This is a genomic window from Enterobacter sp. 241F3 (assembly GCF_034106785.1).
Taxonomy (GTDB): domain Bacteria; phylum Pseudomonadota; class Gammaproteobacteria; order Enterobacterales; family Enterobacteriaceae; genus Enterobacter; species Enterobacter vonholyi.
Map to the genome: position 1 here is coordinate 57672 of NZ_JAWNDD010000003.1, position 113872 is coordinate 171543.

The window sequence follows — 113872 nt, forward strand, 5'->3', positions numbered from 1 at the left end:
GCCCGCGCCGGGCGACTCGCGTCCCGGCCACGATTATTCAGCCTTATGGGCGGAGATCCAACGCTGTGGGGTAAAGACCTTCGGCGAACCGCAGGCCGACAATTTTCGCTGGCCGCTTAACCGTTCGGAAGCCAAAGCCAGGCTTGAGGAATTTATCACTCACGTGCTCCCCCATTTTGGCGCCTGGCAGGACGCGATGCATGCGGAGGAACCTTTTCTTTTCCACTCGTTAATTTCATTCGCGCTAAACACCAAAATGCTTAATCCGCGGGAAGTGGTCGCAGCCGCCCAGCAGGCATGGCGTTCGGGCCATGCGCCGCTGCCCGCCGTTGAAGGGTTTATCCGACAAATTCTCGGCTGGCGGGAGTACGTGCGTGGGATTTACTGGTCGCAGATGCCGGGCTATCGGGATCTGAATGCCTTAGACCAGCACGCTCCGCTGCCGGACTGGTTCTGGACCGGCAGGACGCAGATGCGCTGCCTGTCACATGCTATTGGGCAGTCGCTCACCGAGGCTTACGCCCACCATATCCAGCGCCTGATGGTCATCGGGAACTTTAGCCTGCTCAGCGGCCTGTCGCCGCAGGCGGTTCATGAATGGTATCTGGGGGTCTATATTGATGCCTTCGAATGGGTGGAGCTGCCCAACACCCTCGGCATGAGCCAGTTTGGCGATGGCGGGTTACTGGCGAGTAAACCCTACGTCTCGAGCGCGTCATATATTCATAAGATGAGTAATTACTGTCAGGGGTGCCGGTATCAACATAACCAGCGCACTGGGGAGCTGGCGTGCCCCTTTAATGCCCTTTACTGGGATTTCTTTGCGCGCAATCAGGCGCGTCTGGGTAACAATCCCCGCCTGGGCATTGTCTTTAAACAGCTTGCGGACATGAAGGAAGAGGAGCGGCAGGCCATTGCCGATCGTGCAGGGTATGTTCGCCTGCATCTCAACGACCTCTGACCTATTTCATCGCCGTACAGGTTGCGGTGGTTCAGTAAGACGCTATTATTTTTGACTTTGTTGCGTATTCCCTGACAGGACATCCAGACGCTATGCCCGTGAATTTTGACCTTAACGATCTTTATGCTTTCAGAGCGTTAGTGGAATACGGTAACTTCCGTGTCGCCGCTGAATCTATCTGTTTATCCCAGTCGGCGCTGAGCCGCAGGATTGAAAAGCTGGAAGCCGCGCTGGGAAACCGGCTGTTCGATCGTACCACCCGCCGCGTGGCCTTAACGTTATACGGGCAAAATTTTGCCGAGCGCTCCGCGCAGCTGCTCGACAACGTTGAGTCAATGCTGGCGGATGTCGATAAGGCCAGCGAAGAGCGGACGGGGCTGATCACGGTTGCCACGGTACCTTCCGCCGCCTGTTACTTTATGCCTGATGTGATCCGTCGCTTTCAGTCTCGCTATCCGCGCGTGCGCATTAAGCTCATTGACAGCAGCGCGGGGAATGTGATTGACGCCGTGGCCCGAAGCCAGGCGGATTTTGGTATCTGCTTCGCAGGAAACCTGCCGTCTGAAATCGAATTTTTCCCGCTGGTGGAGGATGTCTACGTCGCGGCGTGCAGAAAGGATCATCCGCTGGCGCAGAAGAGTCACCTGACGTGGCAGGCATTTTATCAGCAGGATTATATCTCTCTCGATAAAACGTCAGGTAACCGCAATCTGCTCGATCGGATGCTGGGGGATATCGTTCCCGAGCGGCCCAGCGTCTGCGAAACACGTCACGTTACCACGATGCTCGGTATGGTTGAGGCGGGGATCGGCATCGCTGCCGTTCCCGCCATGTCGATGCCGACCTCAGAGCACACGCTGCTGACGCATCTGCCGCTGGTGGCGCCGGAGGTCAAACGCACCGTAGGGCTTATCCGGCGCCGGGGGCGCATCCAGTCTTATATCGCGGCTGAACTGGAAAAGCAGATCACCGAGCAGTATCGCCGGACGTAACGGGGATCATCCCCGTCTTCTCGATGACGGCGCGTGAGGGCGGTGAGGCGAGATAGGTCAGCAGCGCTTTCCCCTCGTCAGGATGTTCAGCGTGACGGGTGACCGCACCCGCGAAGCGCGTGATGTATTGCAGATTATCCGGGATTTTACCGATAAAGGTGACGCCCTGAACGGGCAGCAGCTCGCTAACCTGCTGGAAGCCCACGGCGTATTTTCCTTTCGCCACTTCAGAGGCGACCGGGATACGCTCGACCATTGTCGCTTTACCCGCCACTTCTTTTTCAATCCCCAGCTTTTTGAACAACGTCTGGCTGACGTACCTGCCGCTGGCGCTGTCAGAGTAGGCGATGGAGCTGGCCTGCAGCAGCGTTTCACGCAGTTTCGCATCGCTGCTGATATCAGGGACATCCGCACCTTTTTTCACCACCATGCCAACGGGAGAGTCCGCGAGTTCAGTTCGCGAACCCGGCTGGGTCTGGCTGGCTTTTTCGAGCTTCTCCAGCGCATCGCCCACCATAATCACCACGTCGGCCTTCTCGCCGCGCGCCAGGCGGTTTGGGATCGCCTGCGGCGTAGCGCCCATTGAGGGGCCGGGGATGATCACGATTTTATCCCCGGTCTGGCGTTCATATTCCGGAGCCAGTTTTTCAAGGGCGGCTTTGAAGCCGCCTGAGATCATGACCTTTACGTCCTGGGCAAAGGCATTGACGCTCAGGAACATCAGCACCAGCGCGCTGGTGGTATAGCGATAAGTGCGTTTCATACTGCCCCCTGTGACTTGACGGTATTTTGCAGCGATACCGCACGGCGGCGGTAGAGGTAGAGCGTGGCCAGCAGGGCACACACCGCGGCGAAGCTCATCCAGTAGCCAGGCGAAGCTTTGTCACCGGTGTATTCAATCAGCGCGGTGGACATTACCGGGGTAAAGCCGCCAAAGACCGCCGTTGCCAGGCTGTAAGCCAGCGAGAAGCCCGCCACGCGCACTTCAGCAGGCATAATCTCCGTCAGGGCCGGGATCATCGCGCCGTTATACAGGCCGTAGAGGAAGGAGAGCCACAGCAGCACGCTCAGCATCATGGAGAAGCTGGGGGCGCTCGCCAGCAGCGTCAGGGCCGGGTAGCTGGTCGCCAGCGCCAGCAGGGTCATGGCAATCAGCACCGGCTTGCGGCCGAAACGGTCCGACAGGGCACCGCCCACCGGCAGCCAGATGAAGTTAGAAACCGCCACCAGCAGCGTGACCAGCAGGCTGTCCGACGCGCTCAGCATCAGCACTTTTTTGCCAAAGGTGGGAGCGTAGACGGTGATCAGGTAGAACGCGGTGGTGGTCATCGCTACCATCAGCATGCCCGCGACCACCACCTGCCAGTTGCCAAGCAGCGTTTTAAAGACCTGACGCATCTCCAGATGCTGGCGGCGCGCGCTGAACTCTTCCGTCTCTTCCAGCTTGCGGCGCAGGAAGAAGATAAACGGCACGATTAAACAGCCGAACAGGAACGGGATGCGCCAGCCCCATTCGCGAATGGCGCTCTCCGCCATCAGGGCATTCAGCGCAAAGCCCATCGCCGCGGCGACCATAATGGCGACCTGCTGGCTACCGGACTGCCAGCTGGTGTAAAAACCCTTGCGGCCCGGCGTGGCGATTTCAGCCAGATAGACCGACACGCCTCCAAGCTCCGCGCCGGCGGAAAAGCCCTGCAGCAGACGGCCCGTCAGCACAAGCAGCGGCGCCCACAGACCAATGCTTTGATAAGAGGGGATAAGCACGATCAGAAACGTCCCCGCCGCCATGATGGACAGCGTGACGATCAGTCCCTTTCTGCGCCCCACCTTGTCGATATAGGCGCCAAGCACGATGGCCCCGATGGGACGCATCAAAAAGCCCGCGCCGAAGACGGCGAAGGTCATCATCAGCGACGCAAATTCACTGCTTGCCGGGAAGAACGTGTGGGCGATATAGGTGGCATAGAAGCCGAACAGAAAGAAATCGAATTGCTCAAGAAAGTTGCCGGACGTGACGCGAAGTATCGCGCCCGCCTTCGAACGTACGGTTGCAGGTGAGGTTGAGGAAAACATGGTTATCTCCAGTTTTATTGTTGACGTTTTACGCGTCTGTTTCTGAAAACTGGATCAGGATGAGGAATTAGATAAGCGCAAATGCCGCATCGACTGATGCATTTCTTGCATGAATATAATCCGACAAATAAATACAATTAATGACAACAATAACTTAACAAACTGTTGGCTTTTTATTCACCAATATTCTGTAAGTCTCTGATATTGCGATTTTGTGATGTGGCGCAGAGGCGCGTTTCAGAATGAGCCGGGTAACCGCGTCGTTACCCGGCGGAGTCCATTTAGCGGAGCGCCCTGGCTATCGCGCTAAACATCAGAGAGGCCTCCAGCGGCTGGGCGCTGAAGGACGGTTCCGCCTGCGGCCAGGTAGACCACTGGACGATGACCAGGTTTTCCTTCTGGTTCACTACGATCATTTGACCAAAAATGCCCAGCGCCCAGAGCGAGCCTTTCAGCGAATCCTGCGCTGCCGGCTCGACGCCGGTAGCGTTGGCGGGCACCGCGTTGTTCCACCACTGATAGCCGTACAGCCCGTCCGGATGGGCGTCTGAGACCGAGCCTTTGGCCTTCGTCCAGTCTGACGACTGTCTGATCCAGTTTTCCGGCAGTATGGTCTTACCGTTCGGCAGCGTACCGTTGTTCAGGATAAATTGCCCGAAGCGACCCCAGTCCTCCAGCGTGGCGTTAAAGCCGTGTGCGCCGACGTCGTGCTGGCCTTTGCTGTAGGCATGCCACACGCCGTCGCTCGCCATGCCGTACGGCTGCCAGATGCTTTTCTCCAGATAGGCTGCGAGCGTCATGCTGGTGGCTCGCTCCAGCACGTCACCCAGCAGCCAGGCACCGCCGGAGGAGTAAGACCAGTTCTCTCCGGCCGGGTGAGCCCTGCTTAACCCCTTCACCAGCTTGCGCACGCAGTCGTAGGTACCCGGCTTTGCCTCGCACTCGGTGAGCTGCGCAAAGTCGGAGTGGGGGTTGGTGTAATCCTCGTTCCACGCCACGCCGGAGGTGTGGGTGATAAGCTGTTTGAGCGTCACGCCGTCCCACGCGGTGCCTTTCAGGTCGGGTTCATACCGCGTGACCAGGTCGTTGAGCGAGTGAATTTTTCCCTCTTTGAGGGCTACGCCCACCAGCGCCGATACTACCGATTTACCTACCGAACGCGAGGTCCAGAGCGTGGAGTCGGTATTGCCCTCTCCAAGATACTTCCAGGCGATTTTGCCGTCCTTCAGCACCAGCATGCCGCTGACGTTCTGCCGCTGGAGGTAGTCCTTAAGGCCGTAGCGCATGCCGTTGACCTCATAGTGGGCGTCCGTGAGCGGCTTGTCCGACATTTCCAGCGGCACGGCGCTGCCGTGGCGGAAAACGTCCCCGGCGTAGTTGCGGTAGTCATTGCGAAAGCCCACCACGCGATCGGCCTGACTCCAGCTGAGCATCTTATGGGGGTCAGGCAGCGTGGTGTCGAAGGGGGCAGGGCAAGCGCTGAGGTCGGTGCCTTTACAGGCGGCCACTGCCGCAGGGGAGATCAGGGTGCTGAAGATAAGGCCCGCCAGCAGGGCATGGTTTACTTTTCTGTTTTTCATATCCGTCTCTTACAGGTTAGGAACGGCTTCAGTTTAAAAACCCCGGGGCTATAATAAAAAACGCGTAGCGGGGGAATATCCCCCAAAAAACAGAGGGAGCGTAGCGTGGCGGGACTGATTTACTCTTTTGCACAGCTCGAGGCATTTACCGCCGTGGTCGAGAACGGGAGCCTGAGTAAAGCCGCGGTGGCGCTGAAGAAGGACCGAACGACGCTTCGCGATCTGGTTGATTTTCTTGAGGATGGGTTGGGCTACGCGCTGTTTATTCGCGACGGCCGCACCCTGCGGCTCACCCCCGAAGGGGAACAGCTTCAGCGCCAGGCGCACCTGCTGATGCGGCAGGTAAAAGCCTTTGAGGCGTTTGCCAGAGAGGTGCCGCACGGTGCCACGCAGGACCTGACGCTGGCCTACGATCCTTTTACGCCCAGAGCCTTTCTGCACGGGGTGATTGCTGAAATGGCGGTGCGAAAAATTCGCCTGAGCCTTATTTGCGCCTCGCGGGATGAATCGGAACGGCTGCTGGCGAAAAACGACGCGGATCTGGCCATCTGCCAGGCACGCAACCGCAGCGTGGGCAACGATATGGAGTGGCGGGCCCTGGGGGCCATCGAGATGGATTTTTATGCCGCCAGCGGGCTGTTTGCGGACAGTGCTTCACCTCTGTCGCTGCTCGATCTTTCCCTTGTGCCCCAGGTCGTCATGCACCCCGCCTCGGACGAGCCGGTGGCGCGCCGCCTGCAGATTTCCGGGCATACCCTCTTTACCAATGAGCCGGAGATGCTGCGCGGTCTGCTGGAGCGCGGCTGCGGCTGGGGATTCTTACCGACGCATTTTCACGCCGGGCAGTGGCAAAACGTAAAAAGGCTGCACACCGAAGTGGGCAGCCAGGGAATTGGTCAGACGATGGTCACCATCTGGAAGCCGGGGAGCGACAAGCGCAGCACGATCGCTGAAACGCTGTCGCTCCTGCCGAACGTATGGAAGCACTCAGCGCTGTGAACAGCCTTTACACTGCTGGTTCTGGATCTGCTGGAAGAAATCGTTGCCTTTGTCATCCACCAGGATAAACGCCGGGAAGTTCTCGACTTCGATCTTCCAGATAGCTTCCATGCCCAGCTCCGGATACGCGACGCACTCCAGGCTCTTAATGCTGTTTTGCGCCAGCACCGCCGCCGGGCCGCCGATGCTGCCCAGGTAGAAGCCGCCGTGCTTATGGCAGGCGTCCGTCACCTGCTGGCTGCGGTTGCCTTTTGCCAGCATGATCATGCTCGCGCCGTGGGACTGCAGCAGGTCCACATATGAATCCATGCGTCCCGCCGTGGTCGGGCCGAGCGAGCCAGACGCGTAGCCTTCCGGCGTTTTGGCCGGGCCCGCGTAGTAGATCGGGTGATCTTTGACGTACTGCGGCAGTTCCTCACCGTTGTCGATTAGCTCTTTCAGCTTCGCGTGGGCGATGTCGCGCGCCACGATGATGGTCCCGTTCAGCGACAGGCGGGTAGAGACCGGGTGCGCGGAAAGCTGTGCCAGGATCTCGTTCATCGGCTTGTTCAGGTTGATGCTGACCACGTCGCCTTCACCCTGCTGGCGCAGTGACTCCGGAATGTACTGGCCCGGGTTGTGTTCCAGCTTCTCAATCCAGATCCCGTCGCGGTTGATTTTCGCTTTGATGTTGCGGTCCGCGGAGCAGGAGACGCCCATGCCAATCGGGCAGGACGCGCCGTGGCGCGGCAGGCGGATCACGCGGATGTCGTGGGCGAAGTATTTACCGCCAAACTGCGCGCCCAGGCCGAGGTTCTGTGCTTCCTGAAGCAGCTCCTGTTCGAGCTGAACGTCGCGGAACGCCTGGCCGTGTTCGTTACCTTCCGTCGGCAGGGCGTCGTAGTAGCGCGTGGAGGCCAGCTTCACGGTTTTGAGCGTGCTTTCCGCCGAGGTGCCGCCAATCACGAACGCGATATGGTAAGGCGGGCAGGCAGCGGTACCGAGAGTGCGCATCTTCTCAACCAGGTAATTTTTCAGCTTAGCCGGGGTGATCAGCGCTTTGGTTTCCTGGTAGAGATAGGTTTTGTTGGCAGAACCGCCGCCTTTTGCCATGCACAGGAATTTGTATTCGTCCCCGTCCACGCTGTAGAGGTCAATCTGCGCCGGCAGGTTGGTGCCGGTATTCACCTCTTTATACATGTCCAGCGCCGCATTCTGCGAGTAGCGCAGGTTGTCTTCGATGTAGGTGTTATACACGCCCTGGCTCAGGGCCGCTTCGTCACCGCCGCCGGTCCAGACGCGCTGGCCTTTTTTACCCATGACGATCGCGGTGCCGGTATCCTGGCAGGTCGGCAGCACGCCTTTGGCCGCGATTTCAGAGTTACGCAGGAACTGCAGGGCAACGTATTTGTCGTTCTGGCTGGCTTCCGGGTCGTTGAGAATGGCGGCAACCTGCTTCTGATGGGAAGGACGCAGCATAAACGCGGCGTCATGGAAGGCCTGTTGCGCCAGCAGGGTCAGGGCTTCCGGCTCCACCTTCAGGATTTCCTGGCCTTCGAACTCGGTAACGGAGACGTGCTCTTTGGTCAGCAGGTAGTATTCGGTGTCGTCATGCGCAAGAGGGAAGGGGTTCTGGTAGATAAACGGTTTGTTTGACATAGCGTATTGCTCCACAAAAAATAAAACCGCCGGAGGAGAAGTCCGGCGGTCAGGAATCAGAACATCATGGACATCCACGGATAGCCAATCAGCAGGAGGGCCGCCAGGAAAATGGCACCGAAGATGGTGCCGAGGCGCCAGTAGTCTTTGGTTGGCAGGTAGCCGCTACCGTAGTAGATCGGGCTTGGGCCAGTACCGTACGGGGTGATGATCCCCATCACACCCAGCGAGGTCACCATCAGCAGAACAAACACTTCCATATTCATGCCCGGGATGGTGGAAGCGATGGTCAGCATCGCTGGCAGCAGCGCCGTAGTGTGCGCGGTGGTGCTGGCAAACAGGTAGTGCAGCAGGTAGAACGCCAGCAGCAGGACGATGGTCGCCACGCCCGGAGAGATACCGCTCATCAGCAGACCGCCTTCTTTACCCAGCCAGCTGATAAAGCCGGTAGAGGAGAGACCGTCCGCCAGCGCAACCAGGGTGGCGAACCAGACGAAGGTGTTCCACGCCGCTTTGTTACCGGTGATGTCGTTCCACTCCAGCACGCCGGTCCACAGCATCAGGCCGACGATGAGCAGGGCAGCCATAGCCGGTTCAATCCACGCGGCGGCGAAGATCCACATCAGCAGCGCGCAGCACACGAACACCAGCAGCAGAATTTCATTGCGGGACAGTTTGCCGAGTTTTTCCAGTTCGCGGGTCGCCCACAGCGGCACTTCGTTGTTGACCTTCACTTCAGGCGGGTAGAACCAGTAGGCCAGCAGCGGCATGGTCAGAATCAGCAGAATACCCAGCGGCAGGAAGGCGAGGAACCAGGTGCCCCAGGAGATATCAATCCCAACCGTACTTTTCACCAGCGCCAGGGCCAGCAGGTTTGGCGCGAGGGCGGAGAGGAACATTGAACTTGTGATACAGGCCGCGGTGATCGCCACCCACATCAGGTACGAACCAATCTTACGCGCGCTTGGGTCATTAGGTTTTGAACCGTACAGCGGCGGCAGGTTAGCGATGATCGGGTAGATGGTCCCGCCGCTGCGCGCGGTGTTGGACGGGGTGAACGGTGCCAGCAGCAGGTCAGCAAACGTAATTGCGTAACCGAGCGTCAGGCTGCGACGGCCGAGGTATTTCACCAGAATCAGCGCCAGACGGCGGCCGAAGCGGGTTTTGTCATAGCCTGCGGCGAACATAAAGGCACCGAAAATCAGCCAGACGGTAGAGTTACCAAACCCGCTTACCGCCCATTTAAAGGAGGCGCCAGCCAGCTTGAATTTCGGATCGGCCAGCTGTTCAGGGCTAAACAGCACCCACTGGCTGCACAGGGCAATGGCGACCACGCCGGTCAGACCGATCACCGCACCTGGCAGGGGTTCGAAGATCAAACCGACGATCACGCCGACAAAGATTGCGAAGTAGTGCCACGCGTAAGGAGGCAGGCCTTCCGGTACCGGAACAAACAGCAGCAGTACGGCGACGATGACGGGCAGTGCCATCATCAGCAGACGTTTTGCGTTTCCATTTGATGCCTGGTTCGCCACAGGGGGCGTTACAGCAGTTTTTGTATTCATAGTTTCACGTCTTAAGTTGTCAAAGATTCGGTCGTACTGAAAACAAAAGCACTTTCTTAAGTTTCTTTGCTTTTTTTAGTTATTAAAGGTGCGGCTTTGTATTTTCAGTAATAGCAATTTAACGCTTTTGTGGAGGCGCTAAATTAAAAATTGATGATGTTTTTATATTGCGCTTTTGGATGCCATAACTATTGATCGCGATCAAAAAAACAGAATTGCAGCGTTATTTTTATGCTTTTATTAATAACCACTCAGGCGTATGTGGGTATTACCTGTTTTATTAGTTTGTTTTATCATTTTCGTAACATCTATGTTTTCTTTGTTTTTTATGTTGCTGTTTTTAAAGGTTTTGCAAGTGTGATGGAAATTGGTTTTACCAATTTTTATTTAACGAATTTTAAATTATTGTGAATGACTAAATTACATTCGCTAACACCAATGTGTTATTTGTGTTATTGCAGGGATTAAATAGTTTATTAACTAACGTAATAACTTTAGAAACTAAAAAAATCATTATATTAATATCATGACATCGGCAAATAACGACGAACTAAAAAATCACTCCGATAACGAATTCTTAATTTTTTAAAAGTTTGGAGTTTCTATTATGAGCACTAACGAACGCATTCTTAGCCCCTTCACATTACCGAATGGCACTGAACTGAAAAACCGTTTGTTAATGGCCCCTATGACCACCTGTACCGGCTATTACGACGGCACCGTTACCAGCGAACTGGTGGAGTACTATCGTGCCCGTTCCGGCAGCATCGGCACCATCATTGTGGAGTGCTGCTTCGTTGACGATCTCGGTCTGGCCTTCCCGGGCGCGATCGGGATTGATAATGACGAGAAAATTGCCGGGCTGGCGAAAATCGCGGAGGCGATTAAATCCAAAGGCTCTAAGGCCCTGCTGCAGATCTACCACGGCGGCCGCATGGTTGACCCGAAACTGATCGGTGGCCGTACGCCGGTTGGCCCAAGCGCTGTTGCCGCGCCGCGTGAGGGCGCTGCAACGCCAGTGGCACTGACTGGCGAAGAAGTCGAAGGCATGATCGGCAAGTTTGGTGAAGCGGTGCGCCGCGCCATCCAGGCCGGCTTCGACGGCGTGGAAATCCACGGGGCAAACACCTATCTGATTCAGCAATTCTATTCGCCAAACTCTAACCAGCGTGACGACGAGTGGGGCGGCAGCCGCGATAACCGCGCGAAGTTCCCGCTGGCGGTTCTGGACATCACCCACAAAATGGTGCGCCAGTACGCGGACGACGCCTTTATTATTGGCTATCGCTTCTCCCCTGAAGAGCTTGAAGTGCCGGGCATCCGCTTTGAAGACACCATGTACCTGCTGGAAAAACTGGCGGCGCGCGGCGTGGATTACCTGCACTTCTCCGTCGGCGCGACCCTGCGTCCTTCCATTGTCGACACCCAGGACCCGACGCCGCTTATCGAAAAATACTGCGCGATGCGTTCTGAAACGCTGGCTCAGGTACCGGTGATGGGCGTGGGCGGCGTAGTGAATGCCGCCGATGCCAATGAAGCACTCGACCACGGCTACGACCTGATTGCCGTTGGCCGCGCCACCATCGCTTATCCGGACTGGACAGACCGCATCGCGTCCGGCGAAAGCCTTGAGCTGTTTATGGACAGCACCCAGCGCGAGGCGCTGAACATTCCTGAACCGCTGTGGCGCTTCTCGCTGGTGGAAGCGATGATCCGCGACATGAGCATGGGCGAATCAAAATTCAAACCGGGTACCTTTGCTGAGAAAGTGCAGGATGACGCTAACGAACTGGTGATTAACGTCAGCCTGGAAACCGATCGCATTGCGGACATCGAGCTGGCCTCCGGCCCGAGCGAAGACGTTGAGTTCGTCACCAGCTTTGAAGAGATCCGTACCCGCATTCTGGATGCTAATACTCCGCACGTGGATGCCATCACCGGCGCAACCAGCCAGAGTGAAGCGGTGAAGAAAGCGGTCTCTAAAGCGATGCTGAAATCCAGCAAAGCGCTGGCCGCGGAAGAGGGTGTTGACCCGAACGAAACCCGCAGCGTGGACGTGGTGGTTGTCGGCAGCGGCGGCGCCGGGCTGGCGGCGGCGATTCAGGCTCACGACGAAGGCGCGAGCGTGCTGATTGTTGAGAAAATGCCAACCATCGGCGGGAACACCATTAAAGCTTCTGCCGGGATGAACGCCGCAGAAACCCGCTTCCAGCGCGTGAAGGGCATTCAGGACAGCAAAGAGCTGTTCTACCAGGAAAGCCTGAAAGGCGGCGGCAACAAGAACAACCCTGAACTGCTGCGCCGCTTCGTCGAGAACGCGCCGCAGGCAATTGAGTGGCTGGCAACGCGCGGCATCATGCTGAACGACATCACCACCACCGGCGGGATGAGCATCGACCGTACTCACCGTCCAAAAGACGGTTCTGCGGTGGGCGGTTACCTGATTAGCGGCCTGGTGCGTAACGTCAACAAACGCAACATCGAGGTAATGCTGGATACCTCCGTCAGCGACATTATCTTCGAAAACGGTGAAGTCACCGGCGTGCGCCTGACCACCGAAGAGAATGAAACCATCACCGTGGCAGCGAAAAGCGTGATTGTCGCCACAGGCGGCTTCAGCGCCAACAGCCAGATGGTCGTGAAATACCGTCCGGATCTGGAAGGTTTCGTCACCACCAACCATAAAGGGGCGACCGGTGGCGGTATCGCGCTGCTGGAGCGCATCGGGGCTGGCACTGTCGATATGGGCGAGATTCAAATTCACCCAACCGTTGAGCAGAAAACCTCGTACCTGATTTCCGAATCCATCCGCGGGGGCGGGGCGATTCTGGTCAATCAGAAAGGGGAGCGCTTCTACAACGAAATGTCGACCCGCGATAAAGTCTCGGCGTCAATCATCGCGCTGCCGGAGAAATACGCTTACATCGTCTTTGACGAGCACGTACGCGCCAAAAACAAAGCCGCTGATGAGTACATCGCCAAAGGCTTCGTGACCAGCGCTAGCTCACCTAAAGCCCTGGCGGAAGCGCTCGGTATGGATCACCACGCTTTCCTGGCGACCCTGGAACGTTACAACGGTTTCGTTGAAAAACAGCACGATGACGACTTTGGTCGTACCACCGCGCTGCGTGCGCCCATCAATGAAGGGCCATTCTACGCCATTCAGATTGCACCGGGCGTGCACCACACCATGGGCGGCGTGACCATCAACACCGAAACCTGCGTGCTGGACAGTAACCACAACGTGCTGCCAGGCGCGTTTGCAGCCGGTGAAGTGGTCGGCGGGATCCACGGTGCTAACCGTATCGGCGGTAACGCGGTGGCAGATATCATTATTTTTGGTACCCTTGCAGGACATCAGGCGGCTCTGCGTTCGAAAAAGATGTAAGGCACCTGCTTCCCAGGCCGGATACGCGCAGCGCTATCCGGCATTTTCCCCGGCGGCGCGGTGCCAGCCGGGGGCTACAGCTGAGGACTCCTGTTATGCCTGATAGCCATCGCGTTTACAGCTACTCCGCCGTCCTGATGGGGTCACCCATCCTCCTGAAGCTCTTCTCCCATGACGAAGCCCTCGCGTCCCGCGTGTTTCGCCTGATCAAACAGTATGAAGACCTGCTCACCGTCAACCGCGCGCGCTCGCAGGTGATGGACATCAACCATGCGGCGGGCCAGCATCCGGTCACCGTCAGTCGGCCGGTGTTTGATCTGATCCGCTGTGCAAAAGCGGCAAGCCTGCTCAAAGACAGCGCCTTTAACCTGGCGATCGGTCCGCTGGTGAAGCGCTGGAAAATTGGCTTTCAGGGGGACAGCGTTCCGCCTGCCGATGAAATCGCCTCGCTGCTGGCGATTACCCGCCCCGAGGATGTCCTCCTTGATGAGGCCAGCAGCAGCGTGTTTCTGACCAGAGCGGGGATGGAGATCGATCTGGGGGCGATTGCCAAAGGCTACATCGCCGACCGGGTGCGGGATTACCTGCATAAAGAGGGCGCGGAGCTGGGGCTGATTAACCTCGGCGGAAACATTCAGACCTTAGGCTCCCCGGAAGGGGGCTGGAGCGTTGGGCTGAAAAAACCGTTCGCCGGGGATGCGCTGATCGGCACGATGGTCGTAGAGAACCTGTCCGTCGTCACGTCGGGAACTTACGAGCGCTACTTTGAACAAGACGGCAAACGCTATCACCACATTCTCGATCCGCGCACCGGTTACCCGCTCGATAACGAACTGGACAGCGTGACCATCATTTCAAAAGATTCCATCGACGGCGATATCTGGACCACGCTGATGTACGGCATGGGCGTGGAGAAGGGCCGCGCTGCGCTGCGCGCGCGTCCCGACATAGAAGCGATCTTTGTGACCAAAACAAAAGAAGTGGTGTTCTCTTCAGCACACCACTTCCGCTTTACCCTGCTGGATGATACCTACCGCGTTACTGACAGTATTGCTTGAGCAGGCCCGTTTGCTCCGGCTGGAGGCGGTAGCGATACACCGGACGCCCGGTGGCGCCGTAGTGAATGCTGGTGAACAGAATATTGATTTGCGCCAGCCAGATCAGATATTTGCGGCAGGACACGCGGGAAATATTGACCGCGTTTGCCAGATCGTCGGTAGAAAACTCCGTCTCCGGGTGTGCGTCAATCCACTGGCAAATCGTGCGAAGCGTTTGCGGCGTTAACCCTTTCGGCAGCTTTTTGCTGTCCGCCAGTTCCGGTGCCCCGCCGTGGATCAGACGGTCGACGTCCGCCTGCTCGTAATACTGATGCGACCCCATCAGGCTGTGCTTTGCCTTCCAGCCGTTCAGCGCCTCTTCAAAGCGCGGGAACTGGAACGGCTTGATCAAATAATCCACCACGCCGTAGTGAATGGAGGTCTGGATCGTGGCGGCGTCGGCGGCCGAGGTGATCATGATCACGTCGATTGGGCGGCCGGATGCGCGAATGACGGGCAGCAGATCCAGCCCGTTATCCTGCTGCATATAGACATCCAGCAGCACCAGATCGACAGGATGGCTGGGGTCATTAATGATGGCCTCGGCCTGGTTTAGCGTGGAGGCGACGCCACAGCAGGTAAAGCCTTCAACGCGGTTGACGTACAGACGGTTGAGGTCGGCCACCATGGCGTCATCATCGACAATTAACACATTTATCACGCGATTTTCCTCTCGCTATCCCAGGGGATGTGAACAAAAAATTGGGTAAATACGCCGGGCTCAGACTCGACGGAGATATCGCCGCCAAGGTTCTGAATCTGCTGGCGAGCAAGGAACAGCCCAACGCCGCGGTTTTCACCTTTTGTTGAGAAGCCCTTTGTAAAAATAGACTCCAGCTGAGTGGGATCAATGCCGGGGCCATCGTCGCTGACTTCACAGCTGAGCCAGCCGTTCTGATAATGCAGCAGCAGGCCGATCTCGCCCTCCTGCTGTCCTTCCATCGCGTCGAGCGCATTTTCAATGAGGTTGCCCAGCGCGGTGATCAGCACCGCGACCTGCTCTTCACTTGCGGTATCCGGTATCTGGCTTTCATCCGCCAGCGTCAGGGTGACGCCCGCTTCTTTCGCCCGGTTGATTTTACCCAGCAGGAACCCGGCAACCACCGGGGATTTTACCTTGCTCTGTATCGTACCGATATCCGTCTGGTAATGATGTGCCGTCTGGAGAATGTACTCTTCCAGCTTGTCGTAGCGCTTAATATTCAGCAGGCCGAGTATCACATGCAGTTTATTCATAAACTCGTGGGTGTGGGCGCGCAGGGCATCGACGTAGTTAACCATGCCGTCCAGACGCTGCATCAGCTGGCTGATTTCCGTTTTATCACGAAAGGTGGTGATGGCGCCGATCACCCGATCCTGACTTTTCACGGGGACCATGTTGCACAGCAATAGCCTACCGTTGCAGCTGATCTCCTGATCCTGGCGCGCAACGCCCGTCTTCGAGACGTCACGCAGGCTGGCCAGCAGGGGCGCGCTGGCGTTTTCGGTCTGCTTGCCGGAGGGAAGAAGCAATATTTCTCTGGCGGTCTGGTTGATCATCGTCACGCGCCCGTGAATATCGACGGCCAGAACCCCTTCGCGAAGCGACTGCAGCATTGCCTGACGCTGTTCGAACAGGGCGGAAATTTCGTAAGGTTCGAGCCCGAACAGGATGCGTTTCAGTACCCGCACCAGACCCCAAATTGCCATGGAGCTCATAAAAATACTGAATAAAATGGTCCAGACGGCGTTTAGCCGCCCGCGGGCAATCTGCTCTTCAACCTTATTCAGGGAGATACCGACTACCACCACGCCGATCTGCTCGTGCTGGCCGTCGTAGACGGGCGTAAAAACGCGCAGCGCTTCGGCGAGCGCGCCCCGGTTAACCGATACGTTCTCTTTGCCTTCCAGCGCAGGGGTTAAATCATCGCCGATAAAATGCAGCCCCAGCAGCGCCTCGTTCGGGTGTGAATAGCGGATCCCGCGCATATCGGTGACCACGGTGAACAGCAGATCGTTTCGCTTCGTCACCGCCTGGGCGATAGGCTGAATAATATTCTCCTGCGGTGCCTGCATCAGGCCGCGCTGTATCTCGGGGCTGTCGGCGAGGGTGCGGGCAATGCCGAGCGCAGTATCTTTAACATCATCACGGGTCGCCCGGGTGATTTGTACGGAGTAGAGCGCAAAGACCACCAGCAGCACAGAGGCAATAATCGCGCACACCATCAGCGTGACCAGCGTATTGAGTTTCATGGGGCGCTTGCGCGTCGGAAGGAAAGGCTGCAAATCGCTCATCAACACTCCGCGATGATTAAGAAAGGGGGTAATTATCGCCGATGACGCGCTTTTCTTAAAGCCATGTAAAGGCGTGGATTTGGTCCTCTTTTCGTGACCCTCCTCGCAGGTCATCTATATAAAACACTTTATAGTGTGTGGGTACTCATAATAAGGAGGCTGTTTATGAGCGTTATGCTTACCGGTTCGGTCAGGGAAAGACGGCACGCCAGCACGATGAATATTGATAGATTGTCCACGCTGGACATGCTGAAAGTCATTCACCAGGATGATGCACTCATTTCTGCTGCTATTACCCCCTGTTTAGATACTATTGCACGCGTGGTAGACAACGCCGCCGCGGCGCTCAGCCACGGCGGTCGCCTGGTCATCGTTGGCGAGGGGCCGTCTGGGCGCGTTGCGCAACAGGTTACCGATGAGTATGCGCCGGGCAAAACCCCGGTGATTGCCGTTACGGCACAAGAAGGGGAAGGGAGCTACGAGCGCGGCGTTGCCGATCTGCAGGCCATTAAGTTTGGTGAACACGATATGATGCTGGCCGTGACCGTCAGCGGAAAAACGCCGTGGGTCTGGGGGGCAATGCGCCATGCGTGGTCGCTGGGTTCGCCTGTGGCCATCATTACCGGCGATGCGCAAAGTGAAGCCGCGCATCTGGCGAGCATGGTTATCGCTCCGGAGCTGGGTGCCGATGTCGTCGCAGGCTATATCAACACCAAAGCGGGGATCGCGCAGAAAATGATCCTCTCAATGATCGCTACAGGGCTGGCCGTTCGGACCGGACGGGTTTATAGCAACCTGCGCGTGGATCTTGAGGCAAGCAACACCAAATGGGCCGAACGCCAAATCGCCATCGTGATGGAAGCGGGGGGATGCTCCCGGGCTGAAGCAAAAGCCGCGCTGGAGAGCTGTAACCATCACTGTAAAACGGCGGTATTGATGGTGCTCACAGGGCTGGATGCGTGGAAGGCCCATGAACTGCTGGCGCAGAATAACGGGTTTATTCGGGTGGCGCTGCAGGAAGCGCCATAATAAAAATGAAGAAATAAAAAAGGCCGCAATTGCGGCCTTTGGTATTTTGGGGATTAGAACTGATAAACAAGACCGACTGCTAAGATGTCATCGGTGCTGATGCCATTCGCGTTGTAGAAATTGTCATCTTCATCCAGCAGGTTGATTTTGTAGTCAACATAGGTGGACATATTTTTGTTGAAATAATAGGTCGCACCCACGTCAGCATATTTCACCAGATCTTTATCACTTCCGTAGAAGGAATTCAGATCCTTACCTTTAGACATCAGGAAAGAGACCGCAGGGCGCAGGCCGAAATCAAACTGATACTGCGCTGTCACTTCAAAGTTCTGAGTTTTATTAGCAACGCCGAAGTCACCGTAAGGCGTCATATTGCGGGTTTCTGCATACATGGTTGCCAGATAGATATCGTTGGCATCGTATTTCAAGCCAACAGTCCAGACGTCAGCCTTGTCACCACCGGCTGTTGTTTTGGTAACCTGGTCGTTGGTACGGTCAGATGAAGCATATGCAGCGGCGGCGTTGAATCCCATACCGAAATCGTAGGAGGTTGAAATACCCCAACCGTCTCCGTTTTCTTTGCGGATATCACGGCCATTGTTAGTACCTTCCTGATCGTTAGAGGCGCTTTCGTTATTGCCTTGATACTGAATAGCGAAATCCAGGCCCTGAGCCAGACCAAAGAAATCATTATTACGGTAGGTTGCAACACCGTTTGTACGGCCGGTCATAAAGTTATCGGTATAGGTATAGGAATCTCCGCCGAACTCAGGCAGCATATCGGTCCAGCCTTCAACATCGTAAACCACGCCGTAGTTACGACCGTAGTCGAATGAACCGTATTCACCAAATTTCAGACCAGCGAAGCCAAGGCGTGTCCATGACTGATTGCCTGAGTTCTCTGTTTTGTTAGCCTGAATATTATATTCCCACTGGCCATAGCCGCTCAGCAGGTCGTTGATCTGCGTTTCGCCTTTGAAGCCCAGACGAACGTAGCTTACGTCGCCATCTGATCCCGTGTCGTCAGAGAAATAATGCAGACCATCTACTTTACCGTACAGGTCGAGTTTATTGCCATTGCTGTTGTAAACTTCAGCCGCATTTGCTATGCCTGCAATTAATAATGCAGGTGCAATAATTGCCAAAACTTTTCTTTTCATTATATATTCCCTTGAAAGATAATTTATATGAATATATGTAATCGCTCTCCGCAATTACAGGGTGGATCCTATTCCAGGATGTGTTATTTAGTTCTAAAAACAAATGTAATTAAAACCTTTTAAATATTGCTAAATATTTCAATTAGTCTCTTTATTTTTCCTGTGAATTAGTTGCTTGAATTTATAGGGTGTAATTATTATTAAGTATTTCGAATTTCTATTTTTTAATTAGTTTAATTTGCCTGTGTTATAATTCTTTCTCTTTTAGACGACAGGACATGACGATGGAACTTGCCCGGTGGCAGCAACGATTTGAGCACTGGCTCGAGGAGAATCACAGCACCGACGATACCGCACATGATATTTCGCATTTTCGTCGGGTCTGGATGACGGCGCAAAAAATCATGGTTCACCACATGGTCGAGCCGCTGGTGATTCTGACCGCATGCTATTTTCACGATATTGTCAGCCTGCCGAAAAACCATCCTGAACGCAGCCGGTCGTCACGGCTCGCGGCGCTTAAGACGAGCGACATTCTGCGCCACGACTTCCCGGACTTTCCGCCAGAGCATATTGCCGCCGTCGGGCACGCGATTGAGGCGCACAGCTTCAGCGCCGGGATTGCGCCGCAGATCATGGAGGCCAAAATTGTGCAGGATGCAGACCGGCTGGAAGCGTTAGGCGCTATCGGCCTGGCGCGCGTTTTTGCCGTCTCGGGCGCGCTGGGCGTGTCGCTTTTTGATGCTAACGATCCCTTCGCCGATGCGCGTCCCCTCGACGACCGTGCGTTTGCCCTCGACCATTTTCAGACCAAGCTGCTGCGTTTGCCTGATACAATGCAAACGGACATGGGCCGCGAACTGGCACGTCACAATGCCGATTTCCTGATCCAGTTTATGGCGAAACTCAGCGCCGAATTACACGGCGACTGCCTCGGGCTGGATAGCCAGGTGCTGAGCCACTTCCGTCGCAGTTTGCGCAACTGAACTGTGGTAATCTGTTTCCAGTCTTTATTCTCCGGTTAAAAGAATGCAGGAAAATCGATCAGTGACAGAGCCCGCGCCCGCGCAGGCTGAGAAATCAACGGCAACGGTGCAGGCCTTACTGCGCCAGCTGTTGGATATCTATGATGCTAAAACGCTGGCCAGCCTGCTGGTGGCGCACGGCGAGAGCCACTGGAGCCCGGCGATCCTTAAACGCCTGCTGACCAGCGAGCGAGCAGGGCGTCGCCTGAGTGAAGGCGAGTATCGTTATCTGCAAAACCTGCTTCCGCGTCCTTCTGCCGCGCACCCGAACTATGCCTTCCGCTTTATCGATCTTTTTGCCGGTATCGGCGGCATCCGGCACGGTTTTGAAGCCATCGGCGGACAGTGCGTGTTTACCAGCGAGTGGAACAAACATGCCGTACGCACCTACAAGGCTAACTGGTACTGCGATCCGAACGAGCATCATTTCAACGCGGATATCCGCGATGTGACCCTGAGCCATAAAAGCGGCGTGAGCGATGAACAGGCCGCCGAGCACATTCGTCAGACGATCCCGGCGCATGACGTGCTGCTGGCAGGCTTCCCTTGTCAGCCCTTCTCGCTGGCGGGCGTCTCCAAAAAGAATGCCCTTGGACGCGCCCACGGTTTCGCCTGCGATACGCAGGGAACGCTTTTTTTTGATGTGGCGCGCATTATTGACGCCCGTCGTCCGGCCATTTTTGTACTGGAAAACGTCAAAAACTTAAAAAGCCACGACGGCGGGAAAACCTTCCGCATTATCATGCAAACCCTGGATGAGCTGGGTTATGACGTGGCCGATTCAGAGGACATGGGCGCGGACGATCCTAAAATCATTGATGGGAAACATTTCCTGCCCCAGCATCGCGAACGTATCGTGCTGGTGGGCTTCCGCCGCGATCTCAATCTGAAAGGGGATTTCACCCTGCGGGATATTCCTTCTCTGTATCCCGAGCGCCGTCCCACCGTGGCCGATCTTCTTGAACCGGTCGTCGACGCGAAATTTATCCTGACCCCGGTGCTGTGGAAATACCTTTACCGCTATGCCAAGAAGCACCAGGCGAAAGGCAACGGCTTCGGCTTTGGGATGGTAAACCCTAACGATCCGCACAGCGTCACCCGCACGCTGTCTGCTCGCTACTACAAAGACGGCGCGGAAATCCTGATCGACAGAGGCTGGGACAAAGCGCTGGGTGAAAAAGATTTCGACGATCCGCACAACCAGCGTCACCGTCCGCGACGCTTAACGCCGCGGGAATGCGCCCGGCTGATGGGCTTTGAAACGCCGCAGGGCTACGGTTTCCGGATTCCGGTTTCGGATACCCAGGCGTACCGCCAGTTTGGTAATTCGGTGGTCGTTCCCGCGTTTGCGGCGGTCGCAAAGCTGCTGGCCTCGCGCATCAGGCAGGCGGTGGCGCTCCGCCAGAGTGAGGCCGTCAATGACGGACGTTCACGATAAGGCGACGCGCAGCAAAAACATGCGTGCCATCGGCACGCGTGACACTGCGATTGAAAAGCGCCTGGCCGCGCTGCTGACGCAGGCGGGGTTTGACTTCCGCGTGCAGGATCCCACCCTGGCGGGACGCCCGGATTTCGTCATCGACGCCTGGCAGTGCATCATCTTTACCCACGGCTGTTTCTGGCACCATCACGACTGCTACCTGTTTAAAGTCCCCGCGACGCGCACCGATTTCTGGCTGGATAAGATTGCTAAAAACGTCGAGCGCGACAAGCGGGACCTCTCGACGCTTATTGAGCAGGGCTGGCGGGTGCTGATTGTCTGGGAGTGTGCGCTGAGAGGCAGATTAAAGCTGAATGATACCGATCTGACCGAACGGCTTGAAGAGTGGATCTGCGGCGGCGGCCAGACCGCGCAGATCGACACGCAGGGCATTCACCTGCTTACGGTTTCTCCGCCTCGCAAGGCGTGACTACCGGTTTTGCCGGCAGCAAATATTTGCCCAGCGTGACCAGCACGACGGCAAACACAATGATCCCTAATGCAATCCATTCCACTGGAGAGAGCGTTTCTCCCCCCAGTCCTGTCCCGAGCAGCACTGCCACGACCGGGTTAACGTAGGCGTAGCTGGTGGCGACAGCCGGAGAGACATTGCGGATCAGGAACATATAGGCGTTAATGGCGATGATAGAGCCGAACAGCGCCAGGTAGCCTACCGCCAGCAAGCCCGACAGCGGCGGCAGGGTTGTCAGCTTTTCTCCCGTAAGCATGGAGGCGAGCAGCAGTACAATCCCGGCGGCAAGCATCTCGATTGCGCCCGCCATCATGCCGGTAGGCAGTTCGATACGCGAACCGTACACGGAACCAAACGCCCAGCTCATCGAGCCAATCAGGATGATGACTGCACCCCACGGATTCCCGCTCAGGTTACCGCCGCTATTCAGCAGAATGATGCCAGCAAGGCCAATCCCAATACCCAGCCACTCCAGCTTGCGGGTGCGGATACCAAAGAAGCGGCTGAAGCACAGGGTAAACAGCGGTACGGTGGCAACGACCACGGCGGCGATCCCGGACGGTACGTTCTGGTGCTCGGCAATCGTCACAAATCCGTTCCCCACAGCCAGCAGCAGCAGGCCGATCAGGGCGGCATTCAGCATCGGACGCAGCGGGGGAAGCTTATGCCCGCGCAGCAGCAGGAAGGCAAGCAGCAGGATGCCCGCCGAGAGGAAGCGAATGCCCGCCATCATCAGCGGCGGCCAGCTCTCCACGCCGATGCGAATGACAAAGTAGGTTGACCCCCAGATGATGTACAGCGAAAAGAGTGCCCCGATGAGCGGTAGCAATTGCCGGAAACGCATAATCCCTCACGACGAAATAAAAAGTTCGCTGATAGTAAACGCGAAAACTATCGCGCTGGCGAGCCCTTTAATTGTTTGGCAGATGTGAATTTTTTGTTGACGTAAGGTGCCTGTTTCCGGGTTGGCGCTTTTGCTCCATACTATTCACTTAAATACCAAAAAATGAAGGATTAAGATTTTGGCAGGAAGTAGCTTATTAACATTGCTGGATGATATTGCCACCTTACTGGACGACATTTCAGTAATGGGGAAACTGGCGGCGAAGAAAACCGCAGGCGTGCTGGGCGATGATTTATCGCTTAACGCTCAGCAGGTGAGTGGGGTGAGGGCAAACCGTGAACTGCCGGTGGTGTGGGGCGTGGCGAAAGGCTCTTTCCTGAATAAGGTGATCCTGGTGCCGCTGGCGCTGCTGATCAGCGCGTTTATTCCCTGGGCCATCACGCCGTTACTGATGATTGGCGGGGCATTTCTCTGCTTCGAGGGCGTGGAGAAGGTGCTCCACTCCTTTAGCGCGCGCAAGCAGAGCGATACGCCGGAGGTACGCCAGCAGCGTCTTGAAGCGCTGGCCGCGCAGGATCCGAAAACCTTCGAGCGTGATAAGGTCAAAGGCGCCATTCGGACCGACTTTATCCTGTCTGCGGAAATCGTCGCGATTACGCTGGGGATTGTCTCTGACGCGCCGCTTCTGAACCAGGTGCTGATCCTCTCCGGCATTGCGATTCTGGTCACCGTGGGCGTGTACGGTCTGGTGGGGCTGATCGTCAAGCTGGACGATATTGGCTACTGGCTGGAAGAAAAGTCGAGCGCGGTAGCAAGAGGCATCGGCAAAAGCCTGCTGGTGCTGGCGCCCTGGCTGATGAAGAGTTTGTCGGTGGTGGGCACGCTGGCGATGTTCCTCGTGGGCGGCGGAATTGTGGTTCACGGTATTGCGCCGCTGCACCATGCCATCGAACATTTCTCCTCCACGCAGGGGGCCGTTATCGCGGCAATTCTGCCTACGCTGCTGAATCTTGTGCTGGGCTTTATCATTGGCGCTATCGTCGTCGCGGCGGTGAAGCTGGTTGAGAAAATTCGCGGCACGTCGCACTAATTGTTACCCGCGGCAGGATGCAAAAAGACCATTCCTCGTCTAAATTGAAACAGTTTCACCCTGATACAGGAGGCAGGTATGGTCTTTTTGGTCAGTGATGAAGTTAAGCCTAAAAAGGGTGGCCCACGTATGATCGTCACCGGGTATTCCAGCGGAATGGTGGAATGCCGGTGGCACGATGGCTATAGCATCAAGCGGGAAGCATTCCGTGAAGATGAGCTTCAGCCGGGTGACGGGCAGCACAAGCGGGACAAGGCTTAATCACATAACGCCCGGCTTTGCCGGGCGTTTTTATCTCTAGTACTGGGTGTTAGGTAGCGATCATGGAGTGTGTGTGCAGCGCGATACCTTTGTTGTAAGACAATCTTTTTTGCAATGGCTGCATAAGCGTAGCAATCCGGGGCGGATTGTTAATCTCTGTTTTCTGATCGTTCTGGTATTTTCCACTCTACTTACCTGGCGTGAGGTGGTGGTGCTGGAAGAGGCATACATCTCCAGCCAGCGCAATCATCTGGATACGGTGGCCAGCTCTCTGGACAGGCAGTTACAGAACAGCATCGACAGGCTGCTGTTATTTCGCCAGGGCATGCATGACGCAATCGAGACGCCGCTGGCCTTTGAAGTCTTACAGGATGCGGTGTCACGCTTTAATACCGTCCGCATGCTCCCCACCTGGCAGCTTGCCGTTGATAAAAAACGTACCCTTCCCATTAACGGGGTCTCGGACGCCTTTGTCGAAAAAACCACGCTTCTCAATCGGGACGCTGAACGCATAAGCCATGAAATTTCTGCCGCGCTCGAAGTGGGCTATTTGCTCAGACTGGCGTCGTCGAGAGCTCAAACGGAAGCGCGAGTGATCTACGTCTCCCGCGCCGGATTTTTCCTTTCCACGGATACGCCGGATCGGGCGGGTGATATTACCGCCCGCTATTATAATCTGGTCACGCAGTCCTGGTTTACCCAACAGTCAGAACGTAACAACCGCGCCCGCGCCGTGCGCTGGTTTATCTCCACGCCTTCATCCTGGACCGGGGATGAACGAACGATCACCGCCAGCGTCCCCATCTATTTCGATCGTTACTGGTACGGCGTCGTGGCGATGGACTTTACATTGAGCACGATGCAGCGTCTGCTGGCCGATGCGACGGAAGATCGAACGGAGGGAGAGTATCAGCTGTACGATACCCGGCTAAATATGATCGCCACCTCAGCCCACGCGGGAAGCCCGGTTAACCATTTTGACGAACGCGAAGCGGCGCAGATTGCCCAGGCGATTGAGCATGATACCGGCGGCGGTATCCGCCTCGGGAGCCGGTTTATTACCTGGGAGCGGCTCGATCACTTCGATGGCGTCGTCCTGCGGATCCACACTCTGCATGAAGGGGTACAGGACGACTTCGGTAGCATCAGTATCGTACTGGCGCTGCTGTGGGCGCTCTTTACCGCCATGCTGTTGATCTCGTGGCTGGTGATCCGCCGGATGGTGAGTAACATGTATACGCTTCAGCACTCCCTCCAGTGGCAGGCCTGGCACGATCCGCTTACGCGACTGAATAATCGCGGCGCGCTGTTCGACCGCGCAAAAATGCTGGCAGAAACCTGTCGCCAGCAGTCGCTGCCGTTCTCGGTGATTCAGATCGATCTCGACCATTTTAAAAACATCAACGACCGCTTCGGCCATCAGGCCGGTGATAAGGTGCTCTCCCACACGGCAGGACTGATTGCCAGCGCGTTACGCAAGAATGATGTGGCAGGGCGTGTGGGCGGGGAAGAGTTTTGCGTCGTCCTGCCGGGGATTGGTCTGGAGGAGGCGAGAGGCGTCGCGGATCGCATTCGTTGCCGAATCAACAGTAAGGAGATCCTGGTGAAGAAGAGCACGACCCTGCGCATCAGCGCGTCGCTGGGGGTCAGCAGCGCGGATGAAGCGGGTAACTACGATTTTGAGCAGCTGCAGTCCGTGGCGGACGTCCGGCTCTATGAGGCCAAGCAGAGCGGGCGTAACCGGGTCATGTGGCGAGATCAGGACAGGAAGTGATCCAGCCCCTCCCGCCAGCCTGCCGGGCCGGGCTGCTGGGTGTGATAAACGCGGGCAGGGTTATCATCCCGTAGCGTGATGCCCTGGCGGTTAATCCCCTTGATGACCACCGCGAAGTCAACGCTGTCGAGCAGCGGCGCATCGTTAGGACCGTCGCCGAGCCCCAGCGTGGTGGGCTCGATCTCGTCCTGCTCGCCATACTGTTCAATCAGCCAGTTCACCGCTACGTCTTTGCCGCAGCGGGCGTCCAGAATATGCCAGAACCGCGCACCCTGCAGGCATTTCAGGCCGATATTCGCCAGTTCCTCTTCAAACTGAACCATTTTCTCGTCGGTATCGCGCCAGATGAGCGTGACGGACGCTTCATGCTTGCGGGCAAGCGACGAACGGTAGCGCGTCAGCCCGGTCCACTCGCTGATAACGTGCTCATCCACATCGTCAAAGGTGGTGAATTTAAAGCCCGTCTGCAGACGAATCTGCTCGATCCGAGGACGAATATCCCGGTGCGTCATCCCTCTGGTCTGGCGCTGAACCTTATCCCAGCGCACGTCAGGCTGAATCACCGCGCCGTTCTCGGCAATAAAAGGCAAGCCTTCAAGCCCAAGATCCTGCTGGATATCCAGCATCTCTGCCGCGGTCTTGCTGCTGCAGAGAATGACCGGAATCTGATTATCCAGCAGTTTGTCCAGCCAGGGCATGGCGGGTTGCCACTCATAGGTATGAATATCCAGCAACGAGCCGTCCAGGTCAGAAAAAATCAGCAAGTTATCCCGCAGTGAAGGCATAGTGGCTCCCGGTAACGGCTGCGTCCTTATCTAAGAAAATTCCTAAAAAATGACCGAATTGTTAACAGGAGAAATGAGAGTATTCCCTGGCAAACCCGCATTCGGCGTACGTTATTGCTCATAGCGAAAAGCATTATGTTAAAAATATTATATTCATCATAAGAATATATGCTTGTCAGACAAATTCGTTGGGGATAGTGTGGCTTGTACATCAGATTTCCTGGTGTAACGAATTTTCAAGTGCTTCTTGCATGAGCAAGTTTTGATCCCGGTCATCCCCATGACCGGGATTTTTTTCGCCCTAACGATTGGCTTCAGACACGCTAAAGTCGTGAATATCGAGCTCGAAGGCCTCCGCCAGCTCACGATAGGTGTGATAATCCCTTCCGTTGACAATGACGCGGTCCGAATTGTCGTCCGACCGGCGGACTTCTGACTCACTGATCTCATTGATGGCAGCCAACAGGGCATCGACATCCACCTCGACTTCGCGCTTGATGGTGTCGCTGTACTCTTTATCTGTCTTCATTGCGGGACTCCTCTTTCAACCTGCAAACGTGTCCAAAGTTAAGTATAGCCTGTGTATAAAAACGCCATTCACGCCGGGCGGCGATGTGTGTTTTTGCGTTTTGTTCTACACTGGCTCAAAACCAGAGGAGGAATGTATGAAGGTCAACGATCGGGTAACCGTTAAAACGGACGGTGGGCCGCGCCGCCCGGGTGTGGTGCTGGCAATTGAAGAGTTTAGTGAAGGGACAATGTACCTGGTATCACTGGAAGATTACCCGCTCGGCATTTGGTTTTTTAACGAACTGGGGCATCCTGACGGTATCTTTGTTGAGAAAGCAGACTAACATGGCGTCGGGTAGCGCATCGCGGCCCGACATCCTCTGCAGAAGCAAAAATCTCTGGCCAGGCCAGAGATCAAAGGTAGGGTGCACAGGGTCTTAAGCGACTAACGCATGTTAACGAAAATCCCGTTCGTCACATTATCGGTCAGGCGTACCACATGGTAGATCACTTGCTTATTATGCGTTTTAATTTTCCGTTTAATATTTCCTTTGTGTGACGAAACGGTTTTCGCTTTAATATTCATCTGGTCGGAGATCTGAATAGTTCCTTGTCCCGCCATCCACATTCGCAGCATACTTGATTCAGTCCTGCTTAATGATAGGGTGGGTAAGTTAACCGCTCCTACATTTTTAACTTCTTTATTCAAATAATCACCCAAAATGTCATCCAGCGACTCGGGTTTAATCGATTTAGAACTGATCAATAAATTTTTACGGACCAACAAATACTCATCGAAATGGATATTCGCGATCGCCATAAAAACAATAAACAGGGTTTTTGGATGCTGATTAATGATTTGCTTAATGTGCTGACTGTTGGCTGGATCGTGAATGAAACAGTCCTCATTAATAAACACCACGCCTGGTTTTAGTTCGTCACAAGCGGCTGCGAGTTCGTCAACGGTGTGTGCATCGTTGATGTCTCTCTTTCTTACCCCTCTGCTTGCCAGGTACCCGGTTAACCCTAGCCGGGTGTAGCTGCATAAATCCATAATGATCGTTGACATGGCATACCCTCACTCAATGCGTAACGATAATTCACCATCTGCCTGAGAGCTCAAAACAGCCATACGGGATGGAAAAAAATAATAAACCTGTGAGCATGACAAAGACTTTCAGGCGGACTCACTATCCCGTAAAGTTACGTATAATTTGCCAGGAATCTTCTTAAAGTAAAGTAAATATTAAGTATTGTGAGGTGGTTAGAAACAATTAAACCGCGTCAGATATATCCTGGAAGATGTTTTTCGCATTTTATTTTAGGAATATCCTCAGAAAGACAATAGCAACAGTGAGGGCTATTATTTACGTGGCAGCTCGCTGACAATATCCGCTAACAGGTTGAATATCTCGCCGAATAAATGTTCACAGAAGGGAGCGATCAGTGGCATCAGTAATGACATTAATAAAATTCCGACCGTCAGCGTCAGCGGAAAACCAATGACAAACACCGAAAGCTGCGGCGCCATTCGGTTGAGTAAACCTAAAGCCAGGTTGACGGTCAGCAGCAGGGTGATGATGGGTAACGCCAGCATCAGCCCGTTCAGGAAGATCAGCCCCGCCGCTCGGGTGAGCGCCAGGAAAGCGTTGCTGTTCACCGGGTTTTCGCCAATCGGCAGGGTATGGAACGTGTCCACCAGCATGGAGATTAGCCACAGATGGCCGTTGAACGACAGGAACAGCAGCATGGCGAGCAGATCGATAATGCGCGCCAGAACGGGCATGTTGAGATGACTGCCGGGATCGACAAACGTGGCAAAAGATAATCCCATCTGCAGGCCAATCAGTTCCCCCGCGGTACGCACGGCGGCAAAGGCCAGCTGCATGGTAAAGCCGACGGCGACGCCAATCATAACCTGCTGCAAGGCCACCCACACCGCGTTCGCCGAGAAGATCGGAATATCCACGGGGGGCAGAGAGGGCGCGACGATAATGGAGATGATAATCCCCAGCCCCACCTTGACGCGCTTGGGTATCGATTTCTCGCTGAGAATGGGGGCGGTGGAGATCAGCGCCATGATGCGCAGCATCGGCCAGAAGTAGACGCCGAGCCACTGAACCCACTGGTCGCTGGTGAAGTGCAGCATCGTCAGGTCAGCCGATGATGTACGGCAGGTTGGTAAACAGGTTGCGCATATAGTCCAGCAACAGGTTCAGCATCCACGGCCCGGCTACGATGATCGCCACGAACACGGCGATGATTTTCGGGATGAATGACAGCGTCATTTCGTTTATCTGGGTGGCGGCCTGCAGAATACTGATAATCAGACCGGTAACCAGCGCGACAAGCAGCAGCGGCGCGGCAACGGCAATCGCGATTTTCATCGCCTCCGTGCCCATCATCATGACCGATTCGGGTGTCATTGCCGTTCCTTAACTGTAGAAACTCTGCGCCAGCGAGCTGACCAGCAGCTGCCAGCCGTCGACCAGTACAAAGAGCATGATCTTAAACGGCAGGGCAATGGTCGCGGGCGGCACCATCATCATCCCGAGCGCCATCAGGACGCTGGCGATCACGAGATCGATAATCAGGAACGGAATAAAAATGGTAAAGCCAATCTGGAACGCGGTTTTCAGCTCGCTGGTGACATAGGCGGGCAGCAGAATACGCATTGGCACCGCTTCCGGTCCTTGCAGCTCACCGGTGTTGGACAGGCGGGCGAAAAGGGCCAGGTCGGCTTCGCGCGTCTGGCGCAGCATAAATTCCCGCAGCGGCTGTGCGCCTTTATCGAGCGCCTCCTGCATGGAGATTTTGTCTTCGCTGAACGGCTGATAGGCGTCGGTATAAATCTTATCGATCACCGGCGACATAATGAAAAAGGTCAAAAACAGCGCCAGCCCGAGCAGAACCTGGTTTGGCGGAGCGGAAGGGGTGCCCAGCGCGTTTCGCAGCAGACCGAAAACGATGATGATGCGGGTGAAGCTGGTCATCATCAGCAGGATGGCCGGAATAAACGTCAGCGAGGTGATGAACACCAGCGTCTGAACGGGAAGTGACCAGCTTTGCCCACCGCCCGCGAGAGGGGTTGAGACCAGACCGGGCAGCTGTGCATAGACCGCGGGAGCAAACAGGGCAACGCCCGCAAGCGTCAGGGATAACAAACGGCGCATCAGGATCTCCCGGAACGCTTAAGCAAACTCTTCATGACGGACTGAAAATCCGCAGGGGCCTCTGCGCGCTCGTCCACCACAACAGGGGCGGGCGGCAGCTTGTGTAATACGCTGATGTTTGAGGCCGTTACGCCCAGAACCAGACGCGCATCGTCCACCTCGACGATGACCACGCGTTCGCGTGGACCCAGGGTGGTGCTGGCGCTGACCTTCAGGCCGCGGGCACCGGCGGTTTTACCTGCCAGGCCAAAGCGTTTTGCCAGCCAGGCGGCGATAAGAATAAAGGCAATAATACCGAACAACGCCCCGCTCACCTGGAGCAGAGGTGAGCCGGGAACGGCAGAAGGCTGTGATATTGTTGCCTGGGTTTTCATGCTTAACGGCTCAGACGACGCATACGTTCAGACGGGGTAATGATGTCGGTGATGCGTACGCCGTATTTATCGGCAACCACTACGACTTCACCCTGGGCAATCAGATAGCCGTTGATCAGGATATCCAGCGGCTCACCGGCCAGACCGTCAAGGGCCACCACGGAACCCTGCGTCAGGCGCAGCAGCTCTTTAATGGTCATACGGGTGCGTCCCAGCTCAACGGTCAGCTTAACCGGGATGTCCATGATCAGGTCGATGTCCTGCAGCGTGCCGCTGACGTCACCGCCGCCGAGCTGCTGGAATACGGCATCCGCTGCGCTTTTGGCCGGGGTCGCTTTTTGCTCGTTTAACGCGTCAGCCCACAGATCGTCCAGTGCTCCGCTGTTTTCATCGGACGGATTGTTCATGTCACTCATTTGGGCTGTTCCTCATTCAGCGAATTCAAAATCGGGTTGATCAAGTGCTCAACGCGTAACGCATACTGACCGTTAATCGTGCCGTACTGGCTTGTCAGCACGGGGACACCATCCACATGGGCAATAATGCGGTCGGGTTTTTCTATCGGCAAAACATCGCCGGGTTGTAATTTCAGGATCTGAGATAACCGCAGCGGGATATCGGCGAAGCTCGCCACCAGTTCAAGCTGCGAATGCTGGACCTGGCGGACCAGGTTTTCACGCCAGTTCTGGTCTTCGTTGCGGGAGTTCTCCAGCGGCGGGTTAACCAGCAGCTCGCGCAGCGGTTCGATCATGCTGAACGGCAGGCAGATGTTGAACTCGCCGGTCAGGTTACCGATCTCAACGTGGAACGGCGTGTTAACAACGATATCGTTCGGGGAGGTGGTGATATTGGTAAATTTCACCTGCATCTCAGAACGGACGTACTCCACTTCCAGCGGGTTAATCGCTTTCCACGCGTCGCTGTATGATTCCAGCGCCAGCTTCAGCATGCGGTTAATAACGCGCTGTTCGGTGTGGGTGAATTCACGACCTTCTACTTTGGTCGGGAAACGCCCGTCGCCGCCGAACAGGTTATCCACCGCGATGAACACCAGGCTTGGCGAAAACACCACCAGACCGGTGCCGCGCAGCGGCTTCAGATGAATCAGGTTAAGGTTGGTTGGCACCGGCAGGTTGCGGGCAAACTCATGGTACGGCTGAATGCGGATCGCACCGACCGTAATATCCGGGCTACGACGCAGCAGGTTAAACAGCCCCATACGGAACTGACGTGCAAAACGTTCGTTAATGATCTCCAGCGCCTGCAGACGTTCACGTACCACGCGACGCTGGGTATTCGGGTCATAGGGACGAATATCGCTATCGCCGCCAATGCCCGGTTGCGGATCATCACTTTTATCGCTGTCGCCGTTGAGCAGCGCATCGATTTCTGCCTGAGAAAGAATACTGTCGCCCATGTCGTTACCGCAGAATGAATGCTGTATACAGAACGTCAGTGACTTCCTGCTTAGGTTGGCCGTTTACCAGCGGGGTCGCCAGCGTTTGTTTAATAGCGTCGACCAGCTTTTGCTTACCCACATCGGTGGCCAGCGCCGAAGCGTCCTGACGAGAGAACAGCAGCAACAGACGGCTACGCACTTCAGGAAGGTAATCGTTCAGACGTGAACGGGTGGCTTCATCTTTCAGGCGCAGCGTAATACCAACGTAAAGCACGCGATCCGCATCACCGAGATTGACGGTGAAGGTATCCAGCGGGAAAAACACTGGAGCCGGCGGAGGAGGTGCTTCAGCTTTGGCCGCAGCGGTGGTCGGTTCCTGCTGCATACGCCAGTAACTATAGCCCGCGGTAGCGCAGGCGGCGAGCGTGATCAACACCAGCAGCGGGATCCAGATGGAACGCTTACTTTTTTTGGTGATAGCGGAGTCAGTCATCTGATACGAGCTTCCTGTTTCGGTACAGCTTAATAAGGTGATTATCCCGTGTCCTGCTGTCGTCAAAGCGTGGAAAAGACGGGGATAATCACGCTACCTCTGGCGTTTAGGCGAAGATGTCTACGGCACTGTTACCGCGCGCTGCGGACTGCAGGGCGGAAGGAACAGGCAGCAACTCATCGCTTTCTTCATTAAAACCGCCGGTGTTGCCGGAACGCGAAGCCTGGTGCTGCTGCTGGGATGAGGACTGCTGCTGCCCGGCGAAGCTCTCGCTGCTGACGCTACTCTGTGCAAGCTGAATGCCGTTTTCCGCCAGTGAGGTCCGCAGTACCGGCAGCGCGGCTTCCAGCGCCGCACGGACATGGCTGTGCGCAGAAACCATCTGTAACTGCGCCTGGTTATCATCCAGCTTAAGCGAAATTTGCACCTGACCCAGATCTTCCGGGTGCAGGCGCAGCTCTGCCGTCTGCTGGCCCTGCTTAGTGAACAGGGTGATGTGCTGGCTCAGAGACTGCTGCCACTCGTGGGTTCCCAGAGGCTGGCTTAACACCGGCGCGGTGGCAACGGTAGCGGCCGTCTGGCTGGTCGCATGGCTGGACATAATCGGTGCCAGGGTGGCCGTTGGTGATGATGAGGAGGACGAACTGGCGAGCTCCTGCTTCTCTGCTGCCGCGGCCACGGCCGGTGTAGCAGGCACGTTGCCCGACAGAGCGGGTTCGTTGGTTTTCGCCTGGCTCTGATAAGGCGTAGAACTCTGCGCTTTATCGTGGCTTCCCGCGGACGCGTTCAGGGACGGCTGGCCCACGCCGTTTTGCGAAAGCGTCGCGGAACTCAGCGTTGAGGTGGCGGAAACGCCCTCACTGCCTGCCGCGCGAGAGGCGGTAGTTTGCTGGTGAGGCAGCATCGCCATCAGGGCGCTTAATCCGGCCAGTTCTTCTTCGCTCAGCTCGCTTTTACCGTCATCTTTGCTGTTCGCCGCATTGAGCGTCTTCAGCGCGTCGCCCTTAGACAGCGGCACCAGCCCGGAAACCAGCGTATCAAGCGACGTGACGGGCGACGTTTCATCGCCATTCAGCGCCGTCTGGCGCGAGAGCAGGTCGGCAATTTTGGCCTGCAGGGTGGTATCACCTTTTGCGTCCTGGGCCACTTTTGACAGTTTACTGCCGGCGGCTTTCAGGTCAGCCAGGGTCAGCGGCGCATCTTTGCCCTTGCCCGTTGCGTCCGACAGGGCGCCCGCCAGCAGAGAGAGAAAGTCCTGAGCACCGTCGGTGCCTTTCCCTGTTTGCGTGCCGCCTGACAGGTCGCTGTCGCTCATCAGCAGTTGTTGCAGTGTGATCATTCCGGTTTCCTCATTGATGCGCGCTGGGCAAACTCATCCATTTTCTTCTGATCCAGACGGTTTTCCGCCAGGGTCGTTGCCGCGATCTGTCGGTCCTGTAAAGTCTGCCAGGCCTGCAGCCGCTGCTTCTTCTCGCGCCAGAAATTCAGCGCGGTATCGACTTTCTGGGTCCACTGGTTAAGCTGCTGGCGATGCTGATCTATCGCCTTCTCCAGCGTCTGGATAAACTGCTGATAGTTAATCCAGCGCTGGCTTCCAATGCCCTGTGTCATATCGGTATTGAGGTTGGTGCGATATTCATGCTGATAGTCGATTAACATCTTCAACTGTTCTTCAGCCTGCTGGCACCCGCGTCGCATTGCGCCAAGCTGCAATGCGGCATCATCAACTTCTTTTTCAGCCAGATCTTTCAGCGTTGATAACGCGCTGTTTTGCGCCATGACCTTCGCCCTCCACCTGTGTTACACCTGCGGGAAAATCAGCTCCAGTGCCTGAATTGAATCTTCCCAGTCGGCGCGTTCAAAAATGCCTTGTTGCAAAAATGCCTCCAGCTGCGGCCACAGGTTAATCGCCTTGTCGAGCATCGGGTCGCTGCCTTTGGCATACGCCCCCACGCTGACCAGATCGCGGTTGCGCTGGAAGCTGGAAAGCAGTTGTTTGAAGTTACGCACGCGGGCGTAGTGCTTCTCGGTTATCAGCGCCGTCATTGCGCGGCTGATAGAGGCTTCAATATCGATGGCCGGGTAGTGCCCGGCTTCGGCCAGACGACGCGACAGCACAATATGACCGTCAAGGATCGCGCGCGCGGAGTCGGCAATCGGGTCCTGCTGATCATCGCCTTCCGTCAGTACCGTGTAGAACGCGGTGATGGAGCCGCCGCCGCTGATACCGTTCCCCGCGCGTTCCACCAGCGCAGGAAGTTTGGCGAAGACCGAAGGCGGGTAGCCTTTGGTCGCCGGTGGCTCACCGATGGCCAGCGCGATTTCACGCTGCGCCATCGCGTAACGGGTCAGGGAATCCATGATCAGCAGCACGTGCTTGCCGCGGTCACGAAAATCTTCGGCGATGCGGGTGGCGTACGCGGCACCCTGCATACGCAGCAGGGGCGACACGTCCGCCGGCGCGGCAATTACCACCGAGCGGGCACGGCCTTCCGCACCCAGAATGTTTTCAATAAAGTCTTTTACTTCACGACCACGTTCGCCAATCAGCCCCACGACGATCACATCGGCCTGGGTATAGCGCGCCATCATGCCGAGCAGAACGGATTTACCCACGCCAGACCCGGCGAACAGGCCCATACGTTGTCCACGTCCCACGGTGAGCAGGGCGTTAATCGGGCGCACGCCGGTGTCAAGCACATGCTCGATAGGGGTACGCTGCAGGGGGTTGAACGGTTGGGTGATCAGCGCACCGGTTTCGGTGGTGTCCGGGGAGGGCAGGCCGTCGAGCGGTTTACCGCTGCCGTCCAGCACGCGGCCCAGCAGGGCAGGGCCAAGCGGCAGCTGTTTCCCACTTTGCAGCCCATCGCCAGAAATGTTTTTGGCATAGACGCGCGCGCCGGGCAGAATGCCTTCCACCTCTTCAAGCGGCATCAGGAACAGGCGCTGGCCGTTAAACCCGACCACTTCGCTTTCAACTTCACGCGTTTCCAGACCATCCTGACGCTCAATCACGCAGGTCGCACCCAGCGGCAGCTGCAGGCCGGTGGCTTCGAGAACCAGCCCGGTGGCGCGCGTGAGTCGCCCATAACGACGAACAGATGGCAGTTGCGCCATCTTCGTCTCAAAGTTGTCGAGCGTGGTGAGCCAGCGGGTGAGGCGAGCGGTCATCAGACGACTCCCGGTGCCGCCAGGCGGCACAGTTCCTGCCAGCGGGTAGCAACGCTGGCATCCAGGTCGCCTTCATCGGCAGAGACTTTGCAGCCGCCGTGATGTAACGACGGGTCGCCGCGCAGACGCCAGCCGTGCAGGTTCAGCGTCGCGCCCAGGCTCTCTTCCACGCGCTGTAGATCGTCCGGATGGACGCGCAGCTGAGGTTTCCCGCTGAACAGCGGCTCCTGCTGAAGCAGACCCTGAATTTGTTTGATAAGTGCGGTGTTATCCACCACGGGCGTCTGGCCGATCACCTGACGCGCGGCTTCCAGCGCCATCTGCATCAGTCGTGAGGCAATCACGCTGTCCAGCGCGTCAAGAGTGTGCTGGAACTCGCTGACCAGCTGCTGCATGCGGGCATGGATCGGCGCCTGCTGCTGGCGCGCCTGATCGATACCATGCTCTAACCCTTTCGCCAGACCTTCCTGATATCCCTGCTCGTGGCCTTTCTGCCGGCCTTCGTTCAGACCGGCATTGTAACCCTGCTCGTGCGCCTGCATTTGCAGCTGAGCCAGCATTTGAGCTTGCTGCTCTTCTTCGCTCAGCTCGGGCTGCTCGACGTCCGGGTCAAGCTCCTCGGTCGGTATCACGGCTGGCGTGAACTCGGAGAGGGGAGGAGCCAGATCGTCCGGCGTCCAGCGTTTCCACGGCAGCTCATTAGACATAGGTGTCGTCTCCGCTGCCAATCACCATCTCGCCGGTTTCCGCCAGACGACGAACAATAAGCAGAATGGCTTTCTGTTCGTTTTCCACCTGAGACAGACGAACCGGGCCGCGGTTGGCAAGGTCGTCGCGCAGGATATCGGCCGCACGCTGAGACATGTTGCGCAGGAACTTCTCGCGCAGCGGCTGCTCGGCGCCTTTGAGGGCGATAAGCAGCGATTCGGAATCCACTTCCTGGAGCAGGCGCTGGATGCTGCGATCGTCCACTTCGACAAGGTTTTCGAACAGGAACATCTCGTCGATGATTTTCTGTGCCAGCTCGCCGTCGAATTCGCGAACCGCCGTAATGACGGCCTCTTCCTGCTGCGTTTTCATCAGGTTGATGATTTCCGCCGCCGTTCTCACGCCGCCCATTTTGCTGCGCTTGAGGTTCTGACCGTCGAGCAGGTTGTTCAGCACCTCGGTCAGCTCCGCCAGCGCGGCCGGCTGGACGCCGCCGAAGGTGGCGATACGCAGCATCACATCGTGACGCAGACGCTCTTCGAACAGCGCCAGAATATCGGCCGCCTGACCACGTTTGAGGTGGACAAGGATGGTGGCAATAATCTGCGGGTGCTCGTCGCGAATAAGGTCGGCGGCACTCTGCGGTTCCATAAAGTTGAGCGTTTCGATACCGCTTGCGGTATCGCGGGTTTCCAGAATGTCTTCCAGCAGGCTGGAGGCACGCTCTTCGCCCAGCGCCTTGACCAGCACGGAACGGAGGTAGTCGTTGGCGTTGACGTTCAGCGCGGCAAACTGTTCGGCTTCCTGTTCAAACTCTGCCAGCACTTCGGTCAGCTGCTTGTTGGAGATCTGACGCACGTTGGCCATGGCCGCACTGAGAATTTGCACTTCTCGCTGGGAGAGGTGTTTAAACACCTCTGCCGCGCGATCTTCGCCAATGGTCATCAGCAGGATGACGCTTTTATCGGTGCCCGTAAGCGTATTACTCATGTTCGTTACCCATCCACTGGCGGATGACCAGCGCCACGACGCGCGGATCGTTATCTGACATTTCGCGAATGCGCTGGCTCATGACCTCAGCGCCCATGCGCTGGTTAGCACGACGCTGCTGCATCTGTTCATCTTTGCTGAGGCGCACTTCAACCGCTTCTTCCGTTTCCTGGCGCGCATTCATCTGCTCGCGAGCCGCTTTTTCGGCTTCAGCACGGCGCTGGAGCTGCGGACGAACGCCCTTACGCCACAGCAGCCACGCGACAATCAGCACCAGCAGCCAGCGTCCTGCGGACATCAGCTGATCGATAAACGCCTGCTGTTGCCAGAACGGCAGTTCACCGCCGGTCTCATCAACCGAGTTGAACGGTGAGTTCACCACGTTGAGGGTATCGCCGCGCTTCTCGGAGTAACCCATCGCTTCGCGGGTCAGGTTTTCAATCTGCTTCATCTGCTCGGCGGTCAACGGCAACGGTTTGCCATCCGCCAGCGTTTTGTAGTTCACCACCACCGCAACAGAGAGACGCTGAATATCGCCCACGTTCAGTTTAGTGTGGCGAATCGTTCTATCCACTTCGTAGTTCGTGGTTTCATTACGGCTGGTGTTTCGTGGGCCGCTGTTATTCGCCGTTGAGGTGGTCTGCTGGTTAGTCTGCTGACCGTTCTGCTGATTGGCCGGCGGCGTAGAGATCGGCGCCGCGTTAGCCGGGGCAGGCTGGTTAGACAGCGCGCCCGGCACGCCGCCCGGGTTTGCACCGCCAATCTGCTCGCTGGTATTGATCTGGCGCGAACGCATCACCGCCTGAGCCGCATCGCCGTTCGGGCTGTATTGTTCTTCAGTTTGTTCTTTATTCGCGAAGTCGATCTGGGCGGTTACCTGCGCGTGCACGTTGCTGTTGCCCACTACCGGGCCCAGGATCGCTTCGATACGACGCTGGAGACGGCTTTCGACATCGGCGGCATATTTCAGCTGTGCGTCATTCAGATCGCGACCGGCGGTATTGGATTGCGTCAGCAGGTGACCGCTCTGGTCAACCAGCGTCACGTTACCCGGCGGCAGACCGGCCACGGCGCTGGAGACGAGGTGCGTCACCGCGCTGATTTGCCCTTCGTCCAGCGCGCGGCCGGGTTCGAGGTTCACGGTAACGGAAGCCGAAGGTGATTTCTGTTCGCGGACGAATAAGGAAGGCTTAGGCATCGCCAGATGCACGCGGGCACTCTTCACCGGGCCTAATGTTTCAATGGTGCGGGCCAGTTCACCTTCCAGCGCACGCTGGTAGTTCACCTGCTCGCTGAACTGGCTGATACCGAATTTTTCCTGATCCAGCAGCTCAAAGCCCACCGCGCCGCCTTTCGGCAGCCCCTGCTGAGCCAGACGCAGACGCAGTTCGTGCACCTTATCTGCCGGTACCTCAAGCGCACCGCCATTATCGGCAAAGCGATAAGGGATGTTCATCTGGGTAAGCTGGGTGACGATGGCGCCGCCATCCTGATCGGAAAGATTGCTGTAGAGCGTCCGGTAATCAGGGCTTTTCGCCCACAGGACCATCGCTACAAGGATCGCAATTGCGGCAGCGCCTGCCACGATCAACGGGATTTTAGGATTCGCGCGAAGGCGGTTCATCCACTCGAGTGATTTATTCTGCGGCGCTGTCGATGCTGTTGCACTCATTGCGCACCTCTTAAATCCTGGTGGTTTACGTTATTCGTGTAGAGAAACAAAACTGACTCCCGGGTCGGCAAACACGACAAAAGTTCCATATTGATGGCCCTGCCATTATTTGATGATTCGTGATTTTCTATGCGTCAAATAACCTGGTTTTTTCATGCTATTTACCGCCATTATCTTATTGACAAGCTGTTAGTCTTGACCGCGTAAAAAACCATCCAGGGGAGAGTCATGGCTATACAGGGCATTGAAGGGGTAATCAGTCAGCTGCAGGCAACGGCAATGACGGCCCGTAATCAGAATGTGGCAGATCAGCAGCCGAGCATCAGCTTCGCAGGGCAACTGCATGCCGCTCTTGACCGTATCAGTGATACCCAGACCGCAGCGCGCACTCAGGCCGAAAAGTTCACCCTCGGCGAGCCGGGCGTGGCGTTGAATGATGTGATGACCGATTTGCAAAAAGCCTCGGTTTCCCTGCAGATGGGGATCCAGGTGCGTAATAAGCTGGTGTCGGCCTATCAGGAAGTGATGGGGATGCAGGTTTAAGACCTGTCGATCTCCGCTGGCAGCCGCAGCGCTTTAATGCCACAATGTTTTTTTCTTCGAATGCAGGAAAGATGATGAAAAAAATAGCAATTGCTGGCGCGCTGCTGGCACTGACCGGGTGCGTTCAGGTCGATAATTATAAAGACGTGATCAAGCACCCTGTCCCGGCGCAGCTGGCGGGATACTGGCAGTCGAAAGGGCCGCAGAGCAACATGGTCAGTCCGAAGGCGATTGCCACGCTGGTGGTGACGGAGGAGGGCGATACGCTGGACTGCCGTCAATGGCAGCGCGTGATTGCCGTGCCGGGTAAAATCATGCTGCGTTCAGACAGTTATTACAACGTGACGCGTAAGCTGGATATCTATCCGCTGGAGCGCGATGGCTCGACGCTTGAGTACGACGGGCTGGAGCTGCAGAAGGTCGATCGCCCAACGGTTGAGTGTGCCGATTACCTGAGCAAGAATCCGCTGGAGAGTAAGCTGCCCTAAGGGTAAAAGCAAAACGGCAACATCGTTGCCGTTTTTGGTGTTTGCGCCCTCTCCCTGTGGGAGAGGGACGGGGTGAGGGCATCAGGCCGCACGGTTTCCCGTTCTACAGCGCTTCCTCTATTACCCACACGCTCACGCTTCCGCCTTTGCATGTAAACGTCCCTTCGCCATCCGCCGCCGTGGTGATGGTTTCTTCGCGATTGCCGAGAAAATCCCGCCACGTTTTGTTGCCGTAGTTTTCTCCAAGACAAATTACTTTTTCACCATCGTCCCCGTTCGACATCACCACAACGCAGCCGGGATCGTCTTCCGTACCGCTGCGGCTGAAGGCGATGCAGTTTGGATGGTCGAAAAACAGCGTTTGCACGCCGTGGGCAAAACGCTGGCGCGCGAGGATCAGCTCGTGAAGCTGCTCAATGACCGGCATATCAATATGGTACGTTTCACCGTCACCTCCCGCGTCGTCATAGCTGGCGCCGAAGAGATCCGGATAAAAGACGCTCGGCACGCCATTTTCCCGCAGCAGGATCAGCGCGTAGGCCAGCGGCTTAAACCAGGCTTCGACCGGCGCTTCCAGCGCCTGCAAAGGCTGAGTATCGTGGTTCGCGACGAGGGTGACCGCATGAAACGGATCGGCTTCTACCAGGGTACCGGTGAAGATTTGGCTCATGTCGTAATCCCGACCCTGACGTGACGCCTCGTGGAATTTCATCTGCAGGGGGGCATCAAACAGCATGGTTTTGCCTGCGACCTGGTCAATATAGGCCTGAAGTTTATCTACCTCATGGGACCAGTACTCCGCCACGATAAACAGCGGCTGGTCGGCCACTTCCTGGACGTGCTCAATCCACTCTTTGTAAAACCAGGCGGGAATATGCTTGACGGCGTCCAGACGAAAACCGTCGCAGCCCGTCTGTTCCATGACCCAGCGGGCCCAGTATTTGATCTCCTCGGTCACGGCGTGATTGCGAAAGTCGATATTTTCGCCCATCAGATAATCGAAGTTACCCATCTCATCATCAACCTGATCGTTCCAGCCTTCGCCGGTGTAGTCGTTGACGATTTTAAAGATGCCGTCTTCATCGGGGTTTTCAATGTGGTCGACGCCGCTGAAGCATTTGTAGTCCCAGATAAACTGCGAATACTGCCCGGCGCGGGCAGGGAAGGTGTAGCGGGTCCAGGCTTCACACTCGATGACCTCGTCATCGATTTGCGTGCGGTCCTGCTCGTTCACGCGCTGAACGCGCACGGGCTCTTTTTCATCGGCGCCCATTTTGTGGTTGACCACCACGTCCAGCAGCACGGCAATGTCGTTGCTCTTGAGGGCATCAATGGCCTCCAGCAGCTGTGCTTTGTCGCCGTATTTCGTGGCGATACTGCCTTTCTGGTCAAACTCGCCAAGGTCGAACAGGTCATAGGTGTCATAGCCGACAGAATACCCGCCGGATGCCCCTTTACAGGCGGGCGGCAGCCAGATCATGTTGATGCCGATTTCGTTAAGATTGGGAGCTAACGCCGTGACCTCTCGCCACAATTCACCGCCAGCAGGGTAGTACCAGTGAAAACATTGTAACAGGGTGGGGTTTTTCATCATCCTTGCTCCAGAAGCCATTGGCAGACTTCTGGAGTATGGATGAAGAAATCATAGTTGTGTGTCGCGGGTCAAACTTTCTGGATAAAGAATATTCCCGGACAGCTTTCCATAGGTAGACGTGATGGATTGCTGTTTACCGGTTTGATCAATCAGATTACGCAGTTCGTCCATCCGGACTTTCAGCAGAGCCTTTAGCGCATTCTCATTTTCAAGGATCATTTCCAGCAGCGCACGCGCTTGCTCAACCTGAGCCGGAGGGCATGACATGATGGGTGTTTGCGAAATTTTTTCCACCAGTTGAACGTAATGCATTTCCTGCTCGATAAGCGCATCCCATTGACCAGAATGTGCGAGATTGAGCATAGCAATGCTCTGAGCATGTAACGCCTGCCAGTGGCTAAGCGCTGCGCTGGGATTATTCATCAAAATTATCCTGAAATAGAGGACGCATTGGGGCCGATTTGCTTCCACGCATCCGCAATGTTGTTTAATAAACCCTCGACTTCAACAATTGCGTCTACGTCGTTACTGACATTCGCCAGCAACAAACGTCGAACCATATATTCGTACAAGGAGGCAAGATTACCGGACAACTCGCTCTCAACCTCCATGTTCAGTCCTGCTTTTAAACCGTTGTCGATGATGTTGATGGCTTTCGTTAACGCTTCGCCTTTCTCACGAATTTGTCCGGCTTCCATGAACAAACGCGCGCGAACAAGGGCGCTATGCGCCCCGTCGAATAACATGACAATCAGCTGGTGTGGACTGGCATTCATGACTGCACTTTCGACTCCTATCTGCTGATAGGATTGAACACCAGAGGTCTTATACATATCCACTCCTGAAGGCTACGACTACTTTTGTGAGAACTGTTGGGTCAGGTAGTTGGCTGTATTGGTCATTTTGGTGACTAATACGTCCAGACTGGTGAACTGGGTTTTGTAACGCGCCATGGTGGCATCAATAGTGGCTTCCATAGCATCGTAACGCTCACCCAGCGTTTTTAGCGTTTTGTTGATCCCGTCTTTCGCGTTCTGGATCACCCCGGCGCTGCCGGTACTGGTGCTGAGCATGGTGGTCAGCGTGTTGTTCATCTGGGTGGCCATACCGGTTTTCTTTCCGTCACCGACAAAATACTGCTGTACGGCGTTCGGGTTATCGGTCAGCGCTTTTTTCAGCTTATCGGTATCGACTTTCAGGTTACCGACGGTACCGTCAGAACCTTTTACCGGGTCCTGGGTAATTCCCAGCTGGGCCATGATCTGTACCGAGCCGCTCTGCACTTCGGTCAGCAGACCGCGCAGCTGAGACTGGATCCCGCGCACGTTCGCATCACCAACAAGTGCCCCGTTGCTGGCTGACTGGCTGCCGGAGCCAGCATCAACCGGAACATATTTCGTCAGGCTGTTAATGGTGGACTGCAGCGAGTTATACGCCGTGACCCAGTCCGTGATCGCTTTCTGGTTAGCATCCGTTGCGCGAGTCACCTCTAATGTTTCATCTGCCTTGCTTTCTGCTTTCAGCGAGAAAGTCACGCCAGGCAGGGCATCGGTAATGGTATTCGACTGGCGCTCGATGGAGATGTTGTTCACTACCACAATCGCGTTCTGCGCGTCGGTGTTCACCGTCAGCGCGCCCGTTTTGGTGGTTGAGTCGTAGCCAATGGCGCTTTGCAGCTTGGCGTCGCCAGTGACGCTTACCGTCATCGCACCATCCGTACCGGTGGTTTTAGATGACAGCATCAGGCGGTAATCACCGTCTTTCGCTTTAATGACGCTGGCAGTGACGTTGCCGTTCGCTTTATTAATGGCGCTCGCGATCCCGGCCAGAGACGTATCGCCATCCGCCAGGGTGACCTCTAAAGGCGTTTTCGTGCCCGGCTGGGTGATGGTGATTTTACGCGTTGTACCTGTCGTATCGCCCAGCAGATCAGTGTTGTTTGCATAGGAGCCGGTAGTGAGTGCCTGTGCCTTGGCAACCTGGTTGACGTTTACAACAAAGGAACCGACAGATGCGTCAGCCGTTGTCGTGGCGGTAAAGGCCGTATTGGTACTGCTAACGGACGTTGAGTTCCAGGTGGTTGCTTTACCCAGCGCAGCGGTCGCAGTCTGCAGCGATGTCATGGCGCTCTGCAGCTTGCCGTAAGCGCTTAACTGCGCGTTATACGTTGATTGCTGGGAAGTAATCGTCGTCAGCTTGGTTCTTTCTGCTGCATCCAACTGATTATATAAATCCCCGAGTCCTGCAGAACCTATCCCGAGGTTACTGATAGTAGCCATGCATATTTTCCTTAAAATACGAAAGTAGTTCAGGACTCTTATCGGCCTCTCAACGTAAAAGTTTACGATGGTGAGAAAAAAATAATCCAAAGAATAGACGCGTCCTGGCGGGGTAAATGAAAGGATTGCACTTTAGGATCATTATCTGCGCTTTGAAAACACGAATAAGTGTGTGCCTTTTTAGTCATCTCTTTGCGCGTTAAAAAAGCATAAATAATAACGCTCCGTTGGACCTTAATTGATTTTTTAAAAATAAATCCTTTAATAATCAGTTGGTTGTAATTTTTTCAAAATTGATTCTAAAGTCTTTTGGGGACCCGTCGATAACCTTGTTGACGGTGAGAGACGCTGTGAGTGTTAGGCACCGGACCTAAAACCCAATTTTTGAAGGAAAGAAAATTATGGCAGTTATCAATACTAACCTGTTGTCCCTGACCACTCAGAACAACCTGAACAAATCTCAGTCTTCTCTGGGCACTGCTATCGAGCGTCTGTCTTCCGGTCTGCGTATTAACAGCGCGAAAGACGATGCTGCTGGCCAGGCGATTGCAAACCGCATGACCGCTCAGATCAAAGGTATGAACCAGGCAGCACGTAACGCCAACGACGGTATCTCCATGGCGCAGACTGCTGAAGGCTCTCTGAACGAAATCAACAACAACCTGCAGCGCGTTCGTGAACTGGCTGTTCAGGCAAGCAACGGCACCAACAGCACCTCTGACCTTGCTTCTCTGCAGGATGAAGTTACCGCTCGTCTGGCTGAAATCAACCGCGTTGCGGGCAAAACTGACTTCAACGGCATCAAACTGCTGGACGGCACTGCTGGTACTGCTGGCGTAGTTAAAATTCAGGTTGGCGTTAACGACGGCGACACCATCGATCTGGACCTGAGCGGTGCTAAAGCTGACACCACCACTCTGGGCGTGAACGCTATCGACCTGAAAACTATGACCGCTACCGACCTGGGCACCATCGACGCAGCTATCGCTAAAGTTGATAAAGCACGTTCTGGCCTGGGTGCTGTGCAGAACCGTTTCACTTCTGCAATCAACAACCTGAACAACACTTCTAACAACCTGTCTGCTGCTCAGTCCCGTATCCAGGACGCTGACTACGCAACTGAAGTTTCCAACATGTCCCGCGCGCAGATCCTGCAGCAGGCTGGTACTTCTGTTCTGTCTCAGGCAAACCAGGTTCCACAGACCGTTCTGTCTCTGCTGCGTTAATTTTACGCGTGAAACCCCGCTTCGGCGGGGTTTTTTTATCTCTGCTATTTGAGAATCCGCCTGTGAAACAAATCAGTGTCACTCAACCAAAGCTGGTCGCAGATTTTTCATGTGTCGGTGGGGAATGCCGTGAACATTGTTGTCAGGGCTGGACCATCGCGTTTGATAAATCCTCCGTTAATCGCTATCTGAACAGTAAAAATGCCGCTATTCGTCAGACGGCGAAAACGGCGATAAAAGTCACCAAAAAAAACTATGACCACTGGGGTGAAGTGATTTTCCATACGGAAAGTAAAAACTGCCCGTTTATGGATACGGAAAAACTCTGTTCTGTTCATGGCGCCATGGGCGTCCAGGCCTTAAGCCCAACCTGTTCGACATTTCCACGGACAAGCCGGGTCTATAAAAATGAAATCGAAAAATCGCTGAACCTGTCGTGTCCGGAAGTGACCCGACTTCTGTTGAACGATCGGGAGTCTATGTCGTTGATGGAATCTGTCATTGTTCAGCAGGACATCAATAATGCGCCGATGATTGATTTGAAGGCCAAGGTCATCAATCTCTTCTGCCAGAATATTTTCAGCGTTGAGGGCGTCAGCGTTGAAGAACAGGTTTACGCCGTAGTGAAATTCCTCATGGTGGCGGAAAAGCTCGATAATATCGCAGAGAATATCGGCACGCTCGAAACGGTCTATTTCTCACTGGTTAACGAACTGGTGAGCGGTAAAATCAAAACGGAATTAGGCGGCTTTAATCAGAACTATAGCCTGAAGTTCGCGTTAATTTCGCTCATCCAGAGCTACTTCACCAAGAAAGTAACAGCCCGCGGCGGTGCGGTATTAAACCGTTATTTTACCCAGCTTTATCAACAATTTGAGTCTGCGGGTGACACCGTGCCGGCAGAGAAGGTCATGGAAAACATCGAGTCCGTCTGGCGCGATGTGGCGGGCAGTTATCTGGCGACCAATGACCATTTATTCAAGAACTTTTTTAAATACAAACTGTGGGAGCAGGGCTTCCCGCAGAACAACGGCCGCAGCATGTTGAATAACCTTTATTTAATCGTTGCTGAGTTCTATTTCCTTAAAACGTTACTTGCCGGTCAGGCACTCGTGGCGGGGAAAATTGAACAAGATAATATCATTGATGTTATTTACAGCTTCCACTCCCTTAGCCAGCATAATCAGGAAGCAGGAAAGCTCTTTCATCAACATATAGATAACGTCAAACTGGGCGACGATCTTTCATTGTTACAACTGTTAATTTAGGCAGAAAAGTTGCCCCTGTTGTGGGCAACCTCAGAATAACCTCACTTTATCCCCCTTTTTCATCCAATTGAACGCCCTGCAGAATCGGATAATCATGCCGATAACTCAACTAACGCAGGGCTGTTTATCGTGAATTCACTCTATACCGCTGAAGGTGTAATGGATAAACACTCGCTGTGGCAGCGTTATGTCCCGCTGGTGCGTCACGAAGCATTGCGCCTCCAGGTGCGCTTGCCGGCGAGCGTGGAACTCGACGATCTGCTACAGGCGGGCGGTATCGGGTTATTGAATGCAGTTGACCGATACGACGCTCTGCAAGGAACGGCATTTACGACTTACGCAGTTCAGCGTATTCGTGGTGCGATGCTGGACGAGCTGCGCAGCCGCGACTGGGTGCCGCGCAGTGTTCGCCGCAACGCGCGCGAAGTGGCGCATGCGATGGGGCAGCTGGAACAGGAACTGGGACGTAACGCAACGGAAACCGAAGTGGCGGAACGTCTTGGCATTGCTGTTGAAGAGTATCGTCAGATGTTGCTCGATACCAATAATAGCCAACTCTTCTCTTATGATGAGTGGCGCGAAGAGCATGGCGATAGCATCGAGCTGGTGACGGACGAGCACCAGCAGGAGAACCCGTTACACCATTTAATGGAAGGGAATTTACGCCAGCGCGTCATGGAGGCTATTGAAGCTCTGCCTGAACGCGAACAGCTGGTATTGACCCTTTATTACCAGGAAGAGCTTAACCTCAAAGAGATTGGCGCTGTTCTGGAGGTGGGAGAGTCGCGGGTGAGCCAGCTGCACAGCCAGGCCATTAAACGCTTACGAACCAAGCTGGGTAAGTTATAGGTGATTGATTCACCTTAAAAATGCCGCACAACGTATTGACAACCAGGAGTTATCATGACGGTGCAGCAATCTAAAAGACGGCCTTTAAGCCGCTACCTGAAAGACTTTAAACACAGCCAGACGCATTGCGCCCACTGTAACAAGTTACTCGATCGTATCACGCTGGTTCGCCGGGGCGAAATCGTCAATAAGATTGCGATTTCGCGTCTCGACACGTTGATGGACGAAGCAGCATGGCTCGAAGAGCAAAAAGAGTGGGTGGCGCTTTGCCGTTTCTGTGGGGATCTCCACTGCAAAGAGCAAAGCGACTTCTTCGATATTATCGGCTTCAAACAGTTCCTGTTTGAACAAACGGAGATGAGCCACGGCACCGTTCGCGAATATGTCGTTCGCCTGCGCCGCCTTGGGCAACATCTGACCGTAAACAATATTTCTCGCGATCTGCTGAAAACCGGTTATCTGGATGAAAATCTGGAGCCGTGGCTGCCTGCGACCAGCACCAACAACTACCGAATTGCGCTGCGCAAGTATGCGCAATACAAGGTACAAATGCCGGGTGCCATAAAGCAGAAAGCCCACGCCGGAACAACTTCTGATATATATTAAAAAAGAATAAGATGTAGCGCAGTCGCCTTTGACGTTGCAGGCGATTTCTCTACACTACGTAAAAATTCCACTATATCGGGGTATTTATGAAATTTGCACTTCTGGGTCGTCAGGCGCTGATGGGTGTTATGGCCGTTGCGCTGGTTGCGGGCATGAGCGTGAAAACGTTCGCCGCAGAAAACCTGCTGAATAAAGTAAAAGAGCGCGGTACGCTGCTGGTCGGGCTGGAAGGAACCTATCCTCCGTTCAGCTTCCAGGGCGATGACGGTAAGCTGACCGGTTTTGAAGTGGAGTTTGCTGAAGAGCTGGCGAAGCACCTCGGCGTGAAAGCGTCCCTGAAACCGACCAAGTGGGACGGTATGCTGGCGTCGCTGGATTCCAAACGTATTGATGTGGTGATCAATCAGGTGACCATTTCTGACGAGCGTAAGAAGAAATATGACTTCTCTACGCCGTACACCGTGTCCGGTATTCAGGCGCTGGTGAAGAAAGGCAACGAAGGCGGGATTAAAACTGCCGCGGACCTGAAAGGGAAGAAAGTCGGTGTTGGTCTGGGTACTAACTATGAAGAGTGGCTGCGCCAGAACGTGCAGGGCGTGGATATCCGCACCTATGATGACGACCCGACGAAATACCAGGATCTGCGCGTGGGCCGTATCGACGCCATTCTGGTTGACCGCCTGGCCGCGCTGGATCTGGTGAAGAAAACCAACAATACCCTGGCGGTAGCGGGTGATGCGTTCTCTCGTCAGGAATCAGGCGTTGCCGTTCGTAAAGGTAACGAAGACCTGGTCAAAGCGATTGATTCCGCGATTGCTGACATGCAAAAAGACGGCAGCCTGAAAGCGCTCTCCGAGAAGTGGTTCGGTGCAGACGTCACGAAATAAGTTTCTGCCGTAAAAAAAGGCGCTTTTAAAAGCGCCTTTTTTATTTCTTTCGCGTCTGCGTGCATAATGAAAAATATCACATTTTGTCAGAGTTACCGGAGAACCCATGTCACTACAGAATTTAACGCGCTTTCCCCGCCTGGAGTTCATCGGCGCGCCGACGCCGCTGGAGTACCTGCCGCGATTTTCTGATTATTTAGGGCGCGATATTTTTATTAAACGTGATGACGTGACGCCGATGGCGATGGGGGGCAACAAGCTGCGCAAGCTGGAGTTTCTGGCTGCTGACGCCCTGCGCGAAGGCGCGGATACGCTCATTACTGCCGGGGCCATCCAGTCCAACCACGTTCGCCAGACGGCGGCCGTGGCGGCAAAGCTTGGGCTCCACTGCGTGGCGTTGCTGGAAAACCCGATTGGCACTCGGGCTGAAAACTATCTCACCAACGGTAACCGTCTGCTGCTGGATCTGTTTAATGTGCAGGTAGAAATGGTGGATGCGTTGACCGATCCGGCCGCCCAGCTCGACGAGCTGGCGACGCGTCTGGAAGCGCAGGGGTTCCGCCCCTACGTTATTCCTGTCGGCGGTTCGAACGCGCTGGGCGCGCTGGGGTATGTGGAAAGTGCGCTGGAAATTGCGCAGCAGTGCGAGGGCGCAGTGAGCCTCTCCTCCGTGGTTGTCGCGTCCGGAAGCGCGGGCACGCATGCCGGGCTGGCGGTGGGGCTCGAACAACTGCTGCCGGACGTCGAACTTATCGGGGTGACGGTGTCCCGCAGCGTAGCGGATCAGAAGCCAAAAGTGGTTACGTTACAGCAGGCGGTCGCAGAGCAGCTGGAGCTGAAGGCAAAGGCCGATATTCTGCTCTGGGATGACTATTTTGCGCCGGGTTACGGTACGCCTAACGAAGAGGGCATGGAAGCGGTGAAGCTGCTGGCGCGCCTCGAGGGGATATTGCTCGATCCGGTCTATACCGGCAAAGCGATGGCCGGACTGATTGACGGCATTGCACAGAAACGCTTTAAGGATGAAGGGCCGATTTTATTTGTCCATACCGGCGGGGCGCCTGCGCTGTTTGCCTACCATCCTCATGTCTAAAAATCAGGTCGAAAAATAATAATGCAAGAAAGTATTCAACTGGTTATTGATTCTCTGCCGTTTCTGCTGAAAGGTGCGGTATTTACGTTACAGCTCAGTATCGGCGGGATGTTCTTTGGGCTGGTTCTGGGATTTGTGCTGGCCTTAATGCGCATGTCGCCCATCCTGCCGGTGCGCTGGCTGGCGCGTTTTTATATCTCCGTGTTTCGCGGTACGCCGCTCATCGCCCAGCTCTTTATGATCTACTACGGCTTGCCGCAGTTTGGTATCGAGCTGGATCCGATTCCGGCAGCGATGATTGGTCTGTCGCTCAATACCGCGGCGTACACCTCTGAAACTCTGCGTGCGGCCATCTCCTCCATTGACAAAGGGCAGTGGGAAGCGGCGGCCAGTATCGGGATGACGCCATGGCAGACGCTGCGCCGGGCCATTCTGCCTCAGGCGGCGCGCGTGGCGCTACCGCCGCTCAGCAACAGCTTTATTAGCCTGGTGAAAGATACTTCCCTGGCAGCAACGATTCAGGTTCCGGAACTGTTCCGTCAGGCACAGCTTATTACTTCGCGCACGCTTGAAGTCTTTACCATGTATCTGGCCGCCTCGCTAATTTACTGGGTGATGGCGACGGTACTGTCTGCTCTGCAAAACTACTTCGAAAACCAGCTTAACCGCCAGGAGCGTGATCCAAAATGAGTGCTATCGACGTCAAAAACCTGGTGAAAAAATTCCACGGTCAAACGGTGCTCCACGGGATCGATCTGGAAGTAGAGCAGGGGGAAGTGGTGGCGATTATCGGACCAAGCGGTTCGGGAAAGACGACGCTGCTGCGCAGCATTAACCTGCTTGAACAGCCGGAAGGCGGCACCATCCGGGTAGGCGAGATAATGATTGATACCGGGAAATCAATCAGCCAGCAGAAAGGTTTAATTCGCCGCCTGCGCCAGCATGTCGGTTTCGTTTTCCAGAACTTTAATCTCTTCCCGCACCGTACGGTGCTGGAGAACATTATCGAAGGGCCGGTTATCGTTAAAGGTGAGCCAAAAGAGGAAGCGACGGCGCGCGCGCGCGAACTGCTCGCCAAAGTCGGGCTGGCGGGGAAAGAGACTAGCTATCCGCGCCGTCTGTCGGGCGGCCAACAGCAGCGCGTGGCGATAGCGCGCGCGCTGGCGATGCGTCCTGACGTGATCCTGTTTGATGAACCGACCTCTGCGCTCGATCCTGAACTGGTGGGTGAAGTGCTGAACACCATTCGCCAGCTGGCGCAGGAAAAAAGGACGATGGTGATCGTAACGCATGAAATGAGCTTTGCACGCGATGTTGCTGACAGAGCCATCTTCATGGATCAGGGTCGGATTGTTGAGCAGGGGCCGGCGAAAAGTCTGTTCGCCAATCCTCAACAGCCGCGAACCCGTCAGTTCCTTGAAAAATTCCTTATGCAGTAGCATTTATGCACTAATTTGCTCCAGAAATTTAGGCTGGAGCAAATTATTCTCCCTACGGGTGCCGTCCTTTGATTTTTTATTCCGCCCAGCTCGGATAAACCTTATGAAAACTAAAGTTAATTGGGCTATTGCCGATATTTTGCAGTTAGAAAAAAGTTTTATGTGTTAGTTTATATTCACCATAATAATGATTATCTTTTCAGAGGCTTCATTTAGTAAGTATGAAGGATTCAGACTTTTTCAACTGGCGACGGGACTGCTCACTCCGGTTTCAGCAATTGACGAGTACCGATGAGGTATATCAGGAGCTAGAGCGGCAAACTCAGGCGCTGGAATTCGATTATTACGCGCTCTGCGTGCGTCATCCCGTGCCGTTTACGCGCCCTAAAATCTCTTTGCAGACCACTTATCCAAAGCCGTGGATGGCGCAATATCATTCCGCGAACTATTTCGCGATCGATCCGGTTTTAAAAGCGGAAAATTTCATCCAGGGTCATCTACCCTGGACAGACGCATTATTTGCCGAGGCGCAGGAATTATGGCATAGCGCCCAGGACCACGGTTTACGCGCGGGAATAACGCAGTGTCTGATGCTGCCTAACCACGCGCTCGGCTTCCTGTCAGTATCTCGTACGAGTCTTAAGGAAGGGCCATTTGCCCGTGAGGAAATAGAACTGCGGTTGCAAATGCTGGTGCAAATGGCTTTAACCTCTCTGACGCGTTTTGAAGATGAGATGGTCATGCCGCCAGAAATGAAATTCAGTAAACGCGAGCGCGAAATTCTGAAATGGACTGCGGAAGGGAAGACGTCAGCGGAAATAGCGATCATTCTCTCTATCTCAGAGAATACCGTTAACTTCCATCAGAAAAATATGCAGAAGAAATTCAATGCGCCTAACAAAACCCAGATTGCGTGTTACGCGGCGGCAACGGGGCTGATCTGACAGGATAATACGTTCTGCGTGCCAGACGAGGGAACGGCTGAATGCACTGCATCCAGCCGTTTTTTGTTACTGGCGGTAGGCTTGTTTGATTTGCTTAACGGTGTTAGCAAATACCGCAGATTCAGCCTGGTCTTCCATCTCCGCGATTTGTTTTTCCATTTTAATGATCACACGACCGGCATCAGCCTGGCCCATCGCCTGCAGCATCAACGTTAGCAATGCTTTCAGGCAGTTTACTTCCTGTGCCAGTTCCTGGTTATTCTCCGCAGTGGCAAATTCAGGTGTGCTCATTTATTTTCCTCATTATTAAACGGCGCTAAAGCGCGACGACGAAAGTCAAGGCGGCGGAGTATACCACAAGCTGAAGCAAAAAATGCAGTGGTTGTTTTTTGTACTTTTACGTGGATGTTTAATTGCGTAAACAGAACGTACCGGTAAACTTAACCGCCGTTAAAGGCTATTAATTGTTTATGCCCGGTTCGCTTGCCGTTAATTATTGTTACAAAAATTTGAGATCTGTTTTTTTTTGCAGGAAAAGCCTGCAAGTTTTTTGTAACTTTTTGAATACAGATGCTTAAAAAAAGCTGCAAAAGCCCTGACTGCATGGTCTCTCTTTCCACGGACTGTACAGTCTAATTTCCAAAAACGAGAGCAAAATCGAATAGCCGGTTTTTTAACGTTTTAATCTTGTGAGGAAAACCGTTAATATAAACCAAATTATCACTCAGTAGCGTTATCCCTATTCTGGAGACATTTCCTTTGATCAACGTCCTTCTTGTTGATGACCACGAACTGGTGCGCGCAGGGATACGACGCATTCTTGAAGATATTAAAGGTATTAAAGTTGCCGGTGAGGCGTGCTGTGGCGAAGATGCGGTAAAATGGTGCCGCACAAACTCGGCAGATGTGGTACTGATGGATATGAACATGCCCGGTATCGGTGGTCTTGAAGCAACACGCAAAATCGCGCGTACGTTTGTTGATACAAAAGTCATCATGCTGACCGTGCATACCGAAAACCCACTGCCCGCGAAAGTGATGCAGGCGGGCGCAGCGGGCTATCTGAGCAAAGGAGCGGCGCCGCAGGAAGTCGTCAATGCGATCCGTTCCGTGTATGCAGGACAGCGTTACATTGCTTCCGACATCGCACAGCAGATGGCCCTGAGCCAGATCGAGCCCGAGAAAACCGAATCACCGTTTGCCAGTTTGTCCGAGCGTGAATTGCAGATTATGCTGATGATCACTAAAGGTCAGAAGGTGAATGAGATCTCGGAACAGCTGAATCTCAGCCCGAAAACGGTCAACAGCTATCGTTACCGTATGTTCAGTAAACTGAACATTCATGGTGATGTGGAACTGACGCATCTGGCCATCCGGCATGGTTTGTGTAATGCGGAGACGTTGTTAAGTCAGTGAGTGATGTGTTCGATTCAAAAACATTTCTGAAAACCGTAACCAGCCAGCCTGGCGTCTATCGCATGTATGACGCTGGCGGTACGGTTATCTACGTGGGGAAGGCAAAAGATCTTAAAAAACGTCTCTCCAGCTATTTTCGCAGCAATCTGGCCTCCCGTAAGACCGAAGCGCTGGTCTCACTCATCCAGAATATTGATGTCACCGTCACGCACACGGAGACAGAAGCGCTGCTGCTAGAGCACAACTATATTAAGCTCTACCAGCCGCGCTATAACGTCCTGTTGCGTGATGATAAATCCTACCCGTTTATTTTTCTGAGCGGCGACACCCATCCGCGCCTCGCCATGCACCGCGGTGCGAAACATGCAAAGGGTGAATATTTCGGGCCGTTCCCTAACGGCTATGCCGTGCGTGAAACGCTGGCGCTGCTGCAAAAAATCTTCCCAATCCGCCAGTGTGAAAACAGCGTTTACCGTAACCGCTCGCGCCCGTGCCTTCAGTACCAGATTGGTCGCTGCCTGGGGCCGTGTGTAGCCGGGCTGGTGAGTGAAGAGGAGTATGCTCAGCAGGTGGAGTATGTGCGCCTGTTCTTAGCAGGAAAAGACGATCAGGTCTTAACGCAGCTTATCGCGCGGATGGAAAAAGCCAGTGCCGCACTCGAGTTCGAAGAGGCCACACGGATCCGCGACCAAATCCAGGCGGTGCGCAGAGTCACTGAGAAACAGTTTGTCTCGAATACCGGTGACGATCTCGACGTTATCGGCGTAGCCTTTGACGCCGGGATGGCCTGCGTGCACGTGCTGTTTATTCGCCAGGGCAAAGTGCTCGGCAGCCGCAGCTATTTTCCGAAAGTGCCTGGCGGTACCGAACTGGGTGAAGTGGTGGAAACCTTTGTCGGCCAGTTCTATCTGCAGGGGAGCCAGATGCGCACGCTGCCTTCTGAGATCCTGCTCGATTTTAATCTTGACGATAAAACCATGCTGGGCGAGTCGCTCTCTGAGCTGGCGGGGCGTCGGGTCAATGTACAAACCAAACCGCGCGGCGATCGTGCGCGTTATCTGAAGCTGGCACGCACCAACGCGGCGACGGCGCTCACCACTAAGCTGTCGCAGCAGTCGACGGTGCACCAGCGTTTAACGGCCCTGGCAACGCTGCTGAAGCTGCCGGAAGTGAAACGGATGGAGTGTTTCGACATCAGCCATACGATGGGGGAACAGACGGTGGCCTCCTGCGTGGTGTTCGATGCTAACGGCCCGCTGCGCGCCGAGTATCGTCGCTATAACATCACCGGCATCACGCCGGGCGATGACTATGCGGCGATGAATCAGGTGCTGCGTCGTCGCTATGGTAAAGCCATTGAGGAGAGCAAAATCCCGGATGTGATCCTGATTGACGGTGGGAAAGGGCAGCTCGGCCAGGCGAAAGCGGTATTTGAATCGCTTGATGTCAGCTGGGATAAAAAACATCCGCTGCTGCTGGGTGTCGCAAAAGGGGCCGATCGTAAGGCCGGTCTGGAGACACTGTTCTTCGAGCCGGAAGGTGAGGGCTTCAGCCTGCCGCCGGATTCGCCGGCGCTTCACGTCATCCAGCATATTCGCGATGAATCACACGATCATGCCATCAGCGGTCACCGCAAAAAACGGGCGAAGGTGAAAAATACCAGTAGCCTGGAAACGATTGAAGGCGTGGGGCCAAAACGTCGCCAGATGCTGCTGAAATATATGGGCGGATTGCAAGGATTACTCAACGCCAGCATGGAGGAAATTGCAAAAGTGCCGGGTATTTCGCAAGGGCTGGCAGAAAAGATCTACTACTCGTTGAAACATTGAGGGCTCTGTAGCAACATAGAGCTAAATTTTACTGACAACAAATAGTTACCGTCACTATGCAATATAATATCCCTACGTTGCTCACTCTTTTTCGTGTTGTACTCATCCCGTTCTTTGTGCTGGCGTTTTACCTGCCGGTTGTCTGGGCACCCTTTGCGTGCGCATTGATCTTCCTTATCGCAGCGGTAACAGACTGGTTTGATGGCTATCTGGCGCGCCGCTGGAATCAAAGCACCCGTTTCGGCGCCTTCCTCGATCCGGTGGCGGATAAAGTGATGGTCGCGATTGCCATGGTGCTGGTGGCCGAGCACTATCATACCTGGTGGGTGACGCTGCCTGCGGCAACTATGATTGGCCGTGAGATTATTATCTCTGCGCTTCGCGAGTGGATGGCGGAGCTGGGAAAACGCAGCAGCGTGGCGGTCTCGTGGATTGGTAAAGTGAAAACGACGGCGCAGATGGCGGCGCTGGTCTGGATGCTCTGGCGTCCGAACGCCTGGGTTGAGTGGGCGGGAATTGGCCTGCTGTGGGTAGCGGCAGTGCTGACGCTGTGGTCAATGCTGCAATATTTGAACGCTGCCCGAGGGGATTTGCTTGATCAGTGATCGTTTCGCCGTAATTTTCAGCAAACGATCCGGGGATGCAAAAAATAACGTTGACTCATAACGTCATATCAGTAGAATGCAACGCATCGAACGGCGGCACAGTCAGCCGGACGATAATGAAATCAAGTGGTTAGACATTTACTTGATGACATGCGGGAATAGCTCAGTTGGTAGAGCACGACCTTGCCAAGGTCGGGGTCGCGAGTTCGAGTCTCGTTTCCCGCTCCAGATTAAAGACATGCGCAGTAGCGGGTGTCAGTTTGAAAAGTTTTACGGCGCGTTAGCAAAGCGGTTATGTAGCGGATTGCAAATCCGTCTAGTCCGGTTCGACTCCGGAACGCGCCTCCACTTTCTTCCCTGGCCGGATGGTGGAATCGGTAGACACAAGGGATTTAAAATCCCTCGGCGTTCGCGCTGTGTGGGTTCAAGTCCCACTCCGGCTACCATGGGAAACAAAGAATAATCAAAGCAATAAGCAGTGTCGTGAAACCACCGAAAGGTGGTTTTTTTGTGCCTATCTTTCGCCATTCAACTTCGCCACAACAAGAGGGCACTACTGCCCAGCGACCACCACTTAAATGTGGACCACGCGAAAAGTTGCGGTTGATTTCATCCTATTTGATGCCTTTCCGTCATTCTATTATGACAGGAAGACGTTAAGCCTAAGTCTTTAACATCAAGCCCACCAATCGGTGGGTTTTTTGATGGAGTATGAGCAATTGAGGTCTTCAACGTTCGTCAAAAACCTTGAGTATCGCGATTCGGTATATAAAGTAACCAAGGACAATGAGAGCACCAGACGCTGCACCCCAGATAAAACGGGATTCGTCTTTTGAAAATGAAAAGAAATAAATACAGGACAATAGGCCCGCAGAAGCAATTCCCATCCCCAACCCGCGCAGAATTCTGGATGCTATTAGTTTGATAATGTCCTGAGTGTTCATAATCCACCAAAAAAGTATTTACATACTTCGTTAAATTCATGCTTGTTTACATCTGCTACGCTGCATGCGTCAAGAAAAGGTTTCAATTTTTCTTCAACAAGAAAATACAGAAGATCTAAATCACCCATACTCTTAAGTCGGTAGTAGAGTACAGGGTTCTGGTTTTCAAGCTTTCGGGCCGTATAGATAGCTCTCGATGTTTCTGCGCCAATCGTGAGAGCGTTTCCGATGACCACGCCAGCGGCGAACGAGGTCATAATGCGTGACGACACGGCAGCACCCAGTTTTATTCCGGTTAGTTCAGCGAATATGAATTTACCAGCCATTACGCCGGTAAAATTTTGTGCAATACCATGAATACTGTCCATGTCAACTTTTGACATGAACTCTCTGATAACAGCGTTAACTATTTTTTGAGCTTCCTGATTAACCGATATGCCTCGTTTGAGCATGTTCGCCATCCTCACACGATCATCAAAATTAGCATGGCGATGAGCCGTGTCTATGAAGTCATAACCGAGGTAATACATGCTAACCGGAAAAGAGAGCATTCCCTGCGCTACAGAAACCAGGAAGCCGGAATCGCCAGCATCAAGGCTCTTCAGCATCCTTTTTGCCAGGGATTTCGCGCTGTCCATTCCTAACCTTCCTTATGGTTTTTGTTTGTGTAACATACAGAATGATAATGAGGATACTACGAAAAAGAAAAAGCAAAGCCCCACCGAAGTTGAGGGGGATTGTAGTGTTACACTTTTGTCGAAGCGTCGACACCACGTAGACGCTGCTTTTGAAGCAGCCATTCAAACGCTTCACCTTCCGCTTGATTGTAAGAAAAACTTAATTTAGTTCTCCAAAAATAGTGGTAGCAGAAGTGCAACCATCACCAGTGATTACCCTATAAGAGAGTCATACGTATCATAAATTTATGATACGTATGACTCTCTTATAGTTTTTAAAACCCCTCGGCGTTCGCGCTGTGTGGGTTCAAGTCCCACTCCGGTTACCATGGGAAACAAAGAATAATCAAAGCAATAAGCAGTGTCGTGAAACCACCGAAAGGTGGTTTTTTTGTGCCTCTGGCTTAGCGCGAAGCGATCATATCTCATCATCATCCCGATCCTGCTGTGCCCGAGAATTTGCTGCCATACCAGAACGGTAAGCCTAACTTTCTAATATCAAGCCCGGAAAGCAGGGCGATTTTCAGATAACCTGCAACCAATCTTAAACAAACATTTCACTCGTCAGACACAGGTTGCCGCCGCTGATAAACTGGTTGGTATCCACCCCGGAGAGCGGAAGGTTATTGTCATGCAATATGAAGAACAGCAGCTTATCAACGGCCTTTTCGAGCGTCTTAAACAGGCCGGACAACAAAACAGCCAACGGGATGCAGATGCGGAGCGTCAGATCGCTGAATTCGTCAGACAGCAGCCTGCGGCCCCCTACTATATGGCGCAATCGATTTTGATTCAGGAAGCGGCGTTGAAACGCCTGCAGTCCAGGGTTCAGGAGCTGGAAAGCGAATTAGCCGCGCAAAAAAGCAAACCCTCGACGGGCGGCAGTTTCCTCGGCGGCCTGTTTGGTGGCGGGAAAAGTAACCCGCAGCCTGAAAACAGCTGGAATGCCCAGCCGCAACAGCCGCCGGCGCAGAATTACTCTCGGGCGCCAGCGCCGGCTACTCGCGGCGGCGGTTTTATGGCTGGCGCGCTCCAGACAGCCGCTGGCGTGGCCGGTGGCATCGCGCTGGCCGAGATGCTTACCAGCATGTTCCATCAGTCGCGGCCGGAAGAGATAGTGAACATCATCGAAGAACCGACAATACCCGTCGGTGGTGAACCGTTTGTCGGTAATCAATACGGCGACTTCAATAACGTCTCTGACACCCGTTTCCTCAACCAGAACGATCCGCTCGGCAATAATAACGACGCCTGGCAGAACGACGATGTAGATGACGACTACAGCAATGACGACGACAGTTTTATTTAACGACGTTATCGTGTGACTACCGAAATGAAGTGAACCCCGAAAGTTGGATATCCTACGATTAGGGGTTTTGCGTTTCCGGGTCAAAAGAATCCTTCGACGCTACCCCTGAAGGCTCATAAATTAGATTCGTTTTACTACTTTCCTTACTAGCAAACCTGTAAGAATTGCCGGAAGCAATTTAAATAAAAAGGCGATATCGACTAAGGTATCCTCCAATTTTTCTATTCCGTATATGCCGAAATGGTCCATCGCTGTATAAGCGCATTCGGCAGGTATCAAATCACACCCCGCCCAAATACGCCTTCCTCACCTCCTGATTCCCCAGCAGCTCCTCGCCGCTGCCGGTCAACCTGATCTGTCCGTTTACCATCACATACCCGCGGTCAGAGAGCTTCAACGCGTGATGCGCATTCTGTTCCACCAGAAAGATAGTCATGCCGTTACGGGCCAGCTCGCGCAGAGTCTGGAAGATCTGTTTCACCACAATCGGCGCCAGACCGAGGCTCGGTTCATCCAGCAGCAGCAGCTTCGGACGGCTCATAAGCGCTCGGGCGATCGCCAGCATCTGCTGTTCGCCACCGGACATCGTCATCGCGCGCTGCTTGCGCCGCTCTTTCAGGCGAGGGAAAAGGTCAAACATGGTTTGCATATCTTCAGCCGCAAACTGGCTGCCGATGGGGATGGTCCCCATCAGCAGATTCTCTTCAACGGTCATATCCGGAAAAATTCGTCTGCCTTCCGGCGCCTGCGCAATGCCGCCGGACGCGACGTAGTGGGTGGATTGATGGCTGATGTCTTCACCACAGAACAGGATCTGCCCGCTGCGGATACGGGGTTGACCAAAGATGGACATCAGCAATGTCGATTTACCCGCGCCGTTTGCGCCAATCAGCGCCACGGTTTCCCCCTTATTCACCTCAAGAGAGACCTGCTTCAGCGCCTGAATGACGCCGTAAAACACATCCACTTCGCGAAAAGCCAGCAGCGGTTCGCTCATAGGGAGACCTCGCTTTCATCCGTGCCCAGGTAGGCGGCAATGACCTTTTCATCATGCTGGATCTGCTCGGGTTTCCCCCTGGCAATCACATCGCCGTGGTCGAGCACGATAATGTCGTCCGAAATTTCCATCACCATCCCCATATCATGCTCAATCAGCAATACCGTGATGTCATGATGATCCCGCAGAAAGCGAATAATGCTGCTTAGCTTATGCGTTTCAACCGGGTTCAGTCCGGCTGCGGGTTCATCCAGACAGATCATTTCCGGCCCGGTACACATTGCCCGCGCGATTTCCAGTCGCCGCTGCTGGCCGTAGGACATCTCTCCCGCCAGGCGATTGGCGCACTCCACCAGATCCACCACTTCCAGCCAGTAAAAGGCTCTATCCAGGGCGTCGCTTTCTGCCCGCCGGTAGGACGGCGTATTCAGGATCCCGGCAAGCAGATTGCGGTTAACGCGCATATGCTGCGCGACCAGCAGGTTTTCAACGACCGACATCTCGCGAAAAAGACGGATATTTTGAAACGTGCGTGCCAGCCCGGCTCGGTTAACCAGATGCGTGCCGCCGAACATTTTGTAGAACAGACGCTGCCCGAACTGCGCGGGGTTAATCCAGTCGCCGGGCTGGAATTTTTGTCCGAGGACCTGAATGACGTTGGTCGTTTTATGGCGGGTATTAAATAAAATGTTGCCGCCGGAGGCTCTGTAGAAGCCCGTCAGGCAGTTAAACACGGTGGTTTTTCCCGCTCCGTTTGGCCCAATCAGGGCGGTAATGGAGCCACGCTTCACGTCCAGGTTGACGTCGTTTAGCGCTTTAATCCCGCCGAAGTGCATCATCAGATGTTCAACGCGTAGTATCGTTCCGTTCATGGCGCGACGCCCTTACGCACGGCAAACCCGCTGCGGTTAATGCGGATCAAACCGCGTGGACGCCAGATCATCATCACCACCATCAGCATGCCAAACAGCAGGACGCGGTACTCGGCAAAACTGCGCAGCAGTTCCGGCGTTACCGTGAGCACAAAGGCGGCCAGCACCACGCCAAGCGTAGAGCCCATACCGCCCAGCACCACAATGGCGAGGATCAGTGCCGATTCAAAGAAGGTAAACGAGGTAGGATTCACGAACCCCTGATAGGTGGCGAAGAACACCCCGGCAATGCCCGCGGTCGACGCGCCCAGCGTAAAGGCGGAAAGCTTAACCAGAACATGATTCAGCCCCATTGAGCGGCAGGCAATTTCGTCTTCACGCAGCGCTTCCCACGCCCGACCAATCGGCATTCGCGTCAGGCGGTGCTTAATGTAGAGCACCAGCATCACCACCAGGAACAGCACCGCGTAGATGAAAATAAACTTCATGTTCGGGTTGTAGGTCAGGTGGAAAAATTCGTGGAAGGGCACGCCGCCTTCTTTCGCGCGTCGTCCAAACTCCAGGCCGAAAAAAGTGGGGGGAGGGGCCGACACGCCGTTGGGTCCGCCGGTGAAGGTCAGCCAGTTGTTCAGTATCAGGCGAATAATCTCCCCGAACCCGAGGGTGACGATGGCCAGATAGTCACCGTGCATGCGCAGTACCGGGAAACCGAGCAGGGCGCCTGCGGCGGCGGCCATGATCGCCGCCAGCGGCAGCATGCTCCAGAAGCCTAAGCCGAGATACTGGTACCCCAGCGCCAGACCGTACGCCCCAATCGCGTAGAACGCGACATATCCCAGATCCAGCAGACCGGCCAGACCCACGACGATGTTCAGCCCCAGACCGAGAAGCACGTAGATCAGCCCGAGAATGGCGACGGTCAGCACATATTTAGTGGCAACAAACGGAAAGCAAATCGCAAGAGCAATCACCAGAGGAATAATCCAGCGCATGCGGCTTTTGTATTCCGGTGGACGGACATATACGCCTGCGCTATCGGCTTCGAAGCGTGCCTGGAAACGGGCGCCCGCGGCGGTACCTAAAAAGGCGCTCAACAGAAAACGTCCGAGCATTACGGTGCCAACCATCCAGGCCAGGCGCTGCCCGGCGAAGGTAAAGCTGTACCCGTCCAGCACCACGCCCGCGATGGGACCGAAGATAATCAGCGCAACCAGCCCGGAAAAGATCGCGTCCAGCATGCAGCGTTTAAGTGAAAAGCCGTGTGATGTCATCATTCTCTCCTTCACACCTTGGCCACAACCGGGCGCCCGAGCAGTCCCTGGGGACGGAAAATAAGGATCATGACCAGCAGGCCGAACGAGAAGACGTCTTTATAGTCCGAGTTCACCATGCCCGAGAACTGGGCTTCCGCCACGCCCAGGATAAGGCCACCGAGCATGGCGCCAGGGAGGGAGCCGATGCCGCCGAGTACCGCCGCCGTAAAGGCTTTAATGCCGATCACGAACCCGACGTAGAAATCAAAGGTGCCGTAGTTCATGGTGATCAGTACCCCCGCCAGGCCCGCCATCGCCGCGCCGATAACAAAGACAAGCGAAATAATCCGGTCGGTGTTAATCCCCAGAATGGAGGCCATCTTACGATCCTGCTGGACCGCGCGGCACATTCGCCCCAGCCGGGTACGATTGATTATCCAGGTGAGCACCAGCATGCCGGCAAACGAGGCCAACAGAATAAACACTTTGGTGTAGGTTATCTGCACGAACCCGTCGCCCAGATGCAGGCGAATCACGCCGTCCAGCATGGTCGGCACCCCTTGCTGGCGCGGGCCCTGGCTCAGCTGCGCGTAGTTTTGCAGGATAAGCGACATCCCGATGGCGGAGATCAGCGGCGCCAGGCGCGTGGAGTTACGCAGCGGCTTGTAGGCGATACGCTCGATGGTCCAGCCGTACACCCCGGTGACCACAATCGTGAACACCAGCGTCCCGAGGATCAGCAGCGGGAAGGACTGCAGTCCGAAGAACGAGAGCAGCGCCAGGCCAATGGCGCAGAGATAGGCGGAAATCATATACACTTCGCCGTGGGCGAAATTAATCATGCCGATAATGCCGTACACCATGGTATAGCCGATGGCGATCAGGCCGTAGACGGAACCCAGCGTTAAGCCATTGATTAACTGTTGCAGGAAGAATGTACTCATCTTAGCGCGCTCGTTTTATAGGCCGCGCGAGACGCGCAGCCTGATGTTTATTACGCGCCGACGGGCAGGCCCGCCGACGTTGAGCGTGACTCCGTCCCGTTACTGCACTTCCTTATATTTTCCTTTGTCGTCCCACTGGTAAACCACGTAGTCAGAGACCTTCAGGTCGCCTTTGCTGTCCCAGGCTTTTTTGCCCATCACCGTGTCGACGGAATTGGCCTTTAGCCACTCGCTGGCTTTGGCAGAGTCCTTGCCGCCGGTGGCCTTGAAGGCCGCGGCAATGGCCTGTACGGAGGCATAGGAGTAAAGGGTGTAACCTTCCGGCTCGAATTTACCGGCGCGGAATTTCTCTATAACCGCTTTGCCGTCCGGGATCAGGCGCGGGTCTTTACCGAAGGTCATGTAAATGCCGTTGGTGTACTGTGGGCCGCCCGCCGCGGTCACCATCTCCTCGTTGACGATACAGTCACCGGAGAAGAATTTCGCCTGCACGCCCTGTTCACGCATCTGGCGAACCAGCGGACCGGCTTCCGGGTGACAGCCACCGAAGAATACGACGTCCGGTTTTTGCGCGCCGATCTTGGTGACCAGCGCGTTAAAGTCTTTTTCACCGCGGGATAACCCTTCGTACATCACATCCTGAACCCCGCGTTTCGCCAGCGCCGCTTTGGTGGCGTCAGCCAGACCCTGACCATAGGTGTCTTTGTCGTGAATAATCACCACGCGCTTGGCTTTCAGCTTGTCGATGATGAAGTCGCTGGCAACCTGGCCCTGCTGGTCGTCGCGGCCGCACATGCGGAACATGTCGCTCATACCGCGTTCGGTAATCAGCGGGTTAGTGGAGCCGGGGGTAATCGCAATAATACCTGCGTCGCTATACACCTCGGAGGCGGGCATGGTGGAAGAGGAGCAGAAATGGCCGACCACGGCGTTGACTTTATCCTGGTCAACTAAACGGTTAGCGACGGCCACGGCCTGCTTGGGCTCGCAGGCATCATCCCCCTGAACCAGTTTGATCTTCTCGCCATTAATGCCGCCTGCGGCATTAATGTCTTCAGCGGCCTGCGTTGCGCCGTGCCAGTACTGATCGCCATAGGTGGCATTCGGACCCGTGAACGGCCCGGCCACGCCAATCACAATATCTGCCCGGGCGGAAAACGCCGTCACCAGGCAACCGGCCAACACAAGAGAAAGAGGAGTTCTGATAAATTTCAGCGACATTATTATGTTCCTTAGCAAAGAGGTTTTTGCACCACGGCGTAAACCCGAACGCCCGACGGCGCAGCCAATCCGAAACACGAGCAAGAACAAAATGCACTAAACGAACAAGATACAGACGGCATCCTGCATATTACGGCGAGATTTCCCTGCGCAGAGACGCGCGAAGAACGTTAAGCAAAAACGTTGCCAGAATGGTTAACCCATTGACGGGCATGTAACATGTTTGAGTATAGAGCGCCGCGTTATGCCGCCTTAGGGGAGGAGAAGAAATTACAGCGGAGATCACATATCGTTAACAATAAAGCCCATAAGTTGTGCAAAGGTCACGGTTTGCACGTTTTTGCAGCAATAAAGACCTAAACTTCAGCCCGGAGAGGGGTGAGATATGTGTTAGGATCGTTTCCTTTTTTGCAGGAGTATCAGCGATGACTGAAGGCCCATTGAATGAAAGCGAAATGGCGTGGCTTGAAGAGACGTTAATGTCTTACGGTCATGATGACGCGTCCGTGATTGACGTGTCCGAACTGGACGGCATGCTTACCGCAGTGCTTTCCGGTCCTGTTGTCGTTGAGCCAGATGCCTGGCTGGTGGCGGTTTGGGGTGGCGAGAAGTACATTCCGCGCTGGAAAAACGATCGTGAGATGAACCGTTTTATCGATCTCTGCTTTAAGCACATGAACGATATTGCCGAGCGCCTGAGCGAATACCCGGATCAGTTCGAACCGATGTTTGGCTATAACGACGTGGACGGCGAGAGCTATACCGTAGTGGAAGAGTGGTGCTATGGCTACATGCGCGGCGTGGCGCTGACGGACTGGTCTGCCTTGCCGGAAGCCCTGAAGGCCGATCTTGATGTGATTGCGCTGCACGGGACGGAAGAGAACAGCGAAAAGCTGGATGAACTGTCCGAAGAAGAATATATCGCCAGCATCGAGAGCATCCAGCCTGCGGCGCTGCGCCTGTATAATCACTGGGTAAACAACCCGCAGCAGCCGGAAGCGAAGAAGCCGATTGTGAACGGCACGAAAGTCGGGCGTAACGATCCGTGTCCTTGCGGCAGCGGGAAGAAGTTTAAGAGCTGCTGTTTGCACTGATCAATTTTTTATTAACTTAGGTGGATTTGTTTCGTTCACCTCCAGTCAGTAGAAAATAATACGATCTTTACCTGTGAACGAGATAAGGGGGCCACCGCGGCCCCCTTATCGATCCCCGCGGCCCCGCGGAAAATCGGTGCTTCGCACTGCGCTCACCTCACGACCGTCTGCCTGCGGTCGGCTCAACTCGACATCCTGTCTCGCTTCGCCTCTGGCCGCCATCCATGGCGTCCAGCCCTTGTCCCCCGGTCTCCGGTTCGCCGATTTTAGCGGGGATGCAACACCCGTGCCCCATGCAGACGATGAAGAAGGTGGAGGGAGCGGGAGTCCGGCTAAAATCGCCGAATCGTTTCCTGGAGGCCGGGGCGACGCGCACGGATGCGCGGCGAGGGCGACTTTACAGGGACGTTGCATCCGCCCGTCCCCGAAAAGCCGTAAGGAATAAGATGAGGGCACCGCGAAGCGGCGATTTTCTTGCCGGGAGCCGGGATTGTTAAGGGGGCGGCGATAGCCCCCTTAACACGTTCACCGCAGCGGGCAAAACAGGTAGCAGAAGAGTATTAGTGAACGGAATTATCCCCCGCTATTACATAGAAAATGGACTTGCCATTGAGATATAAATTCAACCCACTTCCGGCAGCATCCCTGCTGCAATCAACACCTGCACCAGAATAATCACCACCCCGCAGCCAAACACAACGCACAGCAGCGGTTTTCCGCCCGCCACGCGGTACCCCTGCTGAGGGTGCTGCTGACGGCTTTTCCATGCCAGCAGGGAGGGGAGGAGGAGGGCAAGGATCGAGAGCGCTACCCCTGCGTACCCCAGCGCCATCACAAACCCGCGTGGGTAAAACAGCGCGAACGCCAGCGGCGGCAGGAAGGTGATTGCGCCCGTCTGTAAGCGTCCCGCGGCGGTATTGCGACGCTGGAACAGGTCGGCCAGGTAATCAAACAGGCCGAGCGCCACGCCCAGGAACGAGGTTGCCAGCGCCAGGTCGGCAAACAGGTGTACCGCCAGCTCAACGTGCGGGGAGGTGACGACCTCGCGCAGGGCCAGCAGAAAACCATTCAGGCCAGCGTGTTGCGCCATAAGCCCAATAAAGGTTGAAGAGTCAATGCTGCCCAGCGTCACCAGCTGCCAGAAAATATAGGCGATCAGCGGGATCGCGCTGCCGATAACAAAAACGCGGCGCAGCTTGCGGATATCGCCGTTCATATAGCTGACGATGCTCGGCACGCTGCCGTGGAAGCCAAACGAGGTGAAAATGACCGGGATAGCGGAGAGCGCCAGACCTTTTTCCAGCGGCAGCGTCAGCAGGTTGACCTTGTGCACGTGCGGGGCCAGCAGCACCAGCATGATAATCAGGAAGAGAATTTTGGCGCTGAACAGAAAGCGGTTAAACAGATCGACCAGCGACGTTCCCACACAGACCACGCCGCCGCCGATGAGTGCAAAGAAGATGGCGCCCGTTGCAGGGGTAATGTCAGAGCCAAACCAGTCGTTGACGCTGGAGGCGATCAATTCCCCGGCGCCGCTAATGTAAGCGGCGGTCAGGGCGTACATCAGGAACATCATGCTAAAGCCGGTTATCCACTGGCCGTAGCGTCCCAGATAGCGCGCCGCAAGCGAACCCAGCCCGGTGTCGGCTGGCACGTGCTGGTAAACCTCAAGCAGCAGCAGGGCGGTGTAACACATCAGCGCCCAGAGCGTTCCCAGTAGCAGCAGGGTCATGCCAAATCCCACGCCCGCGGCCGCCAGTGGCATTGCCAGCATTCCTGCGCCAATCGTCGTTCCGGCGACGATAAAAATACTTCCCAGGGTTCTGTTTTTCACGCTTTCCTCTACAACGATGCTTAACCGCGACAAAATCTGCGGCGCAGAGTAAGGGAAAAGCCGTAATTCGTCAAATCACCGTTACAAGTAGTGTAATGAATGGTTTACGAAATAATGACCCTCTGATCCTTTATAGGTTTCTGCCTACTTCATAAGGGCAATGTTGCTGCGCGACATTCCGGCGTAACGTAAACAATAAATATAAATTATCAAATTAAGTGAGGGTTTTATGGCAGGGGAGAATCCTTTTACCGCGGCGTGGAGTCGGGGAGGTAACCTGTTGTGCCATGGCCACTGGATAATCAGCTGGCAGAACCAGCCCCTGAATCTTCCCGAGTCCCGTTGCGAAAAGGATATGGGCACCTGGGGGATCTATTCGGTTATTGATCCTGAAGATGAAACCTTTGCGCAAGGCTTACAGGAAGATGAGTGGATAATCGAGAATGTCGACTGGTTAACGGATATGTTCTTCGAGGTGGGTATTCCGCTCGAGACGGCCAGCTACCGCTATTTTTACCAGGCCGTGAATCCCCACGACTGGCGCTGCACCAGCTGTGCGGGGTGTATGTAAATTAACGCGGTGCCGGAAACCGACACCGCGCTGATATTAATTCTGCGTATCAAGCGTGGAAAGTTCTTTATCAATAAAGTAAAGACCTTCACCGGATTTCCCCACCAGCGATAATTTATCCAGCACGGATTTAAACAGCTTCTCTTCTTCGTGTTGTTCAGCAACGTACCACTGCAGGAAATTAAAGGTTGGATAATCCTGGCTGGTCATCGCAGCATGAACCAGTTCGTTAATTTTCTGGGTGATCAGCTGCTCGTGCTCGTAGGTGGCGCGGAACAGTTCATCGAGAGAATTATACTCAGCAAACGGTGAGGCCACGGTGTCAATGCGCGGCAGGCTGCCCGTATCTGTCAGATAATCAAACAGACGCTGCATGTGGGTCATCTCTTCCTGAGCGTGACGACGCAGAAACGCGGCCGCACCTTCGAAGCTGTGGTAGCTGCACCAGGCGCTCATCTGCTGGTAGAGCAGGGATGAAAAAAGCTCAAGATTCATTTGTGCGTTGAGCTTGTCGATCATTTCAGTTTTCAGCATGGTGACGCTCCGGATTATTATTTCTGGTCCACAATGAGCGACACTATAATTTGTTATTTAATTATTTGCAAAACGTAAAATTATTATTTTCTTTATTCAAAACACGAATGGGAATAAAACGCATTGGCGATTTTTATAATCTATTAATGAGAATTATTTTTGTTCGTAATGAAATAAACTGCCAGCACACGCTGGCAGCTTCGATTAATACCACGGATTATTTGACTTAGGATTAACGGCGTAACCCATACATTTGTACTGGATAGTCACGCTCTCGTTCAGGCACAGAGAACCGCTTGTCAGGGTACAGGTTTTAATGGGCTGACCATAGGCTGAGGCGGTGGCATACCCCATGCTCTGACACGCTTTTGCCGCCGTGCCGTTATTCACATACTCATCGGAATACGCATTTTGCAGCGCTGCCTGGCCGTAGTCGAGGCGGACGATGCCGTTTGGGGCATCGAGACTACTGACTTCAGCCTGGCGGTTAATACTACACCCCGCGAGCAGCAGGATTGTGCCGGCTACAATGACTCTTTTCATGGTTCGCTCTGAGTAGATGGAAATACGTTATCGTACCCGCAGATGCCCGCTGCAATGCCTGGAATAGCCGGACAATCTGCCCTCACTCTTTGCAACGGGTCCGGGATTAACGCTGTCAGGCCACATGCGGATAAAACTGTGATTTATGTCACAAAAATATTGATTTTTGTGACAATGGTCATATTATAGGCAGGTTGACAATAAAGTTGTATAACAAGTTAATGGAGCCTCATCGTGAAACTGCGCAAAATCCTGAAAAGCATGTGGGCCAATTACTGCCGCACGTTCAAAGACGTGCCGCCGGGCGCCATGTTCTGATAAAAAACCTGCTTCGGCAGGTTTTTTTATACCTGCAGGCGTTGAAGGGGAGATGTCAGGGGGCGTGTTTTGCTAATATGGCGGCCTTTAAATAAGGAGAAAGCCCCATGTCACAAAACCTGAGCGCCGATCAGGAACTGGTCTCTGACGTTGTCGCCTGTCAGCTGGTTATCAAACAAATCCTTGATGTTCTGGACGTGATTGCGCCGGTCGAAGTGCGCGAGAAGATGTCTACCCAGCTCAAAAACATCGATTTCGCCAGCCATCCTGCTGCCGCTGATCCGGTAACGCTTCGTGCGATCCAGAAAGCCATCGCGCTGATCGAGCTGCGATTCACGCCGCAGGGTGAATCCCACTAAGCAGGGAAATGGGCGACGGTACGTGTCGCCCTTTGATGCTGTCAGAAGAACGTCTGGACCAGCAGGTAGCTCGCGGCACACGCGCAGCTCACCCCAATCAGCCCTGGCAAAATGAAGCTGTGGTTGATGATAAATTTCCCGATGCGGGTCGTGCCTGACCGGTCAAAGCCGATGCAGGCCAAATCACTTGGATAGGTTGGCAGCACAAAATAGCCGTATGATGCCGGGAAAAAGGCGATCAGCATTTTCGGGTCGATGCCCAGCATGAGGCCCATAGGCGCAACGGCCGTCAGCGCCGCCGCCTGGCTGTTCACCAGTTTTGACACCAGAAACAGTACAATGGCATACGTCCACGGGTGGCTTTTCACCACGCCTTCCAGCGCCAGCTTTAACTCCTCGAGATGTGCCTGAAAAAAGGTATCGCTCATCCACGCCACGCCGAACACCGAGAAGATCGCGACCATACCGGCTTTGAACACCGCGCCGTTGGAAATGGCCGACGCATTGACCTTGCAGGCCATCAGCATCACCGCGCCCGCAATTAACATCATCATCTGAATGACAAGGTTCATCGACAGCGCCGTCATTTTACCTTTCACTTCAAAGGCAGGGCGCAGTTCAGGGAATGCCCCCAGCAAAACGACCACGGCAATACCGGTAAAGAAAATCCACGTGGACCAGTAGGCCTGTTTAGGAAAACGTTGATTCATTAACGTCTCCGTTCCGCCGTAGATAAATTCTCGCTGCTTAGGATCTTTCAGCTTTTCCTGAAACTCCATGTCGTCTGCCAGATCTTTCCCACGGCGTAAGCTCCACAGGGCCGCTATGGCCACGCCAAAAAGTGAAGCGGGAACCGAGACGGCGAGTATTTCCAGGATCCCCCACGCGTGGCCGAGCCCATGCTGGGCCGCCAGGATGGAGACCAGCGACACGACGGCAACGGAAACGGGGGAGGCCGTGATCGCCATCTGCGACGCGACCGATGCCACGGCCATAGGGCGCTCCGGGCGGATCCCTTTTTTCAGGGCGATATCCGCAATGATGGGGAACATGGTGTAGACCACATGCCCGGTGCCGCACAGAAAGGTTAGCATCCAGGTGGTGAAAGGGGCGAGCAGGGTGATGTGCTGCGGGTGTTTGCGCAGAAGACGTTCAGCAAACTGCATCATGACGTTGAGACCGCCCGCCGTTTGCAGGGTAGCGGCACAGCCAATCACCGCAAGGATGGTCAGCATAACGTCAACCGGCGGTTTACCCGGCTGCAGACCAAAGACAAAACATAAAATAAAAAGACCAATACCGCTGATTAACCCAAGCCCCATTCCGCCGAAACGCGTACCCGTCAGCAGGCAGAGGAGAATGACAACAAACTCAATGGTGATCATGATGCTCCCTCGTCAATGATTATGTAACTAAATAAATCATCACACGTTGTGTGGTTAATCATTGGGAGCCAGATCTGATTTGTTAAATTTCAGCAAAAGCAGAAGGTTGGAGACGTGAAGGGAGCCTGCTCCTCCGGATAGGAGCAGGCCAAAAAACTCAGTGGTGCTGCACCGCCACGATGTCGAGCAGATGACGGTCGGTTTGCTCAGGACATAAACCCGCCTGCTGCGCATTATGGATCTCATCCGCCAGCGTCTTCAGCAGAAGGCCATCCTGCTGCTGCTCTTTATCCATATCGCGTAAGAATCTGAGCGTCGTAATGTCCTGCTGCGCTTTGGCTTCATCGGCCAGTTTGCTGAGGGTGCTGCAGCGTTGTTCATACTCTTCAAGCGTTTTCTGAAACAGTTCTTCCAGGCAAGAGTAGTTCTCGTTGATCCCATCAAGAGCTTTAACGACAGGATTTGCCCCTGCGGCTTTCAGGAAGTTAAAGACACGCATCATATGAGTGACGTTACTTTGCGCCTGAGAGCGAAAGAATGTGGCAGACCCCGTGAGGCTATTCTCGGCACACCATGCACTTAAGTGAAGGTGCAGATTCGAGGCGTAGAACTCAAGGTTCATCTGCGCGTTAAGTTTTTGCATCATCGTTTGGGTAGCCATACTCATATCCTTATTGACTGTGGGACGTGATGTCCGTTGCTTAACCTGAGCGCCAGGCAAATACGAAGAAAAAAGCAGAAATACACATTCTGCCGTGACCGAAGTCGACCGAAATACACTTCCTGTGTTCGATATAAATAAGCATACCCTTGTCTGTGGTCTAAGAAAACTCTTAATTAGGCTGTGTTTACCATACATTACAAAGCTTAATATAGTACAGAAAAGCAATTAGCTCGCCATGAAGTGAGTTCTTTTTAAATGTCTAAATATTAAGGTTTTTTACTGGGGTGACACACTGTTACTCTTTCCAAAATATTAAGTTGGAATAATGCTCCGTGAAAAAGAGAAATACGGCTTAATCGTTTCGAATATATGATGTGCCAATAAAATTGCGCTAAATCAAATTCTGCGGAATAACGTTTTTCCTGGTGCGTTATACATTCTTGATAAAACAGCATGAGAACCCGTTTAACGCCAGGCGCCGTTTTGCTCGCTGAGGAGCATCAGGGATATCTTAGCTAATCTTATGGATAATTCTGCTTAACCCCCTTCCATTTGTCTGACAAATCCTGCCTTTTTTATGTCATTTTTCGCTGAATTTATGTACGCAATTACTGTAATTCTGCGGTGTGATGGGGCTCTCTTATGGATGATTAATTTCCCGCTAAAACTATCACCAGCAATAACGCTTATGATGAGGTGAGCGCTAATGCCTTGTTTTAAGTCCGATTAAATTAGAAGCACGCACATATTCCCTACAGAAAAGAATGCTAAAGCTGGAGTTTACCATGCACAAATTTACTAAAGCGCTGGCGGCCATCGGTCTGGCTGCCGTTATGTCACAATCCGCTATCGCTGAGAATTTAAAACTCGGTTTTTTGGTAAAACAGCCCGAAGAGCCCTGGTTCCAGACTGAGTGGAAATTCGCTGATAAAGCCGGGAAAGATTTAGGTTTTGAAGTCATTAAAATCGCCGTGCCTGACGGCGAAAAAACACTGAACGCCATCGACAGCCTTGCGGCCAGCGGTGCAAAAGGTTTCGTTATCTGTACCCCTGATCCAAAGCTGGGATCGGCGATTGCGGCGAAGGCGCGCGGTTACGACATGAAGGTCATCGCGGTTGACGATCAGTTCGTCAACGCTAAAGGCAAGCCGATGGATACCGTCCCGCTGGTCATGATGGCGGCGACAAAAATCGGCGAACGCCAGGGCCAGGAGCTCTATAAAGAGATGCAAAAGCGCGGCTGGGATGTCAAAGAGACCGCGGTGATGGCTATCACGGCTGACGAGCTGGACACCGCACGTCGTCGTACTACCGGTTCAATGGATGCGCTGAAAGCGGCCGGCTTCCCGGAAAAACAGATCTATAAGGTCCCAACCAAATCCAACGATATCCCAGGCGCTTTCGACGCCGCGAACTCTATGCTCGTCCAGCATCCGGAGGTCAAACACTGGCTGGTGGTCGGCATGAACGACAACACCGTGCTGGGCGGGGTACGCGCGACGGAAGGCCAGGGCTTCAAAGCGCCTGACGTGATCGGGATTGGCATCAACGGCGTTGACGCCGTCAGCGAGCTGTCCAAAGCGCAGGCTACCGGTTTCTACGGTTCTCTGCTGCCAAGCCCGGACGTTCACGGCTACAAATCCAGTGAGATGCTCTACAACTGGGTCACCAAAGGGGCCGAACCGCCGAAATTTACCGAAGTGACCGACGTGGTGCTGATCACCCGCGACAACTTCAAAGAGGAGCTGGCGAAAAAAGGACTGGGCGGTAAGTAATACGCTGTGATTGCGCCCCTCATACATCGTGAGGGGCCAGACGTACACACTACAGGAATCACGGAGACGTTATGCGACAGTCTGATCCGTATCTCTCTTTTCGCGGCATCGGGAAAACCTTCCCCGGTGTGAACGCGCTGACCGATATCAGCTTCGACTGCTATGCCGGCCAGGTTCACGCCCTGATGGGGGAAAACGGCGCGGGTAAATCCACGCTGTTGAAGATCCTCAGCGGCAACTACGCGCCCACGACCGGCACGCTGGCCATTCGCGGCGAAGAGATGGCGTTTGCCGATACCACGGCGGCGCTCAATGCCGGGGTGGCGATCATCTACCAGGAGCTGCACCTCATTCCCGAGATGACCGTGGCGGAAAATATCTATCTAGGACAGCTCCCGCATAAAGGCGGCGTGGTGAATCGTTCGCTACTTAATTATGAAGCGGGGCTGCAGCTTAAACACCTGGGTCTGGACGTCGATCCCCAGACGCCGCTGAAATATCTCTCCATCGGCCAGTGGCAGATGGTTGAAATTGCCAAGGCGCTGGCGCGTAACGCCAGAATTATTGCCTTTGATGAACCCACCAGTTCGCTCTCTAAGCGTGAAATCGAAAATCTGTTCCGCGTGATCCGCGAATTGCGTCAGGAAGGCCGTACGATCCTGTACGTTTCGCACCGAATGGAAGAGATTTTTGCCCTGAGCGATGCCATCACCGTGTTTAAAGATGGACGCTATGTGCGCACCTTTACCGACATGGCGCAGGTGAACCATGACCAGCTGGTTCAGGCAATGGTCGGACGCGATCTGGGCGATATTTATCACTGGCAGCCGCGCCCGTACGGCCCGGAACGCCTGCGCCTGGATAACGTCAAAGCGCCGGGCGTCAGAACACCGATTTCGTTATCCGTTCGCAGCGGTGAAATCGTCGGCCTGTTTGGTCTGGTGGGGGCGGGGCGCAGCGAATTGATGAAAGGTCTGTTCGGCGGTACCCGTATTACCGATGGCCAGGTCTCCATTGACGGCGAACGGGTAGATATTCAGAAACCGGCCCACGCGATCGGGGCGGGCATGATGCTCTGCCCGGAAGACCGTAAAGCAGAGGGGATCATTCCGGTGCATTCGGTACGCGACAACATCAATATTTCCGCTCGCCGCAAGTTTATTCGCGCAGGCTGCCTGATAAACGATAACTGGGAGTCGAGCAACGCCGACCACCATATTCGCTCGCTGAATATCAAAACGCCGGGTCCGGAACAGCTGATCATGAATCTTTCCGGCGGAAATCAGCAGAAAGCCATTTTAGGCCGCTGGCTGTCAGAGGATATGAAGGTGATTTTGCTGGACGAGCCGACGCGCGGTATCGATGTGGGGGCGAAACACGAGATCTATAACGTGATCTATGAACTGGCAAAGCGCGGCGTGGCGGTGCTCTTCGCCTCCAGCGATCTGCCGGAGGTGCTTGGCGTGGCCGACCGCATTGTGGTGATGCGTGAAGGCGAAATTGCCGGTGAATTACTTCATGAACAGGCGAATGAACAACAGGCGTTGAACCTCGCCATGCCTAAAGTCAGCCAGGCTGTCGCCTGAGTAAGGAGTTAATGATGTCCTCTGTTACTACATCCGGGGCGCCGAAATCGAAATCGGCGCTGAGTTTTGGGCGTATCTGGGATCAGTACGGCATGCTGGTCGTCTTTGCCGCGCTGTTCCTCGCCTGTGCTATTTTCGTCCCTAATTTTGCCACCTTCATTAATATGAAGGGGCTGGGGCTGGCTATTTCCATGTCCGGGATGGTGGCCTGCGGTATGCTGTTCTGTCTGGCCTCCGGCGATTTTGACCTGTCGGTGGCGTCGGTGATTGCCTGTGCGGGCGTCACGACGGCCGTGGTAATCAACATGACGGAGAGCCTGTGGATTGGCGTCCTGGCCGGACTGCTGCTCGGCGTCATCAGCGGTCTGGTGAACGGTTTTGTTATCGCTCGCCTGAAGATTAACGCCCTGATAACCACGCTTGCGACAATGCAAATTGTCCGCGGGCTGGCCTACATCATCTCCGACGGTAAAGCCGTGGGGATTGAAGACGAGCGCTTCTTTACCCTGGGTTACGCCAACTGGCTGGGTCTGCCTGCGCCTATCTGGCTGACCGTGGCCTGCCTGATCCTGTTCGGCTTCCTGCTTAACCGAACCACCTTTGGCCGTAACACGCTGGCGATCGGCGGTAATGAAGAGGCGGCACGCCTGGCAGGGGTACCGGTGGTGCGAACCAAGATTATTATCTTTGTGCTCTCAGGGCTGGTTTCTGCCGCCGCGGGGATTATTCTTGCTTCGCGTATGACCAGCGGCCAGCCGATGACCTCTATCGGTTATGAGCTGATCGTCATTTCGGCCTGCGTTTTAGGGGGCGTTTCCCTCAAGGGAGGCATCGGAAAAATCTCATATGTTGTGGCCGGTATCCTGATTTTAGGCACGGTGGAGAACGCCATGAACCTGCTGAATATTTCGCCGTTCTCTCAGTACGTGGTACGTGGCCTGATCCTGCTGGCAGCGGTGATTTTCGACCGTTACAAGCAAAAAGCGAAGCGTACCGTGTAACCCTTTTTTCCGTCTTTTATTGCTCAACTTATAACCATAGTTGACCCCTGAACCGCCCCGCCAGTAAAACTGGCGGGGCGGTTGTCAAATGGCGAGCCACGTCACACTGTCTATACTTACATGGCTATGAAAGAGGTAAAGGCGTTTACCTCTCGTAAACCGTAAGGAGGAAAAGGGTGGCTGACATGTTAACCGCACCGCCTGTACTGCCCGGACATTATGCTTTCTTTTTTGATCTCGACGGCACGCTCGCCGGGATAAAACCGCACCCCGATCAGGTGTCTATTCCGGAGGCGGTGTTACAGGATTTGCATCAGCTCTCGCTCATGAACGAGGGAGCACTGGCATTGATATCAGGGCGCTCAATGGCCGAGCTGGATATGCTCGCCAGTCCTTACCACTTTCCGCTGGCCGGTGTACACGGAGCGGAGCGCCGCGACATCCATGATCACACGCATATTGTTTCACTCCCCGACGCACTCACGCAAACGCTGCATAAGCAGCTCTCTGCAGCGCTGGCCGTACTGCCCGGCACCGAGCTGGAAGCCAAAGGCATGGCCTTTGCCCTGCATTATCGTCAGGCGCCGCAGCACGAAGATGCCGTGCTCGCGCTTGCTCATACGGTTGCGGATGCGCATCCACAGCTGGCGCTGCAGCCGGGCAAATGCGTAGTCGAGTTAAAACCGAAGGGGATTAATAAAGGTGCAGCCATCGCCGCATTTATGGCGGAGGCACCATTTAAGGGCCGGACGCCTGTTTTCTTAGGGGATGACCTGACCGATGAGGCCGGGTTTCGCGTGGTGAATCAGGCCGGAGGTATCGCCGTCAAGGTGGGGCCTGGTGACACCGTTGCCGAATGGCGACTGGCGGATGTCGCCAGCGTCTGGCAGTGGATATCTGACATCGCTAACCAGCAACAACAACAAATAGCGCAAAGCAAAGGGGGAAACCATTATGGGTCGCTTAGTCGTCGTCTCTAACCGAATCGCACCGCCTGATGACAAAAAAGCCAGTGCAGGTGGCCTGGCGGTAGGGGTGTTAGGTGCCTTGAAAGCCGCTGGCGGGCTGTGGTTTGGCTGGAGTGGGGAAATCAGTGAAGAAGAGAAGCCGCTTAAAAAGGTGACGCGCGGAAACATTACGTGGGCTTCATTTGCATTAAAAGAGAAAGACTATGACGAGTATTACTCGCAGTTCTCGAATGCCGTCCTGTGGCCTGCGTTTCACTATCGTCTTGACCTGGTCAAATTCCAGCGTGAATCCTTCGAAGGCTACTCGCGCGTGAATGCGCTGCTGGCGGATAAACTGCTGCCATTAATAGAAGAAGACGATATTTTATGGATCCACGATTATCACCTGCTGCCCTTCGCGAGAGAGCTGCGAAAGAGGGGGGTGAATAACCGGATTGGCTTCTTCCTGCACATTCCTTTTCCGACGCCGGAAATTTTTACCGCGCTGCCGCCGCATGAAGAGCTGCTGGAGGCGCTGTGTGACTACGATTTGCTTGGCTTCCAGACGGAAAATGACCGCCTTGCATTCCTTGACTCCGTCTCAGGGAAAGCCCGTCTGGTGACACAAGGCGGAAAAACTCACTCGGCCTGGGGCAAAACCTTCCACACTGAGGTGTATCCAATAGGAATTGAACCAGACGAGATCGCGGAGCAGGCCTCAGGTCCGCTGCCGCCGAAGCTTGCGCAGCTTAAGAATGAACTTAAGCACGTGAAAAATATCTTCTCGGTTGAGCGCCTTGATTATTCCAAAGGGCTGCCGGAACGCTTCCTGGCGTATGAAACGCTGCTGGATAAATATCCGCAGCACCACGGTAAAATCCGCTATACCCAGATCGCGCCGACGTCGCGCGGTGAGGTTCAGGCCTATCAGGATATTCGCCACCAGCTGGAAACAGAGGCAGGGCGCATAAATGGCCGCTACGGCCAGCTGGGCTGGACGCCGCTCTTTTACCTGAATCAGCACTTTGACCGTAAGATCCTGATGAAGGTTTTCCGCTATGCGGACGTTGGGCTGGTCACGCCGCTGCGCGACGGGATGAACCTGGTGGCGAAAGAGTATGTGGCGGCCCAGGATCCTGCCGACCCGGGGGTTCTGGTGCTTTCCCAGTTTGCCGGGGCTGCAAATGAGCTCACGTCTGCGCTTATTGTTAACCCTTACGACAGGGATGACGTGGCTAACGCGCTGAATCGTGCCCTGACAATGCCGCTCACGGAACGTATTTCCCGCCATGCCGACATGATGGAGACGATCCGGAAGAACGACATTAACCACTGGCAGGCGCGTTTTATTCAGGATCTCCGGGATATCGCCACGCAAAGCCATGAAGGCAATCTGCAAAAAAAGATCGCGACCTTCCCTAAACTTGCCTGATTTTCCGCTGGGGGGTTAATTCCCCCCAAGCGGTACTAACAGAACATCGACCTGGCTTGATGCGACAATAGATTTCGCCGCGCAGGCTGCGCGCGAAAAAAAGCTGTGGTTATGATTCCCGCAAATCACTAAATCAATATTTTGTTTGCGACACATGTCGAGAATATGGGCGTTAAGCTCCCCGGTCGCAATAATTGTCTCATAAACCGGATATTGTGCCTTTTCCACTAATTCACGCAGAAATTGCTGCGTTTCTTCCTGCAGAACCTCACGAATATCCTCCAGCATGGGGGCAGCCAGCTGATTATACATCTCAGGCTCTGCGGCGAGTGTGATGAGGCTGATGCGGGCATTGTGGGGCCTGGCAATGGAAACGGCTCTGGCGACGAGCTGATGGCTTTCGGGAGAAACTGCTACGGAAACAAGAAGATGGGAGTAACTCATGGCGCACTCCTTAGATGTCTGAAAGACAGCGTTTAACCACCTTTACCGCGAAATCTCCACTTCTGCAAGAGCTGAATGCGACATTAGTGTGAAGCTTATCATAATTATTCATTAATTATTCTTATAAGAAGAATAACTGAAAAATGCGCCTAAATGAAAAAAATTAACAACTTAACGAACATCACACAAATGCATGTTTTCAATGTTTAATCCTTCTTAAGCGTTACAAAGTCATTTCTAATAATTTCAGTGTGAAACAGTGTTTTGAGACTGTCCTCATAACTCTCTGTTTTTTCACGGTAAGAAAAATGTTTTACGCAGAGTCAACTGGCGTGAATGTTTCAGACAGAGGTTCCTGACAGAGCAAGCATGTAACGTGCCAGTTCTTTTAAGCCATCTGCATGAGTATTCGTCATTTAAGAATACAAAACAGTTCCAAATGGCTAATAAGTGAGCAAATTACAAGTCATACTGATGGATTTATGGGTCATATTCGCTTAAATTGTGTGATGCGCGTCACATTTTTTTTAAATTTGAGGGTGGCTGGATTGTATGTGGCAAAACTGACGAGTAGAGTTTGCGTCGAATTAGGAAAAATCTTAGTTATTTGTAAGAAATGATAAAACACGTAAGAGACGCATCCGCGGTTTCTCTCTTACGGTTTCAGTGAATACAAACCTAAATTCAACTATGCATTTAGCCTTTTCTTTTTTATACCGGGTGATTTCCCGGCGACATCACGGGGTGCGGTCTTTCCGCATAAAAATAATAGTTGGTTATTCGGGATGGGAACAATGCATACATCCGAGTTGCTAAAACATATCTATGACATCAATTTGTCGTATTTACTGCTCGCGCAGCGTTTGATTAGTCAGGACAAGGCGTCCGCGATGTTTCGTCTGGGTATTAACGAAGAAATGGCAACCATGCTGGGCGGCTTAACCCTCCCGCAGATGGTTAAACTGGCTGAAACGAATCAACTGGTTTGCCAGTTCCGTTTCGATGATTCACAGACAATAACGCGTCTGACGCAGGAGTCCCGTGTGGACGATCTTCAACAGATCCATACCGGTATTCTTCTTTCCACTCGCTTGCTTAACGAAATCAGCCAGCCTGATGACGTAGCCCGTAAGAAAAGGGCCTAGCAATGAGCGAGAAAAGCATTGTTCAGGAAGCGCGTGACATACAGTTGGCCATGGAGCTGATTACACTGGGTGCTCGTTTACAAATGCTGGAAAGCGAGACTCAGCTGAGCCGTGGTCGTCTCATCAAACTGTACAAAGAGTTACGTGGTAGTCCCCCGCCGAAAGGCATGCTGCCGTTTTCTACCGACTGGTTTATGACGTGGGAGCAGAATATTCACGCTTCCATGTTCTGTAATGCCTGGCAGTATCTTCTCAAAACCGGTTTGTGTAGCGGCGTTGACGCCGTGATCAAAGCATACAAACTTTACCTTGAACAATGCCCACAGCAGGAAGAAGGCCCTCTGCTGGCGCTGACCCGCGCATGGACGCTGGTGCGTTTTGTTGAGAGCGGAATGCTTGAACTGTCGCGCTGCAACTGCTGCGATGGCAATTTTATTACCCATGCTCATCAACCTGCAGGCAGCTTCGCCTGTAGTTTATGTCAGCCTCCATCCCGCGCAGTAAAAAGACGTAAACTTTCCCGGGATGCTGCCGATATTATTCCACAACTGCTGGATGAACAGATCGAACAGGCTGTTTAACCCGAACGTGTGGGAAAGATTCCAGCAGCGGTAAGCAATTACCGCTGCTTTTTTTTACCCCGCAATCGGTCAACGCTGCGAGCTGGACATCCTTGCCATAGTCACTAGCGGAAGGATGATGTCGTGCTTATCTTATTAGGTTACCTGGTAGTTCTCGGTACAGTTTTCGGCGGTTACATGATGACCGGCGGGCACCTTGGAGCACTCTATCAACCGGCTGAACTTATTATCATCGGCGGCGCAGGGGTAGGGGCTTTTATCGTTGGTAACAACGGTAAATCGATCAAGGGCACGCTGAAAGCAATTCCGTTGCTGTTCCGTCGCTCGAAATACACGAAAAGCATGTATATGGATCTGCTGGCACTGCTCTATCGCCTGATGGCGAAGTCGCGTCAGCAGGGCATGTTCTCGCTTGAACGGGATATCGAAAACCCGAAAGAGAGCGAAATTTTTGCCAGCTATCCGCGCATTCTTGCTGACGCCATGATGCTGGATTTTATCGTCGACTATCTGCGACTGATCATCAGCGGCAACATGAATACCTTCGAAATCGAAGCGCTGATGGACGAAGAGATCGAAACCCACGAAAGCGAATCAGAAGTGCCGGCCAATAGCCTGGCGCTGGTCGGCGACTCGCTTCCTGCATTCGGTATCGTTGCAGCGGTGATGGGGGTGGTTCACGCCCTGGCCTCGGCAGACCGTCCGGCAGCCGAGCTCGGTGCGCTGATTGCCCACGCGATGGTGGGAACCTTCCTCGGTATTTTGCTGGCGTACGGCTTCATCTCTCCGCTGGCAAGCGTTCTGCGCCAGAAAAGCGCCGAAACCACCAAAATGATGCAGTGCGTGAAGATTACACTGCTCTCTAACCTCAACGGTTACGCGCCACCGATCGCGGTTGAGTTTGGCCGTAAAACGCTTTACTCCAGCGAGCGTCCGTCGTTTATCGAGCTTGAAGAACACGTGCGTGCGGTGAAAAACCCAAACCAACAGACGACAACTGAGGACGCATGAAAAACCAGTCCCATCCGATCGTCATCGTAAAAAAACGCAAGCACAAGGGCGGCGGGCATGGCGCACACGGCTCGTGGAAAATTGCGTACGCCGACTTTATGACGGCAATGATGGCGTTCTTTCTGGTGATGTGGCTGATCTCCATCTCCAGCCCAAAAGAACTGATCCAGATTGCCGAATATTTCCGCACGCCGCTGGCAACGGCGGTAGCCGGCGGGCCGCGTATCTCTAACAGCGACAGCCCGATCCCGGGCGGCGGCGATGATTACACCCAGCAGAAGGGTGAGGTGAAAAAAGAGCCGAACATCGACGAGCTGAAAAGAAAGATGGAGCAGGCGCGCCTGAAGAAACTGCGTGGCGATCTCGATCAGCTGATTGAAGCAGATCCGAAACTGCGCGCGCTGCGCCCGCATCTGAAGATCGACCTGGTGCAGGAAGGGCTGCGTATTCAGATTATCGACAGCCAGAACCGCCCAATGTTTAAAACCGGGAGTGCGGAAGTCGAACCGTATATGCGCGACATTCTGCGTGCCATTGCACCGGTGCTGAACGGCATTCCTAACCGAATCAGCCTGTCAGGACACACGGATGATTTCCCGTACGCCAGTGGGGAGAAGGGATACAGCAACTGGGAGCTTTCTGCCGATCGTGCCAACGCCTCGCGTCGCGAGCTGGTGGTAGGTGGGCTTGATGATGGCAAGGTACTGCGCGTAGTCGGCATGGCCGCAACCATGCGCGTTTCCGACCGCGGGCCGGATGATGCCATCAACCGTCGTATCAGTCTTTTAGTGCTGAACCAGCAGGCGGAGCAGGCCATCCTGCATGAAAACGCCGAAAGTCAGAATGAGTCACTGGACGATTTAAAACAGCCTGGGGCCGTTCCTTCGGCTGCCGTTCCAACATCGCCACCAGCCAATCCGAGGTGATAGCGTGAGCATGGATATTAGCGATTTTTACCAGACATTCTTTGATGAAGCCGACGAATTGTTGGCCGATATGGAGCAACACTTGCTCGATTTGGTGCCCGAAGCACCGGACTCCGAGCAGCTCAATGCCATCTTCCGTGCGGCGCACTCTATTAAAGGCGGAGCCGGAACGTTTGGATTTACCATCCTGCAGGAAACGACCCATTTAATGGAAAACCTGCTTGATGAAGCACGACGCGGTGAGATGCAGCTCAATACCGACATTATCAACCTGTTTTTGGAAACCAAAGATATTATGCAGGAACAGCTCGACGCCTATAAAAGTTCGGCAGAGCCTGATGCCGCCAGCTTTGAATACATCTGCAATGCGCTGCGCCAGCTCGCCCTGGAAGCAAAAGGTGAGGTCGCTGCAGCCGTTGTCCCTGCGGCGAAACTGAGCGTTGTCGATGCGGTTGCTGTCGATGAGGCCGCGCCAGCCGCTGCACAGGCGGGAAAACTGCGCGTTGTGCTGTCACGCCTCAAAGAGAATGAAGTTAACCTGCTGGAAGAAGAGCTGGGCAACCTGGCGAAGTTAAGCAACGTGGTAAAAGGCAAAGACAGCCTGGCCGCGACGCTTGATGACGGTATTGGCCAGGACGATATCGTAGCGGTGTTGTGCTTTGTGATTGAAGCTGACCAGATTGCCTTCGAAACCGAAACTGCTGTGGTTGACGCCCCTGCCGCTGCGGAAGAGGTGGCTGTTGTGGCTCAGGCCGCCGCACCGGCTGTGGCACCTGCGGCCCCGGCGCTGAAGGCCGTGCCAAAAGAGGCTGCGGCACCTGGTGGACGTGGTGAGAAACCTGCCGCTCGCTCCAGCGAGTCAACCAGCATCCGCGTTGCCGTTGAGAAGGTTGACCAGCTGATTAACCTGGTTGGCGAACTGGTGATCACCCAGTCGATGCTGGCACAGCGTTCTAACGAACTGGATCCGGTCACGCACGGCGACCTGATTACCAGCATGGGTCAGCTGCAGCGTAACGCCCGCGACCTGCAGGAATCGGTCATGTCCATCCGTATGATGCCGATGGAATATGTCTTCAGCCGCTTCCCGCGTCTGGTCCGCGACCTTGCCAGCAAGCTGAACAAACAAATTGAACTGACCCTGATGGGCAGCTCAACCGAACTGGATAAGAGCCTGATCGAGCGCATTATTGACCCGTTAACGCACCTGGTGCGTAACAGCCTCGACCACGGGATCGAGCTGCCGGAAAACCGCATTGCCGCCGGTAAATCCCCGGTCGGCAACCTGATCCTCTCTGCGGAACACCAGGGCGGAAACATCTGCATCGAAGTGACCGACGACGGCGCGGGTCTTAACCGCGAGCGCATCCTGGCAAAAGCGATTTCGCAGGGGATGGCGGTCAATGAAAACATGACCGACGAAGAAGTGGGCATGCTGATCTTCGCGCCGGGCTTCTCTACCGCGGAGCAGGTGACCGACGTCTCCGGACGCGGCGTTGGCATGGACGTGGTGAAACGTAACATCCAGGAGATGGGCGGCCACGTTGAGATCCAGTCTAAACAGGGTTCCGGCACCACCATTCGCATCCTGCTGCCGCTGACGCTGGCGATCCTCGACGGCATGTCGGTCAAAGTGGCGGACGAAGTCTTTATCCTGCCGCTGAACGCCGTGATGGAATCCCTGCAGCCGCGTGAAGAAGATCTGCATCCGCTGGCGGGCGGCGAGCGCGTCCTCGAAGTGCGCGGTGAGTACCTGCCGCTGGTGGAACTGTGGAAAGTGTTCGAAGTGGACGGGGCGAAGACCGAGGCCACGCAGGGCATCGTTGTGATCCTGCAAAGCGCGGGGCGACGCTACGCGCTGCTGGTCGATCAGCTGATTGGTCAGCACCAGGTGGTGGTGAAGAACCTCGAAAGCAACTACCGCAAAGTGCCGGGTATTTCTGCCGCCACCATTCTGGGTGATGGTAGCGTGGCGCTGATCGTCGACGTGTCGGCGCTTCAGGGATTAAATCGTGAACAACGTGTGGCGTACACAGCCGCCTGATTAAGTAGAAGGTAATAACATGACCGGTATGAGTAATGTAACGAAACTGGCGGGCGAGCCATCAGGGCAGGAATTCCTGGTATTCACTTTAGGCGATGAGGAGTACGGCATCGATATCCTGAAAGTGCAGGAAATCCGTGGTTACGACCAGGTTACCCGCATCGCTAACACGCCTGCGTTTATTAAAGGTGTCACTAACCTGCGTGGCGTCATTGTGCCAATCGTGGACCTGCGCGTGAAGTTCAGCCAGGGCGACGTTGACTACGACGACAACACCGTGGTGATCGTTCTGAATCTGGGGCAGCGCGTGGTAGGTATCGTGGTGGATGGCGTCTCTGATGTGCTTTCCCTGACCTCTGACCAAATTCGTCCTGCACCGGAGTTTGCGGTCACGCTGTCGACCGAATATCTGACCGGACTGGGCGCGCTCGGCGAGCGTATGCTGATTCTGGTGAACATTGAGAAGCTGCTGAACAGCGATGAGATGGCGCTGCTGGACATCGCCGCGAGTCACGTCGCGTAAGTAAATGCAAAACGGCAACCGAGGTTGCCGTTTTTTGTATTTGCTCCCTCATCCTGTGGGTGAGGGCATCAGGCCTCACCCTTTTTTTCACCTTACGCTTCCTGCTTTACCAGTTCAGCTTCAGCGTCCGCTTCCCGCGCACCTTCATTCTGCGACAGCATCGCGGTCGCAATACCATTCCCCAGAACGTTAATTGCGGAACGGCCCATATCCAGGAAGTGGTCGATCCCCATGAGGAGCAGAATACCCGCCACCGGAATATTAAAGCTCGGAATGGTTGCTGCCAGCACCACCAGGGAAGAACGCGGTACGCCTGCAATCCCTTTCGACGCCAGCATCAGAGTCAGCATCAGCACCGTCACTTCAGAGAAGCTCAGGTGAATGTTGTATGCCTGCGCGATAAACATCGAGGCGAATGAGCAGTACACCATCGAACCCACCAGGTTGAAGGAGTAGCCAATCGGCAGAACGAAAGAGGCGATGTTGCGCGAGCAGCCAAAGCGCTCCAGCTGTTCCAGCGTTTTAGGATAGGCGGCTTCAGAGCTGCTGGTGGTAAACGCCACCAGAACAGGGTCTTTCAGCATGCTGACCAGGCGAAACACCTCTTTTTTCAGCACCATGTAACCCACGGCCAGCAGCACCATGCAGGTAAGAAGAATGGCAACATAGTAGCCACCAATAAACGAGGCGTAGTTCAGCAGAATGCCCAGACCCTGCGTGGCAATGACGGAGGAAATCGCCGCAAAAATGGCCAGCGGCGCAACGTACATCACGTAACCCGTGACCTTCAGCATGATATGGGAAACCACATCCAGCGCGGCTACCAGCGGGGCGTTGAATTTCTGTCCCAGCGACGCGCCGCCAATGCCGAAGAACATCGAGAACACCACAATCTGCAGGATCTCATTGTTTGACATCGCCCCTGCGATACTGGTTGGAATGGTGTGAGACAGGAACGCTTTCAGCGTCATGCCTCCAACGGCCAGACCGGTATCTACCGCCTCGGTTGGGATCGTCAGGTTCAGACCGCTCCCCGGATGCTCCAGCGTGACGATAAACAGTCCGACCAGAATAGAGAGCACGGATGAGCTGATAAACCACACCATCGCTTTACCGCCGACGCGGCCAATGGTGGAAGTTTCGCCCAGCTTCATAATGCCAACGGTGAGCGTACTAAAGACCAACGGTGCAATGACCATTTTGATCAGACGGAGGAAAATATCGGTCAGAAGGGTAATATTATCCGACCAGGCTTTGATGGCATCCGCAGATGCATACTCATGAATTGCTGCCCCTGAAAGAATACCCGCCAGCATGAATATCACGATGAAGAGTGTGAGTTTGTTTGCACTTGCCACGAAAAAAGACCCTCTATGCGCTTCAGATGTAGCCCGCGTCGATACATATAAATTTTTTATTACGACGCAGGAAATTATTCGGCACATAAATTGACGCAAAGTGTAGGGGGATACAACTCCTTTTTAAGTTTTATTAATTTTGTTGTTAATGTGCAGACGATATATTGTGATCGCCGTCACACTTTAATGGATATATTCTCTTCAGATATAATAAAATTGCTGCTTATTTTAATTTAACTCTCTGTTATTTATAGGGAAAATTAGTCAATAAGACATATGGCTTATGCGTTGTATGGCAGGTGGTCGAAGCGATATCCGTAAACTAAATTCTCAATAACCCCCCTCAGAGGAACATTAAGCGGGGCTAACATCTTGAACGACAAAAATAAAACGTGGCAAGGGAACGGAGACGTCTTCTGGAGGGTGGTAAATGAAAAGAAAACTCCTTTTGATCTGCGCAGGCACCTTACTGACTGCGGCAACGGTCCATCAGGCGCTGGCCGTCACCAGCAGCGGCACCATCGGGGCGACGCTGACGCTCACGAATGGTTGTCTGATAAACGGATCGCCCACGCAAAACGGCATTAACTTCGGGACACTGGATTTCGGCACCCATCCCGCAACGTTTTCCACTCTGACCACGCAGCTAACCGGCGCCAGCGGCGGAAACACCTTCACCATTCAATGTACAACCGCCAGCTATACGGTGGCGATCACCGGCAACACCAACTCTACCGCCCCCGGCACCGTTGTCGGCACCCCGGGAACACCTGCGCGCTATCTGGTTAACACCGCCAACGCGGCTCAGGGTGTGGCATACAGCCTGTATAGCGACAGCGGGTTTAACAGCGTGATTGCCAATAACGCCGCGCTGCCGATCGCCTCAACGGCCGGAGGGGTGGACAGTTACACCCTCTACGGACGGATTACCGGCGGCGGTAACAGCGTGACGGTCGTCCCGGGCACCTACACCGACACGATAAACGTCAGCGTCACCTATTAGTCCTGCACCGCCATGAGGGCAACTCTTACTGGTCTGCGCAATCGCGCAGAGGGAATCGTGCAGCCTTTTTTCGCGCTGATCGCCGGATTGCTTATGATGCCCGCAGCGGATGCGGTGACATCCCAGTCCTTTAAGGTCAGCGCGACGATTGTTCCAGGGTGCGCGGTGGCCACCGGTAGCGGAGGGCTTCTCGGTACGCTGGATTTTGGCAGCCATAACGGCGTCGAGAGCGCGCCGGTCAGCACCAGCTTTGTGCCAAACGGGGCGTTGTCTATCGCCTGTACGCCGGGCGTGTCGCTGAGCATGAGCATTAATGGCGGCCAGAATTATTCATCCGTTCGCCGCATGAAGCGGTCCGGTGGAACAGAGCTGGTGCCATACCGGCTCTACAGCAGCAGCTCGCTGGCCGCAAACAGTGAAATTGGCGTCAACCAGGCGATACCGGTGACCTATACCAACAGCAATAACATCGCGCTACCGCTTTTTGGCGTGGCGCTACTGACCGGGTTTAGCCCGGCGGGAACCTATTCCGATCAGCTCACCGTGACCTTGTCATGGTAATAAAGGGAGAGTGTTGATGAAGCCATTTTTCAGACCCGTTTGTCTGGCGGGTGCGTTGGGAATGGCGGTTGCCGGCCAGGCGCAGGCGGCAGCCACCATTCTGCTCTGGCCTATCGACCCGTGGCTTGCAGCGGACGCCAACGCCACTGAACTGTGGATCCAGAACCAGGGGAACAGCGCCACGACGATGCAGGTCCGCATCGTGCGCTGGAAGCAGGAGGACGGACACGAGCGATATACCTCGCAGCAGGACGTGGTCGCCAGCCCGCCCATCGTCACGATTGGCACAGGCAGCAAGCAGCTTATTCGCCTTATCAAACAGGCTGCGGTTCCCGCGGGCGTCGAACAGGCTTACCGCATTATCGTGGATGAAATCCCCCAGCCTGATGCAAAAGCCGAACCCGCCATCGGCCTCAAATTGCAGATGCGTTACTCCATCCCTCTGTTCGTGTATGGACAGGGGATCCGAACCATCAAAGAGGGCGCGCATCACGCGCTGGCGGAAACCCAAAACCTGAGCTGGCGTGTGACGCGCGCGGAGGGGCAGCCAGTGCTGGAGGTCAGAAATCGGGGGGATGTCCATGTCAGGCTGAGCCAGGTGGCGCTGGAGCAGGGAGGGCAGAAACGCACGGTAGCGGAAGGACTACTGGGTTACGTCCTCCCGGGCAGCACCCGCAGCTGGCCCATACCCGCTGGCGTTCGTCAGCCAGAGCGGATGAGCGCACAGATTAATGCCAGGGACGCACAATGGCAGTCGACGCCCGTCAACTGAAGCCGGCGATGATGATACTGCTTTGCGTCAGTTCCGCGACCCTGGCCGAGCCCGGCGACGACAGTTTGCCGCCGCCTCCCCAGGCGCAGACGATAAATGATGAAGCGGTTTTCCAGCTTGCCCTCGTGCTGAACCACTACGATACCGGTCTGGTCGTGCCCGTGACGCAGCGTAAAGGCGCTTTCTTTATATCAAGCGCCGATTTGCTGCGCGCGGGGCTGCCCCCGGCGCATGTTCCCACCGGAGAGGTGAATCTCTCCTCGCTTGCTCAGGTTCGGGTCGAGTATGACAGCGCCGCGCAGCGCCTGCTGCTGACCGTGCCCCGTGACTGGGTGACGGCCCGCGTGACGTCTTTTAGCGGGCAAACGGCGCAGGCCAAACCGCACTTTGGCCGCGGTGCGCTGCTGAATTACGATCTCTACACTAACCACACGGAACATATCGGCGGTCAGGCGTCGCTCTGGCATGAGTTCCGCTACTTCAACGAGAACGGCTCGTTTTCCTCCACCGGTTACGCGCGGGAAAATTTCACCGGTAATGACGGCCAGCAGGAAGGGTATGTCCGCTATGATACGACCCTGCTGTTCACTCACGAAGATGACGCGATGAGCTGGAGCGTCGGGGACGTGATCAGCGATGCCCTGAGCTGGAGCTCCAGCGTGCGGATGGGGGGCGTAAGCGTAGGGCGGGATTTCTCCCTGCGACCTGACCTGGTGACGTGGCCGCTGCCCGAGTTCGCAGGGGAAGCCGCGGTACCCACCTCGGTCGATCTTTTTATCAACGGCTATCGCTCCGGTTCGACCCAGCTTCAGCCCGGCCCCTTCACCCTGACTAATTTACCCTATATCAACGGCGCCGGGGATGCGGTTCTGGTCACAACGGATGCGCTGGGACGCCAGGTCAGCACCACGCTCCCGTTTTACGTCACCAGCGACTTGCTTAAACAAGGGCTGAGCGACGGCGCCGTGACGCTCGGCAGCCTGCGGCGTAATTACGGTATCAAGAATTTTGACTACGGCTCGGCGGCAGGCAGCGGATCGTATCGCTACGGGGTGACGGACTGGCTAACGCTGGAAGGGCATGCAGAAGGGGCGCAGGAGCTGGCGCTGGGTGGCGCGGGGACGGTAATAAAACTCGGCCAGTTTGGCGTGGTAAATACCTCTTACTCGCAGAGCCGCATGCGCGGGGATGCGGGCGGGCAAATCAACTGGGGTTACCAGTACAGTACCAGCGAATTTAGCGTCGCCACTCAACACACGCGTCGCGACCGCGGCTTTGGCAATCTTGCCCTCTACGACCAGCCGACGGTGTATGACGAAAACGATAAGCCCATCGCCAGCTTTAGCCGTAATACGGATCAGTATTCGCTGACCTTCAATCTGGGACGGTACGGCAATATCGGCGCGGCCTGGATTGGGGTGGAGAGTTTTGACAGTCAAAAAACCGAGCTGCTCAATCTCTCCTGGAGCCGCAACCTGTGGGGGGCGAGCAGCATTTACCTGGCCGGCAGCCGGGACCAGCAGCGGGGAGACTGGACGGTCGCGCTGTCGCTGCAGGTGCCGCTGGGGGCACGCGACAGCGCTGCCGTTACCGTTGAAAATACCCCGGATGCCGGCAGTACCCAGCGCATTAACTACAACCACTCTATGCCTTCTGACGGCGGTTTCAGCTGGAACATGGCCTGGGCCAACCAGTCAAGATCCAGCGATTATCAACAGGCTACGCTGGGCTGGCGCAATAACAACATAGAGCTGCAGGGCGGCGGCTATGGCGAAAGGGACGCCATGACCTGGTGGGGCGAGGCGATGGGCGCAATTGTGCTGATGGACGGCGAGCTGTTTGCAGCGAATAAGATCAACGATGCATTTGTGGTTATCAGTACCGACGGCCACCCGGATGTGCCCGTCAGCTATGAGAACCAGCCCGTCGGTAAAACCAATAATAATGGCTACCTGCTGATCAGCGGGGTGTCGGCGTATTATCCGGCAAGCTACCGGATTGATACCCTGAATCTGCCGGCGGATACCCGTCTGAAAGAGACCGAACGGCGGATAGCGATCCGCCGCCACAGCGGCTATCTGGTCGATTTCCCGATGGAGCAGGAGCGGGTGGCAAGCGTCATTTTGCATGATGCGCGCGGCCAGGCGCTGCCGGTGGGAAGCCTGGTCCGACGCGTCTCGCGCAGCAATGCGGTGGTGGGGTATGACGGCATCGCATGGCTGGAAAATCTCAGCGATGTGAACCCGCTCGAGGTGATCGCACCTGACGGAAAACGCTGCAAGGCCACCCTAGCCGTGGGGGCCAATCCGGAGCACAAGCTAAAAACCTACGGGCCGCTGATTTGTCGGGAGGAGCCATGACGCGCCTGCTGCTGTTGATCCTGCTGCTTTTCTCCGGCGGCGGCTGGGCGGCGTGTACCGTCAGTACGGTTAATGCGTCGTTTGGCAGCGTCACTTCGTTCTCGCTCAGCGGAACCGGGGAAGTTCAAACTACCGGCACGCTGGTGGTGGCCTGCGATGCCGTGTTGAATCTGCTGACCAGCGACTCGGTAACGCTGACCTACACCGCGGCATCGGTTTCGGGCAACAGTCGGGCCACCATGAAACGCACGGATAATGCGGCCATCACCGACGTGATCCCCACCCGGCTGTGCGGGCTATCGGGGTGCGCGAGCAGCAGCGAGGTACAGATAAGTAAATCATATACCTGGAGCGGGAATACCCTTCTGGGGTTGCTGGGGTCAAAGCAGTACAACATTCCACTTTATTTCCGCACCGTCGCCGGGCAAAACGTGACTGCCGGGCCATATCAGGTGCAGTTATCCTTCAGCGTTAACTACAGCGTCTGCTCCGTGGGCGCGCTCGGCCTTTGCTCAATCAATCAGACGGGTACCGCGACAACCACCATCCTGTTAGATATGACCGTCACCAACGACTGCAGCGCCATGACCACGCCAGATGTGAACTTCAACAGCGCGCCGCTGGTGCAAAGTTTCCCTACCGTCTCGCAGGCGATTGCCGTCACCTGTACCAAAGGCAGTACGTATACCATCGGCATTAATAACGGTGCCAACGCGCTGAACAACGTGCGGCGCATGGTGAGCGGCAGTAACGCCATGAGCTACGACATCTATAAGGAAGCCACCGGTAACCGCTGGGGCGGCAGCGGCAGCGAGCGCTGGTCCAGCGCGACGTCGTCGCAGGTAAGTGCCGACGGTTTACTGCGCACCTACAACTACACCGCGAAAGTCCTGACCAGTCAGGCCACGCCTCCTGCCGGAACCTACACCGACACGCTGATTGTCGACGTGGCGTTTTAACCCCGCGCTTTTCCCTTTCGCAAATGTAAAGTTCCTGTGGGCTGTGCCGATAACACCGTTAATAAATCTATGAGAAGGTGTTGTATGTTGAACCGTATCCGCGTTGTCACAATGCTCATGATGGTGCTGGTCATTTTCGCACTTCTTCAGCTCATCTCCGGCGGGCTTTTTTTCTCGTCATTAAAACAGAACCAGGACAGCTTCGCGGCCTCGAACGATCTCCGCCTGCAGCAGAGTGAACTCACGTCGACGTGGGATCTGATGCTGCAAACGCGTATCAACCTGAGCCGCTCGTCCGCGCGCATGATGATGGACCCTAACAATCAGCAGAGCAGCGCGAAAACCGATCTGTTGAAAAATGCCCGTGCCACCCTCGCTGACGCCGCGAAACATTACGACGCCTTCAAAAAGATCGCCCCGCAGCCTGCTATGGAGCAGGTGAGCCAGAATATCGATGAAAAATACAACGCCTACCATACCGGTCTGACAGAGCTCATTCAGTTCCTGGAGAGCGGAAATATGGACGCCTATTTCGCGCAGCCGACGCAGGGGATGCAAAACGCACTCGGCGCGGCGCTGGGGGAATACGCGAAGGCCAGTGGCGATCTCTATCACTCGGCCTTTACGGCAAGTCAGAATGACTACCGCTTTGCGAAATGGCAGATGGCCGTAATGGCGCTGGCGCTGGTCATCGTGCTGGTCGCGGTCTGGTACGGCATTCGCCATATTCTGCTGAATCCTCTTGGGCGCGTCATTGCCCACATTCGTGAAATTGCCGGAGGCGATCTGACTAAAACGCTGACCGTTTCCGGGCGCAATGAGATCACCGAGCTGGCAAACAGCGTTGACCATATGCAGCGTTCGTTAATCGAAACCGTCGCCAACGTGCGTAACGGGTCGGAGGCTATCTACACCGGCACCAGCGAAATTGCGATGGGGAATAACGATCTCTCATCCCGTACCGAACAGCAGGCTTCCGCCCTGGAAGAGACGGCCGCCAGCATGGAGCAGCTCACCGCGACCGTGAAGCAGAACGCCGATAACGCTCGCCAGGCGTCTCAGCTGGCAGAAAGCGCCTCCGAGACGGCGCAGCGCGGCGGACGCGTGGTGGATGGCGTGGTGAAAACCATGCACGAAATCGCCGATAGCTCGAAGAAAATCGCCGACATCATCAGCGTTATCGACGGCATTGCTTTCCAGACCAACATTCTGGCGCTGAACGCCGCCGTGGAAGCGGCGCGAGCGGGCGAACAGGGACGCGGTTTTGCCGTGGTGGCCGGGGAAGTGCGCAACCTGGCCAGCCGCAGCGCCAACGCGGCAAAAGAGATCAAGTCGCTGATTGAAGACTCTGTCTCCCGCGTGGATACCGGCTCCGTGCTGGTGGAAAGCGCCGGGGAGACCATGAATGACATCGTGAATGCCGTTACCCGCGTGACGGACATCATGGGGGAAATCGCCTCTGCGTCTGATGAGCAGAGTCGTGGTATCGACCAGGTTGCCCTGGCGGTATCGGAAATGGATCGCGTGACACAGCAAAACGCCGCGCTGGTGCAGGAGTCCGCTGCGGCGGCCGCTGCCCTGGAAGACCAGGCGAGCCGTCTGAAGATGGCCGTCTCGGCGTTTCGTCTCGCTTCACTCGCTGGAAACACGGTCACTCCGCAGGCGACGTACCGCGCGCCAGCCGCTGAACAGGCTGCACTCCGTACGCGTACCGCGACGACCGGACAAGATGAAAACTGGGAAACATTTTGACTGACAATTAAACCGCGGCTGCTTGCCGCTTGATGGGAGCGTGGATGTTAAATCGTATTCGTATCTCGACCACACTGTTTTTGATTCTGATCCTTTGCGGTGTGTTGCAGGTTGGCAGTAACGGGTTGTCTTTTTGGGCGTTTCGCGATGGCTATCAGAATTTGCAGGAAGTTGAGGCGAGTAATCAGCAGCGCTCCGCACTGGCACAAACGCGTGCCGTGCTGTTGCAGGCAAGCACTGCGCTGAACAAGGCGGGAACCTTAACCGCGCTGAGCTATCCGCCGGATGACATTAAAGCGCTGATGGCCACCGCGCGCGACAGCCTGAAACAGGCTGACGCACAGTTTAAAGCCTTTACGGCGCAGGCCGCCGACAGCGAGAAAGAGAAAGCGCTGAAGGCCGCCATGAAGACGAACTTTGAGCAGTGGTACAGCGATCTGGACCACCAGGCGACGTGGCTTGAGAACAACCAGCTGTCGGACTTTATGACCGCACCGGTCCAGGCGTCTCAGGCAGCGTTTGACGGCAGCTTCAACGCCTGGCAGCAGGATATTAACCAGTCTGTACAGCGTGCCGGTGACCAGAGCCGTCAAAGCTATCACATGTCGGGCGTCATCTTCGCCGTGGTGGTGATTCTGGCAGGGTTGCTGACCGGCGGGGCGCTGCTCTGGTCGCGCAGAATGATTGTGCAGCCGCTGGCGATCGTCAGCAGCCACTTCGACAGTATTGCAAAAGGCGACCTGGCGCGTCCGGTGGCGGTGTTCGGCAAAAACGAAATTTCGGCGATCTTTGCCAGCCTGAAGGCGATGCAGGGATCGCTGCGGGAAACGGTGAGCGACGTGCGGCAGGGTAGCCATGCCATGCACACCGGGATCTCAGAGATTGCGGCGGGTAACAACGATCTGTCGTCCCGCACCGAGCAGCAGGCGGCCTCGCTGGCGCAGACGGCGGCCAGCATGGAGCAGCTGACGGCGACCGTAAGCCAGAACGCCGATAACGCGCGTCAGGCGTCTGACCTGTCAAAACAGGCGGCGATGACGGCGAAGAAAGGCGGTGACCAGGCGTCCCATGTCGCCAGCACCATGCAGGAGATTGCCACCAGCTCGCAGAAAATTGGTGACATCATCAGCGTGATTGACGGCATCGCGTTCCAGACCAACATTCTGGCGCTGAATGCCGCTGTGGAAGCGGCGCGTGCCGGGGAGCAGGGGCGCGGGTTTGCGGTGGTGGCGGGTGAGGTGCGTAACCTGGCGAGCCGCAGCGCCAACGCAGCGAAAGAAATCAAGGTCCTGATCGAAGAGTCGGTCTCGCGCGTTCAGCAGGGCTCAACGCTTGTGGATACGGCGGCGAAAACCATGCACGAGATCGTCACCTCCGTGACGCGGGTTAACGACATTATGGGCGAAATTGCCTCGGCGTCGGATGAACAGCGTCGCGGCATTGAGCAGGTAGCCCAGGCGGTCAGCCAGATGGATCAGGTGACGCAACAGAACGCCTCGTTAGTTGAGGAAGCGGCAGCGGCAACCGATCAGCTGGCCAGCCAGGCGGATCGTCTGACCGGACTGGTCGCGGTATTTAATGTGAAAGAGCACGTTGAAGCAGTAACAGAAGTCGGGCGGTCGCAGGCCGTGCCAGTTGTATCCTGAATGTAATTAAGAAGGCGCTATGACATCACCAATGCCCCCTGGGCAAACGTCATTATTGTTGCAGATGACACAGCGCCTCGCGCTGTCCGACGCGCATTTTCGTCGGATATGTCAATTAATCTACCAGCGTGCGGGGATCGTGCTTGCGGATCATAAGCGGGACATGGTCTACAACCGTCTGGTGCGGCGCTTGCGTACGCTGGGGCTGGATGATTTTGGCCGCTATCTGAGCATGCTCGAGGCGAACCAGAACAGCGCCGAGTGGCAGGCTTTTATTAACTCGTTAACCACCAACCTGACGGCGTTTTTCCGTGAAGCTCACCACTTCCCGGTTCTGGCCGAGCATGCGCGCCGTCGCACCGGGGAGTATCGCGTCTGGAGTGCGGCCGCCTCGACGGGTGAAGAGCCGTACTCGCTGGCGATCACCCTTGCCGATACGCTGGGAATGGCGCCGGGACGCTGGAAGGTCTACGCCAGCGATATCGATACTGAAGTGCTGGAGAAGGCGCGTAACGGCGTTTATCGCCAGGATGAACTGAAAACGCTGTCGCCGCAGCAGCTGCAGCGTTATTTCATGCGCGGGACGGGCCCGCATGAAGGCCTGGTGCGCGTACGCCAGGAGCTGGCGAACTGCGTCGAATTCGCGCCCGTTAACCTGCTGGATAAGCAGTACAACGTGCCGGGGCCGTTCGACGCCATTTTTTGCCGTAACGTCATGATCTATTTTGATAAAACGACGCAACAGGACATTCTGCGTCGGTTTGTTCCGTTGCTCAAGCCTGACGGTTTACTGTTTGCCGGGCACTCGGAAAACTTCAGCAACCTCGTGCGTGAGTTTAGCCTGCGTGGGCAAACGGTATATGCGCTGAGTAAGGAAAAAGCATGAGTAAAATCAGGGTGTTGTCTGTCGATGATTCAGCGCTGATGCGTCAGATCATGACTGAAATTATCAATAGCCACAGCGACATGGAGATGGTGGCAACCGCGCCCGATCCGCTGGTAGCGCGGGATTTAATTAAAAAATATAACCCCGATGTGCTAACGCTGGATGTCGAGATGCCGCGCATGGATGGCATCGATTTCCTCGAAAAATTAATGCGGCTGCGGCCTATGCCGGTGGTGATGGTCTCCTCCCTGACCGGGAAAGGATCGGAAATCACCCTGCGCGCGCTGGAGCTGGGGGCGGTGGATTTTGTCACCAAGCCGCAGCTCGGCATTCGCGAAGGGATGCTGGCCTACAGCGAGATGATCGCCGAGAAGATCCGCACCGCGTCGCGTGCGAAGCTTGCCGCCCACACGCCGATGGCCGCGCCGGCGACCCTGAAGGCCGGTCCATTACTCAGCTCGGAAAAACTGCTGGTCATTGGGGCGTCAACCGGAGGAACAGAGGCAATTCGTCATGTACTCCAGCCATTGCCGCTTTCAAGTCCGGGTATTCTGATCACTCAGCATATGCCGCCAGGATTTACCCGTTCGTTCGCCGAACGCCTGAACAAGCTGTGCCAGATTAGCGTGAAAGAGGCGGAAGACGGCGAGCGCGTGCTCCCGGGGCATGCCTATATCGCGCCGGGCGACAAGCATATGGAGCTGGCGCGCAGCGGCGCTAACTATCAAATCAAAATTCATGACGGACCGCCGGTCAACCGGCACCGTCCGTCGGTGGATGTGCTGTTTCATTCGGTGGCGAAACATGCGGGGCGCAACGCCGTTGGGGTGATCCTGACGGGGATGGGCAACGACGGTGCCGCCGGAATGCTTGCAATGCACCAGGCTGGCGCCTGGACGATTGCGCAGAATGAAGCAAGTTGTGTGGTGTTCGGCATGCCGCGCGAGGCCATCAATATGGGTGGCGTGAGCGAAGTGGTCGATCTTAGCCAGGTAAGCCAGCAGATGCTGGCGAAAATCAGTGCCGGACAGGCAATACGTATTTGACTCAGGAGTATTATTTTATGGCGGATAAAGAGCTTAAGTTTTTGGTTGTGGATGACTTTTCCACCATGCGTCGCATCGTACGCAACCTGCTGAAAGAGCTGGGCTTCAACAACGTTGAAGAAGCAGAAGATGGCGTTGATGCGCTGAACAAACTGCAGGCTGGCGGGTTTGGTTTTGTTATCTCCGACTGGAACATGCCAAACATGGACGGTCTGGAACTGCTGAAAACCATTCGTGCCGATGCGGGAATGGCGTCTATGCCGGTTCTGATGGTCACTGCGGAAGCGAAAAAAGAGAACATCATTGCCGCTGCACAGGCGGGCGCAAGCGGCTATGTGGTGAAGCCATTCACCGCGGCAACCCTGGAAGAGAAGCTCGGTAAGATCTTCGAGAAACTCGGCATGTGAGGTGATGGAAATGTTGCAACCTGCTATGAAACCCGTTGAAGAACACTCGCCGAGCGATATCATCGTCCGCATCGGCAGCCTGACGCGCATGCTGCGTGACAGCCTGCGCGAGCTGGGTCTGGATCAGGCAATTGCCGAAGCGGCGGAAGCGATTCCTGATGCCCGCGATCGTCTGGACTATGTCGTGCAGATGACCGCTCAGGCCGCGGAACGTGCGCTGAACAGCGTTGAAGCATCACAGCCGCACCAGGATGCGATGGAAAAGGGGGCGAAAGCCCTGAGCAAACGCTGGGACGAGTGGTTTGAAAATCCTATCGAGCTGGCTGATGCCCGCGAGCTGGTGACGGATACTCGTCAGTACCTGGGCGATGTGCCGGGCCACACCAGCTTCACCAACGCCCAGCTGCTGGACATCATGATGGCGCAGGATTTCCAGGACCTGACCGGTCAGGTCATCAAGCGCATGATGGATGTTATCCAGGAGATTGAGCGTCAGCTGCTGATGGTTCTGCTGGAGAACATTCCGGAACCTGCAGCCCGTCCAAAACGTGAGAACGAAAGCCTGCTCAATGGCCCACAGCTCGACGCCACCAAGGCAGGCGTTGTGGCAAGCCAGGATCAGGTAGACGACCTGCTGGACAGCCTCGGCTTCTGATTGTTCTGATTACCCTCAGGCTGCGGCGTCAACCTGAGGGTATTTCGATTAGCGAAGATCCATCTTCACTGTCACGTTACCTTCAAAATGGCCCGGGGCAGGGGGGACATTAGTCGTGCCAACCGGCGCGGCCTGAATTTTGACCACTCCGTTTCCCTGCTCGTCCATTGTCACCGGAAACTCATAGGTACCATCCAGCGCGACGTTTTGACTGTTTTCATCATATACACGCACCCCGAGATCGTCCCTTTCCAGGAGTTTTGCAATGTACGGCGTACTGCTATCCGCCACGCCCTGATCTGCTGTGAGCGTAAGTTTTATCCGATCCGTGTTTCCCACTGCGTTATCATCACAATGATAGGCAATATCGACGTTTTTGAGGGCATATCGTTTTGGCGGTTGCCCCTTGCTGACGAATTGCTTGCTGACAATGCCGCCGAACTCAACCTCAATGGTGCTGCCTGCGTTGATGGTGCAGCTTAGCGGCGCAGAAAGCGTGCCGCTAAACCAGATATCAGAAACCTGGTCTGCCAGCCCGGGATCGCAGCTTCCCCCCGTGCCGAAATAAAGACAGGCATAGTTTTGCGCGACAATCATCGGAGGGATCACCTCCTGACCCAGGATGGGTTTTTTAATGTGGAGCATGATAGCAACGACGTTCCAGCGGAAATTACGTTTTATTGCAGCGGCATTGCTGGGCTGGGTGCTACTACTGCAAACGTTGGCATCTCCTTCCGTTTTGGCGAGTGCACTCTCGGTAGTGCTACGCATATTACCTCGGGTCGTCGGGTATTCATTGATAGCTAACGGGGTCAAAGAATTGCCGTCCGGAGAGTTGATTGCGTCAGCGTAGGCGGTGATATCGGCATCGATCTTTTCGGTCAAATAGCCGTAACCGTTTGTACCCGGACTCAGAGGGCTCCCGGCAAACGTTTTTTCATAGACCATGCTCGAAGAAAACATATTTCCGGGACAGTCGCAGTTGGCAACTATCACCGGGCCATTGCCGACCAGATGATTTGGCACATCATAGTCATGATTGGCAATATTTTCGCTGGACGAAAACTCATGATCGAACGAAGTGGTGTAGGTTTGCGGTGCACCGAAGCAGTTATGAAGTATAGTCACGGCACCCCTGCACGGGCTGGCTGTGGTTAGGCTCAATGCCGTGGCCAGGGAAGCCCAGACGGCCTGTTTTTTGAATATAGTTCTCATGTCCTTATTCCTGCTGACAAAGCTCGCTAACCGAGCGAATACCGTTAGGGCTTTCGGTTTGGTTAGTTGACTGTTGCGTAATGCTGGCGCGGCACTGTTGCCCTGTGCCGTTGCCCCATTTCACGGTGAGCTGTGCGGTCTCTCCAAGGCCTGCCAGATAGACGGTGCCGGTATCATCGACGATGCCGCTCATCACCGGGGCGCTACTGGTCGCGATAGCGCCGAACGGAACGGGGAGGCCGTTTGGACGCTTCAGGGTGACCAGCATCCTGTAGCCTGTGTGTGCGTCAAATCTGGCCAGCACCGCCGCGTTGCGCGAGGGAATCACGGTGATGGCGGTATCACTGCTGTCCACATTTTCCGGCAGGCTCGAGGTATCAATACGAATATTGTTCTCCTGATACGGAGTGAGCGATGGAATGACTGCGTTACCCTGCCAGTCGGTCTTAATACCACGCTGGTTCAGGAAACGGACGTCGGGCGCGTTGTTGGCGTTCACGATAGCAAACTGGCTGCCTAAAGGTTGAGTCAGCGTGACGCCCTGTGGATGGGCAACAATACCGCCGCTAATGCCATAGTTAAGCTGCTGAGTGTCATCGGTGGAGGTGTAATAGCCTGCGGTCAGGTTCGCGTATTGCGAGTGGTAGCTGCCATAGACGCTGCTGATATCATCCCCGTCGTGGTTGGAATGGCTCTGCTGTAACGAGTAGCTCAAACGCTCGTCGTCGAGCAGCGTGCCGCTGAGGCCCACGTTTTGCCGCGTATAGCCATTTTTAGTATTGCTGATGTTATAGCTACTCCAGGCGCGTGGTAGCCATCTGGCGAGAGGAATGCTAAATCCCAAAGAGACCATCCTGTCAGGCTCTTCGTCGTTGGTTTTGCTGTACGTATAGGCCATGTGATAACTCGTGCCGGCAACGACGGTATTAAATCCAACCGACAGGCTGCGCTCTTTTTTAGATGTGCCCCAATAATCCTGCTGATAACCGTTAAGATACAGACTCGCCCCAGCAACGCTTTGGCTGACGCTGCCCTGAATGCGGTTGCGTTTATTGTAACGAAACAGCAGATCGTCTTCGTGGCCTTCACGCTTTTGGTTGGCGTCAGCGAAGCTGTAATATCCGCGGCTGCTGTATCGGTAGCTGCCGAGGCTGAAGTTGGTATCGGTCGAATCCAGTTTACCGGTATAAAGCAAACGCCATGACTGGCCGGCATGCTGGCTCTTATCGTCTAGCCGGGTGTCGGCCATGGTAACGTCAGCCGACAGTGAGCCCAGCGGTCCGAGTGCCAGACCGGTACCTGTATTGGCTGCGTTATAGTCTTTCGAGAGCGTCAGCCCCCCAAACCAGGTGAGAAGATTATTTAAGCCGTAAATCATACTTCCCAGGAAGAAGTCGGGTTCCTTTTGGTCGCTCCCGCTTTCAGCACGATAACGGCCTGCCGTAATTTCGTACTTCATACGCCCAGGCCGCAGCATAACCGCGATACTGGAATAGGGCTGCGTAAAGTGATGCTCGGTGCCGTCAGCCTCTTTCACCGTAACGTCCAGATCGCCGCTGTTGGTAGTGGAGTAGAGATCGTTGATCTCGAACGCTCCCGGCGCGACATTTTGCTGATAGATGAGATAGCCATTCTGGCGCACCGAGACTTCCGCATTTGAACTGGCGTTGCCGCGTATGACAGGGGCATAGCCGCGTTGGCTATAGGGAAGCATCTCTTCATCCGACGCAAGGTTGACGCCTCGGTACTGTAAGCTATCAAATACATCGCCCCGCGTGTTGCTTTCTCCGGCTGTGAACTGCGCCTTGAGGGCGTCAACGTCATGCTGCAGGAAGGTATTGATGTTTTCCCACAGGTTTTCATTATCTGAATTGCTCCACGTTGAATAGTTGCGCGCTCTCCAGCCACCCAGGTTGGCGCCGGTGCGCAAATTCAGATACTGATTGGTGGCGCTACCGTCGCCGCTGCCCTTATTTATTGATCCTGAAAAAGCGTAGTCACTGAACAACACAGGGACACCATCGTCCCAGCGCGAGGGATCGATGTAATCGCGACCGGTACCACTTAGCGCGGCCTGAGGAATACTCAACGCTAATGTCATGGTGGAAAAATCAAGCCGCGCAGAGGCCTGGGGGATATAGTTGCCTATATCTTTAGGCAAAGCCTTATTGGCGGGTAATGTAAGCAAGGCGGGATAACGGTCAATAGCAATCCCCCATGTCCGCAGCATATCCGGGGTGAGCTGAGGTATCAGTGCCCCTTCCGAGGAGCTGACGTAAGCGATATTGGTGTTGCTCAGGCGGCGCTCGTTCACCTGCACTCGTGAAGAATAGGTGCCGGGTAGCTGAGCATTCGACTTTGAAAAGAGTGAAAGGTCGATATCCTGCCGGGCCAGCATATTCCCTTCAAGCGATGAGGGAGAAAAACGATACTCACGGGCCAGCGTCGAGACGCTTGCGAAGAGCAAAATACCGCCAAGGCAGCGAAGAAGCGGATTCGTTCTGAAGAGCCGCACGTATGACAAATCATTACGTCCTGTCATCATCGCCGTCTTTTAATCCTGCGCCAGGGTGGAGGTGTGTTTTTCGGAAGCGTTCCCGTAATCGGTTATACAGCGCCAGGTGACGCTAGTACTCTGTGCATTGGCAGGGAGAGGAATCTCAACGCGGGATTTAGGGGCAACCATGTCGGCCTTCTCCACTTTGTGCGTGCCCAAAGCAAGTGAATCAAAGACGCTGTAGAACGTCCCCGCATTGATAACAGTGAGCTGCTGACCATGACGAGCAAAGCGCAGGTTTTTGCAGGATTCAGAGGGGGTACCGCTGAGTCCGGCAGGGCGCCAGAACAGTTTCAGACGCGTTTTATAAATTAACCGTAGGACGTTTTTGTCATCCTCATCCGATGCCGTGGCAGGAACGGTTCGCACGTTCATATAGAACAGAGACTCTTTATCCCCGGGTAAGGTTGTTCCGTTCCAGCTAATGCGCAGGCTTTGCTCTTTTTGCGGATCGAGTCGAAAGAGCGGTGGTGTCACGATAAACGGTCCGTGCGTTTTGCCATCACCCGTATCTGTCCATGACTGTATTAACCATGGAAGCTCTTTATCATTATTTTGTAAGGGCAGGGCAACTTCCTTTTTTGTGGCATCGTAGATTATGCGTGTGCGGCCTATCTGAACACCAGATGCGTTACAAACGGTGCTCGCAATAACAGGAATACATAATAAGACCTGGAGTGATATGCGCATGGTGAAACCTTTAATAAAGGAGGTTGAGAGGAATTGATAATAGTCCGAATCCGGATTCGGACTATTATCAGTTCATGACTCCTTAAATGTCATGACGGCTAAATATATATATTGTGAATATTAGTAATGCGTCTGTTAACGGTAAAGAATATTTACTGTCATATCAGCATCTGCTGGACCGGCGGTAACCGCAGCTGCAAATGATTTATAGCGGGCATTAAAATCAGCCTTAATGGTATCTGAGGATTTTGACGCCAGTTCGATGTAGACCTGCCCTTCAGCGCCGTCCATCGTAATGAGTTTATCATCTTTACCCGCCAGGCTGACGGCAACGCCGATGCCGGTGGCCGCGGTATCGCCCTTAGTGGTAATTGTACTGACGTCGAGTAATGTTTTGGCCCCGGTCAGGGTTGTTGGGCCGTTAAAGGTCAACTGTACAGCTGGCAGCCCATCGCTTTTTAACGGGCAGTTTGCAAGCGTTACGGAAAACGGCACGAGTGAGGTTTCCGTCCCAATATCAGTAAATAGTGATACAGGATAGGTACCCAATGGGACTGTACTGTCCGTGTCATTGTCACCCTCAATCGTGCAGCTTGATTCGATAATTTCACCCGTGAAGTGAATAGCGCCGGCATTCATTTCTGCGGCGAAACCATTCATCGACAGTGTTGCAAGGGTTAAGCCCGCAAAAATATTCTTTTTGAAATCCATCTTAAATGTCCCTTTAATTAAAAAGAAATATCTGGCATACATTTTGCTTTCTGGTGAAAGGTAAATTATGTCGCATTAAATTATAACATTTAAATTTCTTCTGGTAAGGGAGTCACAAAGCTAATGTTAGAGAGATTAATCCATTTTTGGATTGTCTGTAGTAATGGCTTATATACTTTTAATTGCTCTGGATTATTGGATTTACATAGCTGCATCAATCCTGCAATACCTGGTGGATAAAATCGACTGCTATGTTAATTTTCTTTCTGAATATTTTTTTGAGTAAACGTTCTTTAAATCTGAGCTTAATTCCTTTTGTGATATGAAACGCATCATAAAAGCTGCTCTCTATTTGTTCAGTCATGACTTGCCCTCTCTTCGCTCACTCAAGGCGCGTAGGGCGGTCTTAAACTGGATAAAAAGACCCGGTTATAGGGGTTTTTCAGGCCATTGATGAAAGGCGGTGCTGGCATGATACCCGTGACATAATGGGCTGAGCATGCACTGTGGCAGAAGAGAACGACGACAAAACGGAAGCCCCCACACCCCACCGACTAGAAAAGGCGCGTGAGGAAGGGCAAATCCCCCGATCCCGAGAATTGACCTCCCTGCTGATCCTTATCGTAGGCGTGTGCATTATCTGGTGGGGGGGGGAGTCGCTCGCCCGCAAGCTGGCGGGAATGCTGTCAACCGGCTTACGTTTTGACCACAGCATGGTCAACGATCCGAATCTGATCCTCAGCCAGATTATTCAGCTTATTAAAGGGGCCATGGTCGCGCTGTTGCCCCTGATTACCGGGGTGGTGCTGGTCGCGCTGGTCTCGCCGGTGATGCTCGGCGGTCTGGTTTTTAGTGCCAAATCGCTGCAGCCGAAATTTTCCAAACTGAACCCGCTGCCGGGCATTGCGAAAATGTTCTCTGCTCAGACCGGGGCCGAGCTGCTCAAAGCCATTCTCAAATCGGTGCTGATGGGCAGTTCCGCGGGGTTTTACCTCTGGTACCACTGGCCGGAAATGATGCGTCTCATCAGCGAATCGCCTCTCACCGCGATGAGCAACGCGCTGAATCTGGTCGGGCTGTGCGCACTGCTGGTGGTGCTCAGCATTATCCCGATGGTGGGTTTTGACGTGATCTTCCAGCTTTATACCCACTTCAAAAAGCTGCGCATGTCACGCCAGGACATCCGTGACGAATATAAGCAGATGGAAGGTGACCCGCACGTTAAGGGGCGTATCCGCCAGATGCAGCGTGCCGCCGCCCGTCGCCGCATGATGGAAGATGTGCCGAAGGCCGACGTCATCGTCACCAACCCGACGCACTATTCCGTTGCGCTGCGCTATGACGAAAACAAAATGAGCGCGCCGAAAGTGGTGGCGAAAGGGGCAGGGCTGATCGCGCTGCGCATCCGGGAAATTGGCACGGAACACCGCGTGCCGATCCTGGAAGCCCCTCCGCTGGCGCGTGCCCTGTACCGCCATGCGGATATTGGACAACAGATCCCAGGACAACTCTACGCCGCCGTGGCGGAAGTGCTGGCCTGGGTATGGCAGTTGAAGCGCTGGCGTCTGGCCGGCGGTCAACGGCCTGTGAAACCTGAGAACCTTCCGGTGCCTGCCGCGCTGGATTTTATGAACGAGAAGGACACTGATGGCTAATCTGGTGGCAATGTTGCGCCTGCCCGGCAACCTGAAATCGACCCAATGGCAAATCCTTGCCGGGCCGATTCTGATCCTGCTAATTCTGTCGATGATGGTACTGCCGCTCCCGGCGTTCATCCTCGATCTGCTTTTCACTTTCAATATTGCGCTGTCCATTATGGTGCTGCTGGTGGCGATGTTCACCCAGCGTACCCTGGAGTTCGCCGCGTTCCCGACCATTCTGCTGTTTACCACCCTGCTGCGACTGGCGCTGAACGTGGCATCCACGCGTATCATCCTGATGGAAGGACACACCGGGGCGGCAGCGGCAGGTAAAGTGGTGGAAGCGTTCGGCCACTTCCTGGTGGGCGGCAATTTCGCTATCGGTATCGTGGTGTTCGTCATCCTCGTGATCATCAACTTTATGGTCATCACCAAAGGTGCAGGGCGTATTGCGGAAGTGGGCGCGCGCTTTGTGCTCGACGGGATGCCGGGCAAGCAGATGGCGATCGACGCCGACCTGAACGCCGGTCTTATCGCCGAAGATGAAGCCAAAAAACGCCGTGCGGAGGTGACGCAGGAGGCGGACTTCTACGGCTCCATGGACGGTGCGAGTAAGTTTGTGCGCGGTGATGCCATCGCTGGCATTCTGATCATGGTGATTAACGTGGTTGGCGGCCTGCTGGTGGGCGTGCTGCAGCATGGGATGGACATGGGCCACGCGGCGGAAAGCTATACGCTGCTGACCATCGGTGACGGTCTGGTCGCGCAGATCCCGGCGCTGGTTATCTCCACTGCGGCGGGTGTGATTGTGACCCGCGTGAGCACCGATCAGGACGTTGGCGAGCAGATGGTGGGCCAGCTGTTCAGCAACCCGCGCGTGATGCTGCTGGCCGCTGCGGTTCTCGGGTTGCTCGGCCTGGTGCCGGGGATGCCAAACCTCGTCTTCCTGCTGTTTACGGCGGGGCTGCTGGGGCTTGCGTGGTGGATGCGTGGCCGTGAAACCAAACCGGCAGCGGAACCTGTTCAGGTCAAAATGCCGGAGAATACCCAGGCCGTCGAAGCGACCTGGAACGACGTTCAGCTGGAAGATTCCCTGGGAATGGAAGTCGGGTATCGCCTGATCCCGATGGTCGATTTCCAGCAGGACGGCGAGCTGCTCGGCCGTATCCGCAGTATCCGTAAAAAATTCGCGCAGGATATGGGCTTCCTGCCGCCGGTGGTACACATCCGCGACAATATGGACCTGCCGCCCGCGCGCTATCGCATCCTGATGAAAGGTGTCGAAATTGGCAGCGGTGATGCCTATCCGGGCCGCTGGCTGGCGATTAACCCCGGCACCGCCGCAGGCACGCTGCCGGGCGAGCAAACTATCGATCCGGCCTTTGGCCTGGCCGCTATCTGGATTGAAAGCGCCCTGAAAGAGCAGGCGCAGATCCAGGGGTATACGGTTGTTGAAGCCAGTACCGTGGTGGCGACCCATCTTAATCACCTGATTGGGCAATTCTCGGCGGAGCTGTTTGGCCGTCAGGAAGCGCAGCAGCTGCTGGACCGCGTCACGCAGGAGATGCCGAAGCTGACGGAAGATCTGGTCCCGGGCGTGCTGACCTTAACCACGCTGCACAAGGTGCTGCAAAACCTGCTCGACGAGAAGGTGCCGATCCGCGATATGCGCACCATTCTGGAAACCCTTGCCGAACACGCGCCGATACAAAGCGATCCGCACGAGCTGACGGCGGTGGTGCGCGTGGCGCTGGGACGCGCCATTACACAGCAGTGGTTCCCGGGAACCGGGGAAGTGCAGGTGATCGGCCTCGATACGCCGCTTGAGCGTCTGCTGCTGCAGGCTCTGCAGGGCGGAGGCGGTCTGGAGCCGGGCCTGGCGGACCGTCTGCTGGCGCAAACGCAGGAGGCGCTGGCGCGTCAGGAGATGCTCGGCGCGCCGCCGGTGCTGCTGGTGAACCACGCGCTGCGTCCGCTGCTGTCCCGCTTCCTGCGTCGTAGCCTGAACCAGCTGGTCGTGCTGTCGAATCTGGAGCTGTCGGATAACCGTCATATCCGCATGACCGCGACGATTGGAGGAAAATAATGCGTAAATGGCTTTGGATGTTGCTCTTCCCGCTGGCGGCGCAGGCTGCCGGGGGGGGCACCTGGCAGGCGAGCAGCATGGGGGTGACCCTCAGCAATCGCGGTGTTGCTATGTCGTCTAACCCGCTGGCGCCTTCAGAAGAGGTCTCCGGTCAGATGGGCCTTGTGGTCTGGAATTACCGGCTGATTGGCCCTACGCCAGCGGGCTTGCGGGTGCGCCTCTGCTCTCAGACGCGCTGTACCGAAATCGACGGCGAAAATGGGACAACGCAGGCGTTCAACGGCGTACCGGCTATTGAACCTTTGCGTTTCATCTGGGAAGTGCCGGGTGGGGGGCGTTTGATTCCGGCGCTGAAGGTGCAAAGCAATTCCGTCATCGTGAACTATCGCTGACGGTTGGATTACCAGGACTGCAAAAACAAAACCCGGCGATTGCCGGGTTTTTTGTATTACATGCGTTCTACGGTTTCGATACCCAGGGTATCCAGACCCAGCTTCAGGGTCTTCGCCGTTAGCTGCGCCAGCTTCAGGCGGCTGTTGCGAACCGATTCGTTTTCCGCAGACAGAATAGGGCAGTGCTCGTAGAAGCCGGAGAACAGACCCGCCAGGTCGTACAGGTAAGCACACATTACGTGCGGCGTGCCGTCACGCGCGACAACCGTCAGCGTCTCTTCGAACTGCAGCAGACGCGCCGCCAGCTGTGCTTCACGATCTTCAGTGATGGTCACGGTGGCAGTCGCCAGCACGCTTTCGTCGATACTGGCTTTACGGAATACCGAGAGCACGCGGGTGTAGGCGTACTGCATGTATGGCGCCGTGTTACCTTCAAACGCCAGCATGTTATCCCAGTCGAAGATATAGTCGGTGGTACGGTTCTTGGAGAGATCCGCGTATTTCACCGCACCGATACCCACGGCGTTGGCCAGTTTTTCCAGCTCGTCGGCCGGCATGTCCGGGTTCTTCTCGGCCACCAGACGACGAGCGCGTTCCAGCGCTTCGTCCAGCAGGTCAGACAGTTTCACGGTTCCGCCCGCGCGGGTTTTGAACGGCTTGCCGTCTTTACCCAGCATCATGCCGAACATGTGGTGTTCCAGCGGAACGCTGTCCGGCACGTAACCGGCTTTACGCACGATCGTCCACGCCTGCATCAGGTGCTGGTGCTGACGGGAGTCGATGTAGTACAGCACGCGGTCGGCATGCAGCGTTTCGTAACGGTATTTCGCGCAGGCAATGTCGGTCGTAGTGTAGAGATAGCCGCCATCCTTTTTCTGGATGATCACGCCCATCGGTTCACCTTCCTTGTTTTTGTACTCATCAAGGAACACAACCGTTGCGCCTTCGCTCTCCACCGCCAGGTTTTTCGCTTTCAGGTCAGCCACAATGCCGGGCAGCATCGGGTTGTACAGGCTTTCACCCATTACGTCATCGCGGGTCAGGGTGACGTTCAGACGGTTATAAGTCAGCTGGTTCTGGGACATGGTGATGTCAACCAGCTTGCGCCACATTTCGAGGAAGTATTGATCGCCGCCCTGCAGTTTAACCACGTAACTACGCGCACGTTCGGCAAAAGCTTCGTCTTCGTCGTAGTGTTTTTTGGCTTCGCGATAGAACCCTTCCAGGTCCGCCAGCGCCATTTCACCCGCGTTTTCCTGCTGCTGTTTTTCCAGGTAAGCAATCAGCATGCCGAACTGGGTGCCCCAGTCGCCCACGTGGTTCGCGCGGATCACCTTGTGACCGAGGAACTCGAGCGTGCGCACTGCGGCATCACCGATGATGGTGGAGCGCAGGTGGCCAACGTGCATCTCTTTCGCCACGTTCGGCGCAGAATAGTCGATCACGACGGTCTGCGCTTCCGGCTGGGACACTCCCAGACGATCGGATTTCAGCGCCGCGTCAACGTGGCTTGCCAGGAATGCAGGCTCAAGGAAGATGTTGATAAAGCCCGGACCGGCGATTTCGGTTTTGCTGGCAATGCCGGAAAGATCCAGATGCGTCAGTACCTGCTCAGCGAGCTGTCGCGGCGGCATGCCCAGTTTTTTAGCCACTGCCATCACGCCATTAGCCTGATAGTCGCCAAACTGTACTTTTGCTGACTGACGAACCTGCGGTTCGCAATCCGCAGGGGCACCTGCGGCAATCAGTGCCTGACTGACTTTTTCGGAGAGAAGAGCCTGAATATTCACCTGGATACCTTACGTTTTTGATGCGGGCTTACAACCGCCCGCGCCAGTTAAAGAATTTAGGGCGGGAGTATACTGCAAATGCCTTCTGACGTCAGCAGTGCGGGGCCTGAAGATTGCTCAGAATCCAGGCAGTGAAGGTGTGCATAATCATGCAGTCGCAAAAAGCCGGTTTCTGAGGTTGGTCAAAACAGGGCAACAGAGTAAATTAGCGGCTTTGCGACATGAAAAGAGAATGACTTATGGCGAACTGGCAATCCATTGACGAACTGCATGATATTTCCGCAGATTTACCGCGCTTCACCCAGGCGTTCACAGAACTTGCCACCCGTCTGGGTTTGGATATTGCGCCGCTTGAGGCCGATCATATCTCTTTGCGCTGTCATCAGAATGCCACCGCCGAGCGCTGGCGTCGCGGGTTCGAACAGTGCGGCGAGTTACTGTCCGAGAATATCATTAATGGCCGCCCCATTTGCCTGTTCAAACTGCATGAGCCGGTGAACGTGGCGCACTGGCAGTTCAGCGTGGTTGAACTGCCGTGGCCGGGCGAGAAACGCTATCCGCACGAAGGCTGGGAACATATCGAGATTGTCCTGCCGGGTGAGCCGGAGACGTTAAACGCGCGCGCGCTGGCCCTGTTAGCGGACGAAGGCTTAAGCCAGCCGGGAATTTTTGTGAAGACCAGTTCTCCCAAAGGCGAGCGCGAGCGGTTACCTAACCCGACGCTGGCCGTTACTGACGGACAGGTTACGGTGAAGTTTCATCCGTGGACCATTGAGCAGATCGTTGCCAGTGAAGCATAAGAGATGTGAGTTCACGCCGGGACCGAAAACGAACGGTGTGTCATGATGTTTCGCTTAGTGGAATTTCAGGAGGATTAAATGGCGCTGCTGGAGATTTGTTGTTACAGCGTGGAGTGTGCAGTGACCGCGCAAAAGCACGGGGCTGACCGCATTGAACTGTGCGCGGCGCCCAAGGAGGGCGGGTTGACGCCGTCTTACGGCGTGTTGAAGTCAGCCCGTCAGGCCGTCACTATTCCCGTTCACCCAATTATTCGTCCGCGCGGCGGTGATTTTTGTTACACGGCGGGCGAGTTCAGTGCCATGCTTGATGATATCGCCCTCGTTCGGGACCTGGGGTTTTCAGGGCTGGTGACCGGGCTGCTGGATGAAGACGGCAATATCGATATACCGCGTATGCGTCAGATTATGAGCGCCGCGCAGGGGATGTCCGTCACTTTTCATCGCGCATTTGATATGTGTAAAGATCCGCTTCAGGCCTTTGAAATGCTTGGAGAACTTGGCGTGGCGCGCATCCTGACATCGGGTCAGCAGGCGTCAGCTGAAAAAGGACTGCAATTAATTACGGAACTAAAAGCACATTCTGGTGTTCCAATAATAATGGCGGGTGCGGGAGTCCGCGCCAGCAATCTGGAACGGTTTTTAAACGCCGGGGTAGAAGAGCTGCACAGCTCCGCGGGGAAATGGATACCTTCGCCCATGCGTTATCGCAATACAGGATTGTCAATGTCGACGGATGCTGAAGCGGATGAGTATTCACGCTATGGCGTAGAGGGAGAGTCGGTTGCGGAAATGAAGTCGCTGATTGAGCGCCATCACGTGTAGCAACGTACCGATTTTTACCGCGCATCATGTCGCCCAATATGATGCTTGCTTGTACCAGGCCCCTGCCAATTACACAGGGGCCTTTTTTTCTCCTTCATATTTCAAGCCGCAGCTGCGTTGGCTGCCTCGCTGCAACTTGAACTATTTCGGAGAAAACGTGCTACGAGTAGGCCGGGTAAGGCGCAGCCGCCACCCGACTAAAAGACTACGGCTTAGTCGCTATTAACACCGCACGCATCGGGGCCGGATAGCCTTCGATGGTCTTGCTGTGATCGGTTGGGTCGAGGAATTGCTCCAGCGATTCGGTGATCATCCAGTCGGTGCGGCGCTGCTCTTCGATTGAGGTCACGCTGACATCGGCAATCCGCACATCCACAAACCCGCATTTCTCCAGCCAGTTCTTTAGCGCCAGCGCGGAAGGGATGAAGTAAACGTTGCGCATCTGCGCGTAACGATCGCCCGGCACCAGAACGGCGTGTTCATCGCCTTCAATCACCAGCGTTTCGAGCACCAGCTCGCCGCCGCTGACCAGCTGATCTTTCAATTGCCACAGGTGTTCAAGCGGGGAGCGGCGGTGATAAAGTACGCCCATGGAGAACACGGTATCAAACGCTTTCAGAGCTGGCAGCTGCTCAATGCCCAGCGGCAGCAGGTGCGCGCGCTGATCGTTACCCAGCAGCTTACGTACCGCTTCAAACTGGCACAGGAACAGCTGCATCGGGTCAATACCTACCGCCAGATGCGCGCCCGCGCCAATCATGCGCCACATGTGGTAACCGCTGCCGCAGCCCACGTCCAGAATGGTGCGCCCGGTCAGGTCGGAAAGGTGGGGCAGAACGCGATCCCATTTCCAGTCAGAGCGCCATTCGGTATTGATGTTCACGCCGTAAAGTGAAAACGGCCCTTTGCGCCACGGCATCAGGTTACGCATCAGCGTTTCGATGCGGTTGATCTGCCCTGGCGGAAGCGGTTCTTCACTCTCTGCGGTGACGCTGTGCAGAAGGTCCAGACGATGCGGGGTCAGTTCGGGCAGAAACTCCACTGCATTTGACCACTGCTTTAACAGGCCGTGCTGCTGGTCCCGCTGCCAGGCGGCAATCTGCGCGGGCAAGGTTTCCAGCCAGTGGGAGAGCTGGTTTTTGGCAATCAGCTGATAGAAGTTACTGAACTCGATCATGCCGGTTTCCCCGCTTTCAGCGCTACCAGCGAACCAAAGTTAAAGCACTGGAACCACAGTTCGCTGTGCTCAAAACCGGCTTTGCTCAGACGCGCTTTATGGGTTTCTACGGAATCCGTCAGCATCACGTTTTCGAGCATGCTGCGCTTCTGGCTGATCTCCAGCTCGCTGTAGCCGTTCGCCCGTTTGAAATCGTGGTGCATATTGAACAGCAGCTCGCCAACCTCGGCATCTTCGAAGCTGAATTTCTCCGAGAGCACCAGCGCGCCGCCAGGATTCAGCCCCTGATAAATTTTGTCCAGCAGCAGCTGGCGGTCTTCCGGTACCAGGAACTGAAGCGTGAAATTCAGCACCACCATCGACGCGTTATTAATCTCAATCTCGCGGATATCACCTTCCACCACGTCTACCGGAACAGGAGCTTTGTACGCGTCAATATGGCGACGGCAGCGCTCAACCATGGCCGGGGAGTTATCGACGGCAATAATGCGGCAGCCTTCGTGGTGAACGTTACGACGAACCGACAGCGTTGCCGCGCCGAGCGAGCAGCCCAGGTCATAGACCTGCGTGCCGGGTTGAACGAAGCGCTCAGCCAGCATGCCGATCATAGAGATAATATTGGAATAACCGGGAACAGAGCGCTGGATCATATCCGGGAAGACTTCGGCTACCCGTTCATCGAAGGTCCAGTCGCCCAGGCTGGCGATAGGCGCGGAAAAAAGCGTGTCGCGATCTGACATAACGTAAAAATCCGGGAAAAATAAAGTGGCGTATTGTGCGCTAATGGAGGGAGAAAACCAACTCCCACGGCATATACCACAGGTTAGCCAGCACCATCAGCAAAAGTGAACACCAGGTTGCACTCATGCCGGAACGACGCCAGCGGATTAAGCGATGGTGAAAGCCGTAATAATGCATCAGGCGGCCAGCGATAAGCAGCAGGCCACAGATGTGCACCATCCAGGTTTCTGCGCCATTCATCTCCATAAACAGCAGCAGGATTAAGGCTGCAGGGATGTATTCGACCGCGTTGCCATGAATGCGGATAGCGCTTTGTAGCTCTGAAAACCCGCCGTCACCGTAGGAGACGCGGTAGAGCGTTCTGAGGCGCACAACATCAAATGAAAACTTAATCAGCAGTAATGCACCTAACACCGCATACAGCGCGCTGACCATACAAACTCCCTGTTTTTGGCAGATGGCACTTCACTATGATAGGGGGTGATATCAGAAAAGAGAAGATTGTTGTGGGATGGAAGGGGCGCTTCCCACGGACGGCACCGCAGCCTGCAAGGCCTGCCATAGAGCATCGACCAGTTCGGGGGCCTGGGCAATATCCGGCGTGTGCAAAAAGAGATACGGCGTAGTGGTGTGTTCCCACGCTGCCAGTTTTTCCAGCCAGACGGTGAACAGCGCCTGGTTTTGCGGCATGTTATCGCTGCCGATAAACCTGACCATTGGGTTCTGTGCGGTCACGATGGCGTGGACCGGCACTTTCGGTTTTTTACGCTGAGCTTCAACGATGGCTTCGCTATGTGGGATAGCGCTGTGCACCGGACGGCTGTCGAGGATCACCCGGTTAACGGAACGCTCAAGCAGGCCGCGATTGA

General features: G+C 55.0%; 111 protein-coding genes, 3 tRNA genes and 1 pseudogene (2 of these 115 only partly in view). 62 read left to right on the forward strand and 53 right to left on the reverse strand.

Going from position 1 to position 113872, the window contains the following annotated elements:
• On the forward strand, positions 1-961 hold the 3' portion of the coding sequence (locus tag UR504_RS10690) for a cryptochrome/photolyase family protein (RefSeq protein WP_302235184.1). Its footprint begins 569 nt before the window's first position; the window shows 961 of its 1530 coding nt (coding positions 570-1530); the start codon falls outside the window, past its left edge; its stop codon occupies positions 959-961.
• Positions 962-1053: 92 nt separating this feature from the next.
• The gene (locus UR504_RS10695) at positions 1054-1953 is read left to right on the forward strand and encodes a LysR family transcriptional regulator (RefSeq protein WP_111966038.1); all 900 of its coding nucleotides are present in this window, start codon (positions 1054-1056) and stop codon (positions 1951-1953) included.
• On the opposite strand, the gene UR504_RS10700 is transcribed toward UR504_RS10695, so the two are convergent.
• The 3 genes from UR504_RS10700 to UR504_RS10710 all read right to left on the reverse strand — a co-directional run bounded on the left by UR504_RS10700 (position 1928) and on the right by UR504_RS10710 (position 5606).
• Positions 1928-2716 carry a substrate-binding domain-containing protein gene (locus UR504_RS10700; RefSeq protein ID WP_302235186.1) on the reverse strand — a complete coding sequence of 263 codons (789 nt, stop codon included), beginning with the start codon at positions 2714-2716 and terminating at the stop codon, positions 1928-1930. The genes UR504_RS10695 and UR504_RS10700 overlap by 26 nt on opposite strands.
• Positions 2713-4026: an MFS transporter gene (locus tag UR504_RS10705; protein ID WP_127731546.1), complete on the reverse strand. Its 1314-nt coding sequence runs from the start codon at positions 4024-4026 to the stop codon at positions 2713-2715. Before UR504_RS10705 ends, UR504_RS10700 begins: the two co-directional genes overlap by 4 nt.
• A 281-nt stretch (positions 4027-4307) precedes the next feature.
• Positions 4308-5606: a serine hydrolase domain-containing protein gene (locus UR504_RS10710; protein ID WP_302235188.1), complete on the reverse strand. Its 1299-nt coding sequence runs from the start codon at positions 5604-5606 to the stop codon at positions 4308-4310.
• 105 nt (positions 5607-5711) lie between these two features.
• On the opposite strand from UR504_RS10710, the gene UR504_RS10715 reads away from it, so the two are divergent.
• Positions 5712-6605, forward strand: a complete 894-nt coding sequence (locus tag UR504_RS10715) for a LysR family transcriptional regulator (protein WP_302235190.1) — start codon at positions 5712-5714, stop codon at positions 6603-6605.
• Here the strand turns inward: UR504_RS10715 and fumA are convergent.
• Complete coding sequence (gene fumA / locus UR504_RS10720; protein WP_302235192.1) at positions 6594-8243, reverse strand: class I fumarate hydratase FumA; 1650 nt, start codon at positions 8241-8243, stop codon at positions 6594-6596. The genes UR504_RS10715 and fumA overlap by 12 nt on opposite strands.
• 56 nt (positions 8244-8299) lie before the next feature.
• Positions 8300-9808, reverse strand: coding sequence for an anion permease (locus UR504_RS10725; protein WP_023325580.1), 1509 nt, complete (start codon positions 9806-9808; stop codon positions 8300-8302).
• A 607-nt stretch (positions 9809-10415) separates the two neighbouring features.
• Here UR504_RS10725 and UR504_RS10730 point away from each other — a divergent pair.
• Together UR504_RS10730 and UR504_RS10735 are read left to right on the forward strand one after the other, a co-directional pair.
• Positions 10416-13196 carry a flavocytochrome c gene (locus tag UR504_RS10730; protein ID WP_115875742.1) on the forward strand — a complete coding sequence of 927 codons (2781 nt, stop codon included), beginning with the start codon at positions 10416-10418 and terminating at the stop codon, positions 13194-13196.
• Positions 13197-13291: 95 nt separating this feature from the next.
• A complete protein-coding gene (locus tag UR504_RS10735; RefSeq protein ID WP_271369448.1) occupies positions 13292-14254 on the forward strand; it encodes an FAD:protein FMN transferase in 963 nt (320 codons plus the stop codon).
• Here UR504_RS10735 and dcuR read toward each other — a convergent pair.
• Entirely contained in the window at positions 14235-14954 is a 720-nt protein-coding gene (gene dcuR, locus UR504_RS10740) for a two-component system response regulator DcuR (protein WP_045908149.1), read from the reverse strand. The genes UR504_RS10735 and dcuR overlap by 20 nt on opposite strands.
• On the reverse strand, positions 14951-16567 hold the full coding sequence (locus tag UR504_RS10745) for a sensor histidine kinase (RefSeq protein WP_115875739.1): 1617 nt from the start codon (positions 16565-16567) through the stop codon (positions 14951-14953). Before UR504_RS10745 ends, dcuR begins: the two co-directional genes overlap by 4 nt.
• 165 nt (positions 16568-16732) lie before the next feature.
• Here UR504_RS10745 and UR504_RS10750 point away from each other — a divergent pair, with 165 nt between their 5' ends.
• Positions 16733-17596, forward strand: coding sequence for an N-acetylmuramic acid 6-phosphate etherase (locus tag UR504_RS10750; RefSeq protein WP_127731532.1), 864 nt, complete (start codon positions 16733-16735; stop codon positions 17594-17596).
• Positions 17597-17649: 53 nt separating this feature from the next.
• Here UR504_RS10750 and ompC read toward each other — a convergent pair whose 3' ends face one another.
• The gene (gene ompC / locus UR504_RS10755) at positions 17650-18756 is read right to left on the reverse strand and encodes a porin OmpC (RefSeq protein ID WP_127731530.1); all 1107 of its coding nucleotides are present in this window, start codon (positions 18754-18756) and stop codon (positions 17650-17652) included.
• A gap of 284 nt (positions 18757-19040) precedes the next feature.
• Here ompC and UR504_RS10760 point away from each other — a divergent pair, with 284 nt between their 5' ends.
• From UR504_RS10760 to UR504_RS10770, 3 genes are all read left to right on the forward strand, one after another.
• On the forward strand, positions 19041-19742 hold the full coding sequence (locus UR504_RS10760; protein WP_274240300.1) for a phosphohydrolase: 702 nt from the start codon (positions 19041-19043) through the stop codon (positions 19740-19742).
• Between the two features lie 61 nt (positions 19743-19803).
• Positions 19804-21219 carry a DNA cytosine methyltransferase gene (locus UR504_RS10765; RefSeq protein ID WP_274240299.1) on the forward strand — a complete coding sequence of 472 codons (1416 nt, stop codon included), beginning with the start codon at positions 19804-19806 and terminating at the stop codon, positions 21217-21219.
• Positions 21200-21691 (forward strand): very short patch repair endonuclease, encoded by a 492-nt coding sequence (locus UR504_RS10770; protein ID WP_115875734.1) that lies wholly within the window; start codon positions 21200-21202, stop codon positions 21689-21691. Before UR504_RS10765 ends, UR504_RS10770 begins: the two co-directional genes overlap by 20 nt.
• Here the strand turns inward: UR504_RS10770 and yedA are convergent.
• Entirely contained in the window at positions 21663-22577 is a 915-nt protein-coding gene (gene yedA / locus UR504_RS10775; protein ID WP_302235203.1) for a drug/metabolite exporter YedA, read from the reverse strand. The two genes, UR504_RS10770 and yedA, sit on opposite strands and share 29 nt — an antisense overlap.
• Before the next feature lie 178 nt (positions 22578-22755).
• Between yedA and UR504_RS10780 the strand changes: the two genes are divergently transcribed.
• From UR504_RS10780 to dgcQ, 3 genes are all read left to right on the forward strand, one after another.
• Positions 22756-23667: a DUF808 domain-containing protein gene (locus UR504_RS10780; protein ID WP_008500306.1), complete on the forward strand. Its 912-nt coding sequence runs from the start codon at positions 22756-22758 to the stop codon at positions 23665-23667.
• A gap of 78 nt (positions 23668-23745) precedes the next feature.
• Positions 23746-23928, forward strand: a complete 183-nt coding sequence (locus tag UR504_RS10785) for a YodC family protein (RefSeq protein ID WP_008500307.1) — start codon at positions 23746-23748, stop codon at positions 23926-23928.
• A 73-nt stretch (positions 23929-24001) separates the two neighbouring features.
• On the forward strand, positions 24002-25702 hold the full coding sequence (gene dgcQ / locus UR504_RS10790) for a cellulose biosynthesis regulator diguanylate cyclase DgcQ (RefSeq protein WP_274240298.1): 1701 nt from the start codon (positions 24002-24004) through the stop codon (positions 25700-25702).
• Here the strand turns inward: dgcQ and UR504_RS10795 are convergent.
• The gene (locus UR504_RS10795) at positions 25687-26487 is read right to left on the reverse strand and encodes a mannosyl-3-phosphoglycerate phosphatase-related protein (protein WP_133294725.1); all 801 of its coding nucleotides are present in this window, start codon (positions 26485-26487) and stop codon (positions 25687-25689) included. The two genes, dgcQ and UR504_RS10795, sit on opposite strands and share 16 nt — an antisense overlap.
• Positions 26488-26788: 301 nt before the next feature.
• Positions 26789-27016: a YodD family peroxide/acid resistance protein gene (gene yodD, locus UR504_RS10800; protein WP_008500310.1), complete on the reverse strand. Its 228-nt coding sequence runs from the start codon at positions 27014-27016 to the stop codon at positions 26789-26791.
• 136 nt (positions 27017-27152) lie between these two features.
• Here yodD and dsrB point away from each other — a divergent pair, with 136 nt between their 5' ends.
• Complete coding sequence (dsrB, locus tag UR504_RS10805; RefSeq protein ID WP_008500312.1) at positions 27153-27341, forward strand: protein DsrB; 189 nt, start codon at positions 27153-27155, stop codon at positions 27339-27341.
• A gap of 101 nt (positions 27342-27442) precedes the next feature.
• Here dsrB and rcsA read toward each other — a convergent pair whose 3' ends face one another.
• The 14 genes and pseudogenes from rcsA to fliF form a co-directional block, all read right to left on the reverse strand.
• Positions 27443-28066: a transcriptional regulator RcsA gene (gene rcsA / locus UR504_RS10810; RefSeq protein ID WP_008500313.1), complete on the reverse strand. Its 624-nt coding sequence runs from the start codon at positions 28064-28066 to the stop codon at positions 27443-27445.
• 287 nt (positions 28067-28353) lie between these two features.
• A pseudogene (gene fliR, locus UR504_RS10815) lies at positions 28354-29146 on the reverse strand (flagellar biosynthetic protein FliR); the annotation flags it as partial.
• Positions 29147-29153: 7 nt separating this feature from the next.
• A complete protein-coding gene (fliQ, locus tag UR504_RS10820; RefSeq protein WP_008500315.1) occupies positions 29154-29423 on the reverse strand; it encodes a flagellar biosynthesis protein FliQ in 270 nt (89 codons plus the stop codon).
• Between the two features lie 9 nt (positions 29424-29432).
• Entirely contained in the window at positions 29433-30170 is a 738-nt protein-coding gene (fliP, locus tag UR504_RS10825; protein WP_023619313.1) for a flagellar type III secretion system pore protein FliP, read from the reverse strand.
• On the reverse strand, positions 30170-30544 hold the full coding sequence (fliO, locus tag UR504_RS10830; RefSeq protein WP_032658659.1) for a flagellar biosynthetic protein FliO: 375 nt from the start codon (positions 30542-30544) through the stop codon (positions 30170-30172). The genes fliP and fliO overlap by 1 nt, the downstream gene beginning before the upstream one ends.
• Positions 30545-30546: 2 nt before the next feature.
• Positions 30547-30960, reverse strand: a complete 414-nt coding sequence (gene fliN, locus UR504_RS10835) for a flagellar motor switch protein FliN (RefSeq protein WP_008500318.1) — start codon at positions 30958-30960, stop codon at positions 30547-30549.
• Positions 30957-31961, reverse strand: a complete 1005-nt coding sequence (fliM, locus tag UR504_RS10840) for a flagellar motor switch protein FliM (RefSeq protein ID WP_008500320.1) — start codon at positions 31959-31961, stop codon at positions 30957-30959. Before fliM ends, fliN begins: the two co-directional genes overlap by 4 nt.
• 4 nt (positions 31962-31965) lie before the next feature.
• Positions 31966-32436 (reverse strand): flagellar basal body-associated protein FliL, encoded by a 471-nt coding sequence (gene fliL, locus UR504_RS10845; protein WP_023312306.1) that lies wholly within the window; start codon positions 32434-32436, stop codon positions 31966-31968.
• A 106-nt stretch (positions 32437-32542) separates the two neighbouring features.
• Positions 32543-33775, reverse strand: a complete 1233-nt coding sequence (gene fliK, locus UR504_RS10850; protein ID WP_302235206.1) for a flagellar hook length control protein FliK — start codon at positions 33773-33775, stop codon at positions 32543-32545.
• On the reverse strand, positions 33772-34215 hold the full coding sequence (gene fliJ, locus UR504_RS10855; RefSeq protein ID WP_023312304.1) for a flagellar export protein FliJ: 444 nt from the start codon (positions 34213-34215) through the stop codon (positions 33772-33774). The genes fliK and fliJ overlap by 4 nt, the downstream gene beginning before the upstream one ends.
• 21 nt (positions 34216-34236) lie before the next feature.
• A complete protein-coding gene (fliI, locus tag UR504_RS10860) occupies positions 34237-35607 on the reverse strand; it encodes a flagellar protein export ATPase FliI (RefSeq protein WP_214576525.1) in 1371 nt (456 codons plus the stop codon).
• The gene (gene fliH, locus UR504_RS10865; protein ID WP_111964865.1) at positions 35607-36314 is read right to left on the reverse strand and encodes a flagellar assembly protein FliH; all 708 of its coding nucleotides are present in this window, start codon (positions 36312-36314) and stop codon (positions 35607-35609) included. Before fliH ends, fliI begins: the two co-directional genes overlap by 1 nt.
• Positions 36307-37305 (reverse strand): flagellar motor switch protein FliG, encoded by a 999-nt coding sequence (gene fliG / locus UR504_RS10870; RefSeq protein ID WP_059346984.1) that lies wholly within the window; start codon positions 37303-37305, stop codon positions 36307-36309. The genes fliH and fliG overlap by 8 nt, the downstream gene beginning before the upstream one ends.
• The gene (fliF, locus tag UR504_RS10875; protein ID WP_133294723.1) at positions 37298-38977 is read right to left on the reverse strand and encodes a flagellar basal-body MS-ring/collar protein FliF; all 1680 of its coding nucleotides are present in this window, start codon (positions 38975-38977) and stop codon (positions 37298-37300) included. Before fliF ends, fliG begins: the two co-directional genes overlap by 8 nt.
• Before the next feature lie 228 nt (positions 38978-39205).
• Between fliF and fliE the strand changes: the two genes are divergently transcribed.
• Both fliE and yedD read left to right on the forward strand, forming a co-directional pair.
• A complete protein-coding gene (fliE, locus tag UR504_RS10880) occupies positions 39206-39520 on the forward strand; it encodes a flagellar hook-basal body complex protein FliE (protein ID WP_008500329.1) in 315 nt (104 codons plus the stop codon).
• Between the two features lie 74 nt (positions 39521-39594).
• Positions 39595-40008, forward strand: a complete 414-nt coding sequence (gene yedD, locus UR504_RS10885; RefSeq protein ID WP_115875725.1) for a lipoprotein YedD — start codon at positions 39595-39597, stop codon at positions 40006-40008.
• Between the two features lie 103 nt (positions 40009-40111).
• Here the strand turns inward: yedD and amyA are convergent, their stop codons facing one another.
• The 4 genes from amyA to fliD are packed head-to-tail and all read right to left on the reverse strand — an operon-like array spanning position 40112 to position 43881.
• The gene (gene amyA / locus UR504_RS10890; protein WP_271369463.1) at positions 40112-41599 is read right to left on the reverse strand and encodes an alpha-amylase; all 1488 of its coding nucleotides are present in this window, start codon (positions 41597-41599) and stop codon (positions 40112-40114) included.
• Between the two features lie 51 nt (positions 41600-41650).
• Positions 41651-42025, reverse strand: coding sequence for a flagella biosynthesis regulatory protein FliT (gene fliT / locus UR504_RS10895; protein ID WP_033145899.1), 375 nt, complete (start codon positions 42023-42025; stop codon positions 41651-41653).
• A gap of 5 nt (positions 42026-42030) precedes the next feature.
• On the reverse strand, positions 42031-42435 hold the full coding sequence (fliS, locus tag UR504_RS10900; RefSeq protein WP_033145898.1) for a flagellar export chaperone FliS: 405 nt from the start codon (positions 42433-42435) through the stop codon (positions 42031-42033).
• A 21-nt stretch (positions 42436-42456) separates the two neighbouring features.
• On the reverse strand, positions 42457-43881 hold the full coding sequence (gene fliD, locus UR504_RS10905) for a flagellar filament capping protein FliD (protein ID WP_115875724.1): 1425 nt from the start codon (positions 43879-43881) through the stop codon (positions 42457-42459).
• 401 nt (positions 43882-44282) lie between these two features.
• Between fliD and UR504_RS10910 the strand changes: the two genes are divergently transcribed.
• The 9 genes from UR504_RS10910 to sdiA all read left to right on the forward strand — a co-directional run bounded on the left by UR504_RS10910 (position 44283) and on the right by sdiA (position 52193).
• Entirely contained in the window at positions 44283-45107 is an 825-nt protein-coding gene (locus UR504_RS10910) for a flagellin (RefSeq protein ID WP_111964862.1), read from the forward strand.
• Between the two features lie 62 nt (positions 45108-45169).
• Complete coding sequence (fliB, locus tag UR504_RS10915; RefSeq protein ID WP_320739692.1) at positions 45170-46375, forward strand: flagellin lysine-N-methylase; 1206 nt, start codon at positions 45170-45172, stop codon at positions 46373-46375.
• Between the two features lie 129 nt (positions 46376-46504).
• The gene (locus UR504_RS10920; RefSeq protein WP_014170714.1) at positions 46505-47224 is read left to right on the forward strand and encodes an RNA polymerase sigma factor FliA; all 720 of its coding nucleotides are present in this window, start codon (positions 46505-46507) and stop codon (positions 47222-47224) included.
• Positions 47225-47278: 54 nt separating this feature from the next.
• The gene (gene fliZ, locus UR504_RS10925; RefSeq protein ID WP_008500339.1) at positions 47279-47830 is read left to right on the forward strand and encodes a flagella biosynthesis regulatory protein FliZ; all 552 of its coding nucleotides are present in this window, start codon (positions 47279-47281) and stop codon (positions 47828-47830) included.
• An 86-nt stretch (positions 47831-47916) separates the two neighbouring features.
• The gene (gene tcyJ / locus UR504_RS10930; RefSeq protein ID WP_023336163.1) at positions 47917-48717 is read left to right on the forward strand and encodes a cystine ABC transporter substrate-binding protein; all 801 of its coding nucleotides are present in this window, start codon (positions 47917-47919) and stop codon (positions 48715-48717) included.
• Positions 48718-48823: 106 nt separating this feature from the next.
• Entirely contained in the window at positions 48824-49810 is a 987-nt protein-coding gene (gene dcyD, locus UR504_RS10935) for a D-cysteine desulfhydrase (protein WP_111964859.1), read from the forward strand.
• A gap of 21 nt (positions 49811-49831) precedes the next feature.
• The gene (gene tcyL / locus UR504_RS10940; RefSeq protein WP_028013677.1) at positions 49832-50500 is read left to right on the forward strand and encodes a cystine ABC transporter permease; all 669 of its coding nucleotides are present in this window, start codon (positions 49832-49834) and stop codon (positions 50498-50500) included.
• Positions 50497-51249 carry an L-cystine ABC transporter ATP-binding protein TcyN gene (gene tcyN, locus UR504_RS10945; RefSeq protein ID WP_149366559.1) on the forward strand — a complete coding sequence of 251 codons (753 nt, stop codon included), beginning with the start codon at positions 50497-50499 and terminating at the stop codon, positions 51247-51249. The genes tcyL and tcyN overlap by 4 nt, the downstream gene beginning before the upstream one ends.
• Positions 51250-51470: 221 nt before the next feature.
• Positions 51471-52193, forward strand: coding sequence for a transcriptional regulator SdiA (gene sdiA / locus UR504_RS10950; protein WP_127731506.1), 723 nt, complete (start codon positions 51471-51473; stop codon positions 52191-52193).
• Positions 52194-52259: 66 nt separating this feature from the next.
• On the opposite strand, the gene UR504_RS10955 is transcribed toward sdiA, so the two are convergent.
• Positions 52260-52484 carry a DUF2594 family protein gene (locus UR504_RS10955; protein ID WP_008500345.1) on the reverse strand — a complete coding sequence of 75 codons (225 nt, stop codon included), beginning with the start codon at positions 52482-52484 and terminating at the stop codon, positions 52260-52262.
• A gap of 149 nt (positions 52485-52633) precedes the next feature.
• Positions 52634-52798 carry a hypothetical protein gene (locus UR504_RS10960; protein ID WP_302235217.1) on the reverse strand — a complete coding sequence of 55 codons (165 nt, stop codon included), beginning with the start codon at positions 52796-52798 and terminating at the stop codon, positions 52634-52636.
• 154 nt (positions 52799-52952) lie between these two features.
• Here UR504_RS10960 and uvrY point away from each other — a divergent pair, with 154 nt between their 5' ends.
• From uvrY to UR504_RS10990, 6 genes are all read left to right on the forward strand, one after another.
• Complete coding sequence (gene uvrY / locus UR504_RS10965; RefSeq protein ID WP_111964857.1) at positions 52953-53609, forward strand: UvrY/SirA/GacA family response regulator transcription factor; 657 nt, start codon at positions 52953-52955, stop codon at positions 53607-53609.
• The gene (gene uvrC / locus UR504_RS10970; protein WP_302235218.1) at positions 53606-55438 is read left to right on the forward strand and encodes an excinuclease ABC subunit UvrC; all 1833 of its coding nucleotides are present in this window, start codon (positions 53606-53608) and stop codon (positions 55436-55438) included. The genes uvrY and uvrC overlap by 4 nt, the downstream gene beginning before the upstream one ends.
• Positions 55439-55494: 56 nt before the next feature.
• Entirely contained in the window at positions 55495-56043 is a 549-nt protein-coding gene (gene pgsA / locus UR504_RS10975) for a CDP-diacylglycerol--glycerol-3-phosphate 3-phosphatidyltransferase (protein ID WP_008500348.1), read from the forward strand.
• A 152-nt stretch (positions 56044-56195) separates the two neighbouring features.
• A tRNA-Gly gene (locus UR504_RS10980) sits at positions 56196-56271 on the forward strand.
• A 46-nt stretch (positions 56272-56317) separates the two neighbouring features.
• Positions 56318-56391: transfer RNA gene (locus UR504_RS10985), tRNA-Cys, on the forward strand.
• Between the two features lie 11 nt (positions 56392-56402).
• Positions 56403-56489 (forward strand) — tRNA-Leu (locus tag UR504_RS10990).
• Positions 56490-56983: 494 nt separating this feature from the next.
• Here UR504_RS10990 and UR504_RS10995 read toward each other — a convergent pair.
• Complete coding sequence (locus UR504_RS10995) at positions 56984-57625, reverse strand: hypothetical protein (RefSeq protein ID WP_115875720.1); 642 nt, start codon at positions 57623-57625, stop codon at positions 56984-56986.
• A gap of 670 nt (positions 57626-58295) precedes the next feature.
• Between UR504_RS10995 and UR504_RS11000 the strand changes: the two genes are divergently transcribed.
• On the forward strand, positions 58296-58973 hold the full coding sequence (locus UR504_RS11000) for a DUF2076 domain-containing protein (protein ID WP_271369402.1): 678 nt from the start codon (positions 58296-58298) through the stop codon (positions 58971-58973).
• Positions 58974-59253: 280 nt separating this feature from the next.
• Here the strand turns inward: UR504_RS11000 and UR504_RS11005 are convergent, their stop codons facing one another.
• The 5 genes from UR504_RS11005 to UR504_RS11025 all read right to left on the reverse strand — a co-directional run bounded on the left by UR504_RS11005 (position 59254) and on the right by UR504_RS11025 (position 64260).
• Complete coding sequence (locus UR504_RS11005) at positions 59254-59970, reverse strand: ABC transporter ATP-binding protein (RefSeq protein ID WP_302235223.1); 717 nt, start codon at positions 59968-59970, stop codon at positions 59254-59256.
• Positions 59967-60842, reverse strand: a complete 876-nt coding sequence (locus UR504_RS11010; protein WP_271369399.1) for an ATP-binding cassette domain-containing protein — start codon at positions 60840-60842, stop codon at positions 59967-59969. Before UR504_RS11010 ends, UR504_RS11005 begins: the two co-directional genes overlap by 4 nt.
• Positions 60839-62113 (reverse strand): high-affinity branched-chain amino acid ABC transporter permease LivM, encoded by a 1275-nt coding sequence (gene livM / locus UR504_RS11015; RefSeq protein WP_149366619.1) that lies wholly within the window; start codon positions 62111-62113, stop codon positions 60839-60841. Before livM ends, UR504_RS11010 begins: the two co-directional genes overlap by 4 nt.
• Before the next feature lie 11 nt (positions 62114-62124).
• Positions 62125-63039 (reverse strand): ABC transporter permease subunit, encoded by a 915-nt coding sequence (locus UR504_RS11020; protein ID WP_115875715.1) that lies wholly within the window; start codon positions 63037-63039, stop codon positions 62125-62127.
• Between the two features lie 99 nt (positions 63040-63138).
• Positions 63139-64260: a branched-chain amino acid ABC transporter substrate-binding protein gene (locus UR504_RS11025; protein WP_023312277.1), complete on the reverse strand. Its 1122-nt coding sequence runs from the start codon at positions 64258-64260 to the stop codon at positions 63139-63141.
• Positions 64261-64685: 425 nt separating this feature from the next.
• On the opposite strand from UR504_RS11025, the gene UR504_RS11030 reads away from it, so the two are divergent.
• A complete protein-coding gene (locus UR504_RS11030; protein WP_302235226.1) occupies positions 64686-65354 on the forward strand; it encodes a YecA family protein in 669 nt (222 codons plus the stop codon).
• Positions 65355-65976: 622 nt separating this feature from the next.
• Here the strand turns inward: UR504_RS11030 and tyrP are convergent.
• Positions 65977-67188, reverse strand: coding sequence for a tyrosine transporter TyrP (gene tyrP, locus UR504_RS11035; RefSeq protein ID WP_032658623.1), 1212 nt, complete (start codon positions 67186-67188; stop codon positions 65977-65979).
• A gap of 229 nt (positions 67189-67417) precedes the next feature.
• On the opposite strand from tyrP, the gene UR504_RS11040 reads away from it, so the two are divergent.
• On the forward strand, positions 67418-67759 hold the full coding sequence (locus tag UR504_RS11040) for a hypothetical protein (RefSeq protein ID WP_111964847.1): 342 nt from the start codon (positions 67418-67420) through the stop codon (positions 67757-67759).
• Between the two features lie 36 nt (positions 67760-67795).
• Here UR504_RS11040 and ftnA read toward each other — a convergent pair whose 3' ends face one another.
• On the reverse strand, positions 67796-68293 hold the full coding sequence (gene ftnA / locus UR504_RS11045) for a non-heme ferritin (RefSeq protein WP_111964846.1): 498 nt from the start codon (positions 68291-68293) through the stop codon (positions 67796-67798).
• A 204-nt stretch (positions 68294-68497) separates the two neighbouring features.
• The gene (gene yecR / locus UR504_RS11050) at positions 68498-68836 is read right to left on the reverse strand and encodes a YecR family lipoprotein (RefSeq protein WP_023336145.1); all 339 of its coding nucleotides are present in this window, start codon (positions 68834-68836) and stop codon (positions 68498-68500) included.
• 234 nt (positions 68837-69070) lie between these two features.
• Between yecR and azuC the strand changes: the two genes are divergently transcribed.
• Positions 69071-69154 carry a stress response protein AzuC gene (azuC, locus tag UR504_RS11055; RefSeq protein ID WP_014884364.1) on the forward strand — a complete coding sequence of 28 codons (84 nt, stop codon included), beginning with the start codon at positions 69071-69073 and terminating at the stop codon, positions 69152-69154.
• 107 nt (positions 69155-69261) lie between these two features.
• Positions 69262-69513: a DUF2766 family protein gene (locus UR504_RS11060; RefSeq protein ID WP_008500405.1), complete on the forward strand. Its 252-nt coding sequence runs from the start codon at positions 69262-69264 to the stop codon at positions 69511-69513.
• 41 nt (positions 69514-69554) lie between these two features.
• Here UR504_RS11060 and UR504_RS11065 read toward each other — a convergent pair whose 3' ends face one another.
• Complete coding sequence (locus tag UR504_RS11065; protein ID WP_302235228.1) at positions 69555-70898, reverse strand: anaerobic C4-dicarboxylate transporter; 1344 nt, start codon at positions 70896-70898, stop codon at positions 69555-69557.
• 157 nt (positions 70899-71055) lie between these two features.
• On the reverse strand, positions 71056-71559 hold the full coding sequence (locus UR504_RS11070; protein WP_111964842.1) for a non-heme ferritin-like protein: 504 nt from the start codon (positions 71557-71559) through the stop codon (positions 71056-71058).
• 788 nt (positions 71560-72347) lie between these two features.
• Here UR504_RS11070 and araF point away from each other — a divergent pair.
• The 5 genes from araF to otsA all read left to right on the forward strand — a co-directional run bounded on the left by araF (position 72348) and on the right by otsA (position 78303).
• Entirely contained in the window at positions 72348-73337 is a 990-nt protein-coding gene (gene araF / locus UR504_RS11075) for an arabinose ABC transporter substrate-binding protein AraF (protein WP_003859687.1), read from the forward strand.
• 71 nt (positions 73338-73408) lie between these two features.
• On the forward strand, positions 73409-74923 hold the full coding sequence (araG, locus tag UR504_RS11080) for an L-arabinose ABC transporter ATP-binding protein AraG (RefSeq protein WP_302235229.1): 1515 nt from the start codon (positions 73409-73411) through the stop codon (positions 74921-74923).
• 14 nt (positions 74924-74937) lie between these two features.
• The gene (gene araH, locus UR504_RS11085; RefSeq protein WP_023312268.1) at positions 74938-75924 is read left to right on the forward strand and encodes an L-arabinose ABC transporter permease AraH; all 987 of its coding nucleotides are present in this window, start codon (positions 74938-74940) and stop codon (positions 75922-75924) included.
• Positions 75925-76100: 176 nt separating this feature from the next.
• The gene (gene otsB / locus UR504_RS11090) at positions 76101-76904 is read left to right on the forward strand and encodes a trehalose-phosphatase (RefSeq protein WP_115875709.1); all 804 of its coding nucleotides are present in this window, start codon (positions 76101-76103) and stop codon (positions 76902-76904) included.
• Complete coding sequence (gene otsA / locus UR504_RS11095; RefSeq protein ID WP_302235230.1) at positions 76879-78303, forward strand: alpha,alpha-trehalose-phosphate synthase; 1425 nt, start codon at positions 76879-76881, stop codon at positions 78301-78303. Before otsB ends, otsA begins: the two co-directional genes overlap by 26 nt.
• Before the next feature lie 15 nt (positions 78304-78318).
• On the opposite strand, the gene uspC is transcribed toward otsA, so the two are convergent.
• The gene (gene uspC / locus UR504_RS11100; RefSeq protein ID WP_115875708.1) at positions 78319-78747 is read right to left on the reverse strand and encodes a universal stress protein UspC; all 429 of its coding nucleotides are present in this window, start codon (positions 78745-78747) and stop codon (positions 78319-78321) included.
• A gap of 794 nt (positions 78748-79541) precedes the next feature.
• Here uspC and flhD point away from each other — a divergent pair.
• The 6 genes from flhD (at position 79542) to cheW (ending at position 84977) form a co-directional block, all read left to right on the forward strand.
• Positions 79542-79892: a flagellar transcriptional regulator FlhD gene (gene flhD, locus UR504_RS11105; protein ID WP_008500415.1), complete on the forward strand. Its 351-nt coding sequence runs from the start codon at positions 79542-79544 to the stop codon at positions 79890-79892.
• Positions 79893-79894: 2 nt separating this feature from the next.
• Positions 79895-80473, forward strand: a complete 579-nt coding sequence (gene flhC, locus UR504_RS11110) for a flagellar transcriptional regulator FlhC (protein ID WP_013096051.1) — start codon at positions 79895-79897, stop codon at positions 80471-80473.
• Between the two features lie 123 nt (positions 80474-80596).
• Positions 80597-81484: a flagellar motor stator protein MotA gene (gene motA / locus UR504_RS11115; protein WP_008500417.1), complete on the forward strand. Its 888-nt coding sequence runs from the start codon at positions 80597-80599 to the stop codon at positions 81482-81484.
• Entirely contained in the window at positions 81481-82410 is a 930-nt protein-coding gene (motB, locus tag UR504_RS11120; protein ID WP_109845187.1) for a flagellar motor protein MotB, read from the forward strand. Before motA ends, motB begins: the two co-directional genes overlap by 4 nt.
• A 4-nt stretch (positions 82411-82414) precedes the next feature.
• Positions 82415-84454, forward strand: coding sequence for a chemotaxis protein CheA (cheA, locus tag UR504_RS11125; protein WP_302235231.1), 2040 nt, complete (start codon positions 82415-82417; stop codon positions 84452-84454).
• Between the two features lie 19 nt (positions 84455-84473).
• Complete coding sequence (gene cheW, locus UR504_RS11130; RefSeq protein ID WP_023312262.1) at positions 84474-84977, forward strand: chemotaxis protein CheW; 504 nt, start codon at positions 84474-84476, stop codon at positions 84975-84977.
• 92 nt (positions 84978-85069) lie between these two features.
• Here cheW and UR504_RS11135 read toward each other — a convergent pair whose 3' ends face one another.
• The gene (locus UR504_RS11135) at positions 85070-86335 is read right to left on the reverse strand and encodes a dicarboxylate/amino acid:cation symporter (RefSeq protein WP_111964836.1); all 1266 of its coding nucleotides are present in this window, start codon (positions 86333-86335) and stop codon (positions 85070-85072) included.
• Positions 86336-86765: 430 nt separating this feature from the next.
• Between UR504_RS11135 and UR504_RS11140 the strand changes: the two genes are divergently transcribed.
• The 11 genes from UR504_RS11140 (at position 86766) to cheZ (ending at position 98382) form a co-directional block, all read left to right on the forward strand.
• On the forward strand, positions 86766-87338 hold the full coding sequence (locus tag UR504_RS11140; RefSeq protein WP_115875706.1) for a spore coat U domain-containing protein: 573 nt from the start codon (positions 86766-86768) through the stop codon (positions 87336-87338).
• 12 nt (positions 87339-87350) lie between these two features.
• A complete protein-coding gene (locus tag UR504_RS11145) occupies positions 87351-87899 on the forward strand; it encodes a spore coat U domain-containing protein (RefSeq protein WP_127731480.1) in 549 nt (182 codons plus the stop codon).
• Positions 87900-87915: 16 nt separating this feature from the next.
• Positions 87916-88671, forward strand: coding sequence for a molecular chaperone (locus UR504_RS11150; protein WP_302235233.1), 756 nt, complete (start codon positions 87916-87918; stop codon positions 88669-88671).
• Positions 88647-91031: a fimbria/pilus outer membrane usher protein gene (locus UR504_RS11155; protein ID WP_302235234.1), complete on the forward strand. Its 2385-nt coding sequence runs from the start codon at positions 88647-88649 to the stop codon at positions 91029-91031. The genes UR504_RS11150 and UR504_RS11155 overlap by 25 nt, the downstream gene beginning before the upstream one ends.
• Positions 91028-91990: a spore coat protein U domain-containing protein gene (locus UR504_RS11160; RefSeq protein WP_274240243.1), complete on the forward strand. Its 963-nt coding sequence runs from the start codon at positions 91028-91030 to the stop codon at positions 91988-91990. The genes UR504_RS11155 and UR504_RS11160 overlap by 4 nt, the downstream gene beginning before the upstream one ends.
• A gap of 84 nt (positions 91991-92074) precedes the next feature.
• Complete coding sequence (gene tar / locus UR504_RS11165; protein ID WP_115875701.1) at positions 92075-93742, forward strand: methyl-accepting chemotaxis protein II; 1668 nt, start codon at positions 92075-92077, stop codon at positions 93740-93742.
• 44 nt (positions 93743-93786) lie between these two features.
• A complete protein-coding gene (gene tap, locus UR504_RS11170) occupies positions 93787-95388 on the forward strand; it encodes a methyl-accepting chemotaxis protein IV (protein WP_271369354.1) in 1602 nt (533 codons plus the stop codon).
• A 19-nt stretch (positions 95389-95407) separates the two neighbouring features.
• A complete protein-coding gene (cheR, locus tag UR504_RS11175; RefSeq protein ID WP_008500429.1) occupies positions 95408-96274 on the forward strand; it encodes a protein-glutamate O-methyltransferase CheR in 867 nt (288 codons plus the stop codon).
• Positions 96271-97320, forward strand: a complete 1050-nt coding sequence (locus UR504_RS11180; protein WP_008500430.1) for a protein-glutamate methylesterase/protein-glutamine glutaminase — start codon at positions 96271-96273, stop codon at positions 97318-97320. Before cheR ends, UR504_RS11180 begins: the two co-directional genes overlap by 4 nt.
• A gap of 17 nt (positions 97321-97337) precedes the next feature.
• A complete protein-coding gene (cheY, locus tag UR504_RS11185) occupies positions 97338-97727 on the forward strand; it encodes a chemotaxis response regulator CheY (protein ID WP_008500431.1) in 390 nt (129 codons plus the stop codon).
• Between the two features lie 10 nt (positions 97728-97737).
• Positions 97738-98382, forward strand: a complete 645-nt coding sequence (cheZ, locus tag UR504_RS11190; RefSeq protein WP_111964828.1) for a protein phosphatase CheZ — start codon at positions 97738-97740, stop codon at positions 98380-98382.
• Between the two features lie 48 nt (positions 98383-98430).
• On the opposite strand, the gene UR504_RS11195 is transcribed toward cheZ, so the two are convergent.
• The 4 genes from UR504_RS11195 to UR504_RS11210 all read right to left on the reverse strand — a co-directional run bounded on the left by UR504_RS11195 (position 98431) and on the right by UR504_RS11210 (position 103597).
• Positions 98431-99597: a fimbrial protein gene (locus tag UR504_RS11195; RefSeq protein ID WP_302235237.1), complete on the reverse strand. Its 1167-nt coding sequence runs from the start codon at positions 99595-99597 to the stop codon at positions 98431-98433.
• A 4-nt stretch (positions 99598-99601) separates the two neighbouring features.
• Positions 99602-102142: a fimbria/pilus outer membrane usher protein gene (locus UR504_RS11200; RefSeq protein ID WP_302235238.1), complete on the reverse strand. Its 2541-nt coding sequence runs from the start codon at positions 102140-102142 to the stop codon at positions 99602-99604.
• Positions 102143-102151: 9 nt separating this feature from the next.
• A complete protein-coding gene (locus UR504_RS11205; protein ID WP_271369343.1) occupies positions 102152-102844 on the reverse strand; it encodes a molecular chaperone in 693 nt (230 codons plus the stop codon).
• 135 nt (positions 102845-102979) lie between these two features.
• A complete protein-coding gene (locus tag UR504_RS11210; protein WP_320739696.1) occupies positions 102980-103597 on the reverse strand; it encodes a fimbrial protein in 618 nt (205 codons plus the stop codon).
• A gap of 464 nt (positions 103598-104061) precedes the next feature.
• On the opposite strand from UR504_RS11210, the gene flhB reads away from it, so the two are divergent.
• The 3 genes from flhB to flhE are packed head-to-tail and all read left to right on the forward strand — an operon-like array spanning position 104062 to position 107673.
• Positions 104062-105210 carry a flagellar biosynthesis protein FlhB gene (gene flhB, locus UR504_RS11215; protein WP_048992249.1) on the forward strand — a complete coding sequence of 383 codons (1149 nt, stop codon included), beginning with the start codon at positions 104062-104064 and terminating at the stop codon, positions 105208-105210.
• Positions 105203-107281, forward strand: a complete 2079-nt coding sequence (gene flhA, locus UR504_RS11220) for a flagellar biosynthesis protein FlhA (RefSeq protein WP_111964827.1) — start codon at positions 105203-105205, stop codon at positions 107279-107281. The genes flhB and flhA overlap by 8 nt, the downstream gene beginning before the upstream one ends.
• A complete protein-coding gene (gene flhE / locus UR504_RS11225) occupies positions 107281-107673 on the forward strand; it encodes a flagellar protein FlhE (protein WP_111964826.1) in 393 nt (130 codons plus the stop codon). The genes flhA and flhE overlap by 1 nt, the downstream gene beginning before the upstream one ends.
• A gap of 56 nt (positions 107674-107729) precedes the next feature.
• Here flhE and argS read toward each other — a convergent pair whose 3' ends face one another.
• Positions 107730-109463, reverse strand: coding sequence for an arginine--tRNA ligase (argS, locus tag UR504_RS11230; RefSeq protein WP_136195782.1), 1734 nt, complete (start codon positions 109461-109463; stop codon positions 107730-107732).
• Positions 109464-109702: 239 nt separating this feature from the next.
• Here argS and UR504_RS11235 point away from each other — a divergent pair, with 239 nt between their 5' ends.
• Both UR504_RS11235 and cutC read left to right on the forward strand, forming a co-directional pair.
• Positions 109703-110263 (forward strand): VOC family protein, encoded by a 561-nt coding sequence (locus tag UR504_RS11235; RefSeq protein ID WP_127731458.1) that lies wholly within the window; start codon positions 109703-109705, stop codon positions 110261-110263.
• 78 nt (positions 110264-110341) lie between these two features.
• A complete protein-coding gene (cutC, locus tag UR504_RS11240; protein WP_133294693.1) occupies positions 110342-111085 on the forward strand; it encodes a copper homeostasis protein CutC in 744 nt (247 codons plus the stop codon).
• Positions 111086-111290: 205 nt separating this feature from the next.
• Here cutC and cmoB read toward each other — a convergent pair whose 3' ends face one another.
• The 4 genes in view from cmoB to UR504_RS11260 are tightly spaced (at most 51 nt apart) and all read right to left on the reverse strand, a layout consistent with a single transcriptional unit that may run on beyond the window.
• Complete coding sequence (gene cmoB / locus UR504_RS11245) at positions 111291-112262, reverse strand: tRNA 5-methoxyuridine(34)/uridine 5-oxyacetic acid(34) synthase CmoB (RefSeq protein WP_111964822.1); 972 nt, start codon at positions 112260-112262, stop codon at positions 111291-111293.
• Positions 112259-113002 (reverse strand): carboxy-S-adenosyl-L-methionine synthase CmoA, encoded by a 744-nt coding sequence (gene cmoA, locus UR504_RS11250; protein WP_111964821.1) that lies wholly within the window; start codon positions 113000-113002, stop codon positions 112259-112261. The genes cmoB and cmoA overlap by 4 nt, the downstream gene beginning before the upstream one ends.
• Positions 113003-113042: 40 nt before the next feature.
• Positions 113043-113438: an MAPEG family protein gene (locus UR504_RS11255; protein WP_021240443.1), complete on the reverse strand. Its 396-nt coding sequence runs from the start codon at positions 113436-113438 to the stop codon at positions 113043-113045.
• 51 nt (positions 113439-113489) lie between these two features.
• A protein-coding gene (locus tag UR504_RS11260) for a DUF72 domain-containing protein (protein ID WP_274240216.1) crosses the window boundary here: on the reverse strand, positions 113490-113872 show its final stretch. The gene runs 436 nt beyond the window's last position; 383 of the gene's 819 nt are visible here — the last part of the coding sequence; the start codon falls outside the window, past its right edge — the gene reads right to left on this strand; its stop codon occupies positions 113490-113492.

What these genes read in the sequence shown, in the direction of transcription:
- UR504_RS10695 (WP_111966038.1), top strand. Translation starts at nt 1,054, where the DNA reads ATGCCCGTGAATTTTGACCTTAACGATCTTTATGCTTTCAGAGCGTTA.
- UR504_RS10700 (WP_302235186.1), bottom strand. Translation starts at nt 2,716, where the DNA reads ATGAAACGCACTTATCGCTATACCACCAGCGCGCTGGTGCTGATGTTC.
- UR504_RS10705 (WP_127731546.1), bottom strand. Translation starts at nt 4,026, where the DNA reads ATGTTTTCCTCAACCTCACCTGCAACCGTACGTTCGAAGGCGGGCGCG.
- UR504_RS10710 (WP_302235188.1), bottom strand. Translation starts at nt 5,606, where the DNA reads ATGAAAAACAGAAAAGTAAACCATGCCCTGCTGGCGGGCCTTATCTTC.
- fumA (WP_302235192.1), bottom strand. Translation starts at nt 8,243, where the DNA reads ATGTCAAACAAACCGTTTATCTACCAGAACCCCTTCCCTCTTGCGCAT.
- UR504_RS10725 (WP_023325580.1), bottom strand. Translation starts at nt 9,808, where the DNA reads ATGAATACAAAAACTGCTGTAACGCCCCCTGTGGCGAACCAGGCATCA.
- UR504_RS10730 (WP_115875742.1), top strand. Translation starts at nt 10,416, where the DNA reads ATGAGCACTAACGAACGCATTCTTAGCCCCTTCACATTACCGAATGGC.
- UR504_RS10735 (WP_271369448.1), top strand. Translation starts at nt 13,292, where the DNA reads ATGCCTGATAGCCATCGCGTTTACAGCTACTCCGCCGTCCTGATGGGG.
- UR504_RS10745 (WP_115875739.1), bottom strand. Translation starts at nt 16,567, where the DNA reads ATGAGCGATTTGCAGCCTTTCCTTCCGACGCGCAAGCGCCCCATGAAA.
- UR504_RS10750 (WP_127731532.1), top strand. Translation starts at nt 16,733, where the DNA reads ATGAGCGTTATGCTTACCGGTTCGGTCAGGGAAAGACGGCACGCCAGC.
- ompC (WP_127731530.1), bottom strand. Translation starts at nt 18,756, where the DNA reads ATGAAAAGAAAAGTTTTGGCAATTATTGCACCTGCATTATTAATTGCA.
- UR504_RS10760 (WP_274240300.1), top strand. Translation starts at nt 19,041, where the DNA reads ATGGAACTTGCCCGGTGGCAGCAACGATTTGAGCACTGGCTCGAGGAG.
- UR504_RS10770 (WP_115875734.1), top strand. Translation starts at nt 21,200, where the DNA reads ATGACGGACGTTCACGATAAGGCGACGCGCAGCAAAAACATGCGTGCC.
- yedA (WP_302235203.1), bottom strand. Translation starts at nt 22,577, where the DNA reads ATGCGTTTCCGGCAATTGCTACCGCTCATCGGGGCACTCTTTTCGCTG.
- UR504_RS10785 (WP_008500307.1), top strand. Translation starts at nt 23,746, where the DNA reads ATGGTCTTTTTGGTCAGTGATGAAGTTAAGCCTAAAAAGGGTGGCCCA.
- UR504_RS10795 (WP_133294725.1), bottom strand. Translation starts at nt 26,487, where the DNA reads ATGCCTTCACTGCGGGATAACTTGCTGATTTTTTCTGACCTGGACGGC.
- yodD (WP_008500310.1), bottom strand. Translation starts at nt 27,016, where the DNA reads ATGAAGACAGATAAAGAGTACAGCGACACCATCAAGCGCGAAGTCGAG.
- dsrB (WP_008500312.1), top strand. Translation starts at nt 27,153, where the DNA reads ATGAAGGTCAACGATCGGGTAACCGTTAAAACGGACGGTGGGCCGCGC.
- rcsA (WP_008500313.1), bottom strand. Translation starts at nt 28,066, where the DNA reads ATGTCAACGATCATTATGGATTTATGCAGCTACACCCGGCTAGGGTTA.
- fliQ (WP_008500315.1), bottom strand. Translation starts at nt 29,423, where the DNA reads ATGACACCCGAATCGGTCATGATGATGGGCACGGAGGCGATGAAAATC.
- fliP (WP_023619313.1), bottom strand. Translation starts at nt 30,170, where the DNA reads ATGCGCCGTTTGTTATCCCTGACGCTTGCGGGCGTTGCCCTGTTTGCT.
- fliO (WP_032658659.1), bottom strand. Translation starts at nt 30,544, where the DNA reads ATGAAAACCCAGGCAACAATATCACAGCCTTCTGCCGTTCCCGGCTCA.
- fliN (WP_008500318.1), bottom strand. Translation starts at nt 30,960, where the DNA reads ATGAGTGACATGAACAATCCGTCCGATGAAAACAGCGGAGCACTGGAC.
- fliM (WP_008500320.1), bottom strand. Translation starts at nt 31,961, where the DNA reads ATGGGCGACAGTATTCTTTCTCAGGCAGAAATCGATGCGCTGCTCAAC.
- fliL (WP_023312306.1), bottom strand. Translation starts at nt 32,436, where the DNA reads ATGACTGACTCCGCTATCACCAAAAAAAGTAAGCGTTCCATCTGGATC.
- fliK (WP_302235206.1), bottom strand. Translation starts at nt 33,775, where the DNA reads ATGATCACACTGCAACAACTGCTGATGAGCGACAGCGACCTGTCAGGC.
- fliJ (WP_023312304.1), bottom strand. Translation starts at nt 34,215, where the DNA reads ATGGCGCAAAACAGCGCGTTATCAACGCTGAAAGATCTGGCTGAAAAA.
- fliI (WP_214576525.1), bottom strand. Translation starts at nt 35,607, where the DNA reads ATGACCGCTCGCCTCACCCGCTGGCTCACCACGCTCGACAACTTTGAG.
- fliH (WP_111964865.1), bottom strand. Translation starts at nt 36,314, where the DNA reads ATGTCTAATGAGCTGCCGTGGAAACGCTGGACGCCGGACGATCTGGCT.
- fliG (WP_059346984.1), bottom strand. Translation starts at nt 37,305, where the DNA reads ATGAGTAATACGCTTACGGGCACCGATAAAAGCGTCATCCTGCTGATG.
- fliF (WP_133294723.1), bottom strand. Translation starts at nt 38,977, where the DNA reads ATGAGTGCAACAGCATCGACAGCGCCGCAGAATAAATCACTCGAGTGG.
- fliE (WP_008500329.1), top strand. Translation starts at nt 39,206, where the DNA reads ATGGCTATACAGGGCATTGAAGGGGTAATCAGTCAGCTGCAGGCAACG.
- yedD (WP_115875725.1), top strand. Translation starts at nt 39,595, where the DNA reads ATGAAAAAAATAGCAATTGCTGGCGCGCTGCTGGCACTGACCGGGTGC.
- amyA (WP_271369463.1), bottom strand. Translation starts at nt 41,599, where the DNA reads ATGAAAAACCCCACCCTGTTACAATGTTTTCACTGGTACTACCCTGCT.
- fliT (WP_033145899.1), bottom strand. Translation starts at nt 42,025, where the DNA reads ATGAATAATCCCAGCGCAGCGCTTAGCCACTGGCAGGCGTTACATGCT.
- fliS (WP_033145898.1), bottom strand. Translation starts at nt 42,435, where the DNA reads ATGTATAAGACCTCTGGTGTTCAATCCTATCAGCAGATAGGAGTCGAA.
- fliD (WP_115875724.1), bottom strand. Translation starts at nt 43,881, where the DNA reads ATGGCTACTATCAGTAACCTCGGGATAGGTTCTGCAGGACTCGGGGAT.
- UR504_RS10910 (WP_111964862.1), top strand. Translation starts at nt 44,283, where the DNA reads ATGGCAGTTATCAATACTAACCTGTTGTCCCTGACCACTCAGAACAAC.
- fliZ (WP_008500339.1), top strand. Translation starts at nt 47,279, where the DNA reads ATGACGGTGCAGCAATCTAAAAGACGGCCTTTAAGCCGCTACCTGAAA.
- tcyJ (WP_023336163.1), top strand. Translation starts at nt 47,917, where the DNA reads ATGAAATTTGCACTTCTGGGTCGTCAGGCGCTGATGGGTGTTATGGCC.
- dcyD (WP_111964859.1), top strand. Translation starts at nt 48,824, where the DNA reads ATGTCACTACAGAATTTAACGCGCTTTCCCCGCCTGGAGTTCATCGGC.
- tcyL (WP_028013677.1), top strand. Translation starts at nt 49,832, where the DNA reads ATGCAAGAAAGTATTCAACTGGTTATTGATTCTCTGCCGTTTCTGCTG.
- tcyN (WP_149366559.1), top strand. Translation starts at nt 50,497, where the DNA reads ATGAGTGCTATCGACGTCAAAAACCTGGTGAAAAAATTCCACGGTCAA.
- sdiA (WP_127731506.1), top strand. Translation starts at nt 51,471, where the DNA reads ATGAAGGATTCAGACTTTTTCAACTGGCGACGGGACTGCTCACTCCGG.
- UR504_RS10955 (WP_008500345.1), bottom strand. Translation starts at nt 52,484, where the DNA reads ATGAGCACACCTGAATTTGCCACTGCGGAGAATAACCAGGAACTGGCA.
- UR504_RS10960 (WP_302235217.1), bottom strand. Translation starts at nt 52,798, where the DNA reads ATGCAGTCAGGGCTTTTGCAGCTTTTTTTAAGCATCTGTATTCAAAAA.
- pgsA (WP_008500348.1), top strand. Translation starts at nt 55,495, where the DNA reads ATGCAATATAATATCCCTACGTTGCTCACTCTTTTTCGTGTTGTACTC.
- UR504_RS10995 (WP_115875720.1), bottom strand. Translation starts at nt 57,625, where the DNA reads ATGGACAGCGCGAAATCCCTGGCAAAAAGGATGCTGAAGAGCCTTGAT.
- UR504_RS11000 (WP_271369402.1), top strand. Translation starts at nt 58,296, where the DNA reads ATGCAATATGAAGAACAGCAGCTTATCAACGGCCTTTTCGAGCGTCTT.
- UR504_RS11005 (WP_302235223.1), bottom strand. Translation starts at nt 59,970, where the DNA reads ATGAGCGAACCGCTGCTGGCTTTTCGCGAAGTGGATGTGTTTTACGGC.
- UR504_RS11010 (WP_271369399.1), bottom strand. Translation starts at nt 60,842, where the DNA reads ATGAACGGAACGATACTACGCGTTGAACATCTGATGATGCACTTCGGC.
- livM (WP_149366619.1), bottom strand. Translation starts at nt 62,113, where the DNA reads ATGACATCACACGGCTTTTCACTTAAACGCTGCATGCTGGACGCGATC.
- UR504_RS11020 (WP_115875715.1), bottom strand. Translation starts at nt 63,039, where the DNA reads ATGAGTACATTCTTCCTGCAACAGTTAATCAATGGCTTAACGCTGGGT.
- UR504_RS11025 (WP_023312277.1), bottom strand. Translation starts at nt 64,260, where the DNA reads ATGTCGCTGAAATTTATCAGAACTCCTCTTTCTCTTGTGTTGGCCGGT.
- UR504_RS11030 (WP_302235226.1), top strand. Translation starts at nt 64,686, where the DNA reads ATGACTGAAGGCCCATTGAATGAAAGCGAAATGGCGTGGCTTGAAGAG.
- UR504_RS11040 (WP_111964847.1), top strand. Translation starts at nt 67,418, where the DNA reads ATGGCAGGGGAGAATCCTTTTACCGCGGCGTGGAGTCGGGGAGGTAAC.
- ftnA (WP_111964846.1), bottom strand. Translation starts at nt 68,293, where the DNA reads ATGCTGAAAACTGAAATGATCGACAAGCTCAACGCACAAATGAATCTT.
- yecR (WP_023336145.1), bottom strand. Translation starts at nt 68,836, where the DNA reads ATGAAAAGAGTCATTGTAGCCGGCACAATCCTGCTGCTCGCGGGGTGT.
- UR504_RS11060 (WP_008500405.1), top strand. Translation starts at nt 69,262, where the DNA reads ATGTCACAAAACCTGAGCGCCGATCAGGAACTGGTCTCTGACGTTGTC.
- UR504_RS11065 (WP_302235228.1), bottom strand. Translation starts at nt 70,898, where the DNA reads ATGATCACCATTGAGTTTGTTGTCATTCTCCTCTGCCTGCTGACGGGT.
- UR504_RS11070 (WP_111964842.1), bottom strand. Translation starts at nt 71,559, where the DNA reads ATGGCTACCCAAACGATGATGCAAAAACTTAACGCGCAGATGAACCTT.
- araF (WP_003859687.1), top strand. Translation starts at nt 72,348, where the DNA reads ATGCACAAATTTACTAAAGCGCTGGCGGCCATCGGTCTGGCTGCCGTT.
- araG (WP_302235229.1), top strand. Translation starts at nt 73,409, where the DNA reads ATGCGACAGTCTGATCCGTATCTCTCTTTTCGCGGCATCGGGAAAACC.
- araH (WP_023312268.1), top strand. Translation starts at nt 74,938, where the DNA reads ATGTCCTCTGTTACTACATCCGGGGCGCCGAAATCGAAATCGGCGCTG.
- otsA (WP_302235230.1), top strand. Translation starts at nt 76,879, where the DNA reads ATGGGTCGCTTAGTCGTCGTCTCTAACCGAATCGCACCGCCTGATGAC.
- uspC (WP_115875708.1), bottom strand. Translation starts at nt 78,747, where the DNA reads ATGAGTTACTCCCATCTTCTTGTTTCCGTAGCAGTTTCTCCCGAAAGC.
- flhD (WP_008500415.1), top strand. Translation starts at nt 79,542, where the DNA reads ATGCATACATCCGAGTTGCTAAAACATATCTATGACATCAATTTGTCG.
- flhC (WP_013096051.1), top strand. Translation starts at nt 79,895, where the DNA reads ATGAGCGAGAAAAGCATTGTTCAGGAAGCGCGTGACATACAGTTGGCC.
- motB (WP_109845187.1), top strand. Translation starts at nt 81,481, where the DNA reads ATGAAAAACCAGTCCCATCCGATCGTCATCGTAAAAAAACGCAAGCAC.
- cheW (WP_023312262.1), top strand. Translation starts at nt 84,474, where the DNA reads ATGACCGGTATGAGTAATGTAACGAAACTGGCGGGCGAGCCATCAGGG.
- UR504_RS11140 (WP_115875706.1), top strand. Translation starts at nt 86,766, where the DNA reads ATGAAAAGAAAACTCCTTTTGATCTGCGCAGGCACCTTACTGACTGCG.
- UR504_RS11145 (WP_127731480.1), top strand. Translation starts at nt 87,351, where the DNA reads ATGAGGGCAACTCTTACTGGTCTGCGCAATCGCGCAGAGGGAATCGTG.
- UR504_RS11150 (WP_302235233.1), top strand. Translation starts at nt 87,916, where the DNA reads ATGAAGCCATTTTTCAGACCCGTTTGTCTGGCGGGTGCGTTGGGAATG.
- UR504_RS11155 (WP_302235234.1), top strand. Translation starts at nt 88,647, where the DNA reads ATGGCAGTCGACGCCCGTCAACTGAAGCCGGCGATGATGATACTGCTT.
- UR504_RS11160 (WP_274240243.1), top strand. Translation starts at nt 91,028, where the DNA reads ATGACGCGCCTGCTGCTGTTGATCCTGCTGCTTTTCTCCGGCGGCGGC.
- tar (WP_115875701.1), top strand. Translation starts at nt 92,075, where the DNA reads ATGTTGAACCGTATCCGCGTTGTCACAATGCTCATGATGGTGCTGGTC.
- tap (WP_271369354.1), top strand. Translation starts at nt 93,787, where the DNA reads ATGTTAAATCGTATTCGTATCTCGACCACACTGTTTTTGATTCTGATC.
- cheR (WP_008500429.1), top strand. Translation starts at nt 95,408, where the DNA reads ATGACATCACCAATGCCCCCTGGGCAAACGTCATTATTGTTGCAGATG.
- UR504_RS11180 (WP_008500430.1), top strand. Translation starts at nt 96,271, where the DNA reads ATGAGTAAAATCAGGGTGTTGTCTGTCGATGATTCAGCGCTGATGCGT.
- cheY (WP_008500431.1), top strand. Translation starts at nt 97,338, where the DNA reads ATGGCGGATAAAGAGCTTAAGTTTTTGGTTGTGGATGACTTTTCCACC.
- cheZ (WP_111964828.1), top strand. Translation starts at nt 97,738, where the DNA reads ATGTTGCAACCTGCTATGAAACCCGTTGAAGAACACTCGCCGAGCGAT.
- UR504_RS11195 (WP_302235237.1), bottom strand. Translation starts at nt 99,597, where the DNA reads ATGAGAACTATATTCAAAAAACAGGCCGTCTGGGCTTCCCTGGCCACG.
- UR504_RS11200 (WP_302235238.1), bottom strand. Translation starts at nt 102,142, where the DNA reads ATGATGACAGGACGTAATGATTTGTCATACGTGCGGCTCTTCAGAACG.
- UR504_RS11205 (WP_271369343.1), bottom strand. Translation starts at nt 102,844, where the DNA reads ATGCGCATATCACTCCAGGTCTTATTATGTATTCCTGTTATTGCGAGC.
- UR504_RS11210 (WP_320739696.1), bottom strand. Translation starts at nt 103,597, where the DNA reads ATGTATGCCAGATATTTCTTTTTAATTAAAGGGACATTTAAGATGGAT.
- flhA (WP_111964827.1), top strand. Translation starts at nt 105,203, where the DNA reads ATGGCTAATCTGGTGGCAATGTTGCGCCTGCCCGGCAACCTGAAATCG.
- flhE (WP_111964826.1), top strand. Translation starts at nt 107,281, where the DNA reads ATGCGTAAATGGCTTTGGATGTTGCTCTTCCCGCTGGCGGCGCAGGCT.
- UR504_RS11235 (WP_127731458.1), top strand. Translation starts at nt 109,703, where the DNA reads ATGGCGAACTGGCAATCCATTGACGAACTGCATGATATTTCCGCAGAT.
- cutC (WP_133294693.1), top strand. Translation starts at nt 110,342, where the DNA reads ATGGCGCTGCTGGAGATTTGTTGTTACAGCGTGGAGTGTGCAGTGACC.
- cmoB (WP_111964822.1), bottom strand. Translation starts at nt 112,262, where the DNA reads ATGATCGAGTTCAGTAACTTCTATCAGCTGATTGCCAAAAACCAGCTC.
- cmoA (WP_111964821.1), bottom strand. Translation starts at nt 113,002, where the DNA reads ATGTCAGATCGCGACACGCTTTTTTCCGCGCCTATCGCCAGCCTGGGC.
- UR504_RS11255 (WP_021240443.1), bottom strand. Translation starts at nt 113,438, where the DNA reads ATGGTCAGCGCGCTGTATGCGGTGTTAGGTGCATTACTGCTGATTAAG.